The following is a 110,718-nucleotide window of genomic DNA, read 5'->3' on the forward strand; positions in this document are numbered from 1 at the left end:
TCCCATCGGCGCACCGAGCTTCAAGGAATCGCTGCGCTGGGGTGCCGAGGTCTACCACTCCCTGAAGTCGGTCCTCAAGGAGAAGGGCCTCTCCACCGGTCTCGGTGACGAAGGCGGATTCGCTCCTGACGTCGCGGGCACCAAGGAAGCACTCGACCTCATCACGATCGCCGTGAACAAGACCGGCCTCAAGCTGGGCACCGACGTCGCGCTCGCTCTCGACGTCGCCGCCACCGAGTTCTACACCGACGGCACCGGCTACAAGTTCGAGGGCAAGAACCGCACCGCGGCCGAGATGGCGGCGTTCTACGCCGAGCTCATCGACGCCTACCCGCTCGTTTCCATCGAGGATCCGCTCGACGAAGACGACTGGGACGGCTGGGTCGCACTCACCGATCAGATCGGCAACAAGGTCCAGCTCGTCGGCGACGACCTCTTCGTCACCAACCCCGAGCGCCTCGAAGAAGGCATCGTCAAGGGTGCGGCAAACGCACTCCTGGTGAAGGTCAACCAGATCGGCACTCTGACCGAGACCCTCGACGCCGTCGATCTCGCTCACCGCAACGGCTACAAGACGATGATGAGCCACCGTTCCGGCGAGACCGAGGACACCACCATCGCCGACCTCGCGGTTGCCGTCGGCAGCGGTCAGATCAAGACCGGTGCTCCGGCCCGCAGCGAGCGCGTTGCCAAGTACAACCAGCTGCTGCGTATCGAGGAGAACCTCGGCGACGCAGCACGTTACGCCGGCGAGGTTGCGTTCCCGCGCTTCGCTTTCGAGGCCTGACGGAAATCTAAGATTCAGTAGTGTCTGCACAGCGCGGTAAGCCACGATCCCCCGGCGGAAGTCCGGGGGGTCGTGGTTCCCGTCGTGGGGACACACCGTCGCGTGCGCGTCGTGACAGCGCTCGACGCCCACGCGCGTCGGAACCGGCATCTTCGGTAGATCCGGCAGCAGTTGATTCCGCTGCGACAGACCCCGCGCAACCGGGGGTCTCCGCCGAGAAAGCGTCGGCGCGTGGGTCGAGGTCGGCCCGGGGGAAGAGCGGAACCAACAAGTTCTGGTCTCGGCTTCCGAAGTCGGACAACACCATTTTCGGCTTGTCCACCAGTCGGGCCGTTGTGCTCGCGATGGTTGTGCTCATGCTGGCGCTGACACTGGCAGTGCCGCTGCGTACGTACATCAGCCAGCGTTCGGATGCCGCGCAGGTGGCGGCCGAACGTCAGGTGCTCGAGGAAGAACTGCGAAAGCTGCAGGGCCAGAACGCGCGCTTCGACGACCCTGCGTACATCGAAGCTCTTGCACGAGAACGCCTTCGGTACGTCAAACCGGGCGAGACCCCGTTTCAGGTTCAGCTTCCCGGCGACTACAAGGAACCCGAGAAGAAGCAGGAAAAGGAAACACCGCTGACAGGTCCGTGGTATCGCGATCTGTGGCAAACGATTTCGGAACCGACAGTGGTTCCCGAGACGACGACACCGGCCCCGATGCCGTTGGCGCCGATAGAGCCAGAAGAACAAGGAGTACCCACCGGGTGAGCAACACGTCCGAAAATTCCCCACAGGTTTCACAAGCGGATCTCGACGCCGTTGCCGCTCAATTGGGCCGTGAGCCACGCGGAGTGCTCGAGATCGCGTACCGCAGCCCGGACGGTCAGCCCGGCGTCGTCAAGACTGCCCCCAAACTTCCGGACGGAACACCGTTCCCGACGTTGTACTACCTCACCGACCCGCGACTGACGGCCGAAGCGAGCCGTCAGGAATCCGCCGGTGTCATGCGTGAAATGACTGAACGCCTGACCCAGGATCCGGAACTTGCCGCGGCCTACCGGCGGGCATACGAGTCGTACCTTGCCGAGCGGGACGCGATCGAATCTCTCGGAACCGACTTTGCCGGTGGCGGGATGCCGGATCGCGTCAAGTGCTTGCACGTGCTGATGGCGCATTCGCTTGCCAAGGGTCCCGGCGTCAATCCGCTCGGTGACGAGTCCGTTGCCTTGGCCGGCCACGGAAAGCTCCGCGGAACTGCAATTCCTGCGGACTGGCCTGGCATCGACGACGCCGACACCGCCGACCGGTGACTCGCCGTGTTGCCGCAGTCGATTGCGGTACCAACTCCATTCGACTGCTGATCGCCGACGTCGGCGCCGACGGTCGTCTGGTGGATGTCCGGCGCGAGATGCGCGTCGTGCGACTGGGTCAAGGTGTTGATGCGACAGGGACATTCGCGCCCGAGGCCATCGAACGCACTCGGGTTGCGCTGGTCGAGTACGCGTCGATGATCGCCGATGCCGGAGCAACCGCCGTTCGAATGGTCGCGACGTCGGCTACTCGCGACGCTGCGAATCGGGAAGACTTCTTCACGATGACGCGGGACGTGCTCGGTGCGGTGATTCCCGGATCCGGAGCGGAGGTGATCACCGGCGACGAAGAGGCGCGACTCTCGTTCGGTGGTGCTGTGGGAGAACTTGATCCCTCCGAGGGCCCCTTCGTGGTAGTCGATCTCGGCGGCGGGTCCACCGAAGTTGTCCTCGGCGACGCGTCAGGCGTCCAGGCTGCGTACTCCACCGACATCGGCTGTGTGCGCGTCACTGAGCGATGCCTACCGTCGGATCCGCCTACGGCAGAGCAGGTTTCCGAGGCGACGGCTTTTGCGACCGCGAAATTGGCCGAGGCATTCGAGGCCGTGCCCGTCGAGAAGGCGCACACCTGGGTGGGTGTCGCTGGAACCATGACGACGCTGGCCGCGATTGCTCAGGAACTTCCGGAGTACGACGCCGAGAAGGTGCACCTGTCGAGGATTTCGTTCAAGCAACTTTTCGAGGTGTGCGAGCGACTTACCGCCATGCCTCGGGTTGATCGCGCCGCCTTCGGCCCGATGCATCCGGGGCGGGTGGACGTCATCGGCGGCGGAGCGATCATCACCACGGTGCTGGCTCAGACATTCGAAGCCAAAGCCGGGATCACCGAACTGGTTGTCAGCGAACACGACATCCTCGACGGCATCGCGATGTCGATAGCTCAGACCCACCCGATAGTCTGATTCCCGACGCACCCGACCAGTCGGGTGCGTCAAGGCCCCCATAGCCCAATTGGCAGAGGCAACGGACTTAAAATCCGTCAAGTGTCGGTTCGAGTCCGACTGGGGGCACAACAAACGGCTGGTAAGCGCACCAGACAAATGTGCGTCGAAGTGCTGGCTGAGGATCCGTCTGCAGAGCGTCCGCAGTGATTTCTTGAGAGCCGTCACTGCACTCCAGGGCATTGGCGAGAGTGTCGAGATCGTCCGTAAACAGATGTCCGTGTAGGTCGAGCGTGAGCATCGCAGTCTTGAGTCGCGAACACCTCCCTCCGCGTCACCTGACCGGGATGACGTTCGATGCTCCATCCTCGTTGCGAGGGTGGTCCTTGTCGTTTCAGAGGTAGATCACACGCTGGCGGACACTGCCGGTGAGCCGCCCGATCAGGAGCCCGGTATGTGCAACCCACTTGCCTCGCGGCATACGTGTAACTGCTTGCGGCAAAATTGGATTGAGAAGCAGTAGTCCGGCGACTTGGGTGGCGACAGATTTCTTCGACGAGCGGCGGAAACCGTGCTGGCGATGTTTGGCGTAGAGGAACGCATCGGCGGCGCCGAAGGCCTTGGTTTGCCTCCACGCCGCCTTGAGTCCGCTGCGCAGTCGGTATGCGACGAGGGCTCGCGGCTCGTAAATGAACGTCATCCCGGCTTGTTGAATTCTCCACGAGAAATCGACATCTTCACCGATGCGCATGTTCTCGTCGCATCCGCCGACCGCCTTGTACGAGGACTTCCATACCCCGAAATTGCATCCCATCGCGTGGGGCAGGTAGGTCGTGTACGAGTGTGGCTCTTCTCGTGGTTCGATTCGACGCCAACTCTGCACCTCGCTCGAATTGATCGAGGCAGTTTCGAGGGCTCCGCTGACAAGGTCAGCGTTCTCGGCTGCGCCGACCATTGCACTCAACCAGTCGGGGTGAACTCGATCGTCGGCATCGCAGAATGCGATGAAGTCACCGGTTGCTTCATCCACCCCGACGTTGCGGGCGTGGGAGACGCCCTGCTTGAGTGACGCTGAAACCCACCGAAGTTGCAATTGGTCGACAAGAGGGTGGTCTTCGATGAGATCGCGGATCCCATCGGTGGAGTTGTTGTCACTGACTATCACCTCCAGGGGGCCTTCGTAGTCCTGGGCGGCGAGCGCTTGCAACTGTTCGTCAATAGTGCTGGCGGCGTTGTAGGTGGGGATGACGACTGAAACTAAGCGAGGAGACACAGACCAAACGTACCGATTTGTCCGGAATGCCGCTTGGTTGAGTGTGCGCGGTGGGTCGCTACGTCAATTGTGTGAGGTTCGTTTGGTGTAGTGATGCCTGAGACGACATTAAGTCGAACGTGTGTGCGAAAATGTGGAGATGCGGCTAACCGAGCGATCCCCGGACCGCTGCCCGAACGGACACCCGCTGACGGCCAATACGTGCCTCGTCGGCTGGGAGGTGTGCGGGTGTGCCTCGACCGAGAATGGCGGGCATCGGACCCACTGCTGCAGGCGCTGCGGTGAAACTGTCCGGACGCCCGAGTGCGTCGGCGTGGATCCGCAGAAAAGTCGGTGGAGTTGAAGTGCTGTTACGTTGTGTTTCAAAGAGATTCGGGAGAGCCTCACCCGGCGGATCGGCGCTGGGTGAGGCTTGTGGATCAGGTAGGCGGTGCGACGGGTGCGTCGCTGCTTCCTCCCGAGCTTCCGCTCGACGAGCCGGTGCCGAACAGTAGACCGAAGAAGCCGGAGATTGCGCCGAAGAAATCGAACATGGGCGAGCCTTTCGCGAGGAGGAATGCGGTCACGACAAGTGGCCGACTTGTGGTGGTGTTTAGAGAGATTCCGTCGACATTGACGGCGAAGGCGCCGGATGAAGGCCGACTGCCGGATGAAATGTACGATTCGTCCCGGTTTGATACAAGTCTTCCCCGAGTAACAGCTACTTGAGGCTTGAATTACCAGGGGTGCCCTGCCTGCTTGGGTGGGGCAACCAGGCAGGGCAGTGGTTGGCCGTCCCTCTCAATACCGACCTACGGCGAACCATTGGCGTTGAAGGTACCCACCGTTCGTGACGCGCGCCACTTACGTACCAGTACCTTCGTTAGCCGAGGTCAGTGGTGGCGACGACGGAGGTCGCCGACGTCCCCGCGGGGACGTGGTTCATGGAGAAATCGCGGTCCCGGTCAGGGTTGACGACGCTTGCCAGCAGGAGCATGGCGGCGACAAAGAGAACTCCCGCGGTGAGGTAGGCGATTCTCACGGGCAGGCGCGGGCGTCGATCTGAATTCGTGGACATTCACGTTCTCCATCGGTACATGTTGGACGAACGCCTAGTTTAACGATCAACTAATAAAAGGGGTCCGAACAGTGACGCAAGATACGAAAAGACCCTCGATCTCGGGGGAAATCGAGGGCCTTTCCGGTCGAACGTCGGTGTCGCCAAGCACATAGCGTCACCGACCCACTATCGGTGTCGAGCGTGACCCCTCATGTCCGACCCCACTTCTCGACACTATCCAGTAACTTGCGACATTGTGGACGATTCGGACATTGTCATTCGGATGGGGGACACCCCGCCCGCGACACCTACTTTCGTCCAGCCGCCCATTTCATTCCCCAGTTGTAGGCCCGATCGAGATCTGACTGACTGCCGTTGATGTACTGAACTTCGCGGGTCACCGTCACGCCCTGACCTGAACTCTGGATGAGAGCGATTGCGCACAACCGCTCCTGGTTGCTGGCCGAATCGAGCCGCACTTCCACCTCGGGGCCGTTGGTGGGATACAGGGTGACGACGCCGTCCACGGCCGCCCAGTTGGGGGCGCCGTCGTAAATCATCGCGAAGATCAGGATTCGCCGGAAAGCGCTTGGGTCACCAAGATTGACGTGCATGTTCTCGCCGCCGGTGTTCGCGCCACTGCGGTCATCGCCGTCGAGGGAGATGTAGGGCGGAGAAGTCAGTGAACCGAAACTGTTGCCCAAGGCCTGAACTACTCCCTTGGACCCGTCGGCAAGTTCGTAGAGGCATCCGAGGTCCAGGTCGACCGCGCCAGAACCTGCGCCGGCGAGTTTGGCGAGGAAACCGGTCTTCTTCGGTGGTGCTCCCTGCGACCAGTTGAGGTTCACCCGCATATTGCCTTGTCGTTCACCCGCCTTCGCGAGGTTGACCGTCGGTGCCGATTTGGTGAGCGTGATCTTGCTCAGGCTGACCGGTGCTTGCGACGGAGTGGACTCGCCGGAACGTCGGGTGTAGTCGATTGCCATCGTGATAGTCCTTGTCTGAACTCGAATGAGTCCGATCGTGTTACCCGTCGAGGAATCTCCACCGACGTGATCGGCGATCTCCGGCCATTGTCCCTCATGTCTGATTTCAACCCATCCGCATCAAACTTGCCGCACCAACTACCGGCAGACCAGTAGTTTGCTGATTACTGTGTCTGTGGGCAGACCTGACTCCGAAATAGGTCGGACGTACTGGTTGGCAGCGCAGTGCTTAATTACGAGAGAATTGCTGAGTCGGACGTCCGATTCGAATTGAGTCGTGGGAGCGGGAGGTAAGTGATGTCGGTCCTGTCTCTTCTGCAACCCCACCAGAGAGAAAGATTGACGCCCGCGCAGCGCGATGACGTCACTCGTGAGCAGATAGCCGTCACCTTCGGCGTGCTGCCGTGGGCCGCTGCTGTCCACCTCGTCGTCACACTCGGGCTGACGTTGTATGTGATTCCGCCGGACAGCGGACCGTTGCCGCGCCTGTGGCCATTCCTGTCCGGAGTGATCGGGTTGGTGGGGATGTGCGTCGGTCTCGCCATTCATTTCAACCTGATCGCACCCACGTACCGGATGTCCTACGCGTTTCTCATCGTCGAATTTGCTGTAGTCGGGATCCTGTATTCCTCGCTCGCCCTGGTCCTGTACCCGATCCTGGACGATTCCGGCGACCTGATCCTGATAGCGGTCACCACATCCATCACCGGTGCCGGAGCCGTGGCCACCGCGATGTTGCGGATGGTGGGGGTCACCTGGATCCTGTCCAATATGGTCATCCTCGGGGTGGCATTCTGGCTTCAACCGGGGCCCGAGTTCGAACGAATTCTCATTGGAATGATCGCCTACGGCGCAGCTCTGATCGGCGGCACGATAGTGGTCTCGGGCAACCTGGAATCTCGCTACCGAGCTGAATTGAGCGCCGCGTCGGAACGATCGGTTGTGCAGATGCTTCTCGAAGATTTCGAAGGCAACGCGGGAGACTTCGTGTGGGAGACGGACCAGAAAGGCAAGTTCAACCGAATCCCGACGCGGCTCGCGGTCGAAGCGGGGCTGGACTCCACCGAGTTGCAGGGAACGGCGTGGCAGGACCTGTTCATGGAGTTGGGCACCCTACGGATCCCCGGCGGAATCGATGCGCTCATGGAGTTGCAGAAAGCCCGCCACACGAAGACCGCATTCGTCGACGTGCTCGTTCCGGTCCGAGTGCACGGTGAAATCCGGTGGTGGCAGATCTCCGGACGCCCGCGCCCCGGCCGCACGCCTGACGAGTTCGTCTGGCGGGGAGTCGGTTCCGACGTCACGGAAGTGAAACTGCAGAGTGACGAGATCGTGCGGATGGGTCGGGTGGACGCACTCACCGGCATGCCGAACCGGCACAGCTTCTGGACCGAGCTCGAGCGACTGCTGCGTGATCCGTACACAAGCGAAAGTGGTCTCGCGTTGGCGATGCTCGACCTCGACAACTTCAAATCGGTCAACGACACACTGGGTCACACCGTTGGCGACGCGGTTCTGCGAGAGGTCGCGGATCGCCTGTCCGAGGCCGGCGGGATGTCACAGCTGTTCGCACGTCTGGGTGGAGACGAGTTCGCGATTCTTTTCACCGATGTAGGTGACAGTTCGCAAGTTCGTACTCTGCTCGGCCGCTACATCGAAACTCTGCATGAGCCGATCACAGTGGCCGGCACGCGGTTGGAGATCGGATGCAGCATCGGGTACTACCTCCCCGCCGAACTGCCGTCCTCCGCCGATGAAATGATGGGCGCTGCGGACCTCGCGTTGTTCGCGGCAAAGGAATCCGGGCGCGGGGCCGTGCGTGAATATCGAGACTCGATGAAGTCCGTGGCCGATCGGCGGGCCCGCCTGCTCGAAGATCTGGGAAACACCGTCGCGGAGAAGGACCTCGAACTCGAGCTGCTGCCCAGGATCGACGTGCTCTCCCGCGAGATCGTTGCCGTGGAGGTCCGCGTGGTCTGGCACAACGCCCGCCTCGGAGCTGTGACGTCCGCCGAATTCATGAGCGTCGCAGACGACACCGGTTTGGCTTATTCACTAGGAACGACCGTCTTCGAGCTGGCGTGCGAGGCGGCGTCGCGTCTTCCTGATCACCTGCGGGTAGCCGTCGCGGTATCGACGCGTCAGCTCGAATCGGATTCCTTTGTCGACTCGATAGGGGATTCGCTTCGACGATCGGACGCCGGCGCACATCAGCTCGAGCTTCAACTCAACGAATCCTCGGCGATCACCGACGAGTCCAAGTCTGCATTGCACGCCATTGCAGACATGGGAATCGCGCTGACCGTGGACGAGTTCGGTGCCGGATTCTCCTCGCTCGCATCACTGTCCGGCCTTCCGTTCACCCGAGTCCGGATAGAACGCTCCATTTCGGGTGCGGCGCCTGGTGGACGGCCGATTCTCGAAGCTGTCGTGGATCTGGTCGACGCGCTGGGAATGGAGGTCGTCGTCTCGGGAGTCGACGGTGAGGAGGACTTGAAGTCCGTGGCCGCTGCAGGGGTGAGGACTGTTCAGGGATACATCGCCGGCGGGGTCATGTCGGTCGACGCGGTCGCAGCGGCGGTAGCAGGCCGACGTGGATGACCCGGCGGTACTCCGTAGGCGTCGTGTCGAGACGTCTGTGCGCAAGCTCGGTCGCAGCGGCACGGAACAAAACCTCTCGGATTACGATCGCCGCCGCTTACTCGATCGACGCCTGCGGTTCACCGCGCGCGTACTTCCGTGGTCGTTTCTGACTGCGGCGGTTGCGTTGTCAGCGATCGTGGTGCTCCTGCCGGTGGATGCCGGATGGTTCAGCTTCGCCTGGTCGAGTGTCATGTTGTTGTCGAGCGCTGGGTTCAGTGTCTATTGGCTCCGGCGCTCGCGTATGGGAGTCTCAGAGTCCCAGACCACCGAATTGGTGGTGCTCACAGTCGAAATCATCGTCTGGGGAGTGCTCCTGGCGTGCTTGGCTCTCGTTCTCTTCCCGATGCTCGATCCTGGTGACGAATTGGTACTGAGCTCGACGTTGATCGGTGGGATCGCGGTCGGCGTGTTTCCCACCATGATGTTTCGCGGAATCACTGTCGTCTGGATCAGCCTGGTGGGAGTCGGGCTTGCCGGGGCGTTCTGGACGGAACCGGGCACATCGCGTTTCGTGCTGATCGGGGTGCTGGTCATCTTCGTAGGTTCGCTCTACAGCGGAACTTTGCTGTTGGCCAACCTCTTCGAGAGACGGCTACGCGCCGAACTCGTAGCCGAGGACGAACGAGATCTCGTCGAATTGTTGCTCAACGATCTCGAAGACGGAGCGCAGGATTGGCTCTGGGAAACCGATTCGCGCGGTATCGCCAGTACCGTGTCGTATCGATTCGCCGAGCAGGTCGGTTTACCGGCAGCGCAGATTCGGGGCCGCACCATGCACGAGATCCTGATCGGGATCGGCGCATCTCGAACAGATGCGGGCAGGAAGTCCCTTGATCTTCTCACCGCGAATTTTCAAGCCGGGACGGCGTTTCGGGACCTCACCATGCAAGTTGTCGTACGGGGCGATACTCGCTGGTGGTCGATGTCAGGTCACCCCGCCAGCGGCGACGGGGCGGACTACGGGTGGCGCGGTGTCGGATCCGATATCACGCACTCTTATCACCAGCGTCAAAATATCTTGCGACTGGCGGAAGTCGATTCGCTGACCGGGCTCAAGAATCGGTACAGCTTCAACTCTCAGCTCTCGTCGAGGCTTCGGGACGGACGCAGAGTGTGGTTGGCGATTCTGGACCTGGACAACTTCAAGTCGATCAACGACCGGTTGGGACACCACGTCGGAGACGACGTGCTTCGCGATGTTGCGAGCAGGCTGCACAGCGTTCTGCGATTGAACGAGATCTGTGGGCGACTGGGGGGTGACGAGTTTGCCATCGCCTTCGACGACTCCGCCTTCGACGACATCGCGAGTGCAGATGAGGTGGAGGAACGATTCCAAACGATTCTCGACTCATTCGAACGACCATTTTCACTGGTCGGCAACCAGATTCGCATTCGTGCCAGTCTGGGGTACGGCTCGATGCCCGACGACGCCGACAGCCTCGAAGACCTGGTGATTGTTGCGGACCTCGCGCTCTACCACGCAAAGGAGAGCGGTCGGAACCAGATTCGCGCCTTCGATGCGACTTTGCGGGATCGTGCGACAGGTCGGGCCAGAGCACTGTTGGATCTTCGTCGTGCGTTGATCGACGAAGAGTTCGAGTTGGTCTATCAACCGCAGGTTTCAGCCGCGACGGGAGTTGTTGTCGGGTTCGAGGCTCTGCTGCGGTGGAACCATCCGACTTCAGGTCTCGTCTCGCCGGGAGACTTCATCTCGGTCGCCGAGGAAACCGGCTTGATCGTGCCGATCGGTGCAGGTGTTTTGCGGGCTGCCTGCACGGCAGCGACAACGTGGCCGGAGGACATTCGGGTTGCCGTCAATGTTTCTCAGGTGCAACTGCGTTCGAGTCGATACGTCGAATCGGTACGCCAGACACTGAACGAGGTGAACCTCCACCCCAGCCGACTCGAGATCGAAGTGACCGAATCGCTGGTCATCGACGACGCCGACCGAGATGTGTTGGTACAGCTCTCGGCGCTCGGAATCGCGATTGCGATGGACGACTTCGGTACAGGGTTCTCCTCGGTTGCCAGCTTGGCCCGGCTGCCGCTCGATCGGTTGAAGATCGATCGGGCGTTCGTCGCACCGCTGGACGCGGATCCCTCGAATTCGAGGTTCGCTGTCCTGCGAGCCGTCATCGCGATTGCCAAATCTCTCGGGCTGGACACCGTTGCCGAGGGCGTGGAGACGGAGAGGCAGCGCGCGATAGTGACGGAGTGCGGATGTGACGTGATCCAGGGGTACTTGGAGGGAATGCCGATACGGGCAGCCGAGATTCCGGACTATTTGAATGAGCGACCAGGCGGTCCGAGCAGGCTGGGTGTCGCGGCTACCACTGAGTGAGAACTTTGCGCCCGTTTTGGCGATCGATGTGTGACGGTACGCCGAAGTGATTCACATCGAACTGCAGAAGGGTGTCTTCGTGGTGGTCGGATCGGCGTACTTCCCAGGGCCGATGTTGGTGGGTAAGAAGGCAGTGGTCACAGGCGGTTCCCAGGGAATCGGCGCAGCGATCGTTCGAGCATTTGCCTCGCATGGCGCGTCAGTTCTGGTTGTGGACATGGCACCGCTGGGCGAGGTCGAATTCGACTCAGCTGCAGGTGGTTCGATCAACCATCTCGAGTACGACGTGCGTGCGCAGGAAGTCCCCGTCGCGTTGACCGAGTTCGCGCCGGACGTTCTGGTGAACAATGTGGGTCATTTCCTGAACCCGCCGACGGCGTTCGCCGGTACGGATCCAGGATTCTGGTCCGAGGCGGGCAACATCAATTTCGATCACGTCGTGCGCCTGACCCATGCCCTGCTTCCCGGCATGATCGATCGCGGAGTCGGTGGATCGATCGTGAACCTGACGACGGTGGAGGCGCATCGAGCGATCCCGGGCCACACCATGTACTCGGCATACAAGGCCGCGCTGACGCAGTTCACCAGAAGTCTTGGTGTGGAGATCGGTCGAACCGGAGTGCGCGTCAACGCCATTGCCCCGGATCTGATCGAGTCGGTACAGGTGCCGTATCGCAGGATCGTCCCTGCCGACGACTGGGACAAGTGGCCGGCATGGGCGCCGTTGGGTGGACCGGGCCAGCCGGTCGACATCGCCGGCCCCGCGCTGTTCCTGGCTTCAGACCTGGCGAGATACATCACCGGAACCGTCATCCACGTCGACGGCGGCTCGCACGCTGCCGGAGGCTGGTTCCCCACCGAAGAAGGCGGCTGGACCAACCGGCCCCGAAAGGCTTGAGACATGACAACTTTCAGTCTGAACGTTCCCAATTTCGGCACCACTCTCGCGGAGAACTCCTACGGGAAACTCGTGCAGGTCTGTCAGAGCGCGGAAGCTGCCGGCTTCGACCGGGTCCTCGTCACCGATCATGTGGTGATGGGCTCGGACAACTCGGCATACACGTGGTCGGCGTTCCCCACCGAGCCTGACGCCAACTGGCTCGAACCGCTGACCGTCCTGGCTTTTGTTGCCGGACAGACGAAGACAATTCGCTTGGGGACCGGAATCGTCATCGCGGCGCTTCGCGGGGGAGCGGTACTTGCCAAGACTGCCGCGACACTCGATCTGCTGTCCGGTGGCCGCCTCGACCTTGGCGTCGGAACCGGTTGGCAGCAACGCGAATACGACGCGGTCGGTATGGACTTCGGTAAACGAGGACCGTTGCTCGACGACGCTCTCGCTGTGTGCCGGGCCCTGTGGAGTTCGGCGCCGGCGAGCATCGACACTCCTCGTCTGAAGTTCGACGACGTGTATTGCGCGCCCCGTCCAGCCGCTGGAATCCCGATCTGGGTATCCGGTTCGCTCTCCAAAGCCGTCGTACGACGCGTCGCAACCTGGGGTGACGGGTGGATTCCGATCATGGGCGCCGCGGACGACGACCTACGTGAAGGGATCGATGTCATCGGGAAGGCCATGGCGGATCTCGGACGCGATCCAGCGGAATTGCAGGTCCGTGGGCGACTGACCGTTGTTCGCGGGGCTGACGGTTCGATCGATCTCCCGGCGACGATGATCGGTGCCGAACAGCTGCTCGAATCCGGTGCTACCGATGTGCTGGTCGCGCTGGCAGCTGTTGATCCGGATCCGGACACGGCGATGTCGGAGTTCGGCGAGCTGGTGTCGGCCTTCGCAAAGGTGACCCGATGACTATTGCGTTGAAGCGATAGTTCTATCGTGCGAAGTGTTGTAGTGCAGCCTGATCGAGGAGAGAACACATGACCGAGAGCATCGTCGTGGATACGAGCCTGGAAGGGTTGCTCGATGCCCGGATCAGCTGCCGCGCCTACGAGGACCGTCAGGTGCCACGTGAGGTGATCGAGGAGATCCTTCGGCTGGCGCAGAAGACGCCCTCGTGGTGCAACACGCAACCGTGGCAGGTTGCGATCACCGAAGGAGAGGGCACCGAACGATTCCGCGCCGGCCTCGGTGAGTACGTGATGGCCAACGCCCAGGAGTCGGACTTCGAGTTCCCCCGCGAGTACCAGGGCATCTACAAGTCGCGTCGGTTCGACTGTGCGATGGCGCTTTATTCGAGCGTCGGAATCGAGCACGGTGACCGCGCCGGTTCCGCGGCACAGACGATGAAGAACTTCGAGCTCTTCGGCGCTCCCCACGTCGCGATCATCACCACCGACGAGGCATTGGGCACCTACGGCGCCGTCGACTGTGGGTTGTACGTGAACAGCTTCCTGCTCGCGGCCCAGAGCCTGGGGGTTGCCACCATTCCGCAGGCGGCGCTCGCGGGTAGCTCCAAGTTCATTCACGAGCACTTCGGCATCGACGACACTCGCAAGGTCGTGTGCGCGATCTCGTTCGGATACCCCGATACCGACCACCCGGTGAACGGATTCCGCACCGAACGCGAAACCGTCGACAACGTCGTGCAGTGGATGTCGAACTGATGTGGATGTCGAACTGATCACCTGCACTTCCAGGGATTGAGTGTTGAGCTGATTCACCTGAAAGACTGGTGGCATGTCCGACACACCCGAACTGTTCGATCGTCTGCGCCGATTCCCCGATGTCGAGGCACCCAATCTCTTTGCCGTCGACGCGGCTGATCGTCTGATCCTCGACGAGGCCGCCGACGCTCTTGCCGTGGCACCGGCGGGCACCGTCGTCGTGATCGGCGATCACTACGGTGCGCTGACCGCCGGTGCTGCGCTCGTTCACGGAATCGCCGGCGTGCGGGTTCACCAGGATCCGCTCACCGGAGAGTTGGCCCTCGCGAACAATGCGCGCGAACTCGGTTTCAGTGACGCCTTCACCTCCCACGGACTGGACGAGGAGTTGCTCAGCGGCGCCCGCGTCGTGCTCATGCAATTGCCGCGTAGCCTCGCCGAACTTGCCGAGATCGCTCAGCTGATCGCGCTCCACGCCGACCCGGCGGTTCGTGTCTTCGCCGGTGGGCGTGACAAGCACATCACCCCGGCGATGAACAAGGTTCTCGGCGAATCGTTTTCCGACGTCAGCGCCTCGCGTGGGCGTCAGAAGTCCCGCGTACTCAAGGCATCGGAACCGAAGGCCGATGTTGCCATCACGTTCCCGATGACCGAACGCCTCGACGAGTTCGACCTCGACGTCGTTGCTCACGGCGCCGTGTTTGCCGGTGCGAGCCTGGATATCGGCACCCGCTTGCTCCTGGAGAACCTCGGAAAGATTGCGGTCGATCCGCTGAGCGACGTGATCGATCTGGGTTGTGGCAGCGGCATTCTCGCGGCGGCGATCGCGCGTAAATTCCCGAATGTCCACGTGATCGCAACGGATCAGTCCTCGGCAGCCGTCGCTTCGGCTCTGGCGACCGCAACTGCTAACGGCGTCGGCGATCGGGTGAGCGGCCTGCGCGACGACGCCGTGAGTTCGTTGCCCAGTGCGAGTGCCGATCTGGTTCTGTTGAACCCGCCGTTCCACGTCGGCGCGGCGGTGCACACCGGCGGAGCACTCAAGATGTTCGAAGCCGCCGGTCGCGTCCTGCGTCCGGGTGGCGAGTTGTGGACTGTTCACAACGCGCATCTGGGGTATCGCGAACCGCTGAAAGCCGCGGTGGGACCGAGCGAAGCGATGGCGAAGAACGCGAAGTTCATCGTGATGAAGTCGGTCAAACCGTCCTAGTATCGAAGAGTGTTGATCTTCCGGAAATGCGCCGGGAACTACAACCGACGCTTCGACGTTGTAAATTACGAGTGCTTTACTTTTAGTTAGGTACACGGACCGTGTCGGAAACTCGGATCCGTACGGCGAACCCGCGACGCACCCGTCGTAGGCCACCACGATGAAGGGATGATCACGGTGCGCACCACCAGCAACCCGGTGTTCCGCAATCTGCCCAAGCAAGAGGGCAACGGATACGCCTCGTTCGGATCTGCGACGGCGGGCGCCTCGCAGGCAACCCAGCAGTTCGGTCAGCCGCAGTACGCTCCGGCCGAGCCGTACCAGACCGGTCCCACCTCGCGGGCCATGACGATCGACGACGTCGTCACCAAGACGGGCATCACGCTCGGCGTGCTGACGATCTCGGCACTGGTGTCGTACTTCCTCGTCAACAACAACGCCGACCTCGCTACCCCGCTGGTCATCGGCGGCGGTCTCGTCGGCCTCGTTCTGGTTCTGGTCGCGACGTTCGGCCGCAAGATGGACAACCCGGCAATCGTGTTGGCGTACGCCGTCGCCGAGGGTCTGTTCCTCGGTGCGCTGTCGTTCATGTTCACCGATATTCAATTCGGTGGCGTCGGCGGATCGGCACTGATCGCGCAGGCAGTCCTCGGCACCTTCGGCGTGTTCTTCGGCATGCTCGTGGTTTACAAGACCGGCGCGATTCGGGTGACACCGCGTCTGACGCGAATGATCATCGGCGCGTTGATCGGCGTTGTCGTTCTGGCGCTCGGCAACCTCGTCGCGAGCTTCTTCGTCGACGGCGGACTGGGACTGCGTGACGGCGGAACGCTCGCCATCATCTTCAGCCTCGTCTGCATCGGCATCGCAGCCTTCAGCTTCCTGCTCGACTTCGACGCCGCTGATCAGCTGATCCGCGCACAGGCGCCCGAGAAGGCAGCCTGGGGCGTCGCATTCGGCCTCACCGTCACCTTGGTCTGGCTGTACGTCGAGATCCTGCGTCTGCTGAGCTACTTCAACAACGACTAGTTCTCGAGTCGTTCCGTAACACGAAGAAGGGCCCCGCGAGGGGCCCTTCTTTTGTCGTCTGTGGGCGGTTACGGTGCTTGGATACCTAGCAACTGCTTGGTTTGGAGCGAAGGGGAGCGAATGTCGACAAACACCACCGAACCCGTGCTGGTGGCGGATGCCGGAGCAGTGCGAACGCTGACCTTCAACAATCCGGGCCGCCTGAACGCTTTCGATGCGGCCGGCTTTCGAGCGTTGACCAAGGCGCTTGACGACGCGGCGTCGGACGAAGCCGTGGCCGTGGTGATCGTCGAGGGCGCAGGCAAGGCATTTTCCAGTGGCGTCGACCTACGCGCACTCGCCGAACCAGGCACCGACAATTCAGACTTCGGCAATGCATTCGCGCCGCTGATCGTTGCGCTGGCGGAGTTCCCGAAGCCATTGATCGCCGCGGTGCACGGCGCTGCCGTAGGCATCGGCCTGACCATGCTGCTCTACTGTGACGTCGTCTACGTTGCCGAGAACGCACGCCTGCGGGCACCGTTCACGTCGCTGGGTACAGCTCCCGAAGCTGCCAGTAGTTGGTTGCTGCCCAAGGTGATCGGAACGCAGCGAGCCGCCGAGCTGATCCTGTCGGCCCGGTGGCTCAGCGGCGTCGAAGCTGCCGCCTACGGACTGGCGACAGCCGCCGTACCGGCCGACCAGGTACAGGCACGTGCCCGCGAGAGTGCCGAGCAGATTGCCGCCAACATCGGACCGGCAGTCCTTGCCGCCAAGCGACTGCTCCGCCACGGTTGGGCCGACGAAGCCCGCGCCGCTGTGCAGCGTGAGGACGACGCTGCACGAGCGTTGATTCGCGAGTTGGGGAGTTTTGCTCGGAAATTCACGACTACCTGAAACACGACCACACGAAAGCGGCCGCCCGGCAGAGGTCTTGTCCTGCTCCTGCAGGTTGTTGATCAGGGTGTTGGTGATGCGGGCACCGGTCATACCGAAGGGGTGACCCAGGGCGATCGCGCCACCGGAGATGTTGAGCTTGTCCTCTTCGATGCCCAGTTCGCGAGCGGATCCGAGGACCTGCACGGCGAATGCCTCGTTGATCTCGAACAGGTCGATGTCGGAGATCGACTTGCCGGCGATCTTCAGGGCGTTCTTGACGGCCTGGATCGGGCCGAGGCCCATGATCTCGGGGGACAGGCCCGAGACGCCGGTGGAGACGATGCGAGCGAGCGGGGTCAGGCCGAGTGCCTTCGCCTTGGTGTCGGACATGATCACCAGTGCGGCTGCGCCGTCGTTGAGCGGGCAGGCGTTGCCGGCGGTGACGGTGCCGTCGGGGCGGAAGACGGGCTTGAGGCCGCTGATGCCCTCGTAGGTGGTGCCGGCGCGGGGGCCGTCGTCCTTGGAGACGACGGTGCCGTCGGCGAGCGTGACGGGCGTGATCTCACGCTCGAAGAAGCCGCGAGCGATGGCTTCCTCGGCGCGATTCTGGCTGCGCACTGCCCAGCGGTCCTGGTCTTCGCGGGTGATGCCGGTGGCCGAAGCGACGTTCTCGGCGGTCTGGCCCATGCCCAGGTACACGTCGGGGATCAGGCCTTCTTCGCGAGGATCGGTCCAGGCGACTCCACCCTCGGCGAGCTTGGCGCTACGAGCCTGCGCTGCGTCGAAGAGTGGGTTCTTGGTGTTGGGTAGGCCGTCGGCATTGCCCGTGATGAAACTGGAGACGGACTCGACGCCGGCGGAGATGAAGACGTCGCCCTCGCCTGCGCGGATGGCGTGCAGTGCCATACGGGTGGTCTGCAGCGAGGAGGAACAGTAACGGTTGACCGTCACACCGGGGAGGAAGTCGTAGCCGAGCTGAACGGCGACGACGCGGGCGATGTTGAAGCCCGACTGGCCGGCGGGCTGGCCGCAACCGAGCATGAGGTCGTCGATCTCGGTGGGGTCGAGCTCGGGGATCTTTGCCAACGCGGCGGCAACCATCTGAGTTGCGAGGTCATCCGGGCGGATGTCCTTGAGCGAACCCTTCATTGCGCGGCCGATGGGCGACCGTACTGCTGAGACGATTACTGCCTCGGGCATGAAAACTCCTTTTGTGTACTGCTCGTGGGCGGCTTGAAACGCCGTCGAGCAGGGCAAGTTGAATGCAGCTTCGACTTACAATTTACGTTGCCGCTCCCAGATGGTGGTCACGCAGTCTCACTCAGTTGACGTCGGGGCGCTGAACTGCGGGTTTGGTGCGTCTCGCGAAGGCTTTCCACTGAGTTGCCGCTGCCGTCAGTCGGGCTGCGACGGTGCGAGCTTGCGCCGCCTCCGAAACGTGGGGAAGTTCGGGTAGCGGGCCACCCTGCCACTCACCCAGAGCCGACGCGAGAACCGGGACGATCTGCTTCGCCGCGAGCTCGTAGCCGGCCGCCGACGGGTGGAAACGATCAGCCGAGAACATCGTGTCGGGCGAGGCCAGGAATTCCTTGGCCAGCAGGTCGGCTAGTGGAACGGGATGACCCCCGGCGTTTCTGGTCGCGGACGCCTGGGCGAGCGCGAGACGATGACCCCATTCACGCACCACGGAGCGCAGTGGTTGCGGGATAGCCGTGACCACCCCCAGATCCGGGCAGGTGCCGACAACAACGACGGCGCCACTCTCGCGTAGCCGTCGTACCGCGTCGCCGAGGCGTTTTGCCGAAGCATGAATTGCGTTCTTGGCCGTGACGTCGTTGGCGCCGATCAGGATCACGGCAGCATCCGGGGGAGGGCCGGCGACGAACATGGCGTCGACCTGCCCACTCAACCCGCGTGAGGTGGCGCCGCCGATGGCCTTGGTGCTCAAACGGATTCGCTTCCCGGTTTCACTCGCAAGCAGCTTCGCGACCTGCACACCCGGAACTTCCGACGCCGTCAGTGCGCCGACGCCGGCCGCCGACGAATCGCCGAAGATCATCAAGTGGAGATCGAAGGGCACGGCCCGCCACCAGAGTTCCGGGTTGTCGGCGCCGGGTGCGTACACCCCGTCCGCCTCGGGTGGCTTGGCGATATTGCGACCGATCACCCCACGGGCCGCCCCCGCCTGCGACATCAGATAGTTGTAGCCCAACCAGGAGAGCGTGCCTGCACTCGATCCGGCCACCACCGTGGCCACCGACGCTTTCAGTCCGGTTCGACTCACACTTGCCAATCTAGCCGGATTGCACCACCTTCGCCCGACGTCCGCGCGCACCGTTTTCTTTCATCTGGGAACATGGACGAATGCGCATCGCGGAACACGTCGTCGACCTCATCGGCAACACCCCACTCGTCAAGCTCACGTCCGTCACGGGCGAAAACTTCGGCACGGTGGCAGCCAAGGTCGAATACCTCAACCCTGGCGGTAGCTCCAAGGACCGCATCGCCGTCAAGATGATCGACGCAGCCGAGGCTTCGGGTGAACTGAAGCCCGGCGGCACCATCGTCGAGCCGACTTCGGGCAACACCGGAATCGGCTTGGCGCTCGTGGCGCAAAAGCGTGGATACAAGTGCGTTTTCGTCTGCCCAGACAAGGTCAGCGAAGACAAGCGCAACGTCCTGCGTGCCTACGGCGCCGAGGTGGTCGTGTGCCCCACGGCCGTCGCACCGGACAACCCGAACAGCTACTACAGCGTCTCCGACCGCCTCACCCGTGAGATCCCCGGCGCCTGGAAGCCCAACCAGTACTCCAACCCGGGCGGACCGGAGAGCCACTACGAGACCACCGGTCCCGAGATCTGGGCCGACACCGACGGCAAGATCACGCACTTCGTCGCGGGCGTCGGCACCGGCGGCACCATCACCGGCACCGGCCGCTACCTCAAGGAAGTTTCGGGCGGCAAGGTCAAGGTCATCGGCGCAGACCCCGAAGGCTCCGTCTACTCCGGCGGCACCGGTCGCCCGTACCTGGTCGAAGGCGTCGGCGAAGACTTCTGGCCGTCGGCATACGACCCGTCCATCCCGGACGAGATCATCGCCGTCTCGGATGCCGATTCCTTCGAGATGACGCGTCGCCTCGCCCGCGAAGAGGGACTGCTGGTCGGCGGTTCCTGCGGTATGGCCGTCGTCGCTGCCCTCGAAGTAGCCAAGCGCGAAGGCCCCGACGCTCTGATCGTCGTCCTCCTCCCGGACGGCGGCCGCGGCTACCTGTCCAAGATCTTCAACGATCAGTGGATGGCGTCGTACGGATTCCTGCGCACCCCACTCGACGGCAAGACCAACGTCCCCACCGTCGGCGACGTCCTGCGCGGGAAGTCGGGCGAGCTGCCGGACCTCGTTCACACTCACCCGTCGGAGACTCTGCGCGACGCGATCGAGATCCTGCGCGAGTACGGCGTGTCCCAGATGCCCGTCGTCGGTGCGGAACCGCCGGTCATGGCAGGCGAGGTCGCCGGAAGCGTGTCCGAGCGAGATCTGCTGAGCGCGGTATTCGAAGGCCGTGCGCACCTTGCGGATTCCGTCGAGAAGCACATGAGCAAGCCGTTCCCGCTCATCGGTTCCGGCGAGCCGGTCTCGGCTGCCACGAAGGCGCTCGGTGACACCGACGCACTCATGGTCGTCGACGACGGCAAGCCGGTCGGTGTCATCACGCGCCACGATCTCCTGGGTTTCCTGAGTTCGGATTCCTGAGTTCGGATTCCTGCGCCGGTGCCGGCGCCATTAGGCTGGGGACCATGAGTGAGCAACGCAGCAAGGCCGACAACATCAGCTGGCAGGGTTTCTCCACGAAAGCGGTGCATGCGGGTTACGAACCCGATCCGCTGACCGGTGCGGTCAACGTGCCGATCTACGCAAGTTCCACCTTCGCCCAAGACGGCGTCGGTGGAATGCGCAGTGGCTTCGAGTACGCGCGAACGGGCAACCCCACCCGTCGCCCGCTCGAGGCGAACCTTGCCGCGCTCGAATCCGGAACCTACGGCCGAGCGTTCAGTTCGGGAATGGCGGCCACCGACTGCCTGCTCCGTTCGGTACTTCGACCGGGCGATCACCTGGTCATCCCCGACGACGCGTACGGCGGAACCTTCCGTCTCATCGACAAGGTGTTCACGCAGTGGGGGATCGAGTACACCCCGGCTCCGGTGTCCGACGTCGATGCGGTGCGCGCGGCGATGAAGTCCAACACCAAGCTGGTCTGGGTCGAGACGCCCACGAACCCGCTGCTCAATATCGGTGACATCGAGCTCCTTGCCGAGGTCGCCCACGAGGGCAACGCAAAGATCGTGGTGGACAACACCTTCGCGTCGCCGTACCTGCAGCAGCCGCTGCAGCTCGGTGCCGACATCGCGCTGCACTCCACGACCAAGTACATCGGCGGACACTCCGACGTGGTCGGTGGCGCTCTCGTCTGCAACGACGAAGAACTGGATACCGCGTTTGCGTTCCTGCAGAACGGATCCGGTGGCGTTCCCGGCCCGTTCGACGCGTTCCTGACGTTGCGCGGAATCAAGACACTGGCGCTGCGCATGGAGCGTCACAGTGACAACGCGGAGAAGGTCGTCGAATTGCTCGACGGCCACCCCGCGGTTGCCAGCGTCATCTACCCGGGCCTGGCTTCGCATCCGTCACACAAGGTCGCGGCCAAGCAGATGCGACGCTTCGGCGGCATGATCTCCGTCCGCCTCAAGGGCGGCAAGGCGGCAGCTCTCGACCTGTGCTCGCGCACCGAGATCTTCACGCTGGCAGAATCTCTCGGCGGCGTCGAATCTCTCATCGAGTTCCCCGGCGCGATGACCCACGCCTCGACGGCCGGTTCCGCTCTCGAGGTTCCCGACGATCTGGTTCGCCTGTCGGTCGGCATCGAAGACGCCTCCGATCTGGTCGGCGACATCGAGCAAGCGCTGTCCTGATCTTCGCTCTACAGTAATTCGACTTCGAATCTGCAGTGCGCCTTCACACCTCACGAGGGTGTGGAGGCGCACTTTCTGGAGGCATGCGTGAATCTCGAACAGATAAAGGCTGCACAGCAACTGCTCGCCCCGGTCATGCGACGCACCCCGGTCGTGGCCTCGCGAGTGTTGTCCGAAACCACCGGCTTCGCCGTGAGCTTGAAATGTGAAAACCTGCAGCGCACCGGCTCTTTCAAACCGCGCGGTGCGTACAACCGCATTGCCAATCTTTCCGCAGAGGAACGGGCAGCGGGCGTGGTGGCGGCCAGTGCCGGTAACCATGCGCAGGGAGTTGCCTGGTCTGCAACAGAACTGGGAATCAAGTCGACCGTCTTCATGCCGACGGGTGCGCCGCTGCCGAAGTTGGTGGCCACCAAGGCATATGGAGCTCAGGTCCACCTGCACGGTTCGACTGTCGACGAAGCGCTCGTGGCCGCTCGCGAATTCGCGGACCGGACGGGAGCAGTTCTGGTCCACCCCTTCGACCACGAGGACGTCGTGGCGGGGCAGGGGACTGTGGGGCTCGAAATCCTCGAGCAACTGCCTGAGGTCGGCACTATCCTCGTCCCCACCGGCGGCGGCGGGTTGATCGCCGGAGTGGCCGCAGCAGTCAAAGCTGTACGCCCGCAGGTCCGCATCGTCGGAGTGCAGGCCGAGACCGCGGCTGCCTGGCCGGCGTCGTTGGCAGCCGGGAAGCCGACCGCCTTGGCGTCGATGTCCACGATGGCAGACGGTATCGCCGTTGGCTGCCCGGGCGAGGTTCCGTTCGCCGAAGTTGCCGCCCATGTCGATGCCGTGGTGACGGTCAGCGAGGAAGCGCTGTCCAAAGCGCTCCTGCTGTGCCTCGAACGCGCCAAGCTCATCGTCGAACCGGCCGGCGTTGCGGCCGTTGCGGCCTTGATGACCTGCTCTCCGGAGGAGCTGGGACTGACAGGGCCGGTGTGCGCCGTGCTTTCCGGCGGCAACATCGATCCGCTGCTTCTCACGCACGTCATCTCGCACGGTCTGCGAGCGGCCGGACGGTTCCTCGGCGTTCACATCACCATCGACGATCGGCCGGGCGCACTGGTCTCGTTGCTCGAAGTGGTTCGAGCGAACGGCGCCAGCGTGGTCGACGTCATCCATTCCCGTACCGGTGGCGAACTCGCGCTCGACGAAGTGGAAGTCTTCCTCACCGTCGAGACGCGGGGTCCGGACAACAAGGCGGAACTTCTCACCGCCTTCGACCGTGCCGGCTACGCCGTACGACTGCAGAACTGACGCGACTTACTCGTCAGGCCAGCCGCCCAGAACCGTTACGCGGTACTCCTGGTCGACCAGCCTGGCGGGTACGTCGAGTTGATGTAGCCAGTCGATGGCCGAACCGCCCATGCCGACCGCAACCCGACTGAATGCGGCGGCCTGGGCGCAGGAAGATGCAATCACCGACACCGTGCGCCACATCGGCGTCGCCGTCGATTCGCGGTGCAGTGGTTTGACGGTGCTGGCCGTGGCGATCCCGCAGTCGGAAGGAAGCGCTACCTGGCACGTCGGGTCGCCGGGCAGGTCTTGAACCTGAATCTGCCAGCCGTCTTCCGGCGCCGGGCCGGCAACCGCGATGTCCCCGCCGAGGCCGACCAGTACTCCGCACCCGAGAAGCGTGGCGGTCGATGCCGCGCAGTGGTCCGCTGAACTGGCGCGGGCCGTCGCGGACAGATCGAGAACGACGTCGTCCGGGCTGTACACGCGGTTGTTCTCGACGCGGATCTTCCACCAGGAGTGAGGGTCTGCCGACCCGGCCGTCGGCGTGAGTTTGCCGTCGGTCAGTCGTGCGACGGCCAACGCGTCTTCGAGGAAGTGCGCGAACATCGGAGTCACGGCGACGCCGTCGACGTTGCTCGCGGCGCTGACATAGGTACGAATCTCGGAGTCGGCACGATCTCGATTGGTGGCAGCGTCGGCAGCGGTGAGGTATCCGCGAACCAGGCTGGCCGCGGAGGGAAGGACATCAGGGTCGGTGACGACAACCCGGGCCTGCACACCCCACGTGAGCCACTCGGAGGCCGAGCGCCGAGTGCTCACGAACCGTTGGAGACGGCGTCCGGGGTTCCGAATCCGGCGACCACGACGGGCCGCTTCGCTACGGGATTCTTGGTGTGAGAAGCCGAGGTGTCCGGCGCGAGTGCCGTGGCAGTGGGAGAAGAAACGAGTGAAAGTCCGCCGCTTGCGAGCGCTCCCGCCACAGCCGTGGCTGCGAGGGCGAGGCGAACGGGTCGATACACCGTAGTGCGTCCCCGGGCGGGTCGTGGCCGATCGTCGCTCATGCACTCAGCTTGCACGCCGAACCTGAGAAAAGCCTTGGTGTCTGTAGTCATTTGCGTAACGCCCACCGAGATAAATGAGACATTGGTTACAGGAGTCGCGAGACTGAGCCGTGTCGAATGCATGTTCGAAAGGGTAGATGTTCGCACCGACAAGTTTCGGGTACGACCACGTACGTAGATTTTCAGAGGTTTATCGGAGGTTCGGATGGCAGTCGGTGTCCTGGCGATCGCTGTGTCGATCGGCACCGCACTGGGCGTGATGAGTGGAACTCTCGGAGCGCCCGCACAAGTCGAGAAGAACGAGTCTTCGAATGCTGCAGTCTCACTTGCAGCCTGGAACGGACCGGCACGAACTCAGGACACACCTGAGGGAATCGTGCCTTCCGTACCCTCCAACTTTCCGGGAGCGACATTGGCGCCCGTTGGAGCGGTGGCGGTGTTCGCGCCGTGGATCAAGAAGGCCGGTGCTCTGTGCTCGGAGATCACGCCCGCGGTGATCGCTTCGCTGTACTCGGTCGAGAACGGATTCAAGTACGGACCCGATACCGACATCTCACCGGAAGGTGGGCGCGGGCCTGGCCGCTTCACCACCGCAGCGTGGACGGCATACGGCAAGGACGGTGACGGCGACGGAAAGATGGACATCCTGGGCGTTGCCGATCCGGTGATGACAACCGGATACCGGTTGTGCGATCTCGTGAAGCAAGCGCAGTCCTGGCAGAAGTCCGGTGAGGTCGAGGGCGATACCGTCGACCTCGCGCTCGCTGCCTACGACGTCGGGCCGGACGCAGTTCGCGAAGCGGGCGGCGTCCCCGCCGACAAGGCGGGCGAGGTTCCCGCGGAGCAGGCGGTCGCCGCTCCGTTTGTCGCACAGATCAAATCGTTGCAGGACTCGTTCGCTCTGATGCTCGCACCCTTCGACTACAACAACCTCGCCGCTGCCGTTGGCGGCGTCGTCGAGGCCGGTCTGAAGTTTCTCGGATTGCCGTACGTGTGGGGCGGCGGAAACATCAACGGGCCCTCGATGGGCGGGTTCGACTGCTCGGGTCTGACGTCGTACGCGATCCACGCGGCCACCGGAGTGACTCTGCCCCGGACCTCGGAGACACAGTGGGGCGTCGGCGTCGAGGTCCCGCTGGATCAGGCGCAGCCCGGTGACCTGTTGTTCGGCAACTGGCAGGCAGGCGGTCCCGGCCACGTGGCGATCTATGTCGGGAACGGACAGATGCTTCACGCACCCACATTCGGTGACGTGGTGAAGGTCGGCCCGATCTTCGCAGGCATGAAGGCTCGCCGCGTGGTGTGAGTGGGCCGGAACTGCAACGTCGACAGAGCAAGAAGCGCGTGCGCCTTCTTCGCGGGTAGCGATGAGGAACGTCTCGGTGTCACTCTCGTCGCCGTCGTAGTAGACCTTGACTACGGATCCGGGCAGTGCAACACCGGACTGAGTGGGGGCCTCGCCGACCTTTGCGCTGTTCAGCAGCTCCTGGAGCTGGCGAATGCGGGCTTCCTGCTGACCCTGCTCTTCGCGGGCAGCGTGGTAGCCGCCGTTCTCTTTCAGGTCACCCTCTTCGCGACGCTCGTTGATCTCGGCGGCGATGACCGGGCGATTGGCGATGAGCTGGTCGAGTTCGTTCTTGAGCCTGTCATGTGATTCCTGGGTAAGCCAGGTCACCTGGGTCTCGGTCATCTCGATCACTCCCTAGTAGTCGGAGCCGGGGGCTCCCTCGACGATCGCTGCAACAGCAGCGAACAACGACTCGGAAGCACCACCAGGGATGCAACCTTGCCGTCAAACCTTGCGTCAATGCAGCAATACACGGTTCCACCCGGAACCGTGTATCGGGCAATTCTATCACGCATGACTACCCGCCCTGTCCGGCGCCAAACGTCCGGCAGGGTGGATGCGTTCCGAGGTCAGCTCTTGGTCAGGTACTCCGGAACGTCGAAGCTACAGCCGTAGACGTCGGCCATGCCTGGCGGCTGGGACGTCTTGACCTCGGTGTTGAACTCGAGGGTCTGATGCTCGGAGGACGGGACGTAGACCTCACGTCGTCCGGTTTCGGATCCGTCCTTCGAGCGAGCGCGCACGATGCACATCGCGTCACGTGACGAGTCGTCGCGTGTGACGGTGAAGCGAATCTTCACCGTGGAGTCGTTGGCGATGTCGAACGAGATGGTCTCGGTCTCGATTTCCTTGACCGCAAATTTTCCGTACGCGTAGTACGCGATTCCGCCGCCTACGACGATGACGAGTGCGGTCAGAGCCCACACCATCCACTTGCGGGGACTGCTCGTGCGAGTTGTGCTCGGGTACCGATCTTGGGGAAGCGGTTTGCTCATCACTCTGCTCTCGAAGACTCGAGTTCACGTGTCGTGCAGCAACTGACTGTGTCCCGCCGAATTACCGAAGGGGTCACGGCTGCGCCAGGAACTCTCGGGTGGAACTATAGAGGACGTGTCCCGTCGCGCCGTCGGTAGGTTTGTCGGCAGTCGGTACGTTTGACGGCAACCACCCGGAGTAATCCGAGCGGTGCACAGCGTGTGACTCGAAGACTGCCGGTGACGGCTACAGGTGAACTGCCGGTGACGGCTACAAGTGAACTGCCGGCAACGGCTACAGGTGAAGTTGAGGTGAACGAACACGTGAGCGGATTCCGGCTCATGGCCGTCCATGCCCATCCCGACGACGAGTCGAGCAAGGGTGCGGCCACCACCGCCCGTTATGCAGCCGAAGGCCACGAAGTGATGGTCCTGACGCTCACCGGGGGTGAGCGTGGCGACATTCTCAACCCGGCCATGGACGTTCCCGGTGTCCGCGATCGAATCAGCGAAGTTCGCCAGGAGGAGATGGCCGAGGCCGCTCGCATCTTGGGCGTGAAGCAGCGCTGGCTCGGTTTCGTCGATTCCGGGCTCCCCGAGGGTGATCCTCTTCCTCCGCTGCCCGAAGGGTGCTTCGCCCTCGTTCCGCTCGAAGAGTCGACGCGCGCTCTGGTCAAGGTGATTCGCGAGTTCCGTCCCCACGTCGTCACGACGTACGACGAGAACGGCGGATACCCGCACCCGGACCACATCCGGTGCCACGAGGTGTCGATGGCTGCCTACGAGGCCGCTGCCGATCCCGAGTACTTCCCCGAGGACGGTCAGCCGTGGGAAATCAAGAAGGTCTACTACTCGCACGGATTCATCCGTAAGCGCCTCGAACTCTTCCAGGAGGAGTACGAGCGTCGCGGTGAGCCGTTCCCGATGGCGGACTGGCTCAAGAAGTGGAAGACCGAGCGCGGCGACATGATGGTCCGGGTGACCACTCAGGTCACGTGCGGCGACTACTTTCCCCAGCGTGACGACGCTCTGCGCGCGCACGCGACGCAGATCGATCCCAACGGTTCGTTCTTCGCTGTGCCGCTCGATATTCAGCAGAAGATCTGGCCCACCGAGGAATTCGAGCTCGCCAAGACGCGGGTCACCACGTCCATTCCGGAAACCGACCTGTTCGCAGGTCTCGAAGAGGACGCTCAGAAGTGAATGCTCTGTCCGCCGAGGTAGTTCTCGGCACCACACAATTTCTTGCTCAGACCCCGAGTAACCCATCCGGCCCGGAGTTCGGAAAGTCGTCTCCGGTCGGCCTGCTGGTGATTCTTGCGCTGCTCATCGGTGTGATCCTCTTGGTTCGGTCGATGAATCGCCAGCTCAAGAAGCTGCCGGAAACGTTCGAACCGGATCATCCCGAACTCGATCAGCAGGCAGACGAAGGCACCGACCGGGGAGCGATCACAGCTCCGAGCCCGGCGGAACCGAACGTCTCTACCGAGAAGAAGCCGAAGCAAGAATCCTGAGACGAACGAGGTAGCGACGATGGACCCACGGCTGCGGAACAACCTGGGTGGGTCCTCGAGCCCCTACCTGCGTCAGCACGCCGACAATCCGGTCCACTGGCAACAGTGGGGCGAAGAGGCGATGGAGTGGGCGCGCGAGCGCAACGTGCCGATCCTTCTCTCGATCGGATACTCGGCGTGCCACTGGTGCCACGTCATGGCGCACGAGTCGTTCGAGAACGACGAGATCGCGGCCGTCATGAACGCGAACTTCGTCTGTGTGAAGGTGGACCGCGAAGAACGTCCCGACATCGACGCCGTCTACATGAATGCGACGGTCGCGATGACCGGTCAGGGCGGCTGGCCCATGACCTGTTTTCTGACTCCCGACGGTTCACCGTTCTACTGCGGCACGTATTACCCGCCGACGCCTCGCGGCGGAATGCCGTCGTTCACACAGCTTCTCGAAGCGATAGTCGACACCTTCACGAATCGGCGCGACGAGGTCGACAACGCGGCGCAGTCGATCGTCACGGAACTTCAGCGCGCGTCTGGCGGAATTCCGTACGGCGGAGCGCCTATCGACGCCGAACTGCTGAACGCGGCGGGTCGATCGATCCTCGGTGACGAGGACATCCCGCGCGGGGGATTCGGTGGGGCACCGAAGTTTCCACCGTCGGCACTACTGGAGGGGCTGCTCCGACAGTTCGAGCGAACGGGTTCGGGCGAGATCCTCGGCGGTATCGAGCGCACCGCCGAAGCAATGGCACGCGGCGGTATCTACGACCAGTTGGGCGGGGGATTCTCGCGCTACTCGGTCGATGCCGAGTGGGTGGTTCCGCACTTCGAGAAGATGCTCTACGACAATGCGTTGCTCCTGCGGTTCTACGCGCACTTGGCGCGGCGAACCGGATCGGACCTGGCCACCCGCGTAGCCAGGGAGACCGCAGGATTTTTGCTCTCCGATCTGCTGACCGAGAACGGTTGCTTCGCTTCGGCTCTCGATGCCGACACCGACGGCGTCGAAGGCCTCACGTACGTATGGACGCCGACGCAGTTGGTCGAGGTACTCGGTGCGGAGGACGGGCAGTGGGCGGCGGACTTGTTCCGGGTCACCGATACCGGAACATTCGAAGAGGGTGCGTCGGTATTGCAATTGCTCCGTGACCCCGACGACTGGTCGCGCTGGCAGACGGTCTCCGACGCTCTTCGCGCCGCCCGGGCTCAGCGTCCACAGCCTGGCCGCGACGACAAAGTGGTGACGGCCTGGAACGGGTTGACCGTCACGGCTTTGACGGAAGCGGGACTTGCCCTGGATCGACCCGACTGGATCGCGGCGGCGGCCGAGTGCGCTGGCGCTCTTCTCGACCTTCACCTGGTGGACGGTCATTTGCGTCGCGCTTCCCTCGGCGGGGCTGTCGGCACCCCGACGGCAGTGCTCGAGGATTACGCAATGTTGGCCACCGGCCTCCTGGCTCTCTACCAGGCAACGGGATTCGCGCGGTGGCTCGATGCGGCGCAGCAGTTGCTCGACGTCACTGTCGACCACTTCGCCGATCCGGCCGAGCCGGGAAGCTGGTTCGACACGGCCGATTTCGCGGAGTCCCTCGTCACACGGCCCCGAGACCCGTTGGACGGCGCGACGCCGTCCGGTGCGTCGAGCGTCGCCGAGGCTCTGTTGACCGCGGCGGCGTTGACCGATGCCGATCGATCCTCTCGTTACGCCCAGGCCGCGGCGGACGCGCTGGCGAGGGCCACGCTGCCGCTCGAGCGTGCGCCTCGGTCGGCGGGACACTGGCTCACAGTGGCGGAAGCGTCGTTGCGTGGTCCGATACAGGTTGCCGTCGTCGGGGAAGGTTCGCTGTTGGCCGATGCCCGGCGGCTTGCCCCGGGTGGTGCAGTGGTTGTCGGCGGAGCGCCGGATTCTTCACCGCTGCTTGCAGATCGCCCCCTTGTCGACGACGGTGAAGCCGCGTACATCTGTCGGGGATTCGTGTGTGATCGGCCGGTGACGACGGTGGTGGAACTGGCGAATCAGTTGAACACGACGAGCCATACCGCGATGTAGTGGCAGATCGCTGCAATGACAGTGGCAGCGTGGAAGAACTCGTGATGCCCGAACGTCGTCGGCCACGGGTTGGGCCATTTTGTCGCGTACAGAATTGCGCCGACGCTGTAGAAGATTCCGCCGACGAGCAGCAGCACCATCGGCGCCACACCGACCTGGTGTGTCAGTTCACCGACCACGGGAACGATCGCCCAGCCGAGGAGAAGGTAGAGCGGTACCCCTACCCATTTCGGCGCGGTGGGCCAGAGCATCTTGAGGGCAACGCCGGCCAGTGCACCTGCCCACACGATCGCAAGAATGATCTTGCCGGTGTGGGTGGGAAGGCCGAGCATGGCGAACGGTGTGTAGCTGCCGGCGATGAAGAGAAAGATCATCGAATGGTCAGCACGCTTCATCCACGTACGGCCCTTGACGGTCTGCCACTGGATGCGGTGATACGTCGCGCTGATGCCGAACAGGCCGCAGATCGTGATGCTGTAGATCGCGGTTGCCCAAGCCGCCTTGGCGCCCACCTGAGCGCCGGCTACGGAGACGAGAACGATGCCCGCGACGACGGAGACACCGAGCGCCCACAGATGGATCCAACCGCGCATGCGTGGTTTGACCGGAAGCTCGTCGAGCCCGAATGCCGTCATGTGCAACCCCTCTCGTTCCGTGCTGTTGCGAACTACGTAACCTACGGTACCGTAGGTTACGCACCAGTAGCATAACCTACCTGCGGGTTTTCGACGCGTACAAAAAGCGTGACGGCGCTCGCATGTGGCTGTCACTGCCGGGCGTAGTCTTTGACACCATGGTGATGTCACGGTGAATCTGCGCGGACTGCTGTACAGCATCTACGAGCGACGGCTCCTCAGTCATCTCGACGGTCTCGCGCACCCACGGCACGTAGCCGTGATGTGTGACGGAAACCGGCGATGGGCTCGCGAGAACGGCTTCACCGATGTCAGTCACGGGCACCGCATGGGCGCGCTCAAAATTGCCGAATTGCTCGAGTGGTGCGACGCCGCCGGAATCGAGATGGCAACCATCTACCTGCTCTCGACCGAGAACCTGCGCCGCGAGCCGGAAGAGCTCGACACGCTCCTCGAAATCATCACCGACGTCGTCGAAGAGATCTCCGGGCCCGGCAAGAACTGGAGTGTGCAGATCGTCGGTGCTCTCGATCTTCTGCCCCCCGAGCAGTCCAGGCGCTTGCGGGAAGCGGCGGCGGGGACCAGTGGCCGAACCGGGACACATGTCAACGTCGCGATCGGATACGGCGGACGTCAGGAGATCGCCGACGCCGTCCAATCGCTCCTGTGTGACAAGATCGGTGCGGGTCTGAGCGGAGACGAACTGATCCAGGCCGTCACGGTCGACGGCATCGACGGTCATCTGTACACGTCGGGACAGCCCGATCCGGATCTGGTGATCCGCACCTCCGGCGAGCAGCGGCTCTCCGGATTCCTGTTGTGGCAGAGCGCTTATTCGGAGATCTGGTTCACCGAGGCGTACTGGCCCGAGTTCCGTCGAGTCGACTTTCTTCGAGCCTTGCGTGACTACGCGGCGCGCCACCGCCGGTTCGGCGCCTGAGCCGTCTCAGAGCTTGCGCAGGCGCAGTCGGTTGATCGTGTGATCGGCGTCCTTGCGCAGTACCAGGGTTGCGCGGGGGCGGGTGGGGAGAATGTTCTCCACCAGGTTCGGGTGATTGATCGAGTTCCAGATCTCCTTCGCCGCGATGGTCGCGTCACGGTCGGAGAGGCCGGAGTAGTGGTGAAAGTGAGCGTTCGGATCGGCGAACGACGTGTTGCGTAGCGCGAGGAACCGCTGGATGTACCAGGCTTCGATGTCCTCGATTCGGGCGTCGACGTAGATCGAGAAGTCGAACAGATCGGAGACCATCAGACGCGGGCCGGTCTGCAGGACGTTGAGGCCCTCGATGATGAGGATGTCAGGCTGGCGGATCAGGTGGTACTGGCCCGGGATGATGTCGTACGACGTATGCGAATAGACCGGCGCCGCTACCTCTTCCGCCCCGGACTTGACTTCGGTGACGAAGCGCAACAGCTTGCGGCGATCGTAACTTTCGGGAAAACCCTTGCGGTGCATGATGCCCCGACGCTGGAGTTCCCTGGTCGGATAGAGGAATCCGTCCGTGGTGACGAGGTCGACGCGTGGATGGTGGTCCCAGCGGGCCAGGAGAGCTTGCAGCACACGAGCAGTCGTGGATTTTCCGACCGCGACCGAACCGGCGACACCGATGACGAAGGGCACCTGACGGTCGGGATGCTTCTCACCGAGGAACGTCGCGGTGGCCGCGAACAGCCGTTGGCGTGCCGCCACCTGCAGGTGGATCAGACGTGCGAGGGGGAGATAAACCTCGGCAACTTCTTCGAGATCGATCTGCTCGCCGAGACCACGCAGGCCGTACAACTCGTCCTCGGTCAACACCAGCGGCGTCGACTTACGCAGTGTCCGCCACTGCTTGCGGTCGAACTCGACGTAGGGACTCGATTCGTTGGTGCGCGCCATCAGCCCAGCTCACCGGCATGTAGTGAACCCGGGGCCCGGCGGACGAAACAGCTATGCGAGCAAGCCAGGCGCGTGTGCGCACGATCCGAGTGCATAGTCGGATTGTGCTCGGTGCCACGTCCGGGACTTTCGCCGGGTGGCATTCCGGAGCGAGCGGCTAGGCTCGGTCGTTATGGATCCAGACACACTTGTTCGCCAATATCTGCTGCTCGGACTGGGTTTCGACCGTCTCGAAGACGGGTTCGTCGACGCGTTCACCGGTGACCCCGCGCTGCGTAAGCAGATCGAGAGCGCCCCGAAGCCCGATCCGCGTGAACTTGCCCGCACGGCACGTGAATTGCGGGGCGAGCTGGCCGGAAGTGGTCTGAATGCCGAGCGCGCTCACTTCATCGACGTTCACCTTCGCGCCCTGGAATGCTCCGGGCGCAAGTTCGCGGGTGAGGACATCGGCTTCGTGGACGAGGTGGAGGCGTACTTCGACGTACGAATCGAAAAGGGAAACGAGGACGCCTACAGCGACGCGCACCGGTTGATGGGTGAAGTTCTGCCCGGTCCGGGACCGCTGGCACAGCGAGTGCAGGCGCATCGCAAGGCCGACGAGATCCCCGCGGCGAGACTGAACGAGTGCGTCGAGGCAATGTCGAGTGCGCTGCGCGATCTGGTCCGCGGCACGTTCGGGCTTCCGGCGTCGGAAACCGTCGAATACGAAGTGGTGGGGGACAAGCCGTGGTCCGGCTTCAACTACTACCTTGGTGACTACCGCTCCAAGGTTGCGATCAATTCGGATCTGCCGCAGTTCATGGCCAACCTGCCGCGGCTGATCGCGCACGAGTCCTACCCCGGCCATCACACCGAGCATTGCCGTAAGGAAGCCGGTCTGGTCGGTTCGGGTCAGCTCGAGCAGACACTGTTCCTGGTCAACACGCCGCAGTGCATCATGGCCGAAGGCCTCGCAGATCTGGCGCTGGAAGCGATCGTCGGTCCGGAGTGGGGCTTGTGGGCGCAGGACATCTACGCCGATCTCGGCTTGTCTTTCGACGGGGAAAAGGCGCAACGGCTCTCCGCCGCGTCGGGGCAACTGCTGAGTGTTCGTCAGGATGCCGCTCTGATGTTGCACGACGAGGGGCGCAGCCTCGACGACGTGGCACTGTTCCTCGAACGGTGGTCGCTGTCGACGCCGGAACGCGCTCGCCAATCGCTCAAGTTCCTGTCTTCACCGCTGTGGCGGGCGTACACCAGCACGTATGTCGAGGGATACCGGCTGCTCGGGGGCTGGCTGGACGAGGTGCCGGTGGGCGCAGAGCGCACCGAACGCTTCCGCAGGCTGCTCGACGAGCCGCTGGTCCCCAGCTCTCTGCGTGCTGCCTAGTGCCGGGTGGAGACGGCGGGAGCGAACTTCGTAGACTGGACGCATTCGTTTCCGCATCCAGCTTGGAGATTCCTCGATGACCGCTGTGCCCGGCTCCGACGTCAACTCTGCATCACTTGCCGAACTCGACCCCGAAGTCGCCGAGGCGATGGCTGGTGAATTGGCTCGTCAGCGCGACACGCTCGAGATGATCGCGTCGGAGAACTTCGTTCCCCGCTCGGTTCTGCAGGCTCAGGGCAGCGTCCTGACCAACAAGTACGCCGAGGGCTACCCGGGACGTCGTTACTACGGAGGTTGCGAGCACGTCGACGTCATCGAGGATCTGGCGCGCAACCGTGCGAAGGAACTCTTCGGTGCAGAGTTCGCGAACGTTCAGCCGCACTCGGGCGCACAGGCCAACGCTGCTGTTCTGATGGCACTGATGAACCCGGGTGAGAAGCTGCTCGGCCTCGACCTTGCACACGGTGGTCACCTCACGCACGGCATGAAGCTGAACTTCTCCGGCAAGTTGTACGACGTCGCGTCCTACGGCGTCAGCAAGGAAGATCACCGCATCGACATGGACGAGGTGCGCTCGATCGCCCTCGCCGAGAAGCCGAAGGTCATCGTTGCCGGTTGGTCCGCGTACCCGCGTCAGCAGGACTTCGCGGCGTTCCGTGCGATCGCCGACGAGGTCGGGGCGTACCTGTGGGTGGACATGGCTCACTTCGCCGGACTGGTTGCCGCAGGCCTGCACCCGTCGCCCGTCCCGTACGCGGACGTCGTCTCCTCGACCGTCCACAAGACACTCGGTGGACCGCGTTCCGGCCTGATCCTGGCGAAGAAGGAGTGGGCCAAGAAGCTCAACTCCGCTGTCTTCCCGGGTCAGCAGGGTGGACCGCTCATGCACGCCATCGCGGCCAAGGCAGTCACCTTCAAGATCGCTGCCGGTGAAGAGTTCAAGGATCGTCAGGCACGCACCCTTTCCGGTGCGCGCATCCTTGCCGAGCGTCTGGGCAACAAGGACGTCGCAGACCAGGGCATCAGCGTCCTGACCGGCGGCACAGACGTCCACCTCGTTCTCGTGGACCTGCGTAACTCACAGCTCGACGGCCAGCAGGGTGAGGACCTTCTGCACGAAATCGGCATCACGGTCAACCGCAACGCTGTTCCGTTCGATCCCCGCCCGCCGATGACCACCTCCGGTCTGCGTATCGGTACCGCAGCGTTGGCCACCCGCGGATTCGGCGATGCCGAGTTCACCGAGGTCGCCGACATCATCGGTACCGCTCTGGCCGGCAACGCGGATCTGCCGGCGCTGCGTGCGCGCGTCGCCAAGCTCGCCCTCGACCTTCCGCTGTACGACGGTCTCGAGAACTGGGGCCTGCTCAGCAAGAACGTCTAGGTATTCCTTCACCGACGGCCCGGTCCCTTTCGAGGGCCGGGCCGCGGGTTTTTGCCAGTCGCGGATTGTGGCATCGGTCACATGACCGATGGTGGCCGAGTTCGGCGCTTCCTAGCCTGAGAGCATCACCCCTCCGGCGAAGGAAACCCCATGACCGAACAGAATCTGCATTGGCTCTCCGCTACCGAGATGGCGGCGTCGGTCGCGTCGAACAGTCTCTCGCCCAACGAGATTGCCGAAGCGATGATCCAGCGCGTCGACGCAGTCAATCCGTCGATCAACGCGATAGTGCAATTCGATCGCGAGCAGGTCACGCGCGACGCGGCCGAACTCTCACGGCAACAGGAATCGGGCGAGAAACTCGGCCCGCTGCACGGCGTTCCGTTCACGATCAAAGATCTGACGGCAGTCGACGGGCTGCCGACCACGTTCGGGATGAAGCCGATGGCCGACAACATCGCGACGGGAAATGCCGTCGTCGTGGACAGGCTGCGCGGCGCCGGCGGACTGTTCCTGGGAAAGACGAACACTCCCGAAAGCGGTTACTACGGTGGCACGGACAACCACCTGTACGGGCCGACGCACAACCCGTGGAAGCTCGGCAACAGCGCGGGCGGGTCCAGTGGCGGCGCGTCGGCCGCTGTGGCTGCAGGCCTCGGGCCACTTGCCGAGGGCAGTGACGGCGCCGGATCGGTGCGTATCCCGTCGGCGCTCTGCGGGGTCGTCGGGCTCAAACCGACCACCGGCGTGATTCCTCAGACCATCCTGGCCGGGCGCTTCTACAACTGGGCGTACCACGGTCCGATCACCAGGACCGTCGCCGACAACGCGCTGATGCTCGACATCATGGCCGGGCCGGACAATGCGGATCCGCTCTCGATCGAGCGTGCGGAGACCTCGTACGTCGAAGCGGCGAAGGGTGACGTGAAGGGGCTTCGCGTCGCGTGGTCGACGAATCTCGGCCTCGGCCATGTTGATCCGGAGGTGCTGGCGGTGTGCCTCGACGCGCTGGCGGCATTCGAGGAATTGGGTGCCCAGATCACCGAGGCGACCCCGCAGTGGGGAAATCCGTCGGAGTCGATGTGGAACGGCATCTGGGTTCCCGGTTTCGCTTCCGAATACGACTTGCTCGACTGGGAGAACCAGCGCGGCGAGGTCGACGACAACCTGATCGAGATCATGCACGAGGCCGAGCGGCTCACCGGTGTCGACGTCGGGCGGGCCGACGCATTCCGCGGCGTCATGTGGGACACGTGGACCACGTTCATGAACGACTACGACGTATTGGTCTCGCCGACCTTGGCTTCGGCCACGTTCCCGCTCAGTCAGTTCGCGCCGTCGTGGCTCGAAGGCGCGTCGCTGCGTGAGCAGTTGCTCGATTGGCTCTTCACCTACCCGTACAACATGCTCAACAACCCCGCGATCACCGTGCCCGCCGGATTCACCGCCGACGGTCGACCGGTGGGGCTGCAGATCGCCGCACGCCACCGCCAGGACGCACTGGTTCTGCGGACTGCCGCGAACTTCGAAGCGGTGCGTCCGTGGGCGGACAGGAAGCCGGCCGATTCACTGGTGGTGGCCTAGCTCACACGATTGGCTAGATTGGTGTGATGACGTCTGTACTGCCTGATCGCGGCGCTGGACCTGACATGTTCGCGCCGCGATCGCCGGCGGCCGGGGCATACGGCATTCTCGGCCTGTGCGCCGAAGAACTCCGCGCACGTGGACTCGCGTACTCGGCTGCGGCGGTCACGTACCGGGACCCGTCGAGCGGACGGCATCGGGCTCTGGCGAGTTCCGGATACGACGCCAGGGTGCTCGAGTTCCTGCTCGACGACTTCGTCGCCGATCGCAATCTCTTCGGCATCATTCGCGAGGCTTCGGGCGTGCCAGTGTTCTGGCAGGACGTGCCACGATTCGAGCAGGTCGAGATGGTTACCGATGTTCTGCGGCCGTCCGGGTACGCCGAGGGCGCGTCGGTCGCATTGGGGTTCTCCGGCCGTGAGGTGACCGGATTGCTGCACATGAGCTTCGCGGATTCCGGCGTCGTCGATCGCGTGCGCGAGGTGGTGGCGGCGTCCAGCGCGGCCTGCTCGCGCGTCGTGGGGGACCAGGTGGCGCTCGATCGTGTCCATCTGAGCCCACGGGAGATCCAAGTACTGCAATTGGTGGCCAGGGGCGCGGGCAATGTCGAGATCGCCGAGGAGTTGTTCGTCAGCCGTCGCACTGTCGCCACCCACCTCGAGAACATCTTCGTCAAGACCGGAACCAATTCGCGGGTTCAGGCAGCGGTGCGCGCCGCGAAGTGGGGTCTGATCGAGTCCTGAGTGACGCTGAATCACACGAGTGGCATTTTGTTACCTGGCGTTCACCAGATGTGCGGCTCGTTCCGTGGCGCGAGTGTCCGATCCGCAGTACCGTCGGCAGTAACGAGTAACCAGAAGTTACTTGTGCGGGAGGTTCTGATCGTGACTGAAACACTCAGTACGAGAGGGCCGGCGCCCGGCCCTTGTTTCAGCTGACACAGCGTCACCTGACACCAGAGCCGTCCGGCCCAGCGAGCTGAGTTTGCGCGGGTGCCGCGCAGACCTAGGAGCCCAACGTGACTGCATCACGCTCCGTCTCTGCCCACTCGGCCCGGGCTGATCTATCAGCCGGGAATCATTCGGGAGATGCACTTCGCACGTACGTCTTGGATACCTCGGTACTACTGTCCGATCCATGGGCTGTCACTCGATTCGCCGAACACCACGTGGTACTGCCACTGGTCGTGATCAGCGAACTCGAAGGCAAGCGACACCACCACGAACTGGGATGGTTCGCCCGAGAATCGCTCCGCATGCTCGACGATCTCCGGATCGAATACAGCCGCCTCGACCGTCCGGTACCGATCGGCACCGAGAACGGGACACTGCAGGTCGAACTCAATCACACCGACCCTGCGGTCCTACCCGTCGGATTCCGCACGGACAGTAACGATTCGAGGATTCTGGCGTGCGCGCTGAACCTTGCGGCGGAGGGCAAGGACGTAGTCCTCGTCAGTAAGGACATACCGCTTCGTGTGAAGGCAGGCGCGGTGGGACTACCTGCCGACGAGTACCACGCTCACGACGTCGTGCCATCGGGATGGACGGGCATGACCGAGCTGGACGTCGCCTCGACGGACATCGACGAGCTGTTCAACGAGGGTTTCCTGGACCTTGACGAAGCGCGAGATCTGCCGTGTCACACGGGTCTTCGTCTGCTCGGTGGTTCGTCGAGCGCCCTCGGTCGGGTGACTCCCGACAAGCGCATCCAGTTGGTGCGCGGTGAGCGTGAGGCGTTCGGACTGCACGGCCGCTCCGCCGAGCAGCGCATTGCGCTCGATCTCCTCATGGACGAGAGCATCGGCATCATCTCTCTCGGCGGCAAGGCAGGCACCGGTAAGTCGGCCTTGGCTCTGACAGCAGGTTTGGAAGCCGTTCTCGAGCGCCGCACCCAGCGCAAGGTCGTCGTCTTCCGTCCGCTGTATGCCGTTGGCGGACAAGAACTTGGCTACCTTCCCGGTAGTGAGAGCGAGAAGATGGGCCCGTGGGCTCAGGCCGTTTTCGACACTCTCGACGGGTTGGCTTCGCCAGAGGTTCTCGAAGAGGTTCTCGCCCGCGGAATGCTGGAAGTGTTGCCGCTGACGCACATTCGCGGTCGGTCGCTGCACGATTCGTTCGTGATCGTCGACGAGGCGCAGTCGCTCGAACGAAATGTTCTGCTGACAGTGCTTTCTCGTCTGGGAACCGGCTCGCGAGTGGTCCTCACACACGACGTCGCGCAGCGTGACAACCTGCGAGTGGGCAGGCACGACGGAGTTGCGGCCGTCATCGAGAAGCTCAAGGGGCACCCGCTCTTTGCGCACATCACACTCACGCGCAGTGAGCGGTCGCCGATCGCCGAGTTGGTGACCGACATGCTCGAGGAGTTCGGCCCCACTTCCTGAGAAGCGATCTCCCCGTGCGGACTTCGGTCTGCACGGGGAGATTCTTGGGTTTTCAGTAGTTCAGTTTTGCAGCGGTCCGAGTTCGTTGTCGAGAACTTCCTGCACCACACGCATTGCCGCCAGCCCCGCCGGCGCGCCGCAGTACGCGCTCGCGTGGATCACGGTTTCGACGATCTCGGTGCGCGTCAAGCCGTTTCGTAGTGCTCCGCGTACGTGGCCTTTGAGTTCGTTCTCCGCGCGCAGCGCGATCAGCATCCCCAGATTGATCAGACTGCGGCTGCGGCGATCGAGTCCGGGACGCGTCCATACCGAACCCCAGACATTGGCCGTCACGAAGTTCTGCAGTTCTTCGCTGTCGGTGCCGCGGGTGCGCTCGAAGGCGGCGTCGACAAAATCGGCCCCCATGACTTCGGTGCGCACAGCCAAGCCGGCGTCGAAGGAGTCAGGCGTGGTGTTCTCGGGCATGGCAGGTTCGCTCGCTTTCGGCAGGTGATTTCAGGCCGGAGCAAGCCTACTTCGTGTCCCGCTCCCGACGACTGCACGGCCGACCGCGGTCACCACACCCCACGCGACGTCTCGCAGACTGAAGTAGTCACGCCAGACGGAGACCTTGCCGTCGCGCAGTTCGAAAGTTCCGCACACCCAGAATTCGATGCGCAGCGGCCCGACGGTCAGGATGTCGGTGCGTTCGGTGAGCACCGTGGACTCGTCGCCGACGATGTGGTGCATCTCCGCCTCGAATTTCAGTGAAGGCTTGGTGACCAGACGAAGCGCTCGCACGACGGTCTTCTTGCCTCGCAGAGTGGGGAGCGAGACGTTCTGCCAGACGATGTCGTCTGTCATCAATTCGGCTGCTGCGTCCACGTCGAAATCGGTGAGGGCCGCGAACATTGCGTTCACCGTGGCTGTCGAACTACTCATGGGGTGTCCTTGGCTGATTATTCGGCCGGTGTTGCCCGGATGAAGGTACCGAGATGATCGTGATCGAAGTACTCCAAGGTTAGCGAGTTTCCGTCGAAGGTGGCCTTCGAGACCGTCCCGGCCGGTGCGTTCTCGCCGCTGAGCGGGAACGTGAAGGTGTTTCCGTCCCAGTGGGTCAGCGGATACGTCACCGCCGCGGGACCCATCGTCAAGGTCAGCGCACCGTTCTGCTGTGTCACGAGTGCGGGACCCCAGTACGGGTTGCCGTAGTCGCCGGTCAATTGGTTTGTCGGTGGGGCAGGCGCGGGGGAGGTCGGAGGTGTCTTCGCGGCAAGTTCGCCCTCGGGATCGGCTTGTGAGGCAAACGCCGCTTCGTACAGCGGGCGCCACTCGCGGGTGATCTTCCCGAACTGCACCAGATCGGCGAACTCGGCGGTCAAGGTCTCCGCGACGCCGGTGGGCGTGCCGTTGGTCAGAACGACGATGCCGACGTCAGCGGAGGGAATCGTCACGAAATTTGTCCCGGCTCCGACCAGGAAGGCGCCGGAGTGGCTGGCGGTGACACGGCCAGCGGCGCTGTCGGAAACGTTGAACCCGTAGCCGTAGAAGCCGGAGCGTTCCCCGATTTCCTGCGCGTGGCGCGAGACGATCTCCGGGTTCACTGCGGGCACGAGCGCATCCGTCTGAACGACCTGCTGCCCCTGATACTGACCGCCGGACAGCACCATGTCCAACCACTTGGCCATGTCGTTCGCCGAGGAGCTGACTCCACCGGCGGGGGATTGGGCGTCGGCGTCCCGAACCGGCCCTACCTTGTACTTTCCGTCTTCGAGGATGTGGCCCACTGTTCGATTTTCTCGGGCCTGGTAATCGGCGAACCGCGAAGACGTCGACGTCATACCGAGCGGGCCGTAGATCGTGTTCTGCGACAGCGTTTCCCAATCGGTGCCCGCCGCAGCTGCAACGGCCTCAGCGCCGGCTGTGACGCCGAAGTTCGTGTACTCGTATGTGATTCGGAATGGATTGAGCGGTAGTTGGCGAAGCTTCTCGATCACCTGGGCCCGGTTGTAGCCCAGGTCCTCCAGTCCGTCGCCGGCGTGGTCCGGTAATCCCGACCGATGCGTGTAGAGATCGGAGATCGTGAGGTGGTCGGTCACCCACGGATCGCCAAGCGCAAACCCCGGCAGTTTCGAGATCACCGGAGTGTCCCAGTCGACGGTCCCGATTCCGACTTCGTGGGCGACCACCGTGGCTCCTACCGACTTCGACACCGATGCCAGTTGGAACACGGTGTCGGCATCGACGGTGGCGCTCTTACCCAACTCGCGAACCCCGAATCCCTTTGCATACACAGTCTTACCGCCGTGCACCACGGCCACAGCCATGCCGGGAACACCCGAACTTGCCATGAGATCGTTCGCGAGGCCGTCGAGCTTTCCGACCGCGTCGTCGATTTGCCCGTCCGGGATCGGCACCCCGGCGTCGAGACCGGGGCTGGCGTCGCTGACGACCGGCCCGGGCGCTGAGGTGGTGTCTGAATCGGACGAGCATCCGGCGAGCAGGGCGACCGTCAGTACTACCGGAATCGCCGCAGCCGACAGTCGCGAGCTGTTTCTACTGGTGATGGACACGAGATTCTCCCTAGCAGGGCTGTCGTCGGTACCACTCGGTCAATCCAGTATCGGGGAACGGCGGGCTGAGATACGGACAAATCGGGAAACCTTGTAGCTACTTCGGGGTCTTGGTCGCCAGACTGCCGAGAATGGAGCCTTCTGTGACCGGCTTCCAGGGGAGCAACAACGCGACCAGCAGCGCGGTGATCAGTGCTGCGCCGACCGTGAAGTACGACGCGATGGCGAAGCCTTCCAGGCACGCGGTCTTCATCGTGTAGATCAGACTGTCCTTCTGCTGCTCGAAGAGCGGACTGATGTCGCGCGAGCGGATCTCGATGACGCTGAGCACCGACTCACGAGCGAAGCCCTTCTCCTGTGCCGACATCACGGCGTCGGGAATGGCGTCGACGATCGGAGCCACCTTTGACGTGTAATACGAGGCGACGATCGAGCCGATGACGGCGACGCCCAGGGTCCCACCGAGCTCACGCGTCGTGTCGTTGACTGCCGAGCCTGCGCCGGCTTCGTCGAGGGGCACCGAGGACATGATGGAGTCGGTAGCCGGTCCCTGGACAATCGCGAGGCCCAGACCCATGAGAACCATCGAGATCACGACGGGTCCGAGGTAGGGCGTCTCGACGGTCGTCTGGCCGGCCAGGAACATGCCGCCGCTGAGGACGAGGAGGCCGAACACCATCACTGCGGTCGTGCCGAGTTTCTGTGCAGCCAAGGTGGCAACTGGGGCGCCCACCGCAACAGCGGCGGCGAAAGGCAAAGAGTGGATGCCGAATTCGAGTGGCGAGTATTCGCGAACGCCCTGGAAGTACTGCGTGATCAGGAACAAGAACCCGAACATGCTGAAGTAGCTGACCGCAATAGCCAAGGCGGGGAATGAAAACCGCCGGATTCGGAAGAGATTCATGTTCAGGATCGGCGCGTCGGTGCGCAGTTCCCATGCGACGAATGCCGCCAACAACACTGTCGCAGAGAGGTATCCCGTGATGCTGAATGCCGACACCCATCCGCGATGGGGTGCGTCGATGATGGTCCACACCAGAATGACGATGCCGAGGAGCGACAAGATTGTTCCGACGAAATCGAATCGGCCGACGTGAAGCGCCTTCGATTCCGGAACAACCAGCAGCACACCGACGATGACCAGCAACGCAGCCGGAACGTTCATCCAGAACACCGAGTGCCAGGAGAAGTGCTCGAGAAGCCAACCGCCTGCCGTCGGGCCGATGGCAATCGCGAAGCCGGCCATTGCGGTCCAGGCGGCGATGGCGATGGCTCGTTCTCTGGCGTCGGTGAAGATGTTCGTGATCATGGCCAGAGTTGCCGGAAAGACTGCTGCGGCAAAGACACCCATGGCAGCGCGCGCCATGATCACCTGTTCGAGGTTGGAAGCCAAAGCGCCGACGAGCGACATCGCGCCGACGCCGATCAGACCGATGATCATCACTCGGCGGCGTCCGAAGCGGTCACCCAGGTGGCCGAAAGTGAGTAGGAACCCGGCGAAGGTCAACGTGTACGCGTCGACGATCCATTGCAGGTCACTGACGCTGGCGAACAGGTCGACGCTCATCGTCGGCAGTGCGACGTTGACCACTGTGTTGTCCAGCACGACAAGGAGTTCGGCGAGGCAGATGAAGATCAGCGCAGTGAATCGACGGGACTTGGTCATCATGGGCGCCGAGGGCGCCGGTGCAAGTGTGTGAGACATGTTGGTACGCCATCTCTGCTCCTGCGCGGACGGCAGCAGCGGTTGGAAGTAGAGGGGTTGGTCAGCTCGGGGCCGAGACCAGAGCCTTGAGGTGCGCGCCGATCCGATCGAGAGGCGCGGTGGTGTGCTGAGCTTTTGCCATCAGAGTCGCGCCTTCGATCGACGCGATCACGACGGTTGCCCACTGTGCTGCAGTCTCGGACGGCTGTCCCTGCTGCCAGAAGAACGATGTGAGAAGCGATTCCCACGAGGTGAAGGATTCGCCCGCAGCAGTTAATGCCGCCGGCGTCGACGCGCCCTCCACTGCAGCGGCTGCGACCGGACAGGAGGAGGTGAAATCGCTCTCTACCAAGCTGTTTCGAAATATTGTGACAACCGCGTCGATGATCTCCGGTGGGGAAGACTGAGCGATCATCGAACTGATGGCGGCGCTGACGCCTCGGCCGAAGTAGGCAACTGCTTCGCCGGCCAGCTGTCCTTTGCCTTCGGGGAAGTAGTGGTACACCGACCCGCGGGGAGCTCCCGAGCGTTCGACGATCTCGGTGAGCGAGGTCGTCGCGATCCCGTGTTCACGGAAGGCATTGATGGCGCCGACCAGCATCAGAGTGCGGGAATCGGAGTCGGCCATCCCGCCATCGTATGCAATCGCAGAGCTGTTCGATTCATCTGGTGCCGCTGGTTCTCTTGGTACTCCCCACTTGCGACGCGCTGCGGCGATCGGACAACGCGTCTGCAGGCCGGTCATGGCAACGAGGTGTCTCGAGGTGTGTTCATCACTGCCTCCCAGTATGTCGATCGGTATAGGAACGAATCTGAGACTAGATGTAACCGACAGACACAGTCAAGTGTTGTGTGCAGGTAGTGGGTATTGATCGATATTCATGGTGGCAAAACTCCCGGATCAGTGGTTATATCGTGCGGTATAGAGCTGTTGCTTCGAGCGCCAGCTCCGGAGGAGAGGAAACGGCATGCCGGTACCGACGTCAGTTGCACGAAAACGAAGAATCGAAGTCGCAGTCGGGAAGTATTTCGCCAATCCGCTGGTCACCGGATTGAATCGGATCGGTTTGATGCCGTCGTTGATGACCGAGATCGAGACGGTTGGACGCCGAACCGGTCTGACCCGCCGAGTGCCCGTTGCGATCACCTACGACAGCGACGAGGCGTGGGTCATCGCGCAGCACGGCATCGACAGGGGTTGGGGCGCCAATATCTCTGCGACGCCGAAGGTTCGGATCCGTCGCCGCGGCGAGTGGGTGGACGGACAGGCCCAGATCATGCCGGACGACGACGTCCCGGCGCGGGTGAAGACATTCACGTCGGGGAAGTTCAGATCGGCGCTGACGGCCTCTGCCTTTCGCGGATTGCAGACCGATCCGGTCAGTGTTCGAATCAGGCTCGAACTCGATCCGTCAACCGATTGAATCAACGGGAGTTGAAGTAGTCGGTACGGAATGACCCGGTGCGTTCTCGTCGTTGACGAATGCAGCGGTGGCGCGATCGCCACTGCACACGACGAAGGAGCAGGGTCATGCGCATCGGAATCATCGGAGCCGGTCAGATCGGTGGCACGCTCACACGTAGGCTCGCTGCGCTCGGTCACGACGTGCGCGTCTCGAATTCGCGGACACCGGACACCCTTGCAGAACTGGAAGCGGAGACGGGCGCGAAGGCAGTCCGCAGCACCGAGGCCGCCGAGGGCGCCGAGTTGGTCATCGTGAGCATTCCGCAGAAGAACGTGGTCGATCTACCGGCGGGGATCCTCAGCGGTGCGGTCGCCGGTGCCCCGGTCATCGAGACCAACAACTACTACCCGCAACAGCGTGACGGTCTGATCTCGGCCATCGAGGACGGACAGACCGAAAGCGGATGGGTGCAGGAGCGCCTGGGTGTACCGGTATTCAAGGCGTTCAACGGAATCTGGTGGAAGCATCTCCTCGAGAAGGGGCTTCCCGAAGGTGCAGAGGGGCGCATTGCGCTACCCATCGCCGGCGACGACGACGCGAACAAGCAGGTCGTGTTCGATCTGATCAATCAGTTGGGCTTCGATCCTGTCGATGCGGGAACGATCGACGATTCCTGGCGTCAGCAGCCGGGAACTCCGGTGTACGGCAAGGACTTCGATCGTGAAGCGACGTTGAAGGCATTGGCCGAGGCGAGCCCCGATCGCACCGACGAATGGCGCGCAACCACTACGGTGTAGGGAAAAGAGTGGCGGTTTCCGAAGTGGAAACCGCCACTCTGTTGTTTGTTCAGTCCTTGACCTTCGCCATCGCCAGAACGTCGAGACGCTTGTCGAGTTCTTCCTCGCTCAGCTTGTCCGGGACGAGTCCGCGCTCGATGACGACCTGGCGGATCGTCTTCTTCTCTTTGAGCGCCTGCTTCGCGACGGCCGCGGCTTCCTCGTAACCGATCGCCGAGTTGAGGGGCGTCACGATCGACGGTGACGATTCGGCGAGTGTCTTGAGGTGCTCCTCGTGCGCGACCAGTCCGCTGACACACTTGTCGGCGAACAGTCGAGAGACGTTGGCCAGCAAGGTGAACGACTCCAGCAGGTTGCGTGCCATGACCGGGATGTAGACGTTGAGTTCGAACGCTCCGGCAGCGCCGCCCCACGCGATGGCGGCGTCGTTTCCGATCACCTGAGCCGCAACCTGAGTGGTTGCCTCGGGCAGGACCGGGTTCACCTTGCCGGGCATGATCGAGCTACCCGGCTGCAGATCGGGGAGTGCGATCTCGCCGAGTCCGGTCAGCGGACCCGATCCCATCCACCGAATGTCGTTGGCAATCTTCGTCAGTGAGACTGCGATGGTCCGCAGCGCGCCCGATGCCTCGACCAGTCCGTCACGCGCGGCCTGTGCTTCGAAGCTGTTCTTCGCCGGAGTCAGCGCGTCGACGCCTGTCGACTTGACCAGCTCGGCAACAACTTTGGGGCCGAATCCATCCGGAGCATTGAGACCGGTGCCGACTGCTGTTCCGCCGATCGGCAACTCGCCGAGGCGGGGGAGTGTTGCGTTGACGCGCTCGATACCGGCCTCGATCTGACGTGCGTAGCCACCGAACTCCTGACCGAGCGTGACCGGCACAGCGTCCATCAGGTGGGTGCGTCCGGATTTGACGACGGTCTTCCACTCGGACGCCTTCGTGGCAAGCGCAGCATGCAGATGTTCCAGTGCCGGAACAAGATCGGTGACCGCTGCTTCGGTAGCTGCGACGTGCGTGGCGGTGGGGAAGGTGTCGTTGGAGGACTGCGACATGTTGACGTGATCATTGGGGTGTACGTCCACGCCCGCGGCCTTCGCGATGGACGCGATGACCTCGTTGGCGTTCATGTTCGAGCTGGTTCCCGAGCCGGTCTGGAAGACGTCGATGGGGAACTGATCGTCGTGCTTGCCTTCGGCGATCTCGTTCGCGGCGGCGATGATTGCGTCGGCCTTGTCCGCGTCGAGCAGTCCGAGGTCCTTGTTGACCTGCGCACACGCTGCTTTCAGCAAGCCCATTGCGCGGATCTGGGTGCGCTCGAGTGGGCGCCCGCTGATCGGGAAGTTCTCGACTGCACGCTGGGTCTGTGCCCGCCACAGCGCGTCGATGGGCACCCGAACTTCGCCCATGGTGTCGTGTTCGATTCGGAACTGTTGATCGTTGCTCTCCGTCATGGCTCCACATTGCCACTTTTGGAGGGCGGGTAGGGGACTACGTCCCCCGTGAGCGGTTAAGGAGTGCAGGGACTCCCTAACCGCTCACGGGGCGGAGCCGATCAGAACGTCGGGGGAACCGCGCCCTCTTCGCCGTCGAAGTCGACGGAGCTGTACTCGCGCAGCTTCTCGAGACGGTGGTACGCGTCGATCATGCGAACGGTGCCGGACTTGCTACGCATCACGATGGACTGCGTGCTGGCGCCGCCGCCGTAGTAGCGGACACCGCGCAGCAGGTCACCATCGGTGACGCCCGTGGCGCAGAAGAATACGTTCTCGCCGGAGACGAGATCTTCGGTGGTCAGGATCCGATCGAGATCATGACCGGCGTCGATGGCCTTCTGGCGCTCTTCGTCGTCGGTGGGTGCGAGCTTGCCCTGCAGCGATCCACCCATGCAGCGCATGGCTGCTGCGGCGATGATGCCCTCAGGCGTTCCGCCGATGCCGACGAGCATGTCGGTGCCGGACTCGGGACGCGCTGCGGCGATGGCGCCGGCAACGTCACCGTCGGAGATCAGACGGATACGGGCGCCGGTGTCGCGCACGTCCTGGATCAGCTGGTTGTGACGCGGGCGGTCCAGGATGCAGATCGTGATGTCGGAGACCGACGCCTTCTTGACCTTGGCGACGCGCTTGATGTTCTCGGCGATCGGTGCGCTGATGTCGATGACATCTGCAGCATCCGGTCCGACAGCGATCTTCTCCATGTAGAAAACGGCCGACGGATCGAACATCGCGCCGCGCTCGGCAACAGCCAGAACGGAGATCGCGTTGGGCATGCCCTTGGACATCAAGGTGGTGCCGTCGACCGGGTCGACGGCGAAGTCACAGTCGGGGCCGTCGCCGTTTCCGACCTCTTCGCCGTTGAACAGCATCGGCGCTTCGTCCTTCTCGCCCTCACCGATGACGACGATGCCGCGCATCGAGACGGAGGAGACGAGCTGACGCATAGCGTCGACGGCTGCTCCGTCGCCGCCTTCCTTGTCGCCGCGGCCTACCCAGCGGCCGGCAGCCATAGCACCGGCTTCGGTGACTCGGACCAATTCGAGTGCGAGGTTACGGTCCGGGGTCTCACGATGAGTGCTGCTGGCCGTCATGTGCGGTGCCTCCTGGCGCGGTCGCGGTCGACGGGGTGTGTCGACGCAGTGGTTTCTTCAGGCGTCATTGTCCCAGATGGGAGCGGCTACGTGCGCTGTCGGGTCGCCGCTGCGACGTTTTGTCTCGCTCGAAGGGGACCGGGAATCGTATCTACTGCGCAGTACCTGGATACTGGGGGTGTGGCATCGAAGAAACCCCGCATTCTCGAAGACAACAAAGACATGGTCTGGTCTCTCGTACCGTTGGTGCTGTTCTGCATCATCATTGCGGGCATCGCCAGCCAGTGCACGTTCAGTCCTGGCGGCCCGACGCAGGGGCCTATCCCGAGCGTCGACGTGGACGCAGCTCTGAACTACGACGCGAAGGAACTCGGATTTCCCATCCGTAATCCCGGTGTTCCGGACGGGTGGACCCCGAACTCCGGCAGTCGCAAAATCATCTCCGGCGACGGCGGCGGAGATTCGAGCACTGTGGGATTCATCACGACCAGTGGTCGCTACATTCAGCTGACACAGAGCAACGCCGAGGAATTCCCGTTGGTGTCACACGTTGCCGGTGGACAGCGATTCGCGACCGGAGTCGAGACCGTCGGCGCCGACACGTGGAACGTCTTCGGCGGCGAAGGTGTCGAGTCGATCTGGGTCACGGACGTCGGGGATGTTCGCCTGTTGCTCACGGGCGCGGCGACGCCGGACGAGTTCCGGATTCTTGCCGAGAAGGTCGGCGCAGCGCAGCCGATCACGCCATAGGATTTCCGGTCGGAGCGGACGTTACTCGTCCGCTTCGGCCAGAGCCTTTTCGACGCGAGCCCTGGCGCCGGCCAAATGCTCTTCACAGCGCTTGGCCAACGCTTCGCCTCGCTCCCACAGTGAGAGTGACGCGTCGAGGTCCAGGCCGCCCTGTTCGAGAATCTTCACGACGCTCACCAATTCGTCGCGGGCTGCTTCGTAGCCGAGTTCGTTGATGTCGGTGTCGGTGTCGGTGGCGTTGCTCATTTTTCTCTTCCCATCACTGCGGCGCGAACGGCGCCGTCTGCAAGTCGAACTCGAATCTGGGTTCCGGGTGGCGCGTCCTCGACCGAGCGCAGAACCTCCGGATCGCCGTCGGCGACAACACGTTGCACGACTGCGTACCCGCGGGCCAGCGTCGCGGCGGGGCCCAGCGTGGTGAGCCGGGCGCGCAGATGCTCGATCGTTCGGGACTCGGAGTCGATCAACCGAGTCACATCGCGTCGTCCGGCGGCCTGGAGCCTTTCGACCTCTTCGGCGCGACGGTCCACCGCGAGCAGCGGTGATGCCATGACCGGTCGAGTGCGCAACTGTTCGATCAGATGAGACTCACGCTTGACCCAGCTGCGCAGTGCCGCAGCGCTGCGGTCACGAAGATCGGCAACCAGAGCAGCTTCCGCAACCGCGTCGGGTACGACGCGCTTGGCCGCGTCGGTGGGTGTGGCTGCGCGCAGGTCGGCGACGTGGTCACTGAGCGGGCTGTCCGGCTCGTGGCCGATGGCACTGACGATCGGCGTCGTGCAGGCCACGATGGCGCGGCACAGCGCTTCGTCGGAGAACGGCAGGAGATCCTCGACGCTACCGCCGCCGCGAGCGAGGATGATGACGTCGACTACCGGGTTGGCGTCGAGTTCCTTCAGCGCTTCGATGATCTGGGGAACAGCAGTGGGGCCCTGCACGGCGGTGTTACGCACCGCGATAGCCACTGCGGGCCAACGACGGTGGGCGACCGAGACGACATCCTTTTCGGCCGCGCTGGCTCGGCCCGTGATCAGGCCGATCGTGCCGGGCAGAAACGGAAGAGGCCGTTTGAGTCTCGGATCGAACAAGCCCTCCGCGGCGAGCAAGGCGCGCAGTCTCTCGATGCGGGCCAGCAGCTCACCGATACCCACGGCGCGAATCTCGGTGACACGCAACGACACCGTTCCGCGTCCGGTGTAGAACGAGAGCTTGCCGAACATCACGACACGCGAGCCCTCGGTCAACGGCACCGGAGAGTTGTGCAACAACTGTGGTGAGCATGTGATCGACAGCGACATGTCTGCCGACGGATCACGCAGAACGAGAAAGGCCGTTCGGGTACCGGGGCGTGCATTGATCTGGGTGATCTGACCTTCGACCCAGATGCTGCCGAGTCGATCGATCCAGCCGGCGACCTTGGCGGAAACCGTGCGGACCGGCCACGGCTGTTCAGCGCTGCTGGCGCCGGACGATCGCTGCGATGAAGCGGGGGGCGTTGCGGAAGTCACTTTGCCTTGGCTGTGGTGATGCGGTTGGTGAGCATGGTCTGGAACGGTGCGCGGGCGAGCGTCGCATTCTCGTAGTCCAGGACGGCGGTCAGCTCGTCGATGCTGAGCGTCCGGATGCGCGCACGGAGCTGTGCGAGTGTGAGGTTGGGGTAGTCGAGTTCGGTGACGATCTCGGGCTCTTCGGCAGGTCCGTCCGTCGTAGCTGCCGCGGATTCGGACTCGGCGCCGGGTGCGGGCTCCTCGATGGGGGCAGTCGGCTCGAGCGAGTAGAGCGCGAAGCGTCCCGCATTGGTCGGGGTGTCAGCGGTGGTCGCCCCGGTGGAAGACGCCGAGTCTGCGGGAGCGTCGGCGTCCTCGTCGAAGACCGCCCACTCGGGCTGTTCGTCCTCGGAAGACCAGTTGATCAGTGCAAATGCCTGATCGCCCTTGATCGCCAACGAGGTGATCGACTGCTGCACGCGCATGCTTGTCTGCAGCATCTGGCTCACGGCGGTCATCGGCAGGGCGACAGCGGTGGTGGGCAACTTCTTTGCCTCTTCCATCGCGGTGACGGCGAGTCCCGCGGCAACGCGCGCCACGAACGGTGGTCGGATCATTCCCACAGCTTGCCGCAAAGCTCCGACAATCGGTAGCCGACTTGCCTGTGACGGCCGTACTCGTTTACTTCGGAACCTTCGATCGGAGCCCGAAACCGAGGTGTTCACGTTTGCCGGAGTGTTTCACGTTCGAGGTGCCAGTAGGCTGGTCACATGTCTTCGGCTGTTCCTCTCAATCTCGGTATCGCGCACTCGGCTGATTCGCCGTCCACCCGCAAGGGCAGCGCCAAGCGCGTGCTCCTCGCCGAGCCTCGCGGCTACTGCGCCGGCGTCGACCGCGCGGTCGAGACCGTCGAGAAGGCGCTCGAGAAGCACGGCGCACCCATCTACGTGCGTAAGGAGATCGTCCACAATCGCCACGTCGTCGAGACGCTCGAAGATCAAGGCGTGATCTTCGTCGACGAAACCGACGAGGTTCCGGAAGGATCACTCCTCGTGTTCTCGGCGCACGGTGTGTCTCCGGCCGTCCACGACTCGGCCGCCGAGCGGAACCTGCGCACGATCGACGCTACGTGCCCCCTGGTCACGAAGGTGCACCAGGAAGCAAAGCGATTCGCTCGCGACGATTACGACATTCTCCTCATCGGCCACGAAGGCCACGAGGAGGTCGAGGGCACCGCAGGTGAGGCTCCCGATCACGTCACGATCGTGGACGGTCCGGATTCGGTCGACGCAGTCACGGTTCGGGACGAGTCGAAGGTCATCTGGCTTTCCCAGACCACACTGAGCGTCGACGAGACGATGCAGACTGTCGCGCGCCTGCGTGAGCGTTTCCCCAATCTGCAGGACCCGCCGTCCGACGACATCTGCTACGCCACGCAGAACCGTCAGGTCGCGGTCAAGGCGATGGCTCCCGAGTGCGATCTCGTGATCGTGGTGGGTTCGCGGAACTCGTCCAACTCGGTTCGCCTGGTCGAGGTCGCGCTTGGTGCAGGCGCTGCTGCGTCGTACCTGGTCGACTACGCCCGTGAGGTCGATCTCGCGTGGCTCGAGGGTGTCCAGACCGTCGGCATCACGTCGGGCGCATCAGTGCCCGAGGTGCTCGTGCGCGGCGTGATCGAACTTCTTGCCGAGCATGGATACAACGACGTTCAGCCCGTCACCACAGCCAACGAGACCTTGGTGTTCGCTCTTCCCCGTGAATTGCGAGCAGCGCGCACGTCCTAGAACAAGAAAATGCGGGGCACCTTCCATCTGGAAGGTGCCCCGCATTTTTTGCTACTGGGCTCGTCTGTCAGGGCTCTTCGCGATCGCGATACCGAACTCGCGGCGGCGGATACGCGGGAAGATCGACTCCGGGTGGGCGGCGGCGAGGGGGCAGCGGCGGCGATACGTCGTCACCCGAAGCGAAGAAGGGCTCCATTCGCTCCTCACGCCTGGGCGACGGACTGGGCTCGGGCGCCCGGCGGCGACCGTACGACGGGTAGTCGTCGTCTGCTGTCGGTCTGCTGTCCGGCTGAGGGCGACGCGTAGGCGGTTGGTGCGTGCGATCGACCCTGGGCGGCAGTGGGCTTCTCCGGGGCGGCAGCAGGCGATCGTCTTCGATCGGTTCGCGCCTGGGAGCGCTTCGGTAAGCGGGCTGTTCGTCCACCTCGGGGGCGCGGCGACGCGGGGGCCCGGGGACGGGCGCGTCCGAGACTCTGCGGCGACGCCCGGTCTCGGGTGCGGATTGTTCTCGCGTGGCAGCCGCAGCGGAGTCTCGAGTGGCGGTCGCCGAGCGGCGGGAGCGGGTCGAGCGCGCAGGCCCGGTGGGACGCTGATTGAGCAGGAAGTACCGGAAACCGCCGATTATCAGCACGACGACGGTTGCGGCCAACATGATCGGAAAGCGGTTGACCAACGGGTACGCGATGTTGATCGCGATGTCGCGCAGTGCGGTGCTGTTGTCCTTGCCGATGAGCGTGTGCCCGATCGGCACCGCAGCGAAGAGCAGCAACGGAGGTTGGGCCATCGCGGTGAAAAGAGCCTTGTTCGAAGCGGCAACCACAGCGAAGAGACAGCCCAGGAAGTAGAACGTCGAGAACACCGCGGTGAGCTCGCCGCCGCCTCCGGTTGCATCGATCAGTACGCCGACGGCGGTGACACCGGCAGCAAGCAGGATCACTCCCCACCAGGGCAGGCCGGGGACGGTCACGATGAGCGATCGCTTGTCCAGCGGTACCCCGGAGCGAGCACGTTGGGTTGCAGACACATAACGACATTAGCGGTTCTTGCGTTGTCGGCCGTGTTTGTGCGGGTCGTGGCTGGCGCATTTATCGGCGCGATGGCGCGATGGTTTCGGGTTCTTCGCCAAACGAACCGGACGGATTGTGTGCAGGGTCACCGGACGTTCGTGGGTTGGGGCACACCGTCGAAGCCGTCAGCGTGGGAGATCGGCAGTGTCGGTGGGCTGCTCTACCGTCGGATTCATGAAGATTCTGCACACCTCCGATTGGCACATAGGTCGCACCTTTCACGGCGTCGATCTGTTGGCCGATCAGGCGAGTGTGCTCGGTTCCATCGCAGATTCCGTCCGCGAACACGGTGTTGACGTCGTGGTCGTGCCCGGTGACATCTACGACCGCTCAATTCCCAGTTCCGACGCGGTCACGGTGTGCAATCGAGGCTTCGAGGCAATCCGGGCGGCCGGAGCGGTCATCGTCGCCACGTCCGGCAACCACGATTCCGCGGTGCGGCTCGGTGCCGGGGCGTCCTTTGCAGCTGCCGGCGGATTGCACTTGATCACCCGAGTCGGCCAGATCGGTACTCCGGTGATGCTCAGTGATCAGTTCGGACCTGTCGCGTTTTACGGGATTCCGTATCTCGAGCCGGAGATCACGCGCGTCGAGTTGGACGTGCCCCGGGCTCGTACTCATTCCGACATCCTCGGTGCGGCAATGTCGCGTGTTCGGCGAGATCTCGCCGAACGAACGACTACCGACCCGTCGACACGGTCGGTACTGCTCGCGCATGCCTTTGTCGTGGGCGGTGAGGCGTCTGAATCGGAACGCTCCATTTCGGTCGGCGGAGTGGAGACCGTCGCAGTGGGCGAGTTTGCCGGTGTCGACTACGTTGCGCTGGGGCATCTGCATTCGCCCCAGATGCTCTCGGAGAGTGTCCGCTACTCAGGTTCACCGTTGCCGTATTCGTTCGGTGAGCGCAGCCACCGCAAGGCTGCGCTTTTGATCGAACTCGACGCAGCCGGTCTGTCGTCGGTGCAGCGCCTCGATCTTCCGGTGATTCGAGGGCTGAGCCAGGTGACGGGAACTCTCGAGGAACTTCTCACCGAGTCGAAGTACGCCGATTCCGAGCAGTGCTACGTCTCCGCTTTGCTCACTGATCCGGTTCGTCCCGTCGATGCCATGAGGCAGCTCCAGGCACGTTTCCCCTTTGCCGTTCACCTCGAATGGCAAAGGCCGGAAGGACAATCGGATCTCAAGTATCGCGACGCGGTACGGGGTCGAACCGACATGGAGATCGCCCGTGGCTTTGTCTCGGCCGTGCGTAGTGACCCGTCCGAGCGGGAGGTCACGTTGATGGCCGAAGCGCTCAGCGCTGCCGCGCGCGCCGAGGAGTCCACGGTAGAACTGAGTGAAACCGCGTGAGGCTTCACAAACTCGAAGTCAGCTCTTTCGGGCCCTTTGCCGACACTGTCGAGGTCGACTTCGACCGATTGGGTGCAGACGGGCTGTTCCTTCTGCACGGCGACACCGGTGCAGGCAAGACCACGATCCTCGACGCGGTTTCCTTTGCCCTGTACGGGCGGGTTCCGGGTGCGCGCAACGAGGGCAAACGGCTACTGTCCGATCATGCGCCTGCCGGTTCGGTGCCGCGCGTGGAACTCGAAGCGACCATCAGTGGTCGCAGAATCAAACTTGTTCGTAGTCCAGAGTATTCGCGCCCGAAGAAGCGTGGCACCGGTTCGATCACAGAGAATGCAAAGGCCACACTGACGTGGTTGGACGGCCGCGGCGAAAACCTTTCGCGCATCCCTGACATCGGTGACGAAATCAACCGCCTCATGGGCATGAGCGCTGATCAGTTCTTCCAGGTGGTGCTCTTGCCGCAGGGTGAGTTCGCCAAATTCTTGCGTGCCGAGAGCGACGAGCGAGGCAAACTGCTCGAGCGTCTGTTCGACACCAAGCGGTTTGTCTCCGTCGAGGCATGGTTCGACGCCAAGCGAAAGGCAAGTGCGACCGCGCTCGCGGCCAGGGAGCAATCCGTGCGGCTGCTGCTCGCGAAGGTCGAGACAGCTGCGGGACTCGAGGTAGGCGCCGAGGCACACCCACTGGAATGGTCGCGCAAACTCCTCGCCGAGGCTCAGGACACCCGCGATGCAAGTCTCGCGGAGCTGGTGACCGCGAAAGATGCAGCAGCCGAGGCTAATCGGGTTCTGTCGGCGGCGCAGCGAACCGCAGATCTGGTAGCTCGCCGTAATCGTGCGACCGCTGAGCTCGCAGCATTCAATACGGGCGCCGCCCAAAGAGCTGTGATCGGCGCTGAACTCGAGACCGCCAAGCGCGCACTGCCGGTGGCCGCTGTCGCCGGCGATGTGGACGCTGCCGGCTTGCACCTCGCTGCCGCACTCGAATCGATGACCACAGCGATGTCGACCTACTCCGCACTCGACGGTCCGGAGATTTTTGTGCCGGAGGTGTGGCCACCCACCGACGATGAGCGTCAACGCGTCGTAGCTCGGATCCGGACCTGGCGTGACGAGATCGTTCGCCTGGACGCAATGGCGGAGGACGCTCGCAGAGCCGATGCGGCAGAAGCCGAGATCGAGAAACTCGGAGTTCGGCGAGACACTCTGTCCGAGCGCATCGATGCCATCGCGGTTGAACGCACACAACTGCCAGAAATGGTGCGCTCGGCCGGCCAACGACTGGAGGATGCGCAACGCGCTCACGCGGCTCTGCCTGGCCTCGAGGCTGCACTCGTAAAAGCGTCGGATGCTGCGACAGCGGCCCATGAAATCGTTTCTCTGCGTGCACAAGCCGAGAAGATTCGTGTGCAGGTGTTGGATGCGCGCGACGCCCATCAGAGTGCTCGCGGGCGCTGGCTCGACCTCGTGCAAAAGCGTATCGAGGGCATGGCGGCGGAGTTGGCGAGTTCACTCGCGCCCGGTGACCCATGCCAGGTGTGTGGTTCGCGTGAACACCCTGCGCTGGCTCAGTCGGATGTCGTCACGGTCACCGAACCCGATCTGGAAGCCGCGTCAGCGGCCGAGCGTGCGGCCGAGAAAGCCCTCAGCAAGGTGGCCGATCGCCAGGTAACCGTCGAACGTGACATCGACCGGGTGATCGCGCGCGGCGGAGACGGCGATTCCGAAGAACTCGACAGGCTCCGCGCCGAGGCACGGAACGCCGTCGACGAGGCGACACACTCTGCCGGTCAGGTTGGAGTGCTGGCACAAAAACTTGCGCAACTCAATGGGCGTGACACCGAACTACAGCAGGAATCCGCTTCTCTGACAGCCGAATTGGCGGCACTTGCCGAGCGTAGGACGACTCTGTCAGCGACGGTCGAGCAGATTCGAGCGGCGATCGTTGCTGCGGTGGGAGAAGATTCGACCATCGCTGCTCGGCGCTCGCGGTTCGAAGGCCTTGCATCCGCTGCCACGGCGGCGTCCGAAATACGCGACGACGCCGTTCGTGCGCAGGCCCGATCGGCGGAACTGTCGGCCAAACTGTCCGCTGCTGCGGCCGCTGCCGGATTCGATTCGGTCGAGGCTGCGATCGGAGGGGTGAGAGCGCCTGCCCGAATAGCGGCGATCGAAACGGAACTCGCCAAGGCGCGTGACCTCGAGGTTGCCGCCCGGACTGTCCTCGACGACCCCGAGGTTGTTGCGGTGGGTGAAGTCGAGACCGTCGACGTGGACGGCCCTCGCGGCCTCGCGCTTCAGTGCGCCGAGGTAGTGAACGCGACTGTTGCGGCCGCTTCCCTGGCCGAGAACCGTGTGTCGGATCTCGAACGGTTCAGCGGACAACTCGAGAAGGCCTACGAGGCGGTTGCACCTGAGCGTGAACTGCACGACGAACTCGCTGCCCTCGCAGACGTGATCGCCGGTAAAGGTCAGAACAGTCGCAAGATGTCGCTGCGAGCGTATGTGCTCGCTTCGCGGTTGGAAGAGATCGCCGTGTCGGCATCGGTTCGTTTGCAGCGGATGTCCGGGGGACGGTACGAGTTCGTGCACAGTGACGAGGCAGGATCTCGGGGTCGCCGCGGCGGTCTGGGACTCGACATCCGGGACGACTTCACGGGCGTCGTTCGCTCGGCGAAGACGCTCTCGGGCGGTGAATCGTTCTTGGCGTCATTGTCTTTGGCGCTCGGACTCGCCGATGTGGTTGCGGCGGAGTCCGGCGGAATCGTTCTCGACACGATGTTCATCGACGAAGGATTCGGCACCCTCGACGCCGACACCCTCGACTCGGTGATGGCTGTGTTGGACGAGCTTCGCGACGGAGGACGAGTGGTGGGCATCGTCAGTCACGTGGACGAGATGAGGCAGCGAATCCCGAGTCGCCTGCACGTCATTCGCGGACGTGCAGGCTCCTCGGTGAAGGTGATCGCGGGCTGATCAGGCCTTTTTATTCTCTACCTCTGACTCGGCGTCGTCGTCTTGATCTTCGAGGATGTCCGAGGCATCGCCGGCGGGCATCGGCTCGTTGTCGCTTGCGCGTTCGTCGATCTGCTCTCCGATGTAGCGGATGACAACTGCTGCAACAGCGGCGACGGGCACTGCGAGGAAGGCGCCGACGATGCCGTACAGCGAGCTACCGGCGGCCACGGCAAGCAGCACGATGACGGCGTGGAGTTTCATCGACTTGCTCTGCAGCACAGGCTGAAGGACGTTTCCTTCGATCTGCTGAACGGCCAGGATGATGATCAGCACGATGATGGCGGTGGTTAGGCCGTTTGCCACCAACGCAACCAACACGGCCAGGGCGCCGGCGACAAACGCACCGACGATCGGGATGAATCCACCGATGAACGTCAGAATTGCCAGCACCGGTGCCAGCGGGACCCCGAGGATGAGCAATCCGGCGCCGATGAAGACCGCGTCGATCAGGCTCACCAGTGCTTGAGTCCTGATGAATCCGCCGAGCGTGTCCCACATGCGGGTGAGGACCTCTTCGAGATGCCGACCGGCGCGGCCGCCGCCGACAGCGTGCAGCCAGGGGATGAACCTCGGTCCGTCCTTGATGAAGAAGAAGGCGAGAATCAGGACCAAACCGAGCGTGACCAACAACGAGCTCGCCGTGCTCACACCGCTGAAAACGCCTGAAGCGATGGCGGTTCCACTTTCCTGCACCTTCGTGATGACGGCATGGACTGCGTTGTCGATCTGGTCGTCCTTCAGATTCAGTGGCGGACCCTGGAGCCAGTCCTGAACCTGATTGATGCCCTCGGTGGTCTTGTTCGCGAGCTCGGGGGCCTGGCTGACCACTGACGGAACGATGCCTGCGATCACACCGGCCAAGATTCCGATCGAGAGGACCAGGGTGATGCCGGCTGCCGCGGCCGGTGGCATACCGCGCTTGATCATTCCGCGGGTCGGCGGCCACATGACTGTCGCGACGACGATTGCCAGAGCCACCGGCAGGATGATGACCCAGAGCTTTTCGATCAGCCAACCGAAAATCCAGGCGCCCAGCGAAATCGATGCCAACACCAACGACCACTTTGCGAGCCACATACCCCCTTGCCCGATGATCTCGCCGCGGTCGCGCTTTCGCACCCCTGCGGACGTCCCCTTGTCTTGCTCGCTCACTGATCGTCCTTTCCGTCGGCGCAGGGATCTCCTCGCCGATGTGAGAATCCGGTGATCTAGCTGAGCTGATCGTAACGACTGCATGCGATAACTCGTGTGTTGCGCTTCAATACTGTGTTTTGAAGCATGCCAGGCGGACTAACATTTCCGTCATGAGAATCGCAGCAGCAGTCGGGGCAGCAGCAATCGTCGTTCTCGGGCTCACCGCGTGTAGCACCGAGGATCAGGACAACGCGCAGAACAAGATCAGCGAGGCAGTCACGAGCGGGCAACAGGCGCTCGAGACGGCGAAGCAGTCAGCGGGCAACGCCATCGACCAGGGCAAGACGGCGTTGTTCGTCGCCACCTTCCGTGGGGCTTACGCACCGTTGGCGGAGAACCGCGACGACGCAGACATCGAGGAGATCTTGACGACCACGTGCACCGAGGTCGCCAACGGCACGGACGAGGCGGAGGTCAAGTCCAAGATCACCGACCTGGCCGAGAACAACGGCAACAAGCCCACCGACGAGCAGGCTGGCCACATTTACGAACTCGCGAAGGCCACCTGCCCCTGACCGGATTCAGCAGCAGCGGGCGCCCGGGTTGGCGTCGGCTGCTGCATGCCGGCGGCGCCAGAACTCTCGTTCGCTGATTACCGGTGAGTCGGCGTGGTGGCGTCGGGTGTGCTCGACGTAGCGCTGATAGTCGAGATCACCCATCACCGAGCGAACCCACCACAGCGTTCCGCGGAACGCTGTGGTGAGTTTTGCCGTCATGGTCATGGTCAGTGCCCACCTCCGTGCGCGGCGCCGGGTGCCCGGACTTTCCCGGCTTTGATGAGCTCGTCCCATTCCTTCTGGATTTCCTTCTCCGCGGGCGTCGGAATGAAGCTTGCGGGACCGAAGATCTTCGACGGTTCCTCCGGGGACTCGGTGGTCGGCAGCCCACCGGCCCGGATTGCCTTGGCACATACGATGATCCCGGCGATGACCACGACGATCACCAGAGACGCGAAGATGATCGAGAGCGTGCCCTGAATGAAGGTGTTGCGGATGACGGCATCGATGGCCTCTGGAGTCTTCGCAGAACCGTGCGCCGTCTCACCTGCTGCCTTCGCATCCTTGAACACGTTGTGCTGAGCCCAGTAACCGATCGCGGGGTTGTCGGAGAAGATCTTCTGGTACGACGCGGTCATAGTCACGACCAGGTCCCACACCAATGGCACGCCGGGGATCCAGGCCCATTTGAACAGGCCCTTCTTCATGACGATCGTCATGACCACCGTCAGCGCGATCGCGGCCAGAAGTTGGTTGGCGATGCCGAAGAGCGGGAAGAGCGTGTTGATTCCGCCGAGTGGATCGGTGACACCCATGAGCAGGATCGCGCCCCACGCAGCGACCACGATCAGCGAGCACAGCCACGCGCCGATGCGCCACGACGGGTCCTTGAACTTCTTTGCCGGACCGCCGAAGTTGCCGAGCGAGTCCGAGAGCATGAATCGAGCGACGCGAGTGCCGGCATCGATCGTGGTGAGGATGAAGAGAGCCTCGAACATGATCGCGAAGTGGTACCAGAACGATTTCAGCGAGTCGCCGCCGAAGACGTCGCTGAGCACTTCGGACATGCCGAACGCGAGCGTCGGGGCGCCGCCGGTTCTCGAGATGATCGATTCTTCCCCGACGGCCTCGGCTGCCTGCGTCAGCACGTCCGGTGTGATGGGGGCGGTGCCGAGGGGCAGATTGTTGACGTATTCGGCTGCGGTTTCCGGTGTTCCACCGGTCAGCGCCGCGGGAGCATTGAGTGCGAAGTACAGGTGCTGATCGAGGATGCAGGCGGTGACCAGAGCCATGATCGCGACAAACGATTCGGTCAGCATGCCGCCGTACCCGATCATCTTGGTCTGGCTTTCCTTCTCCAGCAGCTTCGGCGTCGTGCCGGACGCGATCAGCGCGTGGAAGCCCGAGAGTGCGCCACAGGCAATGGTGATGAATAGGAACGGGAACAATGAACCGGCAAAGGCCGGGCCTTCGCCGTTGGAGGCGAACGGCGTCACTGCAGGCATGTTCAGCGCGGGTCGTGCGACCAGAATTCCGATGGCCAGCAATGCGATGGTGCCGACCTTCATGAACGTCGACAAGTAGTCGCGCGGTGCCAGGAGCAGCCAGACCGGCAGCACCGAAGCGGCGAATCCGTACGCGATCATCAGCCACGCAATGGTGACCTTCGAGAGTGTGAACCAGTCTGCGCCCCAACCGGTATCGGCTACCCAACCACCGGAGACGATGGCCAGGAGGAGTAGGACGACGCCGATCAGGGAGACTTCGGAAACCTTGCCCGGCCGCAGATACCGCAGGTACACGCCCATGAACAGGGCGATGGGGATGGTCATCGCGATCGAGAACACACCCCACGGGGACTCGGCGAGCGCATTGACGACCACAAGTCCGAGAACGGCGATGAGGATGATCATGATGACGAACACGCCGATCAATGCGGCGACGCCGCCGACGAGGCCGAGTTCTTCGCGGGCCATCTGACCGAGGCTGCGCCCGCGGCGCTTCGACGAGATCCACAGGACCATGAAGTCCTGCACCGCCCCGGCGAACACCACGCCGACGATGATCCAGATCGTTCCCGGTAGGTATCCCATCTGCGCGGCCAACACAGGCCCGACCAGGGGACCGGCACCGGCGATTGCCGCGAAGTGGTGACCGAACAGCACCCGACGATCGGTGGGCATGTAGTCGGCGCCGTTCTCCATGATCTCGGCGGGAGTTGCGACGTCGTCGCGGGGCTTGACGATCTTGCGTTCGATCAACCGCGCATAGAAGCGGTAGGCGATCAGATAGGTACAGATTGCGGCCAACACGAACCACACGGCACTGATGTGTTCACCGCGGACGATCGCAATCATGTACCAGGAGCCCGCGCCGACCAGTCCGAGAACGAGGAAGACGACGCGCGCAGTCGTGGAGATGGGTGTTTTGTCGATGACCCCGACAGGTGGCAGGTCAGGATCGGTTTTCAGGTACTCGACATTTGGTTCCGGCGCAGTCGTCAAGCTCATCGTCGAACTCCGTCCACTAGTGCAGTGTGGCCGCCGTCACAGCGGGCCATCTGTCACTGTAGGACCAGACGGGTGAATCCGCGCGATCTGTGGCGCGGGAGTCGACCGGCGTCAGAATCGGTGAGCGTCGGCGTCGATCCAATCGGTGAGCCAGCTCTGCGGCGGGGAGTCGAGCAGTTCGCCCGGCATCAGCCAGTCGAACAGGTCGGCATAGGTACGCGTGGTGAGACACTCGACGCGGCGGTTGAGCATTCCCGGTTGCAGTTGGTCGAACGAATCGATGCCCATCGACGCGATCATCTGTTTGGCCTTCACCTGATCGAGGCCGGCACGCTCGGCAAACCGGTCAGGATCGAATCGGCCGTCCTCGGTTCGGCATCCGAAGTATCCCGAGGCAATTTCCCAGATCAGATCGCCGCCGTGTTTGCGGTGATACGGACTGATCGCGCCTTCGCCGGTGTCGTGGGCGAAGCCGCCTTTGGCGGCGCCGGCGTTGAGGGCCTCGATTGCGTTGGCGGACAACGACCCAAAGCTCATCGCGGAGACGTTCAAGAGAGCGATGTCGTACGGCTTCGTGCAATCGCGTCCGCCGAGGCGAACTCGCGGAACGGTGTCGGGGGCGGTCCGTGCGCGAATCGAATGCGTCATGAACTCGTAGCCGATCGCATTGACGTCGCGCTCGGTCCCGAAGGGCTCTTCCGCCAGTGTTCCCTTTGCACGCTCGTAAACCAGATCTCGCGTTTCGCGATCGAATGGCATTCCATCGGTGGATGATTCGACGAAGTACTGCTGGATCTCCGGTCGAATCTTCTCGAGGAGGAATCGCGCGTGCCCCAGGACCGGATAGTTACGGAGGATGCTGTGGGACTTCTGAGTGAGGTCGTAGGTGCCCATCGCCGCCAGCGCGAGAGTGACGACAGCGATCACCCACCATCCGGGCGAGGCGACAATTGCGAGCGCGGCGGTGCCGAGACCCACTATCCATATCAAGAGCACGATCAGCATCCGAGTCACCTCGAGAGCGTAGGCGCCCACTGTGACACGGCAGCGGTAAGTCTCCACTAGGTTCTGCGATAGAGAACCGAATCCGACTCTTTGGGGGAATGATGACCGAACCGCAATATCCGACCGACCCGCAGGATCCGAAGGAGCAGCAGTATCCGGCGGGCCAGCAGTATTCAGCCGGTCAGCAATATTCAGCAGGCCAGGAGTATCCGACGGGCCAGCAGTACCCGACCGACCCACAGTACTCAGCCGGACAGCAGTATCCGACCGGTCAGCAGTACAGCGCGACCCAGCAGTACAGCGCCGCACCCACGTACGCGGCGCCTCAGTACGGTCCGCCGAAGTCCAACGCGGGATGGGCCGTCGCGTCGATCATCTTCTTCTGGCCTATCGCGTTCGCCGCGTTCAACCATCTCCACGACATCTACCCGAAGTGGGCGATGGGCGATCACCAGGGCGCGCAGTACGCGTCCGAGCGCGTGAAGAAGCTCGGGCAGATCTCGCTCCTCATAGCCGTCATCTGCTGGGTGCTGTTCATCGCGTTCTACGTCATCTTCCTGGTTGCGATCGTGTCGTCCGTCGATTCGTATACCTACAACTGATCACCTGCCGCGACGTGACGGTGGGGCGAGTACCCGTCACGTCGCTGCGAGGCCGTAGAATCCACAGACCGTGAGCCTTACCCTCGGAATCGTCGGACTGCCCAACGTCGGCAAGTCCACCCTTTTCAATGCACTGACCAACAACGACGTGTTGGCAGCGAACTACCCGTTCGCGACCATCGAACCCAACGTCGGCCTGGTCGAGCTGCCCGATCCGCGGCTGCAGAAGCTCGCCGAGATCTTCGGCTCCGAGCGCATCCTCCCCGCGACCGTGTCGTTCGTCGACATCGCGGGAATCGTGAAGGGCGCGTCCGAGGGCGCAGGCCTTGGCAACAAGTTCCTGGCCAACATCCGTGAAGCGGACGCCATCTGCCAGGTAGTTCGCGTCTTCGCCGACGACGACGTCATCCACGTCGACGGCAAGGTCGACCCGGCCTCCGATATCGAAGTCATCGAGACCGAGCTCGTGATCGCCGACATGCAGACCTTGGAGAAGGCGCTCCCGCGTCTGGACAAGGAAGCTCGCAAGAACAAGGAGCTCAAGCCGGCCCACGACGAGGCACTCAAGGCTCAGGCCTTCCTCAACGAGGGCACGACGCTGTTCAGCGTCAAGGACAAGCTCGACTTCTCGCTGCTGCGTGAACTGAGCCTGCTCACCACCAAGCCCTTCCTGTACGTCTTCAACGCCGACGAGTCTGTGCTCACCGACGCAGCGAAGGTTGCGGAATTGCGCGCATCCGTCGCACCGGCCGACGCTGTGTTCCTCGACGCGAAGGTCGAGCAGGAACTCCTCGAGCTCGACGAGGAAGACCGCCAGGAAATGCTCGACTCGATCGGTCAGACCGAGCCGGGCCTGCACGCTCTCGCGCGCACCGGCTTCCACACCCTCGGACTGCAGACCTACCTGACGGCTGGTCCGAAGGAAGCTCGCGCCTGGACCATCCACAAGGGTGACACCGCGCCCCAGGCTGCCGGCGTCATTCACACCGACTTCGAGCGCGGCTTCATCAAGGCTGAAATCGTGTCCTTCGACGACCTCGTCGAGGCGGGTTCCATGGCCGCAGCCAAGGCTGCAGGCAAGGTCCGCATGGAGGGTAAGGAATACGTCATGGCCGACGGCGATGTGGTGGAGTTCCGCTTCAACGTCTAAATCCGGCTTCTGGTCCTCACCCCACGGGCAACTCGCTGAGCGTCCGACGTGTCACAAACCGCCGCGCTCTCCCAGTCAACGGGTCGGTGAATTCGAGTTCCCTCGCGAGCAATTGGAGGGGGAGGGAATGATCGTCCGGGGCGTCGGGAAGCAGGTCGGGGTATCGCCGGTCGCCCAGGATCCCGGCGCCGAGAGCTGCCAGATGCACCCGTAACTGGTGCATCCGTCCGGACTGCGGACGTAGAACCGTGTGCAGCACAGCACGTCCGGAGGCGCTCACGCCCATCCCTCGCGCCTCGATCGTGGTCTCGGAGTTGGGTTCACGGCTGTCGTCGACGACGACCCGCAACTCGCCGCGTCGAGCTTCGATGTGGTTGCGGTAAACGAGAGGGACGTCGAGCGCTGGCGCATCCTGGTCCCACCGGGACGGTTGCGCCGACACCGCCTCGTAGACCTTCGTGACCTGCCGCTTCTCGAACAGTGACTGGTACGCGCCGCGCGTCGCGGGGCGAGCTGAGAACATCACCACGCCTGCGGTGCCGCGGTCGAGTCTATGGATCGGGGTCAGATCTGGGTTGTCGAGGCGGACCCGCAGTCGGACGAGCGCCGACTCGCGCAGGTAACGCCCGCTGGGGGTGGTCGGGAGAAAATGTGGTTTGTCGATCACGACGAGATCGTCGTCGATGTGCAGGATCTCCTCGCGGAACGGCACCGGGTCCTCCGCCGGTAACTCGCGGTAGTACCAGACGAACCGGTGCGCGCTGAGCTCGGCGCTCCGGCAGATCGGGTGGCCGTCGATACCCACGAACTCGCCGTCGTCGAACCGCCGATACAGGTTTTCGGCGTCCAGATGGTCGAACTTGGCTACGACGTACTCGGCGATCGTCGTCCATGGCCCAGAGAGCGGGATGCGTAGGCGCGTCGGGCCAACCCCGTTCTTGACGGGCAGCGGTGGGGACATGGACACACAGGTAATCATCCCATCGACTGCTGGTCAGCGGTGATTCGGTGCGGCCTGGCCGGAGACGTCCCCGCGGGGACGTGGGGACCAACTCGGAGCGGTGATCACCAGAGATCGTCGAGTCGGAAAATCAGTAGCGCGGACCCCGGAAGGCTCCGTATGGTTTCGACACACACGATCGCGGTCGAAAAGTGCTGCGGTCCATACCTTCTGTAGCTCAATTGGTGAGAGCACCCGACTGTGACTCGGGCGACGGCGGATCGTAACCGCCCAGAGGGACTCAGTTCAGATACGGCTGACGTGAGGACTCTAGGCGCAGAGACCGGCAGCCCTTTGCCTGCACAGTTGTCGAACGAGCCTCAGCCGGTATTCCCTGAATCGCCGAACAGCATTCCAGTCACCCGCCATTTCCGCGTCGGCAAGTAGGTATTCGCAGTTGTCCAACTGATCCTTCAAAGACATCATCAGAATTCACCTCCGATCACCCGAGCAAGTACCAGTCCAGGATGCGTCCGGCGACACCCCGCGGACATCGGCCGAAGTACCTGTTCAGGTACCTGCTTCGGTGCGCGGTGGAGGTTACTTCTTGACCGCAGGCGCTGGTAGCGGCATACCGCGCTCGGACAGGACGGCGCGGAGACGGTCAGGGTAATCGGTGATGATTCCGTCGACACCCAGGTCTATGAGGGCGTGCATGGTGGCGGGATCATCGACGGTCCACGGGATGACCTTCATGCCACGCGCATGTGCGCTCGCGATCATGTCGGCAGTCGGGTACAAGGCGAAGCCGGGGTCGCCGACCTTTCCACCCTGGGGAGTTCCTTGGACAGGGGAGTAGGCGGAGGCGCCGAAGGTTGCCACCGCCGAGATGCCGTCGCCACCGAAATCGTCGATGTCCAGACCGCCGAGCCACGGTGACGCTCCGTCCTTGCCTACCTGGAGAAAGTCACCGTTGGTGAGCGCGACCACGGGCACACTCGGCGCGAGTTGACGGGTGAGCATGAGCGAGCCCCAGTCGAAGCTCTGAATGGTGACGCTGTCCAACAATCCGGCTGCCCGGATCGTATCGAGGACTACAGAGACGAACTGCTCACGCGGGGCGGTCTCGTGGGGCGCTCCCGCTTCCACCTTGGTCTCGATGTTGAGCTTGATTCCGGGTGCGTTGTACGACTTCACCAGAGCGAGCACTTCTTCGAGTGTCTGCATATTCGCTCCCGGAACATTTTGCTGCTCAGGGTATCCGGCAAGGGGGAGCGTGCCACAGTCCATGGTCTTGATCTGTTGCAGGCTCAGCGTGTTGACGAATTTGCCGACGTACGGGAACTCCGGGTCGCCGGTAGTGGCGGGCTCGGTGTCGAGGCATTTCTTGTTCGAGATCTTACGATCGTGCGTGACGACAGCGATCCCGTCTTCGGTGATCTGGGTATCGAGTTCCAGTGTGCTGACGCCCATTTCGAGAGCATTGGAGAACGCGGCCAGGCTGCTCTCCGTGTACAGGCCGAGCCCGCCGCGGTGGGCTTGGACGTCGAACGTCGAAACCGGCTGGGGTGCTGAACTACCGAACGAACCGGACCAGTCGAGACTGCCGGTTGGCGATGCGCCGGCCGGGGTCGCCAGGGCGGTGAGGGGGAGTGCGACGGTCACGGCGGCACACGACAATATTCTGCTCAGTTGCATGAAAGGAACGTAAGGGCGTCGAATGGCTCGCCGGGGTTCGTTAGGTAAACTAACGGTAAAAGTCAGGCTGCGTGAACGCGCTGCTCGACGCCGTTTGCCTGGACCTTCATCCACGACGCCAGAAGCTCGCACCCGGTCAGTCCGCTCTCGTCGAGAGGTTCGATCGCGTAGCTGATGTGTCTACCGCCGCGAGGGTTCTCCAGCTGAAAGCGGTTCAGGTTCAACCGCGTCGGCAGATAGCCGAGGACTTCGAGGAACGCGGTGCGAATGCGTCGTAGATCGGTGCGCCACTGCTTGGGACTGAAACGAGTCTTCTGCGCATTCTGGAAAGCATTGCTACGAAGTAGTTCCCAAACTTTTTGTGCCCACACGCGCGCCTGGGAGAAGGACATCCAGCGCGTCAAGTCTGCGATGTCGCGAATGTAGCTGTCGTCGCTGGCATTACAGATCATGTCCTGTGGGTGCCCGATCCACTTGACCGGAATCCACGGCTGGACTTCGGGTCCGTCGCCGGCAACTCCGTGTCCCTCGCAACCTTCGATGACGCCGGTCGGTTGTTGTGGATCGGAGATCAGTCCGACTCCGATGATGTTGGCGCCGTTCAGCGTCGGAGACGTAAATGTCGGAAGAGCCGCGCGGATCACGGTGCATCCCTGTGAGTATCCGATCAGCATGACTGGGCCGTCTATCTCTGCGATTGCGGTCGAGAGGGCCTTCACACCCATCGCGGTGCTGTGCCGAAAGCTCAGGCCGCCGTCGGCGACCGGGCCGTACGACGCGGGATAGGCGACCCAGCGAGAATCGAATCGACTGTCGAGTTCGTCGGTGACGGCACTGAGGAGTCCGCGCACACGCGCGCCGTGGTCGCCGACGTGGGATTCGCCGGTGCCGCCAACTGCAAGAACGGTTACCTCAGCCATGCCAGCGATGATCCACGTCAATTCTGAGAGGTCGGCTTCCAAACCCTGAGAAGAGACTGGCAATCCGTTGTGCTGCGAAATCGTTATCGAGCGAGCACCATTTACCCATGACGACGCCGAATCGTTCATCCAGGCGAAAAGTGTCCGTTGTCGGTGCGGGAAGCGTCGGCACTGCGATTGCGTACGCGTGCTTGATACGCGGATCAGCCGACGCGCTCGCCCTCTACGACACCAACAGTGCAAAGGTCCGTGCCGAAGTTCTCGATCTCAACCACGGAACCCAGTTCACACCGCCGTGCACTGTCGAGGGAGGTGATGACATCTCGGTCACCGCGGGATCCGACTTGGTTGTCGTCACCGCGGGCGCAAAACAGCATCCCGGCCAGTCGCGGCTCGAACTTGCCGCGGTGAACGTCAAGATTGCACAGACTCTGACCGAACAACTATTGGCGGTGTCACCGGACGCGGTTCTACTCTTCGTCACCAACCCGGTCGACGTGGCGACCTACGCAGCGATCCAGGCTGCGGGACCGTCGTACCGCAGCCGAATTTTCGGATCGGGGACGGTGCTCGACACGGCCCGATTGCGATTCCTGCTGGCCACCGAACTCGGAGTCGCGGTCGAGAACGTCCATGCCTTCATCGTCGGCGAGCACGGGGACTCCGAGATTCCGCTCTGGTCGAGCGCAACCATCGGCGGAGTGCCGGCAACCTCGTTCGTGGGACCGTCGGGCGGCGTCCTCGGCCCCGACTTACGCGCGAGTGTCGCGAAGTCTGTGGTCGAGAGTGCCTACGAGATCATCGAAGGAAAGGGTGCGACCAACCTCGCCATCGGATTGTCGAGCGCATTCATCGCGGAAGTCGTGTTGCGGGACGAACAACGGGTTCTTCCGGTATCGACCTTGCAGACCGGTGTCCACGGACTCGATCGCGTTTGCCTGTCCCTTCCCACGATGGTCGGTCGTGCGGGTGCCGGTCGAGTCCTCGAGGTACCGCTCTCAGAAAAAGAGGCTTCGGGGCTCCGATCTTCTGCCCGTACATTGCGAGAGGTGCAGGAATCTCTGGGATTGTGAATATCTGTTCTGCTCGATATCCGACATATAGGATCAACAAATGATCAGCTTCCTGATTCGCGCCGCGATCTTCCTGGGTTCTGCCGCTGTCGGGCTTCTTGTTGCGTCGTTGATTCTTTCGGGCTTCTCGGCGCCCACATCCGGATTCATCGTTGCGGTCGTGATCTTTGCGATAGCGCAGTCGGTCCTGGCGCCGTTCATCGCGACAGTGGCAAAGCGCCACGCACCAGCATTTCTCGGCGGAATCGGATTGGTGTCGACGTTTGTCGCTCTGTTGGTGGCGTCGCTCTTCTCCAATCTGTCGATCTCCGGTGTCTCGACGTGGATTCTGGGAACAGTCGTCGTGTGGCTGGTAACAGCACTTGCGACGCTGGTGCTTCCGTTGTTGTTCGTGCGTAAGAAAGTTCAGGAGAAGAAGGCTCAGTGACGCGTCCGAACATCGGTATGGACTACTCAGTCTTGGACTGCCCGGATCCGGCTGCATTGGCCAACTTCTACGTCCAGGTCCTCGACTGGAAAAGCGTTCGGGACGAAGATGATTGGCACGTGATCGAAGGACCCGCCGGCGAGCGGCTCGCGTTTCAGCTTGCTCCGGATTTTGTTCCGGTCGACTGGCCGACATCCGGCGTCGGAATCCATCTGGATCTGCTCGTCGATTCTCTCGACCCCGCGGAGGCTTGGGTGATCAGCCTGGGTGCGCAGCGGGTGACCGGCATCCCGGAGCATCAGACTTTCCGCGTCTACCGCGACCCGGTCGGTCACCACTTCTGCCTGTGTCTGCGCGACTGAGTGTCGACTCGCCCGGATCTCGTCGACCGTGGATAATTCCGAACACTTGTCACGCCCGAGAATTGGAGATCGACGATGGCTTCGCAGAATTCCGACGAATTCCTGGTAGAACGTACGACGATCGTCAAGGCAGAAGCATCGGTCGTCTTCGCGTTGATCAACGATTTCCACCAGTGGACGCAGTGGTCGCCCTGGGAAGGTCTCGACCCGGCAATGCAGCGCACGTACGCGGGTCCTGACGCGGGCGTCGGGGCTTCGTACGCCTGGGCCGGAAACAAGAAGGCAGGCTCCGGTTCGATGGTGATAACCGAATCCGTCCCAGACGAACGCGTAGTTTTGGACCTGGCCTTCCTCAGGCCGTTCAAGGCACAGAACGTCACCACCTTTCTCATCTCTCCGAATGCCGGTGCCTCTCCCAATGCCGGTGAAGTTCAGGTGACGTGGAAGATGACTGGAAAGAAGAATCTGTTCTTCAAGATCTTCGGTTTCATCTTCAGCATGGACAAGCTCGTCGGAAAGGATTTCGAGAAGGGCCTGTCCCAGCTGAAAGCTGCTGCCGAAAAGGGCTGACGAGCCGGTGGTACCGTCTCCCGGTGTTACGGATGACGCCCACCGATGCCCAAACCTTCTGGATTTCGGAGAAGATCCCCAACGATCAACTACTGCTCTACTGTTTCGACGGGCAGAGCCAGTCGATCGACGAGCTAAGACGCTCGGTGGTGGAAAGAGCGTCGCTCATTCCGGATCTCAATGTTCGGATTCGTGAATCACCGTGGCATCTCGACTATCCGCTCTGGGATCCCATGCCGGTCGATGCCTCGTTGGTGAGAGTGCATGAGCTGCCGGATGACTCGTGGCCATCGTGTATTCACGGAATCGAAAAGCTTCTCGAAAACCACGTCGACCCGCGTGAGTCCCCGTGGACGCTTCACCTGTTCCACGGCGTCACCGGCGCGCCGCGTTGTAGCGGCCCGGCGCTGATCGCAGTTCTGCAGGTCGCGCATTCTCTGGCGGACGGCAAACGCGCGTCGGCGATTGCTCGCCAGCTGTTCTCGCCGCAACCGCCCGCAAAGCAGAAGACGGACGTGCGGCGTAGCGGATCAGCCGAGATTCTGGGCCGCGCCGCCTTGCGCCTGCCGGGTCAGCTCGTTTCGCTGTTCCGCGACGGACGGGCTGGGCACCGAGCGCAGTTACAGCTGCAGTTGGACACCGAATCGGGAGTTGTTGCGCCGCAGGCGGCGAGCCGTCCCAAGGTGCGCTCCAACATCCCGCCTGGACCTCACCGACTGGTGCGCATGGTCGTGCGGGACAGCGCAGATTTCCGTGGCGACGGCGTATCCGTCACAGTCGGAGCGATGACAGCCATCTCGGTAGCGATGGCGAATTACCTCACCCAGCGAGACGGCTCGGTACCGCCGGAACTGGGAGCTGAGGTGACCATCGCCAAGGTGGGTACACCCACAGCGCGCAACCACTTCCGCAATGCAGGTGTCGGACTGTTCCCGGATATCGATGATCTTCGTGAGCGAGCCCAACGGATCAAGGCGTCGATGGACGAGCGTCGCGCACGGGCATCCCATCCGTCGAGCGCAGCGTCGGATCTCGCGCTGAACGCGGTTCCCGGCCCGCTGGTCCGTTGGGGCGTGCAGCAATACGATTTCACGGCGGTGCCCGACGAGGTCACCGGCAACACCGTGGTGTCGAGTGTCGCGCGCGGTGACGCGGATCTGGTGCTCGGAGGCGGCGTTGTTCGGTTCACAGCCGGCTTCCCGAGTTTGTCACCGGTCATGTCGTTGACCCACGGCGTACACGGGATCGGGGACACGGTGACGATCAGCATCACCAGCAGTCCGGCCTCGATCCCGGACATCGACGTGTACGAGCAGATGATGCACGACGCGATCGACGAGGTACGCGAAGCACTGTCGTGACGGCCTGATGTACTGGCAGCATGGGATTCACGCGCGCCGAACTGGAATCGTTCCGAGACGCCGAGATCGAGGATCTGATCGGGTCGAATTGTCGGCTGTTGTTCGTCGGTATCAATCCGGGACTGTGGACGGCGGCGACCGGCGCGCATTTCGCCAGGCCGGGTAATCGGTTCTATCCGGCACTGCTGCGGGCAGGCATCATCGAGCGTGCGATCGATCCCTCCGCGGGTATGTCGGACGCCGATACGCAGCACCTGATCGATCGCGGCGTCGGTATCACCAATCTCGCCGTTCGCGCGACGGCCAGAGCCGACGAGTTGACGGCGGAGGAGCTTGCCGCCGGGGGAGTGCGGGTGCGGGCGGTCGTGCGTGCGACAAAACCGAAAGTAGTTGCCTTCGCCGGGATCACCGCCTATCGAACAGCTTTCGGTGACAAGAAGGCGAAGGCCGGGCGCCAAGACCGTGATTTCGAGGGGGCAAAACTGTGGATCGTGCCCAATCCCAGTGGCCTCAACGCACACGAGACGGTGGACACCTTGGCAGCGAAATATCGTTCCGCCGCATCCGAAGCCGGACTTCTCTGAGAGAAGTCGCAGTTCCGTTCGGCCAGAACAAGGTACAAGTTAAAGTGCTTGTATGTCTGTTCTATACAACGTCTTTGTAGTGATTCACCTACTCGGTATGGCTGCCCTGGTCGGTAGCTACTTCACCGTCCTCAAGGCTCCTTCGATCACCGAGGTCATGGTGTGGGGTGCCAGGATGCAGTTCGTGTCCGGCCTGATCATCGTCGGGTTGGGCGAAGGCGCCCTGGACAAGAATTACATTCACGCGAAGATCGCTGTGAAGCTGGTGCTTTCGCTGGTCATTGTGGCCCTCGCGGAGATCACCCGGGCGAAGCAGAAGAAGGGTCAGCCCAATCCGAATCTGGTGCACGTCGTCGGCGGGCTGTCGATCGTAACCGTATTCGTGGCCGCGCTCTGGACCTGACAAAGACACAAAAGAGCCCCGGCGATCGAAACTCGCCGGGGTTCTTTGCTGTTGACGGGTCTACAGGCCCGGACGCTTGCCGATCGTCAGGGTCACTTCACCGGTGTGGGCGAAGAAGTCGTTGCCCTTGTCGTCGACGACGATGAACGCGGGGAAGTCCTCGACGTCGATCTTCCAGACGGCTTCCATACCCAGTTCGGCGTACTCGAGGATGTCGACCTTCTTGATGCAGTCGAGTGCCAGACGAGCCGCCGGCCCACCGATCGATCCGAGGTAGAAACCTCCGTGGGTGTTGCAGGCGTCGGTAACCTGCTTGGAACGGTTTCCCTTGGCCAGCATGATCATCGAGCCACCGGCGGCCTGGAACTGCTCGACGTACGAGTCCATACGGCCGGCCGTGGTCGGGCCGAACGAACCGGACGCCATACCGTCGGGCGTCTTGGCTGGGCCGGCGTAGTACACCGGGTGATCCTTGAGGTACTGCGGCATCTCTTCACCTGCGTCGAGACGCTCTTTGATCTTGGCGTGCGCGATGTCGCGTGCCACGACGAGCGGACCGGTGAGCGACAGACGAGTCTTCACCGGGTGCTTGGAAAGCTCGGCGAGGATCTCCGACATCGGCTTGGTCAGATCGATCTTGACCGCAGCGCCCTTGCCGGTACCCGAAATGCCATCGGTCTCTTCGTCGAGCTGAGCGTCCGTGACCTCGGGCAGGAAACGGCCCGGGTTGAATTCGAGCTGTTCCAGGAACACGCCCTCCGGCGTGATTTTGGCCTTCGCCTGTCGATCGGCCGAGCACGACACCGCAATGGCGACGGGCAATGAAGCGCCGTGGCGGGGGAGTCGAACGACGCGGACGTCGTGGCAGAAGTACTTACCGCCGAACTGGGCGCCGATACCGATCTTCTGCGTGAGCTCGAAGACCTTCTTCTCGAGTTCGTGATCGCGGAAGCCGCGGCCCGTGATGGCGCCTTCGGTGGGGAGCTCGTCGAGGTAGTGTGCCGACGCGTACTTCGCCGTCTTCATCGCGAACTCGGCCGACGTGCCGCCGACGACGATTGCAAGGTGGTACGGCGGGCAGGCAGCGGTACCGAGCGAGCGGATCTTTGCCTCGAGGAACTGCATCATCGAGTCGGGGTTCAGGATCGCTTTGGTTTCCTGGTACAGGTAGGACTTGTTGGCGCTGCCGCCGCCCTTGGCCATGAAGAGGAACTTGTACGAGTTCTCATGTCCGGCAGCAGTATCGGCGTACAGCTCGATCTGCGCGGGCAAGTTGTTGCCAGTGTTCTTCTCGTCCCACATCGTGATGGGGGCGTTCTGCGAGTAGCGCAGGTTCAGACGCGTGTAGGCGTCGTAGACACCGCGGGCAATGGACTTCTCGTCGTCGCCGGGGGTGAGTACGTGCTGTCCACGCTTGCCCATGACGATGGCGGTTCCGGTGTCCTGGCACATCGGCAGAACGCCGGCAGCGGCGATATTGGCGTTCTTGAGCAGATCGAGCGCGACGAACTTGTCGTTGTTCGACGCTTCGGGATCGTCGAGGATGCTCGCGAGCTGCGTCAGGTGATCCGTGCGCAGGTAATGAGAGATGTCGTGCAGCGCCGTTTCGGTCAGCAAGCGCATCGCTTCCGGCTCGACCTGCAGGAAGGTGCGGCCGTCCGGTCCCTCGACTGTCGACACCCCTTCGGTGGTGAGCAATCGGTACTCGGTGGTGTCATCACCGATCGGCAACAGGTCCTCATAGAGGAAGTCGGCCATCATCTCTCCTGAACAAGGGTGCGTGCGAAGGTCGCATTCAGGTTATCGTTGGGGGTTTCCTTCTCCGAATCGGGGCGGGTGTGAGCTGGAATTATCCGGATGCCACTGGCTCGATCAAGATACTTCGACCAGTTCGGAGAGCTCGACGCCGCGAAATTCGGCAAGTATTTCGGCCTGCTCGGCCACTGCTGCACGGCCCGATCGTGACCACGTTCCCCACGGGGTGATCGCGACCTTCAGCTTCTTTCCGGACGCCCGCGGTCGCCACAGCCCGGTGATCGTGCCGCCGACCACCACCGTGCCCGGTCGCCCGAGGGTCGGCCACACCGTCTTCTGGGCGGCCGGATCGGGCACCAGGGTCGCCCGATCCTTGAGCTGTACATACGGATCGAAAGGCCCGAGCAAGCGCGTACTCGAATCGGAGGGGGAGCCGAGCAAGTCTTCGCGGTCTTGTTCGAGAATCCACCGCTTCTCGCCGTTCACCTCGATCTCCTCGGCATCGACGGGCCAGTGGGCTTTGACGTCCTTGACCGGGGCATCGAGAAACGACGCGACGTGAGCAGGAGTGGCGGGGCCGTAGAAGCGCAGATACCCGCGAATCACGTCGAAGCGGGGATCGGCGTCTGAACCTGAGGCTGTGTACGGGCGTCGGCGCCAACCCGGAATGCGTTCGAGCACTGGGGGAGATGTGCCCGGCTGTAGCTCGAGGCCTGCCTGAAGTGCCGCGAGCCGGAACGGCATCTCGTACAGATGAGTGGCGTTGCACGGGCGGCAGAATCTCAGAAAGGGCTCGGTGACCCGCGTGGTCAATTGCGCGGACATCTCGCCCTTGACGGTTGGTTTCGAGACGATGTCCCGCATCGCAGTAGCAACTGTTTGCAGGGCACTCAGCGTCGGGATGCCGGCGGCCTTCAGGGGCCGATTCGCGTCGTAAATGCGCTTGGCTGCATCAGCCTCGCTGAACGGCGACGTGGCGACGGCGATGGCAGGCAGGTCGCCCCGACGGTAATAGTGGGGAGCGCCGCGCAACGTCCAGGCGAGAGCGAACTCAGTGACGTCGCCGCGGACGCCGCGGATCCGTAGGGCCCAGGCGGCTCCGTCAGGTCCGGTGTTCTGAATCCCGAGATCGAGAATGCTGCAATCGCTGTGATCGGCGTCACCGGCAGCCGCTCGGTCGAGTTGATGGCGGTGCCACCGGAAATTAGCTACCTGCGTGAGTGAGGTTGCGCTAGACATGATTTCAGTTTACTGGTGGGTAACCGCAGGATTTGGGACAGTTGATCAATGCGACGACAGAATTGGTGAAATTCGACCGATTGTCCGGAATTTTTTCAGTAGCAGACCTTATTAGTCGAAATAATGACCCCATTGTCGGAATCCTTTGCCAACTGGTCGTTCGTATGATTACTGTTACCCACGTCACGGATACATTACAGATGTGACGCAGCTGTCACAGCACTGTCGGGTGCTTTGGGTAGCTGACCTCTGACTTCTCTAGGAGATTCACATGGGTTCACTGATGTCGATCGTCGAACTTGCACTCAAGGGCCTCGGCTCGGTCGGTGCCGGCGACCAGTTGTTCGAAACCTTCATCGGTTCGGTTCAGACGAACACGGGCAGCCTCAAGCCCCTCCTCTGATCCTGCTCGCTGGAATCGGATCGTTCGACCACACAACTTCCGCTCGGGTGACCGAGACCTAAACAACTGTAGGAGTTTTCATGGGATCCTTCGAAATCGTGGGGAACGTCATCACGGCTGTCAACAACGTCGGCACCGCATTCTTCAATTCGCTGACCGAGCTCAGTGGCGGCACGGTTACGCCCAAGTAAGCGTCGTCTGACGAGAAAGGCTCACGCACTCGGTGCGTGAGCCTTTCCGTGTCGATCGGAACTAGGTCGACCGGATCGAGTTTTTCCGATCACGTCGGGTTTGCCTCTTTCAGCCGGTACCGTTCGAAAGGTTCCGCTGCCGAAGAGAGTGACACGGATGATCGAGACTCGTGCGTTACGAACGGTTTTCCGCGTCTTCGTGGCGTTGGGCACGGCAGTATGTGGGCTCCAGCTCCTCACGGCACCGGGTCACGCTCAGTCGGTGGACAGCAGGCTGGTCGACATCTCGGTGTACTCACCGTCGATGGGGCGCGACATTCCGTTGCAGGTCTTGCGGCCGGCTGATACCTCGACGCCCGCTCCGACGCTCTACCTACTCAATGGAGTGGACGGAGGAAAAGACGACGCGACGTGGTCGGTGCGGACCGATGCACCGAAGTTCTTCGCGGACAAGCACGTCAACGTGGTCACCCCTCTCGGTGGAGCATTCAGCTACTACACCGATTGGGAGCGGCCGGACCCCGGCCTCGCGAAATCCGGCAACAACAACGGGGTCAACATGTGGACCACGTTCCTGACGGAAGAACTACCGCCAGTCATTGATTCGACGTTCGGGACGACCGGCGAGAACGCACTTGCCGGCTTGTCGATGGCAGGCACGTCGGTACTGGATCTGGCTATGGCGGCGCCCGCGCTGTACAACAGTGTCGGGTCCTTCAGTGGGTGTGCGATGACGAGTCCAGGCATCGGTCAGGACTTCGTGAAACTCGTGGTCGCAGTGGGTGGTGGAAACGCGGAGAACATGTGGGGTCCGTACGATGGCCTGGGTTGGCCGGCTCACGATCCGGTTGTCAACGCGGACAAGCTACCTCGAATCCCGATGTACATCACTACCGCAACCGGGATTCCGGGTCCGTACGACACGCTTGCCGATCCACGGATCGACAACGACGTCACAGATTTGGCGTTGCAGCTTGTTCTCGGTGGCGGAATCGAGGCGGCAACGCACTACTGCACCACCCAGCTTGCGGACAGGACGAACGCACTGGGTATGAACAATATTCGCTACAACTTCAAGCCGGCAGGAACGCATTCATGGGGATACTGGGAAGACGACTTACACGACTCGTGGCCGATGATCGCCGCGTCGCTCGGCGTGTGAGGCCCCAACGAGCAAGTCTTCGAAGCGTCGTTCTCGTCGGCGCGCTCGCCTTGATTTCACTACTTGCGTTGCCCTCGACCGCGCTCGCCGACGAGACCCCGAAGATAACGAGTGTCACCGAACTGTCTTCGCGCTTGGTTCTTCTCGACGTCGCGAGTCCCGCCATGGGGCGCACCATGCAGGTGAAAGTGCTGCTTCCTGCCGACCGCTCGGAACCGCGCGGGACGCTGTATCTCCTGGACGGCAATTCCGGGCAGATCGAAGAGAACAACTGGCTGGCTCCGGCTAACGGCGATATCGTCCCGTTCTTTGCCGACAAAAACGTGAACGTCGTACTCCCCATCGGTGGAACCGGCACCATGTACACCGATTGGCAGGAAGACCACCCGAAATTCGGTCGTCTGAAATGGGAGACGTTCCTCACGAAAGAGCTTCCCCCACTGATCGACACGAGATTCGCAACGAACGGGCACAACGCAATCGGCGGGATCTCGATGGGCGCAGAGGCCGCGCTGATCCTGGCCCAACGCTCGGCCGGGTTGTACGACGCGGTCGCGGGCTACAGCGGCTGCTACACAACCGTCGGAGGATTCGGCAAGGCGTTGACCGATCTTGTGGTCATCAACGGAAATGCCCGTTCGGAACAGATGTGGGGTCCGGCCGGCAGTGAGGCTTGGCAAGAGCACGACATTTTCGCCAATGCCGACAAGCTGCGCGGCACCAAGGTGTATCTCGCCTCGGGATCGGGACTACCAGGCCCGCACGAAACTCTCGATACTCCTGCCCTGGGCCGGGTACTGGTCGTTGGCGGGGTCATGGAACTGGGATCGAACCTGTGCACCGACCAGATCACGCAGGTGTTGCGCGATCGCGGAGTCGATGTCACCCGCAGCGCTCAACCGGTGGGGACGCACGGTTGGCCGTACTGGCGCGACGAACTCGTTCGCTCCTGGCCGATGCTCGACTCTGCGTTGTCGGCTTGAGTAATTCCTTGCGATGAGTTTCCGCTTCGGGCCGGGTCTATAACCCTGTACACCTGATTCGTAACCTCATCGACAAGGACAGAACATGCCTTCCATCACTCCCTGTTTGTGGTTCGACAACCAAGCAGAAGAAGCAGCGAACTTCTACATCTCGGTGTTCGGTTCCGGGCAGATCCTGGGAATCGAAAGATACGTCGAGGGATCGCCTTCCGGAATGCCGGCGGGATCGGTGATGACCGTCAGCTTCGAGCTCGGCGGTCAGCGATTCACCGGATTGAACGGCGGACCGATGTTCACGTTCTCGGAAGCAGTGTCGTTCGAGATTCCGTGCGTCGATCAGGCTGAGGTCGATCACTACTGGTCCAGGCTGACCGAAGGTGGGGAAGAGGGCCCGTGCGGATGGGCCAAGGACAAGTTCGGATTGTCCTGGCAGGTGGTCCCGAATCGTCTTCTCGAACTGATGAAGGATCCGGATCGGGCCAAGGCACAACGCGCCACGGACGCGATGATGAAGATGAAGAAGATCGACATCGCGGAGCTCGAACGGGCCGCAGACGCGTCCTGAACACGATCTGGCCGATGGGCGACAGCCTTCGTTAGCTGATGCTAGCCTTCCCTAATTCTCGCTGGAGCGTTGGAGGAGTGCTGGTAACCATGCGAATCAATGTCTCTCGAATGAAGATTGCAGTCACCGCCTTGGCGGCCTCGCTCGCCGTCGCCGGGCTTGCCGGCTGCAGCAGCGACAGCGCTGACGCACCCGCGGAGGCGGGAGCAACCGTCTCGACCATGTTCGGCGACGTCGAGGTCCCGGCCAACCCGCAGCGCGTCGTCGCGCTCGGTTGGTCGGACGCCGAGACGGCACTTGCCCTCGGAACACAGCCGGTCGGTGTCGCGGACTGGATGGCGTTCGGTGGCAAGGGTGTCGGACCCTGGATTGCGGACGAGTTCACCACGGACCCGAAGATCCTCGGAACCATGGACCTGAGCATCGAGGACGTCATTGCTCTCGACCCGGACCTGATTTTGTGGACGAGAAGCGACAACACGCAGGCCACCTACGACAAGCTCAGCGCCATCGCGCCGACGGTCGGGCCGCCCCCGGGTCTGGCCACTGCGTACGGGACGACGGTCGAGCAGCAGACCGAACTCGTCGCGAAGGCTCTCGGCAAGGAAGCAGAAGGAAAGGCGCTACTGTCCGGCCTCGACGCCAAGTTCGACGCTGCAATTGCCGCCAATCCGAGTTTTGCGGGTAAGACAGCGGCCGTCGGCGCCTACAGTTCCGATGGTTACGGCGCGTACGTACCCGGCGACGCACGCGCAGACTTCATGACGCGCCTCGGCTTCACGATCCCGACGGCGATCACCGAAAAAGCCACCGGCAACTTCTACATCCCGGTCGCCAACGAGAACCTGAACTTGTTCGACGCGGATCTCACGGTGCTGTTTCCGATCTTCCTCGACAGCAGTGCGTTTGCGAACGATCCGCTGCTGCGCGCAATCCCGTCGGCCCAGGAGGGACATCTGTTGATCCTCGATGACCCGGCACTCGTCAATGCGTTCTCGAGTGGCTCGGTACCGGGGTTGACCTACGCAATCGACAACGCCGTTCCGAAGTTTGCGAGCACGCTCGGCGCCTGATCAGAGGTGTTTCGGGACCTGCCCGTCCTGTGAGCGTGTTCGCAAACAGTGGCGGGCAGTTCTCGTGCGTCAGTACACTGGAAAAAGTGAACTTTCAGCTAACGAGCGGCGGCCCAGTGGAGATCGAAGCGACCGCTCCTCGTTTTCCGCGGATGCATGCATACGTGGATATCGCTGTTGTGATCGTGGTGCTGGTGGGAACCAATCTGATCGCGCATTTCACCACCGCCTGGGCAAGCATCGCGACGGTACCCATCTCTGCTCTCGTCCTGTTGGCGCTCACCAAGCGCCGGGGAATGGGTTGGGCGGAATTGGGGCTGTCCCCTCGTGACCTGCGGCGAGGTTCGAAGTACGCGCTTGCTGCCGTCGGCCTGGTCCTGACCGTTGTCGCCGTCGGCGCTCTGCTTCCGCTCACACGTCCTTTCTTCATGGCGGATCGCTACGCCACTATTTCCGGCGCGATCATCGCGTCGATGATCGTGATCCCGCTGCAGACCGTCATTCCCGAAGAGTTGGCTTTCCGTGGCGTCCTGCACGGCACGTTGAACCGGGTCAGTGGATTCCGCGGCGTCGCCGCTGCCGGTTCTCTGATGTTCGGACTGTGGCACATCGCGTCGTCGATGGGTTTGACCAGTGGTAACGAAGGGCTGTCCGGCTTTCTCGGTACCGGAGTCGTCGGCCAGGTCGCCGGCATCCTCGGAGCTGTTCTCGCCACCGCTGCGGCCGGTCTCGTATTCACCTGGCTTCGTCATCGCAGCGGCAGCCTGATTGCGCCGATTGCTCTGCATTGGTCGTTGAATGGTGCAGGTGCACTGGCTGCGGCTCTTGTTTGGCATGCAACTCTTGCTTGATCCCAATATCTGACAAAAAGGACAGCATTCGCCGCGCGGCGCCGGGTAGTTTTGTGCTTTGCTCAGTAAGTGACGCACCTTCATCGAGGCCATGTCTTCCACATTTCCGGTCGTCCGACGGTTGAGGATGCGGCGCAGTCGCTCGTCTCGATCCCCGACGGCGTCTTGGCGATCGACGATGCCGGAACGATCGTCTACTGCGGAGAATTCGAATCGCTCCCCGGAGACCTCGCGGGCGGCGAAATTCACGATCATCGACCGGGTTTCCTGCTGCCCGGATTCGTCGATGCCCACATTCATTTCCCGCAGACCTACGCCGGCGATGCGTACGGCGGCGGCCAACTCCTCGAGTGGCTCGACCTGTGCGTCTTTCCCTCCGAATCGAGGTTCGCTGATCCGGAGTTCGCCCAGCACGCTGCCGAGGCCTTCTGCGCTCGCCGAATCGCCACGGGAACCACGGCCGCGATGGTGTTCGGATCGGCCTTCCCACATGCACAGGACGCGTTGTTCTCGGAAACTCTGAAACGCGGCCTTCGAGTGGTCAGCGGCCGCGGGATTCAGACCACCGGCCCGTCCTCCGCTGCCGCGCTGATCACCTCGGAAGAGGACGCGATCAGACTCACCCGCGAGGAGATCGACAAGTGGCACGCGGCCGACACCGGCGACGTGAACACTGCACTCATTCACGTTGCAGTGGTTCCCCGCTTCTCCCTCGCGGTGACAACACGGACGCTGAAAGACTTGGGGGAGTTGTACGACTCGGTCCGTGACAGGGGCGTCTACTTCCACAGTCACCTCAATGAGAACAATCGGCCCGGAACCGGCGAGGTCGCAACCACACTTGCCGAGTACGAGGTCGAGACCTATCTCGACACGTACGACGGCAAGTTCCTCCCCGGCTCACAGGTCGGCGGAAAGAGCTTTCTGGGTCCGCGCGCGATACTCGCGCACTCGGTGCACTGCCAGGATTCCGAACTCGCACGAATGGCCGAGACCGGAACCTCGATCGCACATTGCCCGACGTCCCAGCAGTTTCTCGGCTCAGGCACCATGCCGTGGAAGCGAACCGTTGCGTCAGGGGTCAACATCGCGATCGGATCGGACTTCGGCGGCGGCGACGAGTGCCTGCTCACCCGAGTCCTCGGCGACGCCTTCAAGGTTCATATCTCCGAAGCCGGCGACGACGGAGTGTCGATGCACCCCGCCGAACTGCTGTTCACCGGAACACTCGCCGGTGCTCGCGCGCTGGACATGGAGAACCGGATCGGCAACTTCGACGAGGGCAAAGAGGCCGACTTCCTGGTGATCGATCCCTCCGGGTGGCCGCCGCTCGCCGGGCTCGTCAGCCACGGAACGCGTTCGGATGATCCGGTACTCGCCCGCGACCAGACGCTCTTCGGCCTCCTGATGGCGATGCGCGAGCCCGCGATTGCGCACGTATACGTGCAAGGGCGCCGGGTGTCGGGCTGACGTGTCGGCAACCGCCATCACCGGGTATCACCGAACGAGTTCGGGATTCCGGGCGTGGGTCGAGCGTGCGGCCGAGACCGCCGGTCGATTCGACGGCTACCTGAGCTGTGGCATCAGTGATCAACCGGAACCGGTGCCGCACGGCATGTCTGTCACATTCGACAGTGCCGACGATCTTCACCGTTGGCTGGAGTCGAGTGATCGCCGCGATCTCGAAAGAGCCGCTGCGGCAACGGGAATTCTGGCACAGACGAGTGATCTGGTCCTCGTCGACGGAGTTCTGCCGCCGCCCGGTATCGGCGTGTACGACCACGTCGTCGTCGTGGGCAAGGAGAACGAGTTTCTGCGAACGCAACGCCACCTCATCGATCTCAGTTCGCGATTTTCCGGCTACGAGTCGGTGATGTTGTTGCGGTCGGTCACCGACTCCACCCAGTGGAAGTCCGTCCTTCGGTTCCGGACCGAGCAGCAATTGGCGGAGTGGATGGCGTCGCCCGAAAGGGCCGCGGCACTGCCGAAACTGCGAGCCGAGTTGGCCGAGGACTTCACTGAGACCACGCGGTCGACACCGTTCGGCACCATTCTGCGCACGGAGAACGGGCAGACCCGTGCGACGCCGAATTGGAAAACGGCGATGATCATCCTGCTCGTTCTCTATCCGACAGTGATGACGCTGTCACGATTTCTCGGTCCGCTGCTCGACGGAATCGGAGCGCCGCCGTGGCTGTCGATGTGGTTGAGCCAGATAGTCAGCGTCGGCGCCATGACCTGGTTCCTGATGCCGACGGTCACCAGGTGGTTCCGCCACTGGCTCGACCCGGTCGACGGCGCCGTTCCCCGCACCAACTGGCGCGGTGTCGCAGCGGTAATTGCGGTGTACGTCGTGACTCTGACGCTCTTCGCCTCCGTGAAGTGGCTGCAGTTCTGGGACTACTTCGACTGAATCCGGCCTCGGCGGAAGTAGGTGAGCGGTCCGAAGAAGTTGACGAAGATGATCGCCGCCCACTTCTTCTTGCTGCCATTGACCGTATTGGCAGGGCGTCGCGCCAGGTCTGTCCACGCGGCGATCGCCAACAGGGACTGAATCGTTGCGAGCAGGGCGGCGACGCGGCGCTGCGCGGGTGAAAGCTCACTCCAGGATTTCTTTTTTGTGAGGTTCATGAACTCCACTGTGCCCTCGAACGTCCGATTGGTGTCGAGATAGGGCTGCTATCGGTGCCTGGAGTTCCGCAAATCGGTGTGAATAGCGTCACCATGATGACCGCTAGGTACGGTCCCGCGGTCAGTCGGGATGGTCGTTTTCGGCGTAAAGATCTCGCTAACTCGAACTGTGGCTGAATGTTTGCGCCCGGACTAAGCTCGCGTGGCCACATTGCCGCGGGGGATTTGGCCAATCTGCTGGTACGCGCTCTAGCGGGAGCAACGCCCCCTCTGTTAAGTAAGGCTTGCCAATCTTGTGGTCCGCCTACAGGTTTGATGCTGCGAGATAGCTGTTATCGGGAACGATGTTCGGAATACGTCAATAAATCGTCCGTAGGTGACAGTTTGATCACTGCCGGCGGGCGTCACCTGTGTGTATGTCCGTGTCCCGAAGGGGTCGAAATGTAACGTCCCGGACACATTTGGTGTCGCGGAAGTAACGGAAGACCTCTACTCTTATCGCCAGCAGCCACTCACGTGGCGGCAATCCTCTGGACCGTATCTTCGACAGGAGCACATCGCATGAGCAGCGCAGAATTCTCGGATGCCTTCACCTTCCTCAACGACTTCTTCAGCAACGCGTCTGATCTCTTCAGCGCTCTGAGCTTCTTCACCTCGCTCAGCTGATAGCTTCCGGCCGCTAGGCCGACTCAGTGGCCCCCGAAGACGATGTCTTCGGGGGTGTGAGCATTGTTGGCCAAGTGCATGGCGGGGTTGATGTGACTGTGGTGGAATGCGAGCGAAAGAAGATAGCTTGCCTGCCCGCCACTTCCAGCGGGACACGCCGATGATCGGAGCTTTGTGCACGTCTCGCGAAGAAACCTCTTCAAGTACGCAGCGGCTGGATCGGCAGCTGCCGGACTCGCTGCATTGAGCGGTACGACGTCGGTGGCCAATGCCGGTTCGCTGGGGACCCTGCTCGATTACGCCGCCGGTGTGCCGTCCGCTCAGGCAATCAAGGCCGCCGGGTATGCAGGCGCCATTCGATATGTCTCGGATAGGCGCCCGGGAGCCGATTGGATGGTCGGCAAGCCCGTACTGGCGCGGGAAACCGACGCGTTGACGGCGGCCGGACTCCAAGTCGTTTCCTGCTATCAATTCGGCAAGGGCGGAACGGCGGACTGGCGCGGGGCTCGCGAGGCAGGCAAGCGTCATGCTTCCCGTGGCCTCGAACTACACGCTGCGGCTGGTGGGCCGTCCGGTCGGCCGATTTACGCGTCGATCGACGACAACCCGACCAGTACCGAAATCACCACCCTGATCGCGCCGTACCTCGAGGGGTGGGCCTCGGTCGTCGGCAACGGAGCACTCGGTATCTACGGAAACACGCGCGTGATCGACGCAATGATCAGCGCCGGCATCGGAACCTGGTTCTGGCAGCACAATTGGGGTTCGCCCGCAGGATATGTGCACCCGAGGGCAAACCTGCACCAGTTCGAGATCGACAAGCGCAAGGTCGACGGCGTCGGCGTGGATCTGAACTCGATCCTCACTCGCGACTACGGGCAGTGGTCGTTGGCCGGCTCGGTCGGGCCGGCCCAACCGGTTGGTTCCTCGTTACCGACAGGATCTATCGCACCATAGCGCCGAATTTGGCGAGCCAGGCCTTGGCGTCATCGGGGAGGGTGCCCGCCGCTTCGGCGGCGAGGCACCATGCTTTTGCCATCGACAGGAAGTTCATCGGGTTGTAGGCGTCTTCTTCGCGAGACCACGATCCGTTGCCGGCGTAATGCAGGATCGTGATGTTGGCGGCTCCGTGCTTGGATCCGTCGCCCGGATCCTCCATCGGGTTGTCGATCTCGCACACGATCCATCCGCGCTGCTCGTCGACGACGAACCAGTTGGTCGGGAACTCGGTCATGCGGTGCCCCGGGAACTCCGTCATTGTGCGAGTGACCCACTTGCGTACAGCTTCTCGGCCATTGAGGGTTCCGAAAGCGTGTTCCACGTAGACGACGTCCTCGGTGAACATGTCCGCGAAGGCGTTCCAATCGCCGGAACGAGTGCACTCGACAACGGTGTTCTGGTACCCCGCGAAGGCGTCTTCGAGTTCGGTACGCGTCCAGGTCATGAAGGGCTCCTCGGTTTGTCGTCGCTTCAGATTAGAACACGTTGCAGAATTGATTGTCGGCGATTCGATGCAGAAGAGTTCTGCGGTACCGTCGTTGACGGGTCGGGGACCCATTATGTGAGAGGGCACCACGTGGAGATCATCATCAATTTCATCTACACACTTTTGTCGAAGTTGCAGACTGGCAGCATCGAAGGCTCTTCGGAGAAGTGAGTCCTCTGCCGGGTTGATTCCCTTACGTGACTTTCTGTTTGGGAATCAACCCGGCGAACACCATCGTCACAGCGGCGGCGGCGATGGAAATCAGGAACGTGGCACGAAACGCCTCGAACGAGGGGATCACTGCGGTGCCGACGGTGATGGTCATTCCGGCCAGAACGACGCTCACGATCGCGGCAGACGTCGACGTGCCGATCGATCGCATCAAGGAGTTCAGTCCGTTCGCGGCTGCAGATTCCGTGATGGGGACTGCTCCCATGATCAGGGCGGGCATGGCCGAGTAAGAGAGCCCGACGCCCGCGCCGATGAACATTCCGGCCACGGCGACCTGCCAGACGCTCGACACCGTGAAATATGCAAAGGCATAACCCAATCCGATGACGAGGGCGCCAAGCATCAGCGTGATTCGTGGGCCACGCCACGCCGAAATGCGAGCGGAGACGGGTGAGAGCGCCATCATGACGAGTCCACCGGGGGCCAGTGCGAGTCCCGCTGCGACCATGGACAGTCCGAGTCCGTAGCCGGTGGACGTCGGTGCCATGAGGAGTTGGGGGAGCGTCAAGGAATTGCCGTACATGGCAAAACCGACGGCGATCGAGGCGAAGTTGGTGAAAAGAACCTGAGGCCGGGCCGATACGCGGAGGTCTACCAGCGGTGCGCTGCGTCGAAGTTCCCACCAACCCCAGACGAGGAAACTGAGAGCGGAAACTGCCAGGAGGCCCAGGGTTTTCGGGTCGCCCCATCCCCAGGTTCCGCCTTTGGTGATGGGGAGTAACAGAGTGATCAGACCAACGGTGAGGCCGAACGCTCCGACGAAGTCGAAGCGTCCCGGGCGTCGTACCGTCGATTCGGGAATCACGAACGCAACCAGTGCGATGCAGATCAGCCCGAACGCTGCCGAAGTGACGAAGAGGAAGTGCCAGTTGGCATTCTGAGCGATCACCGCAGCGATCGGCAGTCCGATCGCACCGCCGACGCCGAGGGTGGCGCTCATGACCGCCATGGCTCCGGCCACCTTCTTCGGTGGAAGAACATCACGAATGATGGCTATGCCCAATGGAATTGCCCCGACCGATGCTCCTTGAAGAGCGCGGCCGACAACGAGCACGATCAGTGAAGGTGCGATCGCACAGATGGCCGAGCCCAAAACGACCATCCCGAGACTGACGAGCAGCATTCGTTTCTTGCCGAACATGTCGCCGAGGCGCCCGCTGATCGGCGTGATCACCGCGGCGGCGAGGAGCGTTGCGGTGACCGCCCACGAGGTGTCGGCGGGAGTGGAGTTCAGCAGGTGAGGCAACTGCGGAATGATGGGGACTACCAGCGTCTGCATCAAGGCGACGACGATTCCGCACAGCCCGAGGACAGTGAGTACGGGACCAGAAGGGGCGTAGTTCGTGGCCGTGGTTTTCTTGTCCGGGGATTTCTCGTCGACGCTCGACGAATCTGCGTGAACGGACATTCGGCTCCCGCCATGGCGTGTTCGATTTCGGTGCGTTCGCCCCAGTGTGCACGCTACACATCGTGTGTATTCTGCACAATATGAGTGTGGATCGGGAACCCGAACTGGTGAATATCGAGTACGAGTTGACCCTGCTCTCGCGCTATCACGCGCTCGCTCAACGGGCGGAACTTCATCTGGACCGGTCCGCGTATCTACTGCTTGGACGACTGGAATTGCAACAACCGATGAGCCTCAAAGAGCTCTCCTGTGCCTTCTCGCTCGACATCTCGACCATCAACCGGCAGATCGGCGCGCTGAGGCGTCAGGGCTTGGTGGAGCGAGTGGAGGATCCGGACGGTGGGCTGGCGCGAAAGGTTCGGCCGACGGTGCAGGGTCTGTCGAAACTTCGTGCAGATCGCGAACATTCGACGGCCGGCGTCGAAAAGGTCTTGCGTGAGTGGACGCCGGAGCAGCGCCTCGCGCTCGGTGACCTACTGCGGCAATTCAATACCTCGGTCGAGTCCTTGGAAGGCCGCGACTGGCCGCGACCGAATCAGGTCTGAGAGTGCGAGACGGACCGCAGCGATCGACCCGGATCGCTCGAATCCGATTCCGGCGCAATGACAACAAGTTTCGGATGTTCCTCAGGTGCTGCGTGATTTCCACGCCAGGAGAGCAGTGACCAGCGTGAGAGGCCGGACAGTGCCGACCCGAGGCTGGCGAACGAGCCCGAACTCAGCACCGACGCCGTAGACCCGATGCTTCCGATGGAGAGGAAAGAGCCGACGCTACCGATCGAGAGGATCGAATACGCCGATCCGATCGAGAGAATGGACCCCTCGGATCGGATGGACAGTATCGATCGACTCGACTTGTGAGACCGTATCGACTGGTCGTCTGGGCTCGATGCCTTGTCTGGACGGCCATGCGTGATGTCCACTCGTAGATGTCCCATCTATCGGGTCTATCACGGTGATCGGAGATGCAAAAGGGACCCGCCGAAATTCGGCGGGTCCCTTTCACGAGACTTCGATCAAGCGACCGCGAACATACCCACGGTCGGGAGGAAGCTGCAGGTGATGCGATCTGCGCCTTCCGGCTGGGTGGTCAGCGAACCGCTGATCACCGAGAGGACGCGTCCCGGACCTGTATCGGCAATAGCCGACAAGGTGGCGGGACCATCCGGGTTGATGCGCGATGCGTTGGTCAGGTTCTGGGTGGCGCTGCGCTGGTTGTCGATGTTGACCCACGTCACGGTCATCGGCACCGGCTGGTCGTCGACGGCGGGAGCCGTTCCGAGAGCGGTGAAGACGAATCCAGCCTGACCGGCAGCGGGGCCGGGAGGAGGCAGGTGAGCCGGGCCCGGAACAGCAAGCGCGGTTCCGACCGAATCGGCGGTGGCCGAGATGCAGCCCTTGCCAAGCGTCGGGTAGAGGAACTGCGCGATGACGGGGGCGTTCTCGTTCGGGATTTCCGGTCCGCCGCCGCCGCTGCCGTCGAGGAAGGTGATGACCTTCTCGAGGGTGGCTTTGATCTCGGGCGGAATGCCGGGAGAGTTCAGGATCGCGCGAGCTTGGTCGAGCAACGCTTGCTGCGGGCCGCCGGCGACGTCAGCCGGACCTGCAGCGGCGCCGATGATGGCGGGCGCAAACGATGCGAGGAACTCGATCGGCACACTTTCGGGTGCGGGCGGTGCTGCCGGATCGGCCATTGCCTGTGCCGGCAATGCCAGTCCTGCTACTGCGGCAATAGCGACGGCGGTGAACGCCTTTCGCATACCTCGGGTTCGAAGCACTGTTTCCCCATCCTTAGTCATACCGCGCGGGCGCCTAGGCGAGCTCCGCGTTTGACGGCTCGAGGGGTCACTCTATGTACAGAGCCCCCGGGTTGTACAGCTGTTCAGTTGCTGAGCAGCTACGCACCGGGGGGAGTCTATGGCATGACCGGCCTCGATCGTGATTTACGGCGACCATACCTGTGACTGGAGTGATCTATGTGAAAGTTGATGCAACTGTTACGTCAGATTGCGAGGTTTGTTCACTCGGAGATCAGGCGAAACGGACCGAATCGTCGACGAGTACGTCAATTCGACGGGCAAGGTCGAAGTCCAGTTCCGTGAGACCGCCCGCCGAGTGTGTCGAAAGCGTGTACGTGACCTTTCGCCAGCGAACGTCGATGTCGGGATGATGATCTGCGGCCTCGGCGACTGCCGCGATGCGTTGAAGAAGCGCGATCGCATCCGGGAAAGTCGCGGAATCGACGGTACGAGTGATCGAGCCCGGCGACAGCTGCCAGGCCGGCAGTTCGTCGAGAGCGCTTTGGATCGCGGAGTCGGACAACAAAGTGGCCATACTCCATCATGGTGCGATGAGTGATGTGCCTGCAAGGGATCGCGAAGTTGTCGCCGGTGCGATCTTCCGTGGGGGAAGGCTGCTCCTCGCGCAGCGGACGAGTCCGCCGGCGTTGGCCGGTCGCTGGGAACTGCCGGGCGGGAAGGTCGAGGAGTTCGAAACGCCGCAGGCTGCGTTGGCCCGCGAGTTGCGCGAGGAGCTTGCGGTAGAGGTTCGATGCGGAACAAGAATCGGCGTCGATGTGCAACTGTCGGCCGGGTTGGTCCTGCGGGCGTACCGGGCGGAGTTGGTGTCCGGCGAACCGGTCGCGCTCGACCACGCTCAGTTGGCATGGGTCGATGCCGATGAACTCTTGTCGATGGATCTGGTCGACAACGATCGAGCCTGGATCCCCGAACTGCTCGAGGAGCTGAGGGCGCTTACGCCGCGCGGGCCTTCTTGAGACCGGCTTTCAGTTCCTTCTTGGATGCGCCCTCGTTCTCGAGCTTCTTCATCCGCATGATGACGACGGGGCACTTGATGCACCGTGTCTTCTTCCGGCAGCACTTCTTTTTCGGCTTGAGCTTCGAGACCTTGCTTGCCTTGATTTTTCCCATGTGACGCTGCGGCTTTCCTGTTTCACTACGGCGGAGAGCCCGCTCTTGGAACGAGGTTAGCGTACCCTTAAACACCCTGTTTCTCCAGGTCGTAATCCTACTCGCTTCAGCGTGGTGCAGATCACTATTGGCTGGTGGGGGCGGTGATAGAGGCCGCACAATGCAGGAGTATCCGCTCGGAGCGAGTAGTATTTACTAGGCCGCGGTGCCTATTCAGGCGATTCGTGCCCTGATTCGGATCACACACTCGTGCAGCGGCCACCAGAAGAGCCGTGCGACTTGACTTTCGCGTGGCCGAATCAACTCAGCCAGGAGAGCCATCGCGTGACCACCACCAGCTTCCGTAACGTTGCCATCGTCGCACACGTCGACCACGGCAAGACCACCCTCGTCGACGCCATGCTTCGTCAGTCCGGCGCGTTCGAGGAGCGCGCCGAGCTGGTCGATCGCGTCATGGACTCCGGCGACCTAGAACGCGAGAAGGGCATCACGATCCTCGCGAAGAACACCTCGGTGCACAAGCGCAACGAGGATGGTTCGGTCACCGTCATCAACGTCATCGACACCCCGGGCCACGCCGATTTCGGTGGCGAGGTCGAGCGCGGTCTGTCCATGGTCGACGGCGTCGTCCTGCTCGTCGATGCGTCCGAGGGCCCGCTTCCGCAGACGCGTTTCGTGCTGCGTAAGGCACTTGCTGCCTCACTGCCCGTCATCTTGGTTGTCAACAAGACCGATCGTCCCGATGCTCGCATCGAAGAGGTTGTCTCCGAGGCTCAGGACTTGCTCCTGGACCTCGCGTCCGATCTCTCCGACGAGGCCGCCGAAGCTGCCGAGCTTGCGCTCGGGCTGCCGGTTCTCTACGCCTCCGGCCGCGAGGGCAAGGCTTCGACGGTGCAGCCCGAGAACGGTCAGGCTCCCGACGCCGAGGACCTCACCGCTCTGTTCCAGGTTCTGATGGAGTACGTCCCGGCCCCCAAGGGCACGGTCGACGCGCCGCTTCAGGCTCACGTCACCAACCTCGACGCGTCGGCATTCCTCGGTCGCCTCGCGCTGGTTCGCATCCACAACGGCGAGCTGCGCAAGGGCCAGACCGTGTCCTGGTGCCGCGAGGTCGACGGCGAGCCCGTCATCACCAAGACCAAGATCACCGAACTGCTCACCACCATCGGTGTCGAGCGTGTTCCCGCCGAGGTTGCGCTTGCCGGCGATATCTGCGCTGTTGCGGGCTTCCCGGACATCATGATCGGCGACACGCTTGCCGACCTCGACAACCCGGTTGCGCTGCCTCGCATCACTGTCGATCAGCCGGCTATCTCGGTCACGATCGGTACCAACACCTCACCGCTGGTCGGCCGCGTCAAGGGTCACAAGCTCACCTCGCGCATGGTCAAGGCTCGCCTGGACCAGGAGCTGGTCGGTAACGTCTCGCTCAAGGTCCTCGACATCGGACGTCCCGATGCGTGGGAGGTCCAGGGTCGTGGAGAGCTCGCGCTCGCCATCCTCGTCGAGCAGATGCGTCGCGAAGGCTTCGAACTGACCGTCGGAAAGCCGCAGGTGGTCACTCAGACTGTCGACGGTAAGATCCACGAGCCTTTCGAAGAGCTGACCATCGACAGCCCCGAGGAGTACCTCGGTGCCATCACTCAGCTTCTGGCAAACCGCAAGGGCAAGATGGTTCAGATGTCGAACCACGGTCAGGGCTGGGTTCGTATGGAGTTCATCGTTCCTTCGCGTGGTCTTATCGGCTTCCGTACGGAATTCCTCACGGATACCCGCGGAACCGGCATCGCCAACGCCGTCTTCGACGGGTACGGCCCCTGGGCCGGCGAGATTCGTGCACGCCACACCGGTTCTCTCGTGTCGGACCGTTCCGGCACGGTGACGCCGTTCGCCATGATCCAGCTGGCTGACCGCGGAACCTTCTTCGTCGAGCCCGGCGCAGACACCTACGAGGGTCACGTCGTCGGTATCAATCCCCGTCAGGAAGACCTCGACATCAACGTCACCCGCGAGAAGAAGCTGACCAACATGCGTCAGTCGTCCGCAGACGTGATGGAGACCCTCGCGAAGCCCATCAAGCTCGAGCTCGAAGCGGCCATGGAATTCTGCTCCGGCGACGAGTGCGTCGAGGTCACCCCCGAGGACGTCCGCGTCCGCAAGGTGCATCTCAATGCAACCGAGCGCGCTCGCGAGCGTTCGCGTAGCAAGTCTCGCGACAAGGCTGCTCTGTAGTCTTTCGTCGGTTACCACCTGACAGGCGGATGTGCCTTTCAGCCGAGTTTTCGGCGGAAAGGTACATTCGCCTTCATGGTTTCCGGGCGAAAGTTCTGCCCGGAAATCGAGTGCGAAGGGGCGACGCGGCCCCGTACGGAAGGAATTGTCTGTGGCCTCAGGACGTCGCTACCTGGCGTTGGCAGTGGCAGTGACGGCGTTGTCGCTGACCGCGTGTACGGCCGATCCGCCGCCTCCGGTCGAGAGCACCGAAACCGTCAAGCCCACACCGACTCCGGTTGTTCCGGCGATGAAGCAGGTCACCGTGGCGATCGACGAGGTAGGAGGCGGATTCAACCCGCACCTGCTCGCGGATCAGTCGCCGGTCAACTCCGCAGTCGGCAACCTCGTGTTGCCCAGTGCGTTTCGCCCGATCAATTCGCCGACGCAGCCTGGTGCGACGGAGTGGGCGATCGACGATTCTTTTCTCGTTTCGGCTGAAGTGACGTCAGAGGCTCCGTTCACTATTCGCTACCAACTGCGCAACGAAGCCCAATGGTCGGACGGCGCTCCCATTGCGGCAGAGGACTTTCGCTATCTCTGGCAGCAGATGATCTCGGTTCCCGGTGTGGTCAACCCCGCCGGCTATCAGATGATCGACGACGTGAACTCGTCCGGCGGTGGCAAGACGGTCAACGTCGTGATGCGTGCGCCGTATCCGGCGTGGCGAGAGTTGTTCACCGATATTCTTCCGTCCCACCTGATCAAGGACACTCCCGGCGGTTTCAGCACCGGTTTGAGTGAGGGGATTCCGGTGTCTGGAGCCCACTTTCACGTGCGCTCGGTCGACCGTGGTCGAGACGAAATCGTACTGGAACGCAACGACCGATTCTGGGGCAAGCCTTCAGATCCGGATCAGATAGTTCTGCGACGCGGAGGAACGGCTTCGCAGTTGGCGGATGCACTGCGTACCGACGATGCTCAAGTGGCGCAAGTTCATTCGGGTAGTGCCACGGATATTCAGCTTTCTGCAATCCCGGGTGTCAGTACGGCATTCTCCTACGTTCCGCGCACTCTCGACATCAACGTCAATGGGCGCAGCAAGAACTTCGCGGACGTTCGGGTGCGTAAAGGTGTTCTGGGACTGCTCGATCCGGACCTGCTCGCCGTAGTGGCGGCCGGGAGTGAATCGGCGTCGGCCCCGGTGAAAGCCCAGATCCTCGCGCCGTCGGATCCGGGATATGCGCCAACCGCGCCGCCGAAACCGACGAGAGAGCAGGCGCTCGGCGAGCTGACCGCAGCCGGTTACTTGACAGCACCGCCCACCGGAATCGTCACTGGCACTGGAACGGTCGGATCGATCGTCCGGGACGGCGCTCAGTTGACGCTGCTGATCGGCGCTCCCGAAAACGACGACATCGCGATCGCCGTGGCAAACACCGCTGCCGACGAATTGCGTGACGTGGGTATCCTGGCGACCGTCGAATCGGTGCCGCCGGAGGAACTCTACGGCGAGGATCTGACTACAGGACGCGTCGACATGATCGTCGGTTGGAGCCGAGCAGGCGCCGACACCGCAACTTCACTGGCCTCCCGGTTCAGTTGCCCGACAGCGCCTTCCACTCCTGCGACAGGTTCGGCGGTACCCACACCGACGCCGTCGCAGTCTCCGGAGCCCGTCCGAACGACAAGCGTCGAGGCTCCGAGCAACCTGTCCGGGCTGTGTGATCCGGCGTTGCAAGGTCGGATCGACGAAGCGCTCAGTGGCATCGGGGATCTCGGGTCGCTGATCGCCGATGCGGAACCCAAGTTGTGGGATCTTGCGGCGGTTTTGCCGATCGTGCAGAGCCGAGCGCTGGTTGCAGTCGGGACCGGAGTCGAGGGCGTGGTCCTCGACGGGCCGGTGCAGGTGGGGATATTCGGAAACGCTACGGACTGGGTGAGGGTGGCAAAGTGACCGCGTCGGCAAAGCGACTTCTGTTGGTGCACGCACATCCGGACGACGAAACGATCACCACCGGTGGCACCATCGCGCGTTACGCGTCCGAAGGCGCCGACGTCACGGTCCTCACCTGCACCTTGGGGGAGGAAGGCGAAGTGATCGGTGACGCGTGGGCCGGGCTCGTGGCTGCCGAGGCCGATCAACTCGGGGGCTACCGGATCGCCGAATTGAGCGCTGCTTTGTCGGCTTTGGGCAGTGCCGCTCCTCGCTTCCTCGCCGGTGCCGGTCGGTATCGCGACTCCGGAATGATCGGCACACCTTCGGCCGCCAATCCCCGTGCCTTTGTCAATGCTCGACTCGACGAGGCAGTCGGCGCGGTGGTCGCCGTCATTCGTGAGATTCGGCCGCACGTCGTGATCACGTACGACCCCAACGGAGGCTACGGGCACCCGGATCACATCCAGGCACACGCGATCACGACAGCGGCCGTGGAAGCTGCAGCAACGACCGCATATCCCGAGGCCGGCGAGCCGTGGTCGACTCCGAAGTTCTACTGGACCGTGACCGAGCGCAGCGGACTCGAACGCGGCATCGCTGCGATTTCCGAGTTCCCGGAGAACTGGCGTCTGCCCGAGCCCGGTGAATTGCCGAGCGTCGAGGACGCAGACGTGACGACGGCAATCGATGTTCGAGGCGTCGTCGATGCGAAGGCGAGGGCATTGAGCGCCCACGCCACTCAGGTGACGGTAGCCCCGAGTGGAGCCGAGTTCGCGTTGTCGAACAACGTGGTCCAACCGATCCTGACGGTCGAGCATTTCGTATTGGCCGCCGGCACGCTCGGTCCGGTGGGTGAGGACGGTCGCGAGCGCGATCTGTTCGGCGGGCTGCACAGCTGACCTGGGCGTCGGCTCACAGGCATTGCGATCGACGCCGTAGTGGTGTGTGATGCGTGTCACCGGATGGGTGGTCCTTTCGGTAACAGCAAAGCCTGGGGGCTGAAGAAATGTACAACTGGGACCTGCAGAACCAGATCGTCGCCTTCGTTGATTCGTTGCGTCCGATGGCCGGTTACTACCACGACATGTATTACGGATCGCTCTACGCATTTGCAGATCAGCAAAGTCATCTGCTGACGCTGCTCGGGTTCCCGCCGGTTCCCTGATCGACTTCGTGCTTTTCGGGCGCGAGCCGGGGTGCTTGTCGGGAGGGACCCCGCGCTCGCGCGTTGGCCGTCGATAGACCACTATCAAAACCATGATCACGGCCGAGAACAACACAGACGCTTCGACAGAAACGTCGCTGTCGTGGCTCGACCCCATCATCCTCGGTGTCCTGATTTTCGACGGGTTCTTGTGCGCGGTGTTGTCAGTCCTGTTCTTGCCGACTCATCTCGGTACGACGGCATTTCCGATCAGCATTCTCGTGGCAGCGACCGCGAACCTCGTATTGGTGATCGCCGCCCGCACGGTTACGACGCCGGGTATGGCCGCATTGCCGCTCGCCGGTTGGATCGTCGGGTTCTTGGTGTGCATGGTCGGCGGTCCGGGCGGCGACGTGCTGGTGCTCTCGTCCCCTCTGACGTTCTTGCTGCTGGTCGGCGCGATCGCTCCGGCCGCGGTTTTCCTCTTCAAAGTAGCGATCAACAGGCTTGCCACCCTCAGTTCGCAATAGTTCTCGGCGCGCGCGTAGGAAAGTAACCCATCCATAAGGGACACTCAGCCTGTGGCTGAAGATGATCTGGCGGGCGCGACTATCGCCTTGACCGCAGAACGGCGTGTCGAAGAATTTGCGACGCTCCTCGAACGTCGAGGCGCGGAGATCGTGCGGACACCGGTGATCCATGTGCTGCCGTTGGTGGACGATCGGGACCTGCGCACTCAGACGTCCGCGTTGATTGCCGATCCGCCGGAATTGGTCGTGATCAGCACCGGAATCGGCTTTCGGGGTTGGCTCGACGCCGTCGCGTCGTGGGGTTTGACCGACGAGTTCCTCGGAGCTCTGGCCCGCACGCGCATCATCGCCCGCGGCCCCAAGGCGACGGGCGCCATCCGGGGCGCCGGACTGCGTGAGGAATGGTCGCCTTCGGGTGAGTCGTCCGAGGAAGTTCTGGCGCACCTCGGAAGCGAGGGAGTGGCAGGCTTACGCGTCGCGGTCCAGTTGCACGGCACCATCACCGAATGGGAGCCGTTGACGGACCTGAGCGCATCCCTCGCCGACATCGGCGCGGTTGTCACCCCGGTGTCGGTCTATCGGTGGATCCGGCCGCCGGATCAGTCACCGGTCCGCGCGTTGGTCGCTGCAGTTCGTTCCGGTGCAATCGACGCACTGACCTTCACCAGTGCCCCCGCGGTCTCCTCGATGCTCAGCACGGCCAAAGAGATGGGCGAGCTGGAGCGGTTCGTCGCAGCTATGCGCGGACCGGTACCGACCTACTGCGTCGGACCGGTGACGGCCGCCCCGCTGGAGTTGCTCGGCGTTCCGACCATCCAGCCGGAGCGATCGCGTCTCGGTTCGCTGGCGAGGCTCATCATCGACGACCTGCCCAAACGTCGCCACCGCCCGGAGTGACGGCTTCGATCAATGCCCACGCGTTCTCGGCGGGGAGATCGATCACCTCGTAGCTTCCGGTGCCTGCTGGCGTCGCGGCGATGACGGTTGCCACGCCTGCGCGTCGCTGGAAGAACGTCTCGCGCACCGTCCATCCGATGACACCTTCGGATTCGAGGCTGTGGCGCTGGCGATCGAGCGAGCCGCTTCGGGTGATCAACCATCCCGGCAGGACTGCGTGGCCGAGGCCGTTGTATCGGTCGTAGGCGAGGGCAGCGCCAGCGATGGCGAGTACGGCGACCCCGAACCACGCGTAGATCGGTACATCCAGACCAGAAGCCGTGCACGCCACGCAGACCAGAAACGCCACTGTCGCGAGAAACAGTGCCCTGGTGTACCGGCGACGCCGCGCGGCCGGGCCGTGCGGGATCAGCGGGGCGGACGCCTGACGTGAATCACCGATGACGGTGGCCATCACTCGCTCGGCTTCCCTGCGTGGTCCCTGCGGGAGCAGCAGCGAAGATTCCTTCTTCTCGGCGCTGACCCCGGTCATGATGGCGTCGAGCCGCGCGCCGCGGGCCAATCGCAGTAGAAGCGGTTCCTTGAGCGTCGTGCCGCGGAGGCGGGCGCGGTCGAGTGTGGTTTGCCGAGTTTTCAACAGGCCGTGACTGACATGCAGGATGCGGCCGTTGTCGGTGAGTTTCATGTTGCCGAACGCGATCAGGTACTGGACGCAGGCGAGTGCACTCGACAGCACCAGCAGCACGACGAGTGCGATGACGACCATCAGCGCGATGCCCAGGCTCTCGAGTGAGTCGAAGCTGTCGCTTACTGCCGACGATTTCGCGACGGCAGTGCCGATGCCGTATTGGAACGAGATGCCGATGATCGCTGCGATGATGGCGATTCCGGTGAACGAAAAGGGAGCGTAGCGAACCCAACTGGGCTCCCAGTGACCGATCTCGGTGTCGACCGGTTCGGCGATGTTCTCGACCGGTGTGCCCGGGGTTTCCAGTCGCCGTGCCTGTTGCGCGCCGGCCAACAGTGCGGCACGTAGGTCCGGAACCAGGGCAGTCGAGAGGGCATTGAGTTCGAACTTGTTCGAATCGTGGCCGATCCCGGCGCGCTGGCCGGTCCCGATGCGCACGATCGACAGCCCGAGCAGTCGGTGCATGACCCCGGCCTCGACGTCGACGGATCGGATGCGGCTACGCGGGACGGAGAGCAGCTTTTTCTGGAATACCCCGGTGCGCAGTTGTACGTGAACGGGCCCGATTCGGTACGTGGTGGTGAAGTACCGCAACAGACCGAAGACGACGAGCAGAGTGACGACGCCGAGTCCCCACCAGTGGTTTCCGGATTGGCTGCCGAGAACTACGGAGACGAGCAGGACCGGGAGCAGTTTGACGACTTCGTTGACGGGGTGGACCAGAAGCATGCGGCGGTCGAGGCGGAGCCATGGCTGTTCCTCCTCGGCTGCCTCGGCAGCTGCCGTTTCCGCCTCGACCGGGATTTCGATCGCGGTCGGGTCGCCCAACTGCTTCTCGTTCACGTTGCGTCTCCCACGTTGGTGCCCGCGATCTCCGTCAGTTGGGCCACTGTGCGGTCGGCGATTTCCTGGTCGAGCGCGGAGATCTTCACAGCCCCGGCCGACGACGCCGTAGTGACGGTCACGGTTGCCAGACCCAACATGCGGTCGATCGGTCCGCGTTCGGTGTCCACGGTCTGCACGCGCGATATCGGTGCGATCCGTCGTTCCTGGGTGAACCACCCCGTGCGTGTGTACACCGCAGAGTCACTGATTTCCCATCTGTGGACGCGATACCGCCACGCCGGAACCATCAGAATGTAGGTGGCCGCGAATAGGACGGTGACTGCGAAGACCAGGCCCACCACCCAGGACGGGATTCCGGGTATCAAGACGGCACAGACGATTTCGGCGACGATGACGGGTACCCAGAACAGCGAGGCAGTGATTGCCCACAGCCTCGGGGCTTTGGCGCTGGGTCGCCATAACGGGTCGGCCATGGTCAGCGGTTGCGGGGCAGTCATGGGCACTACTTTGGTCGAGTGAGGGGCGATCTGTCGACATCGGCCCTATCGTGGAGTGTGGCGACTGCGAAGGGAGCACGTGATGACCGAACAAGATGCGACATTCGACCCGGAGGCTCCGGAATCAGATGCGCTCGAACAATCGACACCCGTAGATCCGAACGCCCCCGAAGAACCCGATCTGACCGACATTCCACTCGACGCGCCAGTGGCTGACGTGGTGGATCAACGAGTCGAGGTCGCGGTCGACGACGACTACCGGCCGTCGTGATCGAGGCCGTGTCGGGGCGGTAAGGCCTCCTACTTCTGGCACCGGGTGGCACTAGTCGTCCCACATGGCGCATGATCGCTAGGTGAACCGAACTGGTGATGACTCCGGCAAACCCACCATGCTTCCGATGCCAGGTATTTCCGCGTCCGCCTCGTCCAGTCCGTCGCCCGGCCCGTCAGCGTCGGCGATGCGGCGAGTTCTCCGTCGCGCACGCGATGGAGCAACCCTGAACGTCGACGAGGCGGCAACGCTGCTGCAGGCGCGGGGAACCGATCTGACCGATCTGTGTTCCTCGGCAGCCAAGGTTCGCGATGCCGGGCTGCTGGCAGCGGGTCGGCCGAACACCGTGACGTATTCGCGGAAGGTTTTCATTCCGCTGACCCGTCTGTGCCAGGACAAGTGCCACTACTGCACGTTCGTCACGGTGCCCGGGAAACTGCGTGCCGCTGGGCACGGCATGTTCCTGGAGCCGGACGAGGTTTTGGACATTGCCAGGGCAGGCGCCGAATTGGGCTGCAAGGAAGCGTTGTTCACGCTGGGTGATCGCCCCGAGGCTCGCTGGCCGGAAGCAAAGCAGTGGCTGGACGAACGCGGCTACGACTCCACCCTCGACTACGTGCGGGCGATGTCGATCCGGGTGCTCGAGGAGACCGGACTGCTCCCGCACCTCAATCCCGGTGTGATGAGCTGGCAGGAACTCTCGCGGCTCAAGCCCGTTGCTCCGTCGATGGGCATGATGCTCGAGACGACCGCTACCCGCCTGTTCACCGACAAGGGCGAATGCCACTACGGCAGCCCGGACAAGGACCCAGCGGTTCGGCTGCGCACCCTGACCGACGCAGGCCGACTGAACATCCCGTTCACCACGGGAATTCTTGTGGGCATCGGGGAGAACTTTCTCGAGCGTGCCGAATCGATCATGGCGATACGCAAGTCGCAGAAGGCGTTCGGGCACATCCAGGAAGTGATCATCCAGAACTTCCTGGCCAAACCTGATACCGCGATGCGCGATACCCCTGATGCAGGACTCGACGAATTTCTCGCGGCCATCGCCGTCGCACGCCTGTTGCTCGGGCCGACGATGCGGATTCAGAGTCCGCCGAATCTCGTCTCGAACAGCGAGTGCCTCGCACTGCTCGGCGCCGGTGTGGACGACTGGGGCGGGGTGTCACCGTTGACCCCCGATCACGTCAACCCGGAGCGTCCGTGGCCGAATCTCGAGACCTTGGCGGAGATCAGCGCCGAAGGCGGCTTCACCCTGACCGAACGCACTGCGGCTCAGCCTGCATATGTCCTGGCCGGGGCTCCGTGGATCGATCCGCGCATTGCGGGCCACGTGCAGGCACTGGCGGACCCCAAAACCGGCCTCGCCCGACCCGACACCAAACCGGTGGGTCGACCGTGGCAGGAACCGGACGAGTCGTGGGAATCGAGCGGACGCGTCGATCTCAATACCGAGATCGACACGGACGGGCGCAACACCGAGACCCGCAGTGACCTGGGCAGTGCGTTCGGCGACTGGGAGACCGTGCGCGAACAGGTCCTCGAGCTCAGTGCTCCGATTCGCGTCGACACCGATCTGCTGGCTGCGCTGCGCAGTGCCGAACGCGACCCGGCCGGATGCTCCGACGACGAGTACCTGGCCCTTGCCACGGCGGAGGGCCCGGGCCTGGAAGCTGTTGTGGCACTGGCGGATGCGCTACGCAAGGATGCCGTCGGCGAGGACGTCACCTACGTGGTGAACCGGAACATCAACTTCACCAACATTTGCTACACGGGCTGCCGGTTCTGTGCATTCGCGCAGCGCAAGGGCGACGCCGACGCCTTCACACTGTCGGCAGAGCAGGTCGCCGACCGTGCGTGGGAAGCGCACGTCGCCGGCGCGACCGAGGTGTGCATGCAGGGCGGTATCGATCCGGAACTTCCCGTCACCGGTTACGCCGACCTGGTCCGGGCCGTCAAGAAGCGCGTGCCGTCGATGCACGTCCACGCGTTCTCGCCGATGGAGATCGTCAACGGTGCATCGCGCAGCGGTGAAAGCATCAGGGATTGGCTGACCGCTCTGCGTGAGGCGGGCCTGGACACCATTCCCGGTACGGCAGCGGAGATCCTCGACGATGAGGTGCGCTGGATCCTCACCAAGGGCAAACTGCCGACGGCGGAGTGGATCGAAGTGGTCACAACGGCCCACGAGGTGGGACTGCGGTCGAGTTCGACGATGATGTACGGGCATGTCGATCAGCCGCACCACTGGGTCGGGCACCTGAACGTTCTTCGTGGAATCCAGGACCGTACAGGAGGATTCACGGAGTTCGTGCTGCTGCCGTTCGTTCACCAGAGTGCGCCACTGTACCTGGCGGGCGCTTCACGGCCAGGGCCGACCAACCGGGACAACCGCGCTGCGCATGCACTGGCACGCATCATGCTGCACGGTCGTATCCCCAACATCCAGACCAGCTGGGTCAAGCTCGGGATCACCGGAACGCAGATGATGCTCAACGGCGGAGCCAACGACCTCGGCGGAACGCTGATGGAGGAGACGATCTCGCGGATGGCAGGCTCCGAACACGGGTCCGAGAAGACCGTCGCGGAACTGCGCGCCATCGCCGAAGGAATCGGACGCCCGGCGCGCGAACGAACCACCACACATGCACGACGCGAAGGAGCGATTGCCTGATGGCTGACGTACTGGGGGACCGCAAGGTCGTCGAGGTTCTCGATCGAGCGGTGTGGGGGATCAACCCGGTTCTCGATCTCGCCTACAGTGATCCGCTCGGTATCAAGCGTCGGACCTTCGAGCCGACCGATCCCGAGCGAAATGCCGCAGCGATGGTGTTGGACGCGGCGGCCTGGGTCCTCGACGTCGTCAAGTTCCCCGGGACGGCGGCGTGGTCGGTGATGACCGACGAGCAGCGCTCGAAGTGGTGGACGACCCGGTTGGGTGCACTCAACACCGTTGCCGTCGCGTTCCCCGGCATCTTCGGCGTCCTCCTCAATCGGCTGCCGATCCAGGACCTCTTGGCATTCGCGAATCAGGCCGTTGTGCTCGTTGCGGTTGCCCGTGAACACGGAGTGACTGAGCGGGATCAGCAGGTGGACCTCCTGGCGTCGGTGCTGTGCCGGCGTGAGACCAAGTCCCGAGATCTGCTCGCCGGTGAGGATTTCGCCGAAAAGTCGGTCAGCGGTGCCGACGAGACCTGGCGCCCGTTCGCGCTCATCGGCACCTTGTGGCGCACGTCCAAGACTTTTCGTGCCATCACGGACGAGCTGCACAAGCGGCCGTCGCGGACAAAACCGTACGAGATTTTCGGCAAGATTCCGGTGGTCGGCGTCGTGGCGGATTATCTCGGTGAGCGCGGCGCTTTGGTCCGCGCGGCTGCTGCGGGGGAGAAGTGGATCGCGATTCGGTCGAGGAACATCACCGCAGTAGGCTGAAATGTGTTACCCCCGCCTGCTCAGAGTCGGTTGGCAGGGGGATAATAGGCTGTTCCCGCGGTACGTGAGAGTCGTATCGGATTTTCGGCCCCTTGCAACTGCGTGTTGCGGCGGCGATGCACGACAGGAAGGCAGGGAGATCGGCAGTGACCTACACGATTGCTGAACCGTGTGTAGATGTGATGGACAAGGCGTGCATCGAAGAATGCCCTGTCGACTGCATCTACGAGGGTGGACGCATGCTTTACATCCACCCCGACGAGTGTGTCGACTGCGGCGCGTGTGAGCCTGTCTGTCCCGTCGAAGCCATCTTCTACGAAGACGACGTCCCGGACCAGTGGAACGCGTACATCAGCACCAACGTCGATTTCTTCGACGATCTCGGTTCGCCGGGTGGAGCGGCCAAGCTCGGCAAGGTCGACTACGACACGCCGTTCATCAAGGCGCTGCCTCCCATGGGTGAGGAATAGAGATCTTGTCTCGTACTCCGGTGGCCGCTGGGCTTCCTGATTTTCCGTGGGATTCGCTCGCCGACGTCACGGCGAAGGCGCACTCTCATCCCGACGGCATCGTGAACCTGTCCGTGGGAACGCCGGTTGATCCCGTTGATCCGGTGATACAGGAGGCTTTGTCCTCTGTTGCCGAGATACCCGGATATCCGACGACGCACGGCACGCTCGCACTTCGCGAGGCCGTAGCGGAGTCACTCGATCGCCGTTACAACATTCCCGACGTCGATCCGGCAGCGGTCCTGCCGGCGATCGGCACGAAGGAAATGATCGCGTGGCTGCCGACATTGCTCGGTCTCGGAGCCGACGATCTCGTGGTCATTCCGGAGTTGGCATACCCGACGTACGAGGTCGCGGCGAAGCTGGCAGGCGCTCGCGTCCTGCGCGCCGACGGCTTGAACAAGCTCGGTCCCGAGTCGGCGGCGATGATCTTCGTGAACTCGCCGTCGAACCCCACCGGCAAAGTGCTCGGCCTCGAGCACTTGCAGAAGGTCGTGGCCTGGGCGCGCGAGCGCGGCGCGATCGTCGTCTCCGACGAGTGCTACCTCGGATTGACGTGGGAAGCGGATGCGCTCTCCATTCTCGATCCCCGTGTCAACGACGGCGATCTGACCGGTTTGCTTGCGGTCCACTCGCTTTCGAAGACGTCCAATCTCGCGAGCTATCGCGCGGGGTTCGTCACCGGTGATCCGGCTTTGGTGTCGGAACTGCTCGAGGTGCGTAAGCACGCGGGCATGATCCTGCCGCTGCCGATCCAGGCGGCGATGACCGCAGCTTTGGGCGACGACCAACACGAGAACATCCAGCGCGAGCGGTACCGCGAGCGTCGCAGCGTGTTGATCGAAGCTGTTCGAGGCGCCGGATTCACCGTCGACAATTCCGAGGCGGGTCTGTACCTCTGGGCGACGCGCGGCGAGGAATGTCGAGCGACGGTCAGTTGGTTCGCCGATCGTGGGATTCTCGTTGCCCCCGGTGAGTTCTACGGTCCGAGCGGGAGCAAGCACGTGCGGATCGCGCTCACTGCAACAGACGAACGAATCGCCGCGGCAGCAAAGCGCCTCTCCGCCTGAACCGTGTGCTTTCCCAGGTGTCAGGTTCCCTGATGTCGGTATCGGTCCGATGTAAGGTCGCGCTGTGACCACCTCAGGGACCGGCGGCTTGGACGCGGTACTGATTTTTGCTGTCGTTGTCGCCTCGGTTGCACTGATGCTCGTGTGGTTGAAAAGTCGTCGAGTTTTCGGAGAATTCCCACTCTCGGCAGCTCTCCTCTGGCTGATGATTGCAGTGCCGTCCATCCTGCAGGCGCTGATACCAGGACTACTCGAGATGTTTCGTCGTGATCCCGCGTTGATTCGCGACGGTCAATGGTGGCGCATTCTGACCTCCGTGCTCGTCCAGGACGGAGGGGTCGCAGGAACCGTCACCAATCTCGTGACGCTGGCCGTGGTTGCACCGCCTGCGTTCCGGCTCTGGGGCGCCGCACGTGGCTGGGCTCTCTTCCTGTTCGGTCAACTGTTGTTCGGTTTGCTGACCACCGCAGTCTTTCCGTCGACCGGCGCAGGAAACTCCGGTGCCACACTTGCTCTGGCAGCGGCGGCCGCGGGGATCGGTGTTCTGGTGCGCCCGCGAATGCCTGAGATTGTTCTGACGGCCGTGATTGTCGTCGGCGGCGCAACCCTGGTGACGGTCGATGACGCGCACGGATTCGCCGTTCTTTCCGGGGCGCTCTTGGGGGCGGCGCTGGTGACGCTGTTCCCTCCGCACTCGATAGATGCGCGTCGGGCAGGAGAAAGTTTGCGACCATCGGCGCTGTGAGATGCTGTCGTGGTGCTGCTGAGATCACTGAACCCCCTTGCTGTCGCCCGCGGTGACGACCTCGACGCCGCCGTGACGATCGGTGACACAGTTCTCTCGCGGAGTGCCATTCTCGGTGCCGCGACCTCGGTCGCGGAACGAGTGGCGCAGGCCGATCGGGTTGCCGTATTGGCAACTCCCACAGCAAAAACGATCCTCGCCGTCGTCGGGGCATTGATTGCCGGTGTCACCGTTGTGCCGGTCCCGCCGGACTCGGGGAAGGCTGAGCGGGAGCACATTCTGCGTGACTCGGGTGCTCAGGCGTGGCTCGGTGAAACGGACGACCACTGCGACACTCTGCCGGTAGTTCCCGTCCGGTTGCACGCTCGCTCGTGGCACAGCTATCCCGAACCGGCACCGCAGTCCACAGCATTCGTCCTGTACACGTCCGGAACCACTGGCCCACCGAAGGGCGTTCTGCTCAGTCGCTCGGCCATCGCAGCCGGGATCGACGCGCTCGCCGAGGCCTGGGACTGGACGTGGCGAGACACGCTCGTGCACGGGCTTCCGCTCTTCCACGTGCACGGACTGATCCTCGGAATCCTCGGCCCCCTCCGGATCGGCAGCCGGGTGATCCACACCGTCAAGCCGACGCCGGAAAATTACGCCCGGGCGAAAGGCTCCCTCTACTTCGGTGTTCCCACCGTCTGGTCGCGTATCGCCGAAGACGAAGAAGCTGCCCGCGCGTTGTCCGGTGCCCGACTTCTGGTTTCCGGTAGTGCGCCGCTTCCTGTGCCTGTCTTCGAAAAGCTGCGGGACCGAACAGGATTGACGCCCATCGAGCGATACGGCATGAGTGAGACGATGCTGACTTTGAGCACACGTTTCGACGGCGAGCGACGCCCAGGGTGGGTCGGCGTGCCGCTGCGCGGAGTCGAGACTCGTCTTCGTGACGAGAAGGGCAACGACGTGCCACACGACGGCGAGAGTATCGGCGGTCTACAGGTACGTGGGCCGATGCTTTTCGACGGCTACTTGAACCGTCCAGTCGCAACCGCCGAGTCCTGGACGGAGGACGGCTACTTCAAGACCGGTGATGTCGCCGTCATCGACGAGGGTGGGTTCCACCGAATCGTCGGCCGCGAATCCATCGACTTGATCAAAACCGGTGGATTCAGAGTCGGCGCCGGCGAGATCGAGACCGCCATCCTCGGGCACCCTTCGGTGTCCGAAGTTGCGGTGATCGGTGTCCCCGACGCCGATCTGGGTCAGCGGATCATCGCCGTCGTAGTCCGTAAGCCCGGGAGCCCCGAGGTCACCGAAGCTGAATTGGTCGAGTTGGTCGGGGCTGAGTTGTCGGCGCACAAGCGTCCCCGTGAGGTTCGCTTCGCCGAGACTCTGCCGCGTAACGCGATGGGCAAGGTCCAGAAGCGCGAGCTCTTCTGAGAAGAGTGGTTTGCTGAAAAGTCGCTGTGACGCTTGAAGGTTCGTGACTTCGGTCGGACTGTCCCGGAATATGGGCTCGTCGGTTCTCCGACGATTCAGCGCTAGTTGGAATTTCTGTGTTCTTGGCTACACTACCGCCCGGTAGGGATAGCTCCAGTCGCACGCATGCCGTCGGTATGTCCTAGTGCGAGTGGCCTCGGAAGGGCAGATTTCATGGCGGGCGGACGGCATTCGAGTCCTGACAGCGGGCGATCGATCGGGTTCTACGCAGTGGGTGGGTTGGTTGCCGTCGCGGTAGTCGCTACCGGGGTGGTGGTCTTCAAGGCAACACAGTCCGATTCCTGCGAGAGTGTCGACGAGTACTCGCTGGCAGCAGATCCTGCGATCGCGCCTGCAGTCACGGAGATCCTCGCAGAATCGTCGCCGGAGCAGACAGGCTGTTCGCGGATCACGGTCACCTCTGCGTTGCCAGGCGACGTAGCGGGAACCCTGGGCAAGGGCGTGGACGCACCGGACATGTGGATACCGGATTCGACAGCGTGGGTCGGCAAAGCTGCACTGACGGCCAAGGGGCCGGTCGCTGCCGCCGGCGGTTCGATCGCCACCTCGCCTGTCGTCCTCGCGTCCGGCGGTGGCGAGCAGTTTGCCAGTTGGCTCACGGCGCTTCAGGTTCCCGATCTCGCGCTGGGCAATCCGTTGTTCACCGGGGTTGCGTCGGCGCCCATTCTCGGAGCCCTCGCGGAGACCGGGGCCACCTCCGAATCGGTTCGAGCGGCCCTGGTGCCCCATGCCCAAGCAGAGAGCGTTCGTACCGAAGATCAGCCGGTTGGGCAGAAGATGCTCACCGAATTGGTCAGCTCCGGCAAGGTCGGTGTTTCGACCGAGCAGCAGGTAGTCGAGTTCACGAAAGCCGAGTCGAAGATTTCCGCGACAGTACCGGCGACGGGAACCATGATCATGGATTACCCCCTGGTGGTCAGTGCCTCGGCACCGGATCGGCACTACGCGGCAGCGAAGAAGAGTGACGCCATCGCTGAGCTGTTGCACAGTGAATCTGCTCAGGAAGTGCTGACACGCAGCGGTTTCCGTACCTCCGCCGGTGGGGCTGTCGAAGGCGGAGTTGGTGACGTGACGGCCTTGACGGTCTCCGAACAGTCGGTGGCCGATCAAACGCTGGGCGCTTGGGCTCTGATGGCCAAGCCGATCCGGACACTCGTTGCGATCGACGTGTCTGCGTCGATGGACTACCCGGCAGCAGGCGGCAAGACGCGCATGCAGTTGACCACTGCTGCCGCTCTCGCCGGCAATCAGGTCTTCCCGGACAGTGTCGCTGCCGGTCTCTGGGCGTTCTCCCAAGGTATGAACGGAACCCAGGACTTTCAGGAATTGGTGCCGATCAGGCGCTACGACACCATCGTCGACGGCATGACTCAGCGAAAGTTGATGGCTGATCAGGCGAACCGTCTCACCGAGCTCAAGCGTGGCGCCACCGGTTTGTATGACACGACTCTGGCCGCCTTCCGTAAGGTGCAGGAATCGTACGATCCGCGAGCGGTCAACAGCGTCATCATCTTGACCGACGGTGCCAACGAAGATCCCGACAGCATCAGCCGTGAACAGCTGCTCGATGTTCTTGCACGCGAGCAGGATCCGGCGCGTCCGGTCATCATCGTCACCATCGGCATCACCGATGACGCCGATGCGGCGGCACTCGCCGATATCTCCCGCGTGACGGGCGGTTCGACGTACATCGCTCGAGACCCCTCGGAGATTTCCGAGGTGTTTGTGAACGCACTTGCTCACCGAGGATCGTGAGCCACGCCGAGGACCTCAGGCCGCGTCGGGACCGGCCCAGGGCGTCGGAAGTGGCGGAGCCTCAGACGAATATCGGTGCCCGGTAGGTGTCGTCGTGGTGAAGGTGTGCCGGGTACCTGGTACAGGTTCGGCAGACCAGTCCGAGCCCTGTTTCGCGTAGTTGCATGCCGCGCACAACCCGGCACCGTTGGCTGCGCTGGTGAGGCCACCCCTGGAGTGATCGCGGATGTGGTCGCGGTGGCGAACCGGCGCGTCGCACCACAGAGTGCGGCAGCTTCGATCACGAAGTTCGATCAATCGCGCCAGTCCTTTCGGGAAGGTCCTCGCCGTGGATTCCATTGCGGTCAGCGCGCCGGTGTCGGGGCGTGCGTAGAGCTTTCGAACCGTTGTCATGGTTTCGGAGTCCTCGCCGGACAAGGTGATCCATTCACGTGCGATGGCTGCTGGAACAGGTCCGTACCCGTGGACGTGGGCAGGGTCGGAACCGTCGCCGAGTAGCGACTGGTCGGAGACAATCAGATTCACCGTAACGGGTGTCGGTGTGGCGCGGCCGATTCCGGTGACTCGCTCCACCAGGAGATCAGCCATGATCTGAGCTCGCGTGCGCTCGTCCCCGCCGGCAAGTACGGAATCTGCATCGCGGCCGAGCGTGGCATATACGACGGTACCCGCGGCAGCGGGAAGTAGGACATTGAGCCAGCACATCGTGTCGGGCGCAGGCCGAGACGTCACACGTCTGTCTCGTACGGCTTTGCGTGCTCGTCTGGCAACACTGTCTGCGTCTATTTCCGCAGTGCGTGCGCGGATTCTTTCTGTCAGTTGGTGGGTGCCTCATCCGTCCAAGATTGCAGCGTCGCAGCAGAACTCGCGATCCAATGCAGCGCGATCCTGGACTGTGAGACACGCAGTTTCACGCATGAGAATTGTTGCTTGATGCTCACTGATGGAGCCACGGACGAGTAGTCGAAGTGTGTGCGGCATCTCGTCGTTCAGTGCCCGGGCCAGGTTGAGATGCTGAGTTCCGAACCATGCCGACTCTCGCCGTGCGAGGGCAATCTGCGCGTTGATTCCACGGCCCTGGTGTGGGCGCGGAACTCCCCGTTCGCCGCGGTCCTTGCGGGTTACCGTGTCGAGATCGGCAGCCAGCAATGCCTGGGCGCCAGCGCAACTGGCCTTCAGCTCTTCCAGTGCGCGTAGTAGATCCACGCGAGCTGCGTTGTCGATGGAACGATCCATGCTGACGAGTGACGCTCGGAATTGTCCGATCGTCTCTTCGGATATCGCCTGTTTGGATATCGCCTGTTCAGATACTTTCGTCGTCACTTTTACCCCCCGGTAGTGTCGAACATACATTCGATACTACCGTCGACAATGAACGCACGCAACGGCTTTCTCTGTTGGCGTCCGAAAGTTCCGACAGTTCGGTTTTTCATGGTTGACTGGTCCTCATGATCGAGTTGAGGGGATTGACCAAGGTTTACGGACCGACGAAAGCGGTGGACGATTTGTCGTTCACGGTCAAGCCGGGCATCGTGACGGGCTTTCTGGGCCCCAACGGTGCGGGTAAGTCGACGACGATGCGGATGATCCTGGGTTTGGATCAGCCGACGTCGGGTGCGGCGTTGATCGACGGCAAGCCGTACCGGGAGCTCAAGACGCCGTTGCGGACGGTGGGCGCGTTGTTGGATGCGAAGTGGGTGCATCCCAATCGCAGTGCGCGGGCGCATCTGCAGTGGATGGCTGCTTCGAACGGGATCCCGAAGTCCCGCGTGGACGAGGTGCTCGGGTTGGTCGGGTTGTCCGAGGTGGCGGGCAAGAAGGCCGGCGGGTTCTCGTTGGGTATGTCGCAGCGTCTCGGGTTGGCGGGTGCGTTGTTGGGTGATCCGAAGGTGTTGTTGTTCGACGAGCCGGTCAACGGTCTCGATCCGGAG

Annotated in this window: 105 protein-coding genes, 2 tRNA genes and 4 pseudogenes (1 of these 111 cut by a window edge); 69 read left to right on the forward strand and 42 right to left on the reverse strand. The window is 62.8% G+C overall.

From position 1 onward, the window contains the following. The 5 genes from eno to AC1DVN_RS11845 all read left to right on the forward strand — a co-directional run. Positions 1-787 carry the 3' portion of a phosphopyruvate hydratase gene (eno, locus tag AC1DVN_RS11825; RefSeq protein ID WP_019744628.1) on the forward strand. It extends 500 nt beyond the left edge of the window, so the window shows 787 of its 1,287 coding nt (coding positions 501-1,287); its start codon lies off the left edge, out of view; it ends in the stop codon at positions 785-787. Between the two features lie 20 nt (positions 788-807). After that, positions 808-1,539, forward strand: coding sequence for an FtsB family cell division protein (locus AC1DVN_RS11830; RefSeq protein WP_477993812.1), 732 nt, complete (start codon positions 808-810; stop codon positions 1,537-1,539). Beyond that, positions 1,536-2,081: a DUF501 domain-containing protein gene (locus AC1DVN_RS11835; protein ID WP_046378944.1), complete on the forward strand. Its 546-nt coding sequence runs from the start codon at positions 1,536-1,538 to the stop codon at positions 2,079-2,081. Before AC1DVN_RS11830 ends, AC1DVN_RS11835 begins: the two co-directional genes overlap by 4 nt. Beyond that, entirely contained in the window at positions 2,078-3,043 is a 966-nt protein-coding gene (locus AC1DVN_RS11840) for a Ppx/GppA phosphatase family protein (RefSeq protein ID WP_042952505.1), read from the forward strand. Before AC1DVN_RS11835 ends, AC1DVN_RS11840 begins: the two co-directional genes overlap by 4 nt. A 34-nt stretch (positions 3,044-3,077) precedes the next feature. Further along, positions 3,078-3,151, forward strand: a tRNA-Leu gene (locus tag AC1DVN_RS11845). Between the two features lie 265 nt (positions 3,152-3,416). Here AC1DVN_RS11845 and AC1DVN_RS11850 read toward each other — a convergent pair. The 4 genes from AC1DVN_RS11850 to AC1DVN_RS11865 form a co-directional block, all read right to left on the reverse strand. After that, on the reverse strand, positions 3,417-4,295 hold the full coding sequence (locus tag AC1DVN_RS11850; protein WP_019744612.1) for a glycosyltransferase family 2 protein: 879 nt from the start codon (positions 4,293-4,295) through the stop codon (positions 3,417-3,419). 419 nt (positions 4,296-4,714) lie between these two features. Further along, on the reverse strand, positions 4,715-4,861 hold the full coding sequence (locus AC1DVN_RS11855; protein ID WP_019744611.1) for a hypothetical protein: 147 nt from the start codon (positions 4,859-4,861) through the stop codon (positions 4,715-4,717). Between the two features lie 296 nt (positions 4,862-5,157). Next, on the reverse strand, positions 5,158-5,352 hold the full coding sequence (locus AC1DVN_RS11860; RefSeq protein WP_046378942.1) for a hypothetical protein: 195 nt from the start codon (positions 5,350-5,352) through the stop codon (positions 5,158-5,160). Between the two features lie 290 nt (positions 5,353-5,642). Continuing rightward, a complete protein-coding gene (locus tag AC1DVN_RS11865; protein ID WP_007728823.1) occupies positions 5,643-6,320 on the reverse strand; it encodes a TerD family protein in 678 nt (225 codons plus the stop codon). A 297-nt stretch (positions 6,321-6,617) separates the two neighbouring features. On the opposite strand from AC1DVN_RS11865, the gene AC1DVN_RS11870 reads away from it, so the two are divergent. The 8 genes from AC1DVN_RS11870 to AC1DVN_RS11905 all read left to right on the forward strand — a co-directional run bounded on the left by AC1DVN_RS11870 (position 6,618) and on the right by AC1DVN_RS11905 (position 16,981). After that, positions 6,618-8,921, forward strand: a complete 2,304-nt coding sequence (locus AC1DVN_RS11870) for a putative bifunctional diguanylate cyclase/phosphodiesterase (protein WP_021345064.1) — start codon at positions 6,618-6,620, stop codon at positions 8,919-8,921. Then, on the forward strand, positions 8,914-11,304 hold the full coding sequence (locus AC1DVN_RS11875; protein WP_477993813.1) for a putative bifunctional diguanylate cyclase/phosphodiesterase: 2,391 nt from the start codon (positions 8,914-8,916) through the stop codon (positions 11,302-11,304). Before AC1DVN_RS11870 ends, AC1DVN_RS11875 begins: the two co-directional genes overlap by 8 nt. 46 nt (positions 11,305-11,350) lie before the next feature. Further along, positions 11,351-12,202, forward strand: coding sequence for an SDR family NAD(P)-dependent oxidoreductase (locus AC1DVN_RS11880; RefSeq protein WP_020970272.1), 852 nt, complete (start codon positions 11,351-11,353; stop codon positions 12,200-12,202). Between the two features lie 3 nt (positions 12,203-12,205). Continuing rightward, a complete protein-coding gene (locus AC1DVN_RS11885) occupies positions 12,206-13,111 on the forward strand; it encodes a TIGR03619 family F420-dependent LLM class oxidoreductase (protein ID WP_046378941.1) in 906 nt (301 codons plus the stop codon). Between the two features lie 68 nt (positions 13,112-13,179). Further along, complete coding sequence (locus AC1DVN_RS11890; protein WP_020908534.1) at positions 13,180-13,866, forward strand: nitroreductase; 687 nt, start codon at positions 13,180-13,182, stop codon at positions 13,864-13,866. 73 nt (positions 13,867-13,939) lie between these two features. Continuing rightward, positions 13,940-15,076, forward strand: a complete 1,137-nt coding sequence (locus tag AC1DVN_RS11895; RefSeq protein ID WP_046378940.1) for a class I SAM-dependent methyltransferase — start codon at positions 13,940-13,942, stop codon at positions 15,074-15,076. Positions 15,077-15,253: 177 nt separating this feature from the next. Beyond that, entirely contained in the window at positions 15,254-16,105 is an 852-nt protein-coding gene (locus AC1DVN_RS11900; RefSeq protein WP_029536818.1) for a Bax inhibitor-1/YccA family protein, read from the forward strand. 120 nt (positions 16,106-16,225) lie between these two features. Beyond that, on the forward strand, positions 16,226-16,981 hold the full coding sequence (locus tag AC1DVN_RS11905; RefSeq protein ID WP_021332748.1) for an enoyl-CoA hydratase/isomerase family protein: 756 nt from the start codon (positions 16,226-16,228) through the stop codon (positions 16,979-16,981). Here AC1DVN_RS11905 and AC1DVN_RS11910 read toward each other — a convergent pair. Then, positions 16,976-18,163, reverse strand: a pseudogene (locus AC1DVN_RS11910) (acetyl-CoA C-acetyltransferase); the annotation flags it as partial. The gene AC1DVN_RS11905 and the pseudogene AC1DVN_RS11910 overlap by 6 nt on opposite strands. Before the next feature lie 121 nt (positions 18,164-18,284). Further along, complete coding sequence (locus AC1DVN_RS11915) at positions 18,285-19,256, reverse strand: SGNH/GDSL hydrolase family protein (RefSeq protein ID WP_046378939.1); 972 nt, start codon at positions 19,254-19,256, stop codon at positions 18,285-18,287. Positions 19,257-19,327: 71 nt separating this feature from the next. On the opposite strand from AC1DVN_RS11915, the gene AC1DVN_RS11920 reads away from it, so the two are divergent. From AC1DVN_RS11920 to ilvA, 3 genes are all read left to right on the forward strand, one after another. Further along, on the forward strand, positions 19,328-20,713 hold the full coding sequence (locus AC1DVN_RS11920; protein ID WP_003943292.1) for a cystathionine beta-synthase: 1,386 nt from the start codon (positions 19,328-19,330) through the stop codon (positions 20,711-20,713). A 44-nt stretch (positions 20,714-20,757) separates the two neighbouring features. Then, positions 20,758-21,930, forward strand: a complete 1,173-nt coding sequence (locus tag AC1DVN_RS11925; RefSeq protein WP_007728802.1) for a cystathionine gamma-synthase — start codon at positions 20,758-20,760, stop codon at positions 21,928-21,930. Between the two features lie 135 nt (positions 21,931-22,065). Then, positions 22,066-23,229 carry a threonine ammonia-lyase gene (ilvA, locus tag AC1DVN_RS11930; RefSeq protein WP_223257899.1) on the forward strand — a complete coding sequence of 388 codons (1,164 nt, stop codon included), beginning with the start codon at positions 22,066-22,068 and terminating at the stop codon, positions 23,227-23,229. 6 nt (positions 23,230-23,235) lie between these two features. On the opposite strand, the gene AC1DVN_RS11935 is transcribed toward ilvA, so the two are convergent. Both AC1DVN_RS11935 and AC1DVN_RS11940 read right to left on the reverse strand, forming a co-directional pair. Next, on the reverse strand, positions 23,236-24,030 hold the full coding sequence (locus tag AC1DVN_RS11935) for an FAD:protein FMN transferase (protein WP_046378938.1): 795 nt from the start codon (positions 24,028-24,030) through the stop codon (positions 23,236-23,238). Then, positions 24,027-24,272 carry a hypothetical protein gene (locus AC1DVN_RS11940; protein ID WP_153211881.1) on the reverse strand — a complete coding sequence of 82 codons (246 nt, stop codon included), beginning with the start codon at positions 24,270-24,272 and terminating at the stop codon, positions 24,027-24,029. Before AC1DVN_RS11940 ends, AC1DVN_RS11935 begins: the two co-directional genes overlap by 4 nt. A gap of 205 nt (positions 24,273-24,477) precedes the next feature. Here AC1DVN_RS11940 and AC1DVN_RS11945 point away from each other — a divergent pair, with 205 nt between their 5' ends. Further along, positions 24,478-25,578, forward strand: coding sequence for a C40 family peptidase (locus AC1DVN_RS11945; RefSeq protein ID WP_051636488.1), 1,101 nt, complete (start codon positions 24,478-24,480; stop codon positions 25,576-25,578). Positions 25,579-25,614: 36 nt separating this feature from the next. On the opposite strand, the pseudogene greA reads toward AC1DVN_RS11945, so the two are convergent. Both greA and AC1DVN_RS11955 read right to left on the reverse strand, forming a co-directional pair. Further along, positions 25,615-25,962 (reverse strand): annotated as a pseudogene (gene greA / locus AC1DVN_RS11950) (transcription elongation factor GreA); the annotation flags it as partial. A gap of 227 nt (positions 25,963-26,189) precedes the next feature. Next, positions 26,190-26,615: a DUF4307 domain-containing protein gene (locus AC1DVN_RS11955; protein ID WP_021345049.1), complete on the reverse strand. Its 426-nt coding sequence runs from the start codon at positions 26,613-26,615 to the stop codon at positions 26,190-26,192. Between the two features lie 303 nt (positions 26,616-26,918). Here AC1DVN_RS11955 and mca point away from each other — a divergent pair, with 303 nt between their 5' ends. Genes mca through AC1DVN_RS11970 form a run of 3 tightly spaced genes read left to right on the forward strand, consistent with a single transcriptional unit; the run spans position 26,919 to position 30,155 of the window. Beyond that, the gene (gene mca, locus AC1DVN_RS11960; RefSeq protein ID WP_020908526.1) at positions 26,919-27,797 is read left to right on the forward strand and encodes a mycothiol conjugate amidase Mca; all 879 of its coding nucleotides are present in this window, start codon (positions 26,919-26,921) and stop codon (positions 27,795-27,797) included. Continuing rightward, entirely contained in the window at positions 27,794-28,108 is a 315-nt protein-coding gene (locus AC1DVN_RS11965; RefSeq protein ID WP_007726381.1) for a hypothetical protein, read from the forward strand. The genes mca and AC1DVN_RS11965 overlap by 4 nt, the downstream gene beginning before the upstream one ends. Before the next feature lie 19 nt (positions 28,109-28,127). Then, positions 28,128-30,155, forward strand: coding sequence for a thioredoxin domain-containing protein (locus AC1DVN_RS11970; protein ID WP_477993814.1), 2,028 nt, complete (start codon positions 28,128-28,130; stop codon positions 30,153-30,155). On the opposite strand, the gene trhA is transcribed toward AC1DVN_RS11970, so the two are convergent. After that, the gene (gene trhA / locus AC1DVN_RS11975; RefSeq protein WP_020970260.1) at positions 30,122-30,790 is read right to left on the reverse strand and encodes a PAQR family membrane homeostasis protein TrhA; all 669 of its coding nucleotides are present in this window, start codon (positions 30,788-30,790) and stop codon (positions 30,122-30,124) included. The two genes, AC1DVN_RS11970 and trhA, sit on opposite strands and share 34 nt — an antisense overlap. A 172-nt stretch (positions 30,791-30,962) precedes the next feature. Here trhA and AC1DVN_RS11980 point away from each other — a divergent pair, with 172 nt between their 5' ends. Further along, the gene (locus tag AC1DVN_RS11980; protein ID WP_477993815.1) at positions 30,963-31,730 is read left to right on the forward strand and encodes an isoprenyl transferase; all 768 of its coding nucleotides are present in this window, start codon (positions 30,963-30,965) and stop codon (positions 31,728-31,730) included. Positions 31,731-31,736: 6 nt separating this feature from the next. Here the strand turns inward: AC1DVN_RS11980 and coaA are convergent, their stop codons facing one another. Then, the gene (coaA, locus tag AC1DVN_RS11985) at positions 31,737-32,669 is read right to left on the reverse strand and encodes a type I pantothenate kinase (RefSeq protein ID WP_003945270.1); all 933 of its coding nucleotides are present in this window, start codon (positions 32,667-32,669) and stop codon (positions 31,737-31,739) included. A gap of 172 nt (positions 32,670-32,841) precedes the next feature. Between coaA and AC1DVN_RS11990 the strand changes: the two genes are divergently transcribed. The 5 genes from AC1DVN_RS11990 to AC1DVN_RS12010 all read left to right on the forward strand — a co-directional run bounded on the left by AC1DVN_RS11990 (position 32,842) and on the right by AC1DVN_RS12010 (position 39,392). Then, positions 32,842-34,038, forward strand: a complete 1,197-nt coding sequence (locus tag AC1DVN_RS11990; RefSeq protein WP_020970259.1) for a hypothetical protein — start codon at positions 32,842-32,844, stop codon at positions 34,036-34,038. Positions 34,039-34,114: 76 nt separating this feature from the next. Continuing rightward, positions 34,115-35,422 (forward strand): serine hydroxymethyltransferase, encoded by a 1,308-nt coding sequence (glyA, locus tag AC1DVN_RS11995; protein ID WP_003945195.1) that lies wholly within the window; start codon positions 34,115-34,117, stop codon positions 35,420-35,422. 150 nt (positions 35,423-35,572) lie between these two features. Continuing rightward, positions 35,573-37,006, forward strand: a complete 1,434-nt coding sequence (locus tag AC1DVN_RS12000) for an amidase (RefSeq protein ID WP_019744590.1) — start codon at positions 35,573-35,575, stop codon at positions 37,004-37,006. 26 nt (positions 37,007-37,032) lie between these two features. Then, entirely contained in the window at positions 37,033-37,749 is a 717-nt protein-coding gene (locus AC1DVN_RS12005) for a helix-turn-helix transcriptional regulator (protein ID WP_007726367.1), read from the forward strand. Between the two features lie 275 nt (positions 37,750-38,024). Beyond that, complete coding sequence (locus AC1DVN_RS12010; RefSeq protein ID WP_003945274.1) at positions 38,025-39,392, forward strand: PhoH family protein; 1,368 nt, start codon at positions 38,025-38,027, stop codon at positions 39,390-39,392. A 60-nt stretch (positions 39,393-39,452) separates the two neighbouring features. On the opposite strand, the gene AC1DVN_RS12015 is transcribed toward AC1DVN_RS12010, so the two are convergent. From AC1DVN_RS12015 to AC1DVN_RS12035, 5 genes are all read right to left on the reverse strand, one after another. Next, complete coding sequence (locus AC1DVN_RS12015) at positions 39,453-39,857, reverse strand: carboxymuconolactone decarboxylase family protein (protein ID WP_019744588.1); 405 nt, start codon at positions 39,855-39,857, stop codon at positions 39,453-39,455. Between the two features lie 30 nt (positions 39,858-39,887). After that, positions 39,888-40,313: a limonene-1,2-epoxide hydrolase family protein gene (locus AC1DVN_RS12020; protein ID WP_019744587.1), complete on the reverse strand. Its 426-nt coding sequence runs from the start codon at positions 40,311-40,313 to the stop codon at positions 39,888-39,890. A gap of 17 nt (positions 40,314-40,330) precedes the next feature. Then, positions 40,331-41,944, reverse strand: a complete 1,614-nt coding sequence (locus tag AC1DVN_RS12025; protein ID WP_477993816.1) for a serine hydrolase — start codon at positions 41,942-41,944, stop codon at positions 40,331-40,333. Between the two features lie 97 nt (positions 41,945-42,041). After that, positions 42,042-43,613 (reverse strand): MFS transporter, encoded by a 1,572-nt coding sequence (locus AC1DVN_RS12030; RefSeq protein ID WP_019744585.1) that lies wholly within the window; start codon positions 43,611-43,613, stop codon positions 42,042-42,044. A 97-nt stretch (positions 43,614-43,710) separates the two neighbouring features. After that, positions 43,711-44,277, reverse strand: a complete 567-nt coding sequence (locus AC1DVN_RS12035; protein ID WP_003945239.1) for a TetR/AcrR family transcriptional regulator — start codon at positions 44,275-44,277, stop codon at positions 43,711-43,713. A 340-nt stretch (positions 44,278-44,617) separates the two neighbouring features. Between AC1DVN_RS12035 and AC1DVN_RS12040 the strand changes: the two genes are divergently transcribed. Then, positions 44,618-45,073 (forward strand): nitroreductase family deazaflavin-dependent oxidoreductase, encoded by a 456-nt coding sequence (locus AC1DVN_RS12040; protein ID WP_317830681.1) that lies wholly within the window; start codon positions 44,618-44,620, stop codon positions 45,071-45,073. 59 nt (positions 45,074-45,132) lie between these two features. Then, a complete protein-coding gene (locus AC1DVN_RS12045) occupies positions 45,133-45,852 on the forward strand; it encodes an NADPH-dependent F420 reductase (protein ID WP_019744583.1) in 720 nt (239 codons plus the stop codon). A gap of 49 nt (positions 45,853-45,901) precedes the next feature. Here the strand turns inward: AC1DVN_RS12045 and AC1DVN_RS12050 are convergent, their stop codons facing one another. Together AC1DVN_RS12050 and glpX are read right to left on the reverse strand one after the other, a co-directional pair. Further along, complete coding sequence (locus tag AC1DVN_RS12050) at positions 45,902-47,305, reverse strand: class II fumarate hydratase (RefSeq protein WP_019744582.1); 1,404 nt, start codon at positions 47,303-47,305, stop codon at positions 45,902-45,904. Positions 47,306-47,406: 101 nt separating this feature from the next. Then, a complete protein-coding gene (glpX, locus tag AC1DVN_RS12055; protein ID WP_019744581.1) occupies positions 47,407-48,441 on the reverse strand; it encodes a class II fructose-bisphosphatase in 1,035 nt (344 codons plus the stop codon). Between the two features lie 180 nt (positions 48,442-48,621). Between glpX and AC1DVN_RS12060 the strand changes: the two genes are divergently transcribed. Further along, positions 48,622-49,191 carry a DUF4245 domain-containing protein gene (locus tag AC1DVN_RS12060; protein ID WP_029255848.1) on the forward strand — a complete coding sequence of 190 codons (570 nt, stop codon included), beginning with the start codon at positions 48,622-48,624 and terminating at the stop codon, positions 49,189-49,191. Between the two features lie 21 nt (positions 49,192-49,212). Here the strand turns inward: AC1DVN_RS12060 and AC1DVN_RS12065 are convergent, their stop codons facing one another. From AC1DVN_RS12065 to AC1DVN_RS12075, 3 genes are read right to left on the reverse strand one after another with little or no spacing between them, the layout of a single operon-like run. Continuing rightward, complete coding sequence (locus AC1DVN_RS12065; protein ID WP_019744579.1) at positions 49,213-49,437, reverse strand: exodeoxyribonuclease VII small subunit; 225 nt, start codon at positions 49,435-49,437, stop codon at positions 49,213-49,215. Beyond that, entirely contained in the window at positions 49,434-50,699 is a 1,266-nt protein-coding gene (gene xseA / locus AC1DVN_RS12070) for an exodeoxyribonuclease VII large subunit (protein WP_003945258.1), read from the reverse strand. The genes AC1DVN_RS12065 and xseA overlap by 4 nt, the downstream gene beginning before the upstream one ends. After that, positions 50,696-51,295, reverse strand: coding sequence for a lipid droplet-associated protein (locus AC1DVN_RS12075; protein ID WP_139047388.1), 600 nt, complete (start codon positions 51,293-51,295; stop codon positions 50,696-50,698). Before AC1DVN_RS12075 ends, xseA begins: the two co-directional genes overlap by 4 nt. 153 nt (positions 51,296-51,448) lie before the next feature. Here AC1DVN_RS12075 and AC1DVN_RS12080 point away from each other — a divergent pair, with 153 nt between their 5' ends. Then, entirely contained in the window at positions 51,449-52,462 is a 1,014-nt protein-coding gene (locus tag AC1DVN_RS12080) for a 4-hydroxy-3-methylbut-2-enyl diphosphate reductase (RefSeq protein ID WP_003945273.1), read from the forward strand. Between the two features lie 67 nt (positions 52,463-52,529). Here the strand turns inward: AC1DVN_RS12080 and AC1DVN_RS12085 are convergent, their stop codons facing one another. Further along, on the reverse strand, positions 52,530-53,486 hold the full coding sequence (locus AC1DVN_RS12085; protein ID WP_019744577.1) for a DUF6542 domain-containing protein: 957 nt from the start codon (positions 53,484-53,486) through the stop codon (positions 52,530-52,532). 217 nt (positions 53,487-53,703) lie between these two features. Here AC1DVN_RS12085 and AC1DVN_RS12090 point away from each other — a divergent pair, with 217 nt between their 5' ends. Further along, on the forward strand, positions 53,704-54,879 hold the full coding sequence (locus AC1DVN_RS12090) for an exonuclease SbcCD subunit D (RefSeq protein WP_029536808.1): 1,176 nt from the start codon (positions 53,704-53,706) through the stop codon (positions 54,877-54,879). Beyond that, entirely contained in the window at positions 54,876-57,854 is a 2,979-nt protein-coding gene (locus tag AC1DVN_RS12095) for an AAA family ATPase (protein WP_019744575.1), read from the forward strand. The genes AC1DVN_RS12090 and AC1DVN_RS12095 overlap by 4 nt, the downstream gene beginning before the upstream one ends. Here AC1DVN_RS12095 and AC1DVN_RS12100 read toward each other — a convergent pair whose 3' ends face one another. Beyond that, on the reverse strand, positions 57,855-59,048 hold the full coding sequence (locus tag AC1DVN_RS12100; RefSeq protein WP_003945249.1) for an AI-2E family transporter: 1,194 nt from the start codon (positions 59,046-59,048) through the stop codon (positions 57,855-57,857). Between the two features lie 152 nt (positions 59,049-59,200). On the opposite strand from AC1DVN_RS12100, the gene AC1DVN_RS12105 reads away from it, so the two are divergent. Then, positions 59,201-59,605: a hypothetical protein gene (locus tag AC1DVN_RS12105; protein WP_019744573.1), complete on the forward strand. Its 405-nt coding sequence runs from the start codon at positions 59,201-59,203 to the stop codon at positions 59,603-59,605. A gap of 6 nt (positions 59,606-59,611) precedes the next feature. Here AC1DVN_RS12105 and AC1DVN_RS12110 read toward each other — a convergent pair whose 3' ends face one another. The 3 genes and pseudogenes from AC1DVN_RS12110 to AC1DVN_RS12120 form a co-directional block, all read right to left on the reverse strand. Next, a complete protein-coding gene (locus AC1DVN_RS12110; RefSeq protein WP_019744572.1) occupies positions 59,612-59,812 on the reverse strand; it encodes a YbdD/YjiX family protein in 201 nt (66 codons plus the stop codon). Positions 59,813-59,814: 2 nt separating this feature from the next. Further along, positions 59,815-62,097, reverse strand: coding sequence for a carbon starvation CstA family protein (locus AC1DVN_RS12115; RefSeq protein WP_019744571.1), 2,283 nt, complete (start codon positions 62,095-62,097; stop codon positions 59,815-59,817). 282 nt (positions 62,098-62,379) lie between these two features. Continuing rightward, a pseudogene (locus AC1DVN_RS12120) lies at positions 62,380-63,111 on the reverse strand (glutamate synthase-related protein); the annotation flags it as partial. An 89-nt stretch (positions 63,112-63,200) separates the two neighbouring features. Here AC1DVN_RS12120 and AC1DVN_RS12125 point away from each other — a divergent pair. Both AC1DVN_RS12125 and ychF read left to right on the forward strand, forming a co-directional pair. Continuing rightward, positions 63,201-63,704, forward strand: a complete 504-nt coding sequence (locus AC1DVN_RS12125) for a CD225/dispanin family protein (RefSeq protein WP_019744569.1) — start codon at positions 63,201-63,203, stop codon at positions 63,702-63,704. Between the two features lie 70 nt (positions 63,705-63,774). Then, on the forward strand, positions 63,775-64,854 hold the full coding sequence (gene ychF, locus AC1DVN_RS12130) for a redox-regulated ATPase YchF (protein WP_019744568.1): 1,080 nt from the start codon (positions 63,775-63,777) through the stop codon (positions 64,852-64,854). Between the two features lie 16 nt (positions 64,855-64,870). On the opposite strand, the gene AC1DVN_RS12135 is transcribed toward ychF, so the two are convergent. Then, the gene (locus AC1DVN_RS12135) at positions 64,871-65,833 is read right to left on the reverse strand and encodes a pseudouridine synthase (RefSeq protein ID WP_019744556.1); all 963 of its coding nucleotides are present in this window, start codon (positions 65,831-65,833) and stop codon (positions 64,871-64,873) included. A 188-nt stretch (positions 65,834-66,021) separates the two neighbouring features. On the opposite strand from AC1DVN_RS12135, the gene AC1DVN_RS12140 reads away from it, so the two are divergent. Beyond that, positions 66,022-66,094 (forward strand) — tRNA-His (locus AC1DVN_RS12140). A gap of 300 nt (positions 66,095-66,394) precedes the next feature. On the opposite strand, the gene AC1DVN_RS12145 is transcribed toward AC1DVN_RS12140, so the two are convergent. Beyond that, positions 66,395-67,459 carry a glycerophosphodiester phosphodiesterase family protein gene (locus AC1DVN_RS12145; RefSeq protein ID WP_070796100.1) on the reverse strand — a complete coding sequence of 355 codons (1,065 nt, stop codon included), beginning with the start codon at positions 67,457-67,459 and terminating at the stop codon, positions 66,395-66,397. A gap of 95 nt (positions 67,460-67,554) precedes the next feature. Beyond that, positions 67,555-68,412: a PE-PPE domain-containing protein gene (locus AC1DVN_RS12150; RefSeq protein ID WP_037133656.1), complete on the reverse strand. Its 858-nt coding sequence runs from the start codon at positions 68,410-68,412 to the stop codon at positions 67,555-67,557. A 107-nt stretch (positions 68,413-68,519) separates the two neighbouring features. On the opposite strand from AC1DVN_RS12150, the gene AC1DVN_RS12155 reads away from it, so the two are divergent. The 7 genes from AC1DVN_RS12155 (at position 68,520) to AC1DVN_RS12185 (ending at position 73,192) form a co-directional block, all read left to right on the forward strand. After that, positions 68,520-69,485: an L-lactate dehydrogenase gene (locus AC1DVN_RS12155; RefSeq protein WP_021332766.1), complete on the forward strand. Its 966-nt coding sequence runs from the start codon at positions 68,520-68,522 to the stop codon at positions 69,483-69,485. A 40-nt stretch (positions 69,486-69,525) separates the two neighbouring features. After that, a complete protein-coding gene (locus AC1DVN_RS12160; RefSeq protein ID WP_019744552.1) occupies positions 69,526-69,912 on the forward strand; it encodes a phage holin family protein in 387 nt (128 codons plus the stop codon). Next, a complete protein-coding gene (locus AC1DVN_RS12165) occupies positions 69,909-70,274 on the forward strand; it encodes a VOC family protein (protein WP_019744551.1) in 366 nt (121 codons plus the stop codon). The genes AC1DVN_RS12160 and AC1DVN_RS12165 overlap by 4 nt, the downstream gene beginning before the upstream one ends. A 75-nt stretch (positions 70,275-70,349) precedes the next feature. Next, complete coding sequence (locus tag AC1DVN_RS12170) at positions 70,350-70,844, forward strand: SRPBCC family protein (protein WP_477993817.1); 495 nt, start codon at positions 70,350-70,352, stop codon at positions 70,842-70,844. Positions 70,845-70,876: 32 nt separating this feature from the next. Further along, the gene (locus AC1DVN_RS12175; RefSeq protein WP_477993818.1) at positions 70,877-72,205 is read left to right on the forward strand and encodes a WS/DGAT domain-containing protein; all 1,329 of its coding nucleotides are present in this window, start codon (positions 70,877-70,879) and stop codon (positions 72,203-72,205) included. Positions 72,206-72,225: 20 nt separating this feature from the next. Next, entirely contained in the window at positions 72,226-72,789 is a 564-nt protein-coding gene (locus AC1DVN_RS12180) for a mismatch-specific DNA-glycosylase (RefSeq protein WP_042952471.1), read from the forward strand. Between the two features lie 52 nt (positions 72,790-72,841). Continuing rightward, a complete protein-coding gene (locus tag AC1DVN_RS12185; protein WP_003945214.1) occupies positions 72,842-73,192 on the forward strand; it encodes a hypothetical protein in 351 nt (116 codons plus the stop codon). Between the two features lie 60 nt (positions 73,193-73,252). Here AC1DVN_RS12185 and AC1DVN_RS12190 read toward each other — a convergent pair whose 3' ends face one another. Both AC1DVN_RS12190 and AC1DVN_RS12195 read right to left on the reverse strand, forming a co-directional pair. Beyond that, on the reverse strand, positions 73,253-74,950 hold the full coding sequence (locus AC1DVN_RS12190; RefSeq protein ID WP_029536802.1) for a fumarate hydratase: 1,698 nt from the start codon (positions 74,948-74,950) through the stop codon (positions 73,253-73,255). A gap of 114 nt (positions 74,951-75,064) precedes the next feature. Continuing rightward, the gene (locus tag AC1DVN_RS12195; RefSeq protein ID WP_477993819.1) at positions 75,065-76,186 is read right to left on the reverse strand and encodes a winged helix DNA-binding domain-containing protein; all 1,122 of its coding nucleotides are present in this window, start codon (positions 76,184-76,186) and stop codon (positions 75,065-75,067) included. Positions 76,187-76,457: 271 nt separating this feature from the next. Here AC1DVN_RS12195 and AC1DVN_RS12200 point away from each other — a divergent pair, with 271 nt between their 5' ends. The 8 genes from AC1DVN_RS12200 to AC1DVN_RS12235 all read left to right on the forward strand — a co-directional run bounded on the left by AC1DVN_RS12200 (position 76,458) and on the right by AC1DVN_RS12235 (position 83,827). Next, positions 76,458-76,589, forward strand: a complete 132-nt coding sequence (locus tag AC1DVN_RS12200; RefSeq protein WP_255246888.1) for a hypothetical protein — start codon at positions 76,458-76,460, stop codon at positions 76,587-76,589. Positions 76,590-76,937: 348 nt separating this feature from the next. Continuing rightward, positions 76,938-77,942, forward strand: coding sequence for an alpha/beta hydrolase (locus AC1DVN_RS12205; RefSeq protein WP_029536800.1), 1,005 nt, complete (start codon positions 76,938-76,940; stop codon positions 77,940-77,942). After that, positions 77,939-78,925 (forward strand): alpha/beta hydrolase, encoded by a 987-nt coding sequence (locus AC1DVN_RS12210; RefSeq protein WP_257207212.1) that lies wholly within the window; start codon positions 77,939-77,941, stop codon positions 78,923-78,925. The genes AC1DVN_RS12205 and AC1DVN_RS12210 overlap by 4 nt, the downstream gene beginning before the upstream one ends. An 85-nt stretch (positions 78,926-79,010) precedes the next feature. Then, entirely contained in the window at positions 79,011-79,490 is a 480-nt protein-coding gene (locus AC1DVN_RS12215; RefSeq protein ID WP_007726307.1) for a VOC family protein, read from the forward strand. Between the two features lie 110 nt (positions 79,491-79,600). Then, entirely contained in the window at positions 79,601-80,563 is a 963-nt protein-coding gene (locus AC1DVN_RS12220) for an ABC transporter substrate-binding protein (protein ID WP_223257893.1), read from the forward strand. 152 nt (positions 80,564-80,715) lie between these two features. Continuing rightward, a complete protein-coding gene (locus AC1DVN_RS12225) occupies positions 80,716-81,414 on the forward strand; it encodes a CPBP family intramembrane glutamic endopeptidase (RefSeq protein ID WP_020908494.1) in 699 nt (232 codons plus the stop codon). A 69-nt stretch (positions 81,415-81,483) separates the two neighbouring features. Further along, positions 81,484-82,884, forward strand: a complete 1,401-nt coding sequence (locus AC1DVN_RS12230; RefSeq protein ID WP_019744538.1) for an amidohydrolase family protein — start codon at positions 81,484-81,486, stop codon at positions 82,882-82,884. A 1-nt stretch (position 82,885) separates the two neighbouring features. Continuing rightward, the gene (locus AC1DVN_RS12235) at positions 82,886-83,827 is read left to right on the forward strand and encodes an antibiotic biosynthesis monooxygenase (protein WP_019744537.1); all 942 of its coding nucleotides are present in this window, start codon (positions 82,886-82,888) and stop codon (positions 83,825-83,827) included. Here the strand turns inward: AC1DVN_RS12235 and AC1DVN_RS12240 are convergent. Beyond that, positions 83,815-84,045, reverse strand: coding sequence for a PLD nuclease N-terminal domain-containing protein (locus AC1DVN_RS12240; protein WP_029536799.1), 231 nt, complete (start codon positions 84,043-84,045; stop codon positions 83,815-83,817). The genes AC1DVN_RS12235 and AC1DVN_RS12240 overlap by 13 nt on opposite strands. Positions 84,046-84,885: 840 nt before the next feature. Between AC1DVN_RS12240 and AC1DVN_RS12245 the strand changes: the two genes are divergently transcribed. Next, entirely contained in the window at positions 84,886-85,668 is a 783-nt protein-coding gene (locus AC1DVN_RS12245; RefSeq protein ID WP_019744534.1) for a DUF1906 domain-containing protein, read from the forward strand. Here AC1DVN_RS12245 and AC1DVN_RS12250 read toward each other — a convergent pair. Then, a complete protein-coding gene (locus tag AC1DVN_RS12250; RefSeq protein WP_092763287.1) occupies positions 85,655-86,155 on the reverse strand; it encodes a nuclear transport factor 2 family protein in 501 nt (166 codons plus the stop codon). The two genes, AC1DVN_RS12245 and AC1DVN_RS12250, sit on opposite strands and share 14 nt — an antisense overlap. Before the next feature lie 235 nt (positions 86,156-86,390). Further along, a complete protein-coding gene (locus AC1DVN_RS12255; protein WP_019744532.1) occupies positions 86,391-87,836 on the reverse strand; it encodes an MFS transporter in 1,446 nt (481 codons plus the stop codon). An 80-nt stretch (positions 87,837-87,916) separates the two neighbouring features. On the opposite strand from AC1DVN_RS12255, the gene AC1DVN_RS12260 reads away from it, so the two are divergent. Beyond that, on the forward strand, positions 87,917-88,381 hold the full coding sequence (locus AC1DVN_RS12260; protein ID WP_024487315.1) for a MarR family winged helix-turn-helix transcriptional regulator: 465 nt from the start codon (positions 87,917-87,919) through the stop codon (positions 88,379-88,381). On the opposite strand, the gene AC1DVN_RS12265 is transcribed toward AC1DVN_RS12260, so the two are convergent. The 3 genes from AC1DVN_RS12265 to AC1DVN_RS12275 all read right to left on the reverse strand — a co-directional run bounded on the left by AC1DVN_RS12265 (position 88,372) and on the right by AC1DVN_RS12275 (position 90,169). Beyond that, the gene (locus AC1DVN_RS12265; RefSeq protein WP_019744530.1) at positions 88,372-88,773 is read right to left on the reverse strand and encodes a hypothetical protein; all 402 of its coding nucleotides are present in this window, start codon (positions 88,771-88,773) and stop codon (positions 88,372-88,374) included. The genes AC1DVN_RS12260 and AC1DVN_RS12265 overlap by 10 nt on opposite strands. 78 nt (positions 88,774-88,851) lie before the next feature. Continuing rightward, positions 88,852-89,595 carry an Rv1157c family protein gene (locus AC1DVN_RS12270; protein ID WP_029255827.1) on the reverse strand — a complete coding sequence of 248 codons (744 nt, stop codon included), beginning with the start codon at positions 89,593-89,595 and terminating at the stop codon, positions 88,852-88,854. Positions 89,596-89,866: 271 nt separating this feature from the next. Beyond that, positions 89,867-90,169, reverse strand: a complete 303-nt coding sequence (locus AC1DVN_RS12275; RefSeq protein WP_019744528.1) for a 4a-hydroxytetrahydrobiopterin dehydratase — start codon at positions 90,167-90,169, stop codon at positions 89,867-89,869. Positions 90,170-90,185: 16 nt separating this feature from the next. On the opposite strand from AC1DVN_RS12275, the gene AC1DVN_RS12280 reads away from it, so the two are divergent. Further along, on the forward strand, positions 90,186-90,611 hold the full coding sequence (locus AC1DVN_RS12280; RefSeq protein ID WP_019744527.1) for a (deoxy)nucleoside triphosphate pyrophosphohydrolase: 426 nt from the start codon (positions 90,186-90,188) through the stop codon (positions 90,609-90,611). Here AC1DVN_RS12280 and AC1DVN_RS12285 read toward each other — a convergent pair. Next, positions 90,589-90,765, reverse strand: a complete 177-nt coding sequence (locus AC1DVN_RS12285) for a hypothetical protein (RefSeq protein ID WP_019744526.1) — start codon at positions 90,763-90,765, stop codon at positions 90,589-90,591. The two genes, AC1DVN_RS12280 and AC1DVN_RS12285, sit on opposite strands and share 23 nt — an antisense overlap. 324 nt (positions 90,766-91,089) lie before the next feature. Between AC1DVN_RS12285 and typA the strand changes: the two genes are divergently transcribed. From typA to AC1DVN_RS12315, 6 genes are all read left to right on the forward strand, one after another. Further along, positions 91,090-92,997 (forward strand): translational GTPase TypA, encoded by a 1,908-nt coding sequence (gene typA / locus AC1DVN_RS12290; RefSeq protein WP_019744525.1) that lies wholly within the window; start codon positions 91,090-91,092, stop codon positions 92,995-92,997. Positions 92,998-93,148: 151 nt separating this feature from the next. Continuing rightward, positions 93,149-94,933, forward strand: a complete 1,785-nt coding sequence (locus AC1DVN_RS12295) for an ABC transporter family substrate-binding protein (protein WP_019744524.1) — start codon at positions 93,149-93,151, stop codon at positions 94,931-94,933. Further along, positions 94,930-95,814 carry an N-acetyl-1-D-myo-inositol-2-amino-2-deoxy-alpha-D-glucopyranoside deacetylase gene (mshB, locus tag AC1DVN_RS12300; protein ID WP_019744523.1) on the forward strand — a complete coding sequence of 295 codons (885 nt, stop codon included), beginning with the start codon at positions 94,930-94,932 and terminating at the stop codon, positions 95,812-95,814. Before AC1DVN_RS12295 ends, mshB begins: the two co-directional genes overlap by 4 nt. A 107-nt stretch (positions 95,815-95,921) precedes the next feature. After that, positions 95,922-96,080: a hypothetical protein gene (locus AC1DVN_RS12305; RefSeq protein WP_019744522.1), complete on the forward strand. Its 159-nt coding sequence runs from the start codon at positions 95,922-95,924 to the stop codon at positions 96,078-96,080. 92 nt (positions 96,081-96,172) lie between these two features. Further along, positions 96,173-96,589 (forward strand): hypothetical protein, encoded by a 417-nt coding sequence (locus tag AC1DVN_RS12310; RefSeq protein ID WP_019744521.1) that lies wholly within the window; start codon positions 96,173-96,175, stop codon positions 96,587-96,589. Between the two features lie 51 nt (positions 96,590-96,640). Beyond that, complete coding sequence (locus AC1DVN_RS12315) at positions 96,641-97,486, forward strand: uroporphyrinogen-III synthase (RefSeq protein WP_019744520.1); 846 nt, start codon at positions 96,641-96,643, stop codon at positions 97,484-97,486. Here AC1DVN_RS12315 and AC1DVN_RS12320 read toward each other — a convergent pair. Next, the gene (locus tag AC1DVN_RS12320; protein WP_019744519.1) at positions 97,446-99,017 is read right to left on the reverse strand and encodes a PH domain-containing protein; all 1,572 of its coding nucleotides are present in this window, start codon (positions 99,015-99,017) and stop codon (positions 97,446-97,448) included. The two genes, AC1DVN_RS12315 and AC1DVN_RS12320, sit on opposite strands and share 41 nt — an antisense overlap. After that, entirely contained in the window at positions 99,014-99,517 is a 504-nt protein-coding gene (locus AC1DVN_RS12325) for a PH domain-containing protein (protein WP_029536794.1), read from the reverse strand. Before AC1DVN_RS12325 ends, AC1DVN_RS12320 begins: the two co-directional genes overlap by 4 nt. Before the next feature lie 82 nt (positions 99,518-99,599). Here AC1DVN_RS12325 and AC1DVN_RS12330 point away from each other — a divergent pair, with 82 nt between their 5' ends. From AC1DVN_RS12330 to AC1DVN_RS12365, 8 genes are all read left to right on the forward strand, one after another. Then, on the forward strand, positions 99,600-99,788 hold the full coding sequence (locus AC1DVN_RS12330; RefSeq protein WP_003945217.1) for a hypothetical protein: 189 nt from the start codon (positions 99,600-99,602) through the stop codon (positions 99,786-99,788). A 118-nt stretch (positions 99,789-99,906) separates the two neighbouring features. After that, a complete protein-coding gene (locus tag AC1DVN_RS12335; RefSeq protein WP_019744516.1) occupies positions 99,907-102,465 on the forward strand; it encodes a bifunctional FO biosynthesis protein CofGH in 2,559 nt (852 codons plus the stop codon). Next, positions 102,465-103,223 carry a hypothetical protein gene (locus AC1DVN_RS12340; protein ID WP_020908480.1) on the forward strand — a complete coding sequence of 253 codons (759 nt, stop codon included), beginning with the start codon at positions 102,465-102,467 and terminating at the stop codon, positions 103,221-103,223. The genes AC1DVN_RS12335 and AC1DVN_RS12340 overlap by 1 nt, the downstream gene beginning before the upstream one ends. 146 nt (positions 103,224-103,369) lie before the next feature. Further along, positions 103,370-103,693, forward strand: a complete 324-nt coding sequence (gene fdxA, locus AC1DVN_RS12345; RefSeq protein ID WP_003945248.1) for a ferredoxin — start codon at positions 103,370-103,372, stop codon at positions 103,691-103,693. A gap of 5 nt (positions 103,694-103,698) precedes the next feature. Continuing rightward, the gene (gene dapC / locus AC1DVN_RS12350) at positions 103,699-104,802 is read left to right on the forward strand and encodes a succinyldiaminopimelate transaminase (RefSeq protein WP_021332787.1); all 1,104 of its coding nucleotides are present in this window, start codon (positions 103,699-103,701) and stop codon (positions 104,800-104,802) included. A 64-nt stretch (positions 104,803-104,866) separates the two neighbouring features. Continuing rightward, positions 104,867-105,547: a rhomboid family intramembrane serine protease gene (locus tag AC1DVN_RS12355; RefSeq protein ID WP_195790686.1), complete on the forward strand. Its 681-nt coding sequence runs from the start codon at positions 104,867-104,869 to the stop codon at positions 105,545-105,547. Positions 105,548-105,559: 12 nt separating this feature from the next. Continuing rightward, complete coding sequence (locus AC1DVN_RS12360; RefSeq protein WP_477993822.1) at positions 105,560-106,972, forward strand: acyl-CoA synthetase; 1,413 nt, start codon at positions 105,560-105,562, stop codon at positions 106,970-106,972. Between the two features lie 213 nt (positions 106,973-107,185). Beyond that, positions 107,186-108,787: a substrate-binding domain-containing protein gene (locus AC1DVN_RS12365; RefSeq protein WP_477993820.1), complete on the forward strand. Its 1,602-nt coding sequence runs from the start codon at positions 107,186-107,188 to the stop codon at positions 108,785-108,787. A 15-nt stretch (positions 108,788-108,802) separates the two neighbouring features. Here AC1DVN_RS12365 and AC1DVN_RS12370 read toward each other — a convergent pair. Then, positions 108,803-110,110 (reverse strand): annotated as a pseudogene (locus tag AC1DVN_RS12370) (HNH endonuclease). 125 nt (positions 110,111-110,235) lie between these two features. Here AC1DVN_RS12370 and AC1DVN_RS12375 point away from each other — a divergent pair. Then, positions 110,236-110,718, forward strand: a 483-nt coding sequence (locus AC1DVN_RS12375; protein ID WP_477993821.1) for an ABC transporter ATP-binding protein, incomplete at its 3' end; no start/stop codon positions are given.

Source organism: Rhodococcus sp. P4_E4 (assembly GCF_056401575.1).

What these genes read in the sequence shown, in the direction of transcription:
- AC1DVN_RS11905 (WP_021332748.1), top strand. Translation starts at nt 16,226, where the DNA reads ATGTCGACAAACACCACCGAACCCGTGCTGGTGGCGGATGCCGGAGCA.
- AC1DVN_RS12270 (WP_029255827.1), bottom strand. Translation starts at nt 89,595, where the DNA reads ATGCGAAAGGCGTTCACCGCCGTCGCTATTGCCGCAGTAGCAGGACTG.
- coaA (WP_003945270.1), bottom strand. Translation starts at nt 32,669, where the DNA reads ATGGCGCGCACCAACGAATCGAGTCCCTACGTCGAGTTCGACCGCAAG.
- AC1DVN_RS12080 (WP_003945273.1), top strand. Translation starts at nt 51,449, where the DNA reads ATGTCTTCGGCTGTTCCTCTCAATCTCGGTATCGCGCACTCGGCTGAT.
- AC1DVN_RS12075 (WP_139047388.1), bottom strand. Translation starts at nt 51,295, where the DNA reads ATGATCCGACCACCGTTCGTGGCGCGCGTTGCCGCGGGACTCGCCGTC.
- AC1DVN_RS11990 (WP_020970259.1), top strand. Translation starts at nt 32,842, where the DNA reads ATGGATCCAGACACACTTGTTCGCCAATATCTGCTGCTCGGACTGGGT.
- AC1DVN_RS12325 (WP_029536794.1), bottom strand. Translation starts at nt 99,517, where the DNA reads ATGACTGCCCCGCAACCGCTGACCATGGCCGACCCGTTATGGCGACCC.
- AC1DVN_RS11955 (WP_021345049.1), bottom strand. Translation starts at nt 26,615, where the DNA reads ATGAGCAAACCGCTTCCCCAAGATCGGTACCCGAGCACAACTCGCACG.
- AC1DVN_RS11870 (WP_021345064.1), top strand. Translation starts at nt 6,618, where the DNA reads ATGTCGGTCCTGTCTCTTCTGCAACCCCACCAGAGAGAAAGATTGACG.
- AC1DVN_RS12040 (WP_317830681.1), top strand. Translation starts at nt 44,618, where the DNA reads ATGCCGGTACCGACGTCAGTTGCACGAAAACGAAGAATCGAAGTCGCA.
- AC1DVN_RS12050 (WP_019744582.1), bottom strand. Translation starts at nt 47,305, where the DNA reads ATGACGGAGAGCAACGATCAACAGTTCCGAATCGAACACGACACCATG.
- AC1DVN_RS11895 (WP_046378940.1), top strand. Translation starts at nt 13,940, where the DNA reads ATGTCCGACACACCCGAACTGTTCGATCGTCTGCGCCGATTCCCCGAT.
- AC1DVN_RS11945 (WP_051636488.1), top strand. Translation starts at nt 24,478, where the DNA reads ATGGCAGTCGGTGTCCTGGCGATCGCTGTGTCGATCGGCACCGCACTG.
- AC1DVN_RS11865 (WP_007728823.1), bottom strand. Translation starts at nt 6,320, where the DNA reads ATGGCAATCGACTACACCCGACGTTCCGGCGAGTCCACTCCGTCGCAA.
- trhA (WP_020970260.1), bottom strand. Translation starts at nt 30,790, where the DNA reads ATGACGGCATTCGGGCTCGACGAGCTTCCGGTCAAACCACGCATGCGC.
- AC1DVN_RS12215 (WP_007726307.1), top strand. Translation starts at nt 79,011, where the DNA reads ATGCCTTCCATCACTCCCTGTTTGTGGTTCGACAACCAAGCAGAAGAA.
- AC1DVN_RS12090 (WP_029536808.1), top strand. Translation starts at nt 53,704, where the DNA reads ATGAAGATTCTGCACACCTCCGATTGGCACATAGGTCGCACCTTTCAC.
- AC1DVN_RS12365 (WP_477993820.1), top strand. Translation starts at nt 107,186, where the DNA reads ATGGCGGGCGGACGGCATTCGAGTCCTGACAGCGGGCGATCGATCGGG.
- AC1DVN_RS12250 (WP_092763287.1), bottom strand. Translation starts at nt 86,155, where the DNA reads ATGACCTGGACGCGTACCGAACTCGAAGACGCCTTCGCGGGGTACCAG.
- AC1DVN_RS12330 (WP_003945217.1), top strand. Translation starts at nt 99,600, where the DNA reads ATGACCGAACAAGATGCGACATTCGACCCGGAGGCTCCGGAATCAGAT.
- AC1DVN_RS12280 (WP_019744527.1), top strand. Translation starts at nt 90,186, where the DNA reads ATGAGTGATGTGCCTGCAAGGGATCGCGAAGTTGTCGCCGGTGCGATC.
- AC1DVN_RS12015 (WP_019744588.1), bottom strand. Translation starts at nt 39,857, where the DNA reads ATGCCCGAGAACACCACGCCTGACTCCTTCGACGCCGGCTTGGCTGTG.
- AC1DVN_RS12305 (WP_019744522.1), top strand. Translation starts at nt 95,922, where the DNA reads ATGTACAACTGGGACCTGCAGAACCAGATCGTCGCCTTCGTTGATTCG.
- AC1DVN_RS12190 (WP_029536802.1), bottom strand. Translation starts at nt 74,950, where the DNA reads ATGGCCGACTTCCTCTATGAGGACCTGTTGCCGATCGGTGATGACACC.
- AC1DVN_RS12030 (WP_019744585.1), bottom strand. Translation starts at nt 43,613, where the DNA reads ATGATGACCAAGTCCCGTCGATTCACTGCGCTGATCTTCATCTGCCTC.
- AC1DVN_RS12255 (WP_019744532.1), bottom strand. Translation starts at nt 87,836, where the DNA reads ATGTCCGTTCACGCAGATTCGTCGAGCGTCGACGAGAAATCCCCGGAC.
- AC1DVN_RS12005 (WP_007726367.1), top strand. Translation starts at nt 37,033, where the DNA reads ATGACGTCTGTACTGCCTGATCGCGGCGCTGGACCTGACATGTTCGCG.
- AC1DVN_RS11860 (WP_046378942.1), bottom strand. Translation starts at nt 5,352, where the DNA reads ATGTCCACGAATTCAGATCGACGCCCGCGCCTGCCCGTGAGAATCGCC.
- AC1DVN_RS11970 (WP_477993814.1), top strand. Translation starts at nt 28,128, where the DNA reads ATGGACCCACGGCTGCGGAACAACCTGGGTGGGTCCTCGAGCCCCTAC.
- AC1DVN_RS12135 (WP_019744556.1), bottom strand. Translation starts at nt 65,833, where the DNA reads ATGATTACCTGTGTGTCCATGTCCCCACCGCTGCCCGTCAAGAACGGG.
- AC1DVN_RS12045 (WP_019744583.1), top strand. Translation starts at nt 45,133, where the DNA reads ATGCAGCGGTGGCGCGATCGCCACTGCACACGACGAAGGAGCAGGGTC.
- AC1DVN_RS12205 (WP_029536800.1), top strand. Translation starts at nt 76,938, where the DNA reads ATGATCGAGACTCGTGCGTTACGAACGGTTTTCCGCGTCTTCGTGGCG.
- AC1DVN_RS12260 (WP_024487315.1), top strand. Translation starts at nt 87,917, where the DNA reads ATGAGTGTGGATCGGGAACCCGAACTGGTGAATATCGAGTACGAGTTG.
- AC1DVN_RS12185 (WP_003945214.1), top strand. Translation starts at nt 72,842, where the DNA reads ATGTCTGTTCTATACAACGTCTTTGTAGTGATTCACCTACTCGGTATG.
- AC1DVN_RS11890 (WP_020908534.1), top strand. Translation starts at nt 13,180, where the DNA reads ATGACCGAGAGCATCGTCGTGGATACGAGCCTGGAAGGGTTGCTCGAT.
- AC1DVN_RS12175 (WP_477993818.1), top strand. Translation starts at nt 70,877, where the DNA reads ATGACGCCCACCGATGCCCAAACCTTCTGGATTTCGGAGAAGATCCCC.
- AC1DVN_RS12000 (WP_019744590.1), top strand. Translation starts at nt 35,573, where the DNA reads ATGACCGAACAGAATCTGCATTGGCTCTCCGCTACCGAGATGGCGGCG.
- AC1DVN_RS12265 (WP_019744530.1), bottom strand. Translation starts at nt 88,773, where the DNA reads ATGGGACATCTACGAGTGGACATCACGCATGGCCGTCCAGACAAGGCA.
- AC1DVN_RS12335 (WP_019744516.1), top strand. Translation starts at nt 99,907, where the DNA reads ATGCTTCCGATGCCAGGTATTTCCGCGTCCGCCTCGTCCAGTCCGTCG.
- AC1DVN_RS12285 (WP_019744526.1), bottom strand. Translation starts at nt 90,765, where the DNA reads ATGGGAAAAATCAAGGCAAGCAAGGTCTCGAAGCTCAAGCCGAAAAAG.
- AC1DVN_RS12150 (WP_037133656.1), bottom strand. Translation starts at nt 68,412, where the DNA reads ATGGCTGAGGTAACCGTTCTTGCAGTTGGCGGCACCGGCGAATCCCAC.
- AC1DVN_RS12160 (WP_019744552.1), top strand. Translation starts at nt 69,526, where the DNA reads ATGATCAGCTTCCTGATTCGCGCCGCGATCTTCCTGGGTTCTGCCGCT.
- AC1DVN_RS12225 (WP_020908494.1), top strand. Translation starts at nt 80,716, where the DNA reads ATGCATGCATACGTGGATATCGCTGTTGTGATCGTGGTGCTGGTGGGA.
- AC1DVN_RS12105 (WP_019744573.1), top strand. Translation starts at nt 59,201, where the DNA reads ATGAGAATCGCAGCAGCAGTCGGGGCAGCAGCAATCGTCGTTCTCGGG.
- AC1DVN_RS11925 (WP_007728802.1), top strand. Translation starts at nt 20,758, where the DNA reads ATGAGTGAGCAACGCAGCAAGGCCGACAACATCAGCTGGCAGGGTTTC.
- AC1DVN_RS12170 (WP_477993817.1), top strand. Translation starts at nt 70,350, where the DNA reads ATGGCTTCGCAGAATTCCGACGAATTCCTGGTAGAACGTACGACGATC.
- AC1DVN_RS12195 (WP_477993819.1), bottom strand. Translation starts at nt 76,186, where the DNA reads ATGTCTAGCGCAACCTCACTCACGCAGGTAGCTAATTTCCGGTGGCAC.
- AC1DVN_RS12310 (WP_019744521.1), top strand. Translation starts at nt 96,173, where the DNA reads ATGATCACGGCCGAGAACAACACAGACGCTTCGACAGAAACGTCGCTG.
- glpX (WP_019744581.1), bottom strand. Translation starts at nt 48,441, where the DNA reads ATGACGGCCAGCAGCACTCATCGTGAGACCCCGGACCGTAACCTCGCA.
- AC1DVN_RS12275 (WP_019744528.1), bottom strand. Translation starts at nt 90,169, where the DNA reads ATGGCCACTTTGTTGTCCGACTCCGCGATCCAAAGCGCTCTCGACGAA.
- AC1DVN_RS12340 (WP_020908480.1), top strand. Translation starts at nt 102,465, where the DNA reads ATGGCTGACGTACTGGGGGACCGCAAGGTCGTCGAGGTTCTCGATCGA.
- AC1DVN_RS11920 (WP_003943292.1), top strand. Translation starts at nt 19,328, where the DNA reads ATGCGCATCGCGGAACACGTCGTCGACCTCATCGGCAACACCCCACTC.
- AC1DVN_RS12115 (WP_019744571.1), bottom strand. Translation starts at nt 62,097, where the DNA reads ATGAGCTTGACGACTGCGCCGGAACCAAATGTCGAGTACCTGAAAACC.
- AC1DVN_RS12200 (WP_255246888.1), top strand. Translation starts at nt 76,458, where the DNA reads ATGGGTTCACTGATGTCGATCGTCGAACTTGCACTCAAGGGCCTCGGC.
- AC1DVN_RS12035 (WP_003945239.1), bottom strand. Translation starts at nt 44,277, where the DNA reads ATGGCCGACTCCGATTCCCGCACTCTGATGCTGGTCGGCGCCATCAAT.
- AC1DVN_RS11885 (WP_046378941.1), top strand. Translation starts at nt 12,206, where the DNA reads ATGACAACTTTCAGTCTGAACGTTCCCAATTTCGGCACCACTCTCGCG.
- glyA (WP_003945195.1), top strand. Translation starts at nt 34,115, where the DNA reads ATGACCGCTGTGCCCGGCTCCGACGTCAACTCTGCATCACTTGCCGAA.
- AC1DVN_RS12065 (WP_019744579.1), bottom strand. Translation starts at nt 49,437, where the DNA reads ATGAGCAACGCCACCGACACCGACACCGACATCAACGAACTCGGCTAC.
- AC1DVN_RS12155 (WP_021332766.1), top strand. Translation starts at nt 68,520, where the DNA reads ATGACGACGCCGAATCGTTCATCCAGGCGAAAAGTGTCCGTTGTCGGT.
- AC1DVN_RS11940 (WP_153211881.1), bottom strand. Translation starts at nt 24,272, where the DNA reads ATGAGCGACGATCGGCCACGACCCGCCCGGGGACGCACTACGGTGTAT.
- AC1DVN_RS12180 (WP_042952471.1), top strand. Translation starts at nt 72,226, where the DNA reads ATGGGATTCACGCGCGCCGAACTGGAATCGTTCCGAGACGCCGAGATC.
- ilvA (WP_223257899.1), top strand. Translation starts at nt 22,066, where the DNA reads ATGCGACGCACCCCGGTCGTGGCCTCGCGAGTGTTGTCCGAAACCACC.
- AC1DVN_RS12020 (WP_019744587.1), bottom strand. Translation starts at nt 40,313, where the DNA reads ATGAGTAGTTCGACAGCCACGGTGAACGCAATGTTCGCGGCCCTCACC.
- AC1DVN_RS12110 (WP_019744572.1), bottom strand. Translation starts at nt 59,812, where the DNA reads ATGACCATGACGGCAAAACTCACCACAGCGTTCCGCGGAACGCTGTGG.
- AC1DVN_RS12125 (WP_019744569.1), top strand. Translation starts at nt 63,201, where the DNA reads ATGATGACCGAACCGCAATATCCGACCGACCCGCAGGATCCGAAGGAG.
- AC1DVN_RS12220 (WP_223257893.1), top strand. Translation starts at nt 79,601, where the DNA reads ATGAAGATTGCAGTCACCGCCTTGGCGGCCTCGCTCGCCGTCGCCGGG.
- AC1DVN_RS12240 (WP_029536799.1), bottom strand. Translation starts at nt 84,045, where the DNA reads ATGAACCTCACAAAAAAGAAATCCTGGAGTGAGCTTTCACCCGCGCAG.